Annotated in this window: 100 protein-coding genes and 1 tRNA gene (2 of these 101 only partly in view); 52 read left to right on the top strand and 49 right to left on the bottom strand. The window is 41.4% G+C overall.

Features of this window, described 5'->3' with window-relative positions:
• The 9 genes in view from Q1V85_RS18395 to Q1V85_RS18355 are tightly spaced (at most 50 nt apart) and all read right to left on the bottom strand, a layout consistent with a single transcriptional unit that may run on beyond the window.
• Positions 1-221, bottom strand: partial view of a hypothetical protein gene (locus tag Q1V85_RS18395; RefSeq protein WP_300602026.1) — the beginning only. Its footprint begins 2,626 nt before the window's first position; only the first 221 of its 2,847 coding nucleotides appear in the window; its start codon is at positions 219-221; its stop codon lies off the left edge, out of view.
• The gene (locus Q1V85_RS18390) at positions 218-2,200 is read right to left on the bottom strand and encodes a glycoside hydrolase family 97 protein (RefSeq protein WP_300602025.1); all 1,983 of its coding nucleotides are present in this window, start codon (positions 2,198-2,200) and stop codon (positions 218-220) included. Before Q1V85_RS18390 ends, Q1V85_RS18395 begins: the two co-directional genes overlap by 4 nt.
• Positions 2,201-2,209: 9 nt before the next feature.
• Positions 2,210-3,301 carry a hypothetical protein gene (locus Q1V85_RS18385; RefSeq protein WP_300602024.1) on the bottom strand — a complete coding sequence of 364 codons (1,092 nt, stop codon included), beginning with the start codon at positions 3,299-3,301 and terminating at the stop codon, positions 2,210-2,212.
• 50 nt (positions 3,302-3,351) lie between these two features.
• Positions 3,352-4,785, bottom strand: a complete 1,434-nt coding sequence (locus Q1V85_RS18380) for an SGNH/GDSL hydrolase family protein (RefSeq protein ID WP_300602023.1) — start codon at positions 4,783-4,785, stop codon at positions 3,352-3,354.
• Positions 4,778-8,185 carry a hypothetical protein gene (locus Q1V85_RS18375; RefSeq protein WP_300602022.1) on the bottom strand — a complete coding sequence of 1,136 codons (3,408 nt, stop codon included), beginning with the start codon at positions 8,183-8,185 and terminating at the stop codon, positions 4,778-4,780. The genes Q1V85_RS18380 and Q1V85_RS18375 overlap by 8 nt, the downstream gene beginning before the upstream one ends.
• A gap of 12 nt (positions 8,186-8,197) precedes the next feature.
• Entirely contained in the window at positions 8,198-10,804 is a 2,607-nt protein-coding gene (locus tag Q1V85_RS18370) for a glycerophosphoryl diester phosphodiesterase (RefSeq protein WP_300602021.1), read from the bottom strand.
• A gap of 22 nt (positions 10,805-10,826) precedes the next feature.
• Complete coding sequence (locus Q1V85_RS18365) at positions 10,827-11,729, bottom strand: DUF5017 domain-containing protein (protein ID WP_300602020.1); 903 nt, start codon at positions 11,727-11,729, stop codon at positions 10,827-10,829.
• 18 nt (positions 11,730-11,747) lie between these two features.
• The gene (locus tag Q1V85_RS18360) at positions 11,748-13,319 is read right to left on the bottom strand and encodes a RagB/SusD family nutrient uptake outer membrane protein (protein ID WP_300602019.1); all 1,572 of its coding nucleotides are present in this window, start codon (positions 13,317-13,319) and stop codon (positions 11,748-11,750) included.
• 32 nt (positions 13,320-13,351) lie between these two features.
• Positions 13,352-16,531, bottom strand: a complete 3,180-nt coding sequence (locus tag Q1V85_RS18355) for a TonB-dependent receptor (RefSeq protein ID WP_300602018.1) — start codon at positions 16,529-16,531, stop codon at positions 13,352-13,354.
• Positions 16,532-16,745: 214 nt separating this feature from the next.
• Between Q1V85_RS18355 and Q1V85_RS18350 the strand changes: the two genes are divergently transcribed.
• Complete coding sequence (locus Q1V85_RS18350; protein WP_300602017.1) at positions 16,746-17,777, top strand: GntR family transcriptional regulator; 1,032 nt, start codon at positions 16,746-16,748, stop codon at positions 17,775-17,777.
• A gap of 415 nt (positions 17,778-18,192) precedes the next feature.
• Here the strand turns inward: Q1V85_RS18350 and Q1V85_RS18345 are convergent, their stop codons facing one another.
• The 3 genes from Q1V85_RS18345 to ybeY form a co-directional block, all read right to left on the bottom strand.
• On the bottom strand, positions 18,193-18,927 hold the full coding sequence (locus Q1V85_RS18345; protein ID WP_300602016.1) for a DUF2490 domain-containing protein: 735 nt from the start codon (positions 18,925-18,927) through the stop codon (positions 18,193-18,195).
• A gap of 74 nt (positions 18,928-19,001) precedes the next feature.
• Positions 19,002-20,870 carry a tRNA uridine-5-carboxymethylaminomethyl(34) synthesis enzyme MnmG gene (mnmG, locus tag Q1V85_RS18340; RefSeq protein ID WP_300602015.1) on the bottom strand — a complete coding sequence of 623 codons (1,869 nt, stop codon included), beginning with the start codon at positions 20,868-20,870 and terminating at the stop codon, positions 19,002-19,004.
• Between the two features lie 893 nt (positions 20,871-21,763).
• Positions 21,764-22,201, bottom strand: coding sequence for an rRNA maturation RNase YbeY (gene ybeY / locus Q1V85_RS18335; RefSeq protein ID WP_300602014.1), 438 nt, complete (start codon positions 22,199-22,201; stop codon positions 21,764-21,766).
• Positions 22,202-22,260: 59 nt separating this feature from the next.
• Between ybeY and Q1V85_RS18330 the strand changes: the two genes are divergently transcribed.
• Together Q1V85_RS18330 and nadD are read left to right on the top strand one after the other, a co-directional pair.
• Positions 22,261-22,503, top strand: a complete 243-nt coding sequence (locus Q1V85_RS18330) for a FeoA family protein (protein WP_300602013.1) — start codon at positions 22,261-22,263, stop codon at positions 22,501-22,503.
• Positions 22,504-22,510: 7 nt separating this feature from the next.
• Positions 22,511-23,083 carry a nicotinate (nicotinamide) nucleotide adenylyltransferase gene (gene nadD / locus Q1V85_RS18325; protein WP_300602012.1) on the top strand — a complete coding sequence of 191 codons (573 nt, stop codon included), beginning with the start codon at positions 22,511-22,513 and terminating at the stop codon, positions 23,081-23,083.
• On the opposite strand, the gene Q1V85_RS18320 is transcribed toward nadD, so the two are convergent.
• From Q1V85_RS18320 to nadA, 4 genes are all read right to left on the bottom strand, one after another.
• Positions 23,068-24,306, bottom strand: coding sequence for a chromate transporter (locus tag Q1V85_RS18320; protein WP_300602011.1), 1,239 nt, complete (start codon positions 24,304-24,306; stop codon positions 23,068-23,070). The two genes, nadD and Q1V85_RS18320, sit on opposite strands and share 16 nt — an antisense overlap.
• A gap of 217 nt (positions 24,307-24,523) precedes the next feature.
• The gene (gene fabG / locus Q1V85_RS18315) at positions 24,524-25,279 is read right to left on the bottom strand and encodes a 3-oxoacyl-[acyl-carrier-protein] reductase (protein WP_300602010.1); all 756 of its coding nucleotides are present in this window, start codon (positions 25,277-25,279) and stop codon (positions 24,524-24,526) included.
• Positions 25,280-25,360: 81 nt separating this feature from the next.
• Positions 25,361-26,551, bottom strand: a complete 1,191-nt coding sequence (locus Q1V85_RS18310) for a sorbosone dehydrogenase family protein (RefSeq protein WP_300602009.1) — start codon at positions 26,549-26,551, stop codon at positions 25,361-25,363.
• A 19-nt stretch (positions 26,552-26,570) separates the two neighbouring features.
• Entirely contained in the window at positions 26,571-27,581 is a 1,011-nt protein-coding gene (gene nadA, locus Q1V85_RS18305) for a quinolinate synthase NadA (RefSeq protein WP_300602008.1), read from the bottom strand.
• Between the two features lie 584 nt (positions 27,582-28,165).
• On the opposite strand from nadA, the gene Q1V85_RS18300 reads away from it, so the two are divergent.
• Both Q1V85_RS18300 and Q1V85_RS18295 read left to right on the top strand, forming a co-directional pair.
• A complete protein-coding gene (locus Q1V85_RS18300; RefSeq protein ID WP_300602007.1) occupies positions 28,166-30,343 on the top strand; it encodes a S46 family peptidase in 2,178 nt (725 codons plus the stop codon).
• 54 nt (positions 30,344-30,397) lie between these two features.
• A complete protein-coding gene (locus Q1V85_RS18295; protein WP_300602006.1) occupies positions 30,398-30,730 on the top strand; it encodes a hypothetical protein in 333 nt (110 codons plus the stop codon).
• Between the two features lie 94 nt (positions 30,731-30,824).
• Here Q1V85_RS18295 and Q1V85_RS18290 read toward each other — a convergent pair whose 3' ends face one another.
• The 3 genes from Q1V85_RS18290 to Q1V85_RS18280 all read right to left on the bottom strand — a co-directional run bounded on the left by Q1V85_RS18290 (position 30,825) and on the right by Q1V85_RS18280 (position 34,799).
• The gene (locus tag Q1V85_RS18290; RefSeq protein ID WP_300602005.1) at positions 30,825-31,532 is read right to left on the bottom strand and encodes an NUDIX domain-containing protein; all 708 of its coding nucleotides are present in this window, start codon (positions 31,530-31,532) and stop codon (positions 30,825-30,827) included.
• 304 nt (positions 31,533-31,836) lie between these two features.
• The gene (gene rho, locus Q1V85_RS18285; RefSeq protein ID WP_300602004.1) at positions 31,837-33,540 is read right to left on the bottom strand and encodes a transcription termination factor Rho; all 1,704 of its coding nucleotides are present in this window, start codon (positions 33,538-33,540) and stop codon (positions 31,837-31,839) included.
• 167 nt (positions 33,541-33,707) lie between these two features.
• Complete coding sequence (locus Q1V85_RS18280) at positions 33,708-34,799, bottom strand: CapA family protein (RefSeq protein ID WP_300602003.1); 1,092 nt, start codon at positions 34,797-34,799, stop codon at positions 33,708-33,710.
• Between the two features lie 123 nt (positions 34,800-34,922).
• Here Q1V85_RS18280 and asnS point away from each other — a divergent pair, with 123 nt between their 5' ends.
• On the top strand, positions 34,923-36,377 hold the full coding sequence (asnS, locus tag Q1V85_RS18275) for an asparagine--tRNA ligase (RefSeq protein WP_300602002.1): 1,455 nt from the start codon (positions 34,923-34,925) through the stop codon (positions 36,375-36,377).
• Between the two features lie 104 nt (positions 36,378-36,481).
• On the opposite strand, the gene Q1V85_RS18270 is transcribed toward asnS, so the two are convergent.
• Both Q1V85_RS18270 and Q1V85_RS18265 read right to left on the bottom strand, forming a co-directional pair.
• Entirely contained in the window at positions 36,482-37,705 is a 1,224-nt protein-coding gene (locus Q1V85_RS18270; RefSeq protein WP_300602001.1) for a family 10 glycosylhydrolase, read from the bottom strand.
• 41 nt (positions 37,706-37,746) lie between these two features.
• Positions 37,747-38,196 (bottom strand): MarR family transcriptional regulator, encoded by a 450-nt coding sequence (locus tag Q1V85_RS18265; protein WP_300602000.1) that lies wholly within the window; start codon positions 38,194-38,196, stop codon positions 37,747-37,749.
• Between the two features lie 199 nt (positions 38,197-38,395).
• Between Q1V85_RS18265 and Q1V85_RS18260 the strand changes: the two genes are divergently transcribed.
• From Q1V85_RS18260 to mobC, 16 genes are all read left to right on the top strand, one after another.
• The gene (locus Q1V85_RS18260; protein ID WP_300601999.1) at positions 38,396-39,286 is read left to right on the top strand and encodes an aldo/keto reductase; all 891 of its coding nucleotides are present in this window, start codon (positions 38,396-38,398) and stop codon (positions 39,284-39,286) included.
• Positions 39,287-39,481: 195 nt separating this feature from the next.
• Positions 39,482-39,558: transfer RNA gene (locus tag Q1V85_RS18255), tRNA-Asn, on the top strand.
• A 219-nt stretch (positions 39,559-39,777) separates the two neighbouring features.
• A complete protein-coding gene (locus tag Q1V85_RS18250) occupies positions 39,778-41,019 on the top strand; it encodes a site-specific integrase (protein WP_300601998.1) in 1,242 nt (413 codons plus the stop codon).
• Positions 41,020-41,078: 59 nt separating this feature from the next.
• Positions 41,079-41,381: a hypothetical protein gene (locus Q1V85_RS18245; protein WP_300601997.1), complete on the top strand. Its 303-nt coding sequence runs from the start codon at positions 41,079-41,081 to the stop codon at positions 41,379-41,381.
• A 79-nt stretch (positions 41,382-41,460) separates the two neighbouring features.
• On the top strand, positions 41,461-42,354 hold the full coding sequence (locus Q1V85_RS18240) for a phosphoadenosine phosphosulfate reductase family protein (RefSeq protein ID WP_300601996.1): 894 nt from the start codon (positions 41,461-41,463) through the stop codon (positions 42,352-42,354).
• A gap of 378 nt (positions 42,355-42,732) precedes the next feature.
• Positions 42,733-43,350 carry a hypothetical protein gene (locus tag Q1V85_RS18235; protein ID WP_300601995.1) on the top strand — a complete coding sequence of 206 codons (618 nt, stop codon included), beginning with the start codon at positions 42,733-42,735 and terminating at the stop codon, positions 43,348-43,350.
• A gap of 48 nt (positions 43,351-43,398) precedes the next feature.
• Positions 43,399-43,947 carry a hypothetical protein gene (locus Q1V85_RS18230; RefSeq protein ID WP_300601994.1) on the top strand — a complete coding sequence of 183 codons (549 nt, stop codon included), beginning with the start codon at positions 43,399-43,401 and terminating at the stop codon, positions 43,945-43,947.
• Positions 43,948-43,986: 39 nt separating this feature from the next.
• Complete coding sequence (locus Q1V85_RS18225; RefSeq protein WP_300601993.1) at positions 43,987-44,529, top strand: hypothetical protein; 543 nt, start codon at positions 43,987-43,989, stop codon at positions 44,527-44,529.
• A 16-nt stretch (positions 44,530-44,545) separates the two neighbouring features.
• Entirely contained in the window at positions 44,546-45,499 is a 954-nt protein-coding gene (gene dcm / locus Q1V85_RS18220; protein ID WP_300601992.1) for a DNA cytosine methyltransferase, read from the top strand.
• Positions 45,500-45,507: 8 nt separating this feature from the next.
• Entirely contained in the window at positions 45,508-45,909 is a 402-nt protein-coding gene (locus tag Q1V85_RS18215) for a hypothetical protein (RefSeq protein WP_300601991.1), read from the top strand.
• A gap of 21 nt (positions 45,910-45,930) precedes the next feature.
• Entirely contained in the window at positions 45,931-46,377 is a 447-nt protein-coding gene (locus Q1V85_RS18210; protein WP_300601990.1) for a hypothetical protein, read from the top strand.
• A 29-nt stretch (positions 46,378-46,406) separates the two neighbouring features.
• The gene (locus Q1V85_RS18205) at positions 46,407-46,715 is read left to right on the top strand and encodes a hypothetical protein (protein ID WP_300601989.1); all 309 of its coding nucleotides are present in this window, start codon (positions 46,407-46,409) and stop codon (positions 46,713-46,715) included.
• A gap of 25 nt (positions 46,716-46,740) precedes the next feature.
• The gene (locus Q1V85_RS18200) at positions 46,741-48,096 is read left to right on the top strand and encodes a hypothetical protein (protein ID WP_300601988.1); all 1,356 of its coding nucleotides are present in this window, start codon (positions 46,741-46,743) and stop codon (positions 48,094-48,096) included.
• 225 nt (positions 48,097-48,321) lie between these two features.
• On the top strand, positions 48,322-48,723 hold the full coding sequence (locus Q1V85_RS18195) for a hypothetical protein (protein WP_300601987.1): 402 nt from the start codon (positions 48,322-48,324) through the stop codon (positions 48,721-48,723).
• Entirely contained in the window at positions 48,708-50,222 is a 1,515-nt protein-coding gene (locus Q1V85_RS18190; RefSeq protein ID WP_300601986.1) for a relaxase/mobilization nuclease domain-containing protein, read from the top strand. The genes Q1V85_RS18195 and Q1V85_RS18190 overlap by 16 nt, the downstream gene beginning before the upstream one ends.
• Before the next feature lie 28 nt (positions 50,223-50,250).
• Positions 50,251-52,242 (top strand): conjugal transfer protein MobC, encoded by a 1,992-nt coding sequence (mobC, locus tag Q1V85_RS18185; RefSeq protein ID WP_300601985.1) that lies wholly within the window; start codon positions 50,251-50,253, stop codon positions 52,240-52,242.
• 134 nt (positions 52,243-52,376) lie between these two features.
• On the opposite strand, the gene Q1V85_RS18180 is transcribed toward mobC, so the two are convergent.
• From Q1V85_RS18180 to Q1V85_RS18160, 5 genes are all read right to left on the bottom strand, one after another.
• Positions 52,377-52,949 carry a hypothetical protein gene (locus tag Q1V85_RS18180; protein WP_300601984.1) on the bottom strand — a complete coding sequence of 191 codons (573 nt, stop codon included), beginning with the start codon at positions 52,947-52,949 and terminating at the stop codon, positions 52,377-52,379.
• Between the two features lie 88 nt (positions 52,950-53,037).
• On the bottom strand, positions 53,038-53,772 hold the full coding sequence (locus Q1V85_RS18175) for a LytTR family DNA-binding domain-containing protein (protein ID WP_300601983.1): 735 nt from the start codon (positions 53,770-53,772) through the stop codon (positions 53,038-53,040).
• Positions 53,773-53,775: 3 nt separating this feature from the next.
• On the bottom strand, positions 53,776-54,870 hold the full coding sequence (locus Q1V85_RS18170; protein ID WP_300601982.1) for a sensor histidine kinase: 1,095 nt from the start codon (positions 54,868-54,870) through the stop codon (positions 53,776-53,778).
• 9 nt (positions 54,871-54,879) lie between these two features.
• Positions 54,880-56,007, bottom strand: coding sequence for a hypothetical protein (locus Q1V85_RS18165; RefSeq protein ID WP_300601981.1), 1,128 nt, complete (start codon positions 56,005-56,007; stop codon positions 54,880-54,882).
• A 599-nt stretch (positions 56,008-56,606) separates the two neighbouring features.
• A complete protein-coding gene (locus tag Q1V85_RS18160; protein WP_300601980.1) occupies positions 56,607-56,798 on the bottom strand; it encodes a hypothetical protein in 192 nt (63 codons plus the stop codon).
• 288 nt (positions 56,799-57,086) lie between these two features.
• Between Q1V85_RS18160 and Q1V85_RS18155 the strand changes: the two genes are divergently transcribed.
• Positions 57,087-57,305 carry a hypothetical protein gene (locus Q1V85_RS18155; protein ID WP_300601979.1) on the top strand — a complete coding sequence of 73 codons (219 nt, stop codon included), beginning with the start codon at positions 57,087-57,089 and terminating at the stop codon, positions 57,303-57,305.
• 576 nt (positions 57,306-57,881) lie between these two features.
• On the opposite strand, the gene Q1V85_RS18150 is transcribed toward Q1V85_RS18155, so the two are convergent.
• The 6 genes from Q1V85_RS18150 to Q1V85_RS18125 form a co-directional block, all read right to left on the bottom strand.
• The gene (locus Q1V85_RS18150) at positions 57,882-58,928 is read right to left on the bottom strand and encodes a CotH kinase family protein (protein ID WP_300602131.1); all 1,047 of its coding nucleotides are present in this window, start codon (positions 58,926-58,928) and stop codon (positions 57,882-57,884) included.
• 12 nt (positions 58,929-58,940) lie between these two features.
• Positions 58,941-59,261 (bottom strand): hypothetical protein, encoded by a 321-nt coding sequence (locus Q1V85_RS18145; RefSeq protein ID WP_300601978.1) that lies wholly within the window; start codon positions 59,259-59,261, stop codon positions 58,941-58,943.
• 83 nt (positions 59,262-59,344) lie between these two features.
• Positions 59,345-60,634 (bottom strand): histidine phosphatase family protein, encoded by a 1,290-nt coding sequence (locus tag Q1V85_RS18140; RefSeq protein WP_300601977.1) that lies wholly within the window; start codon positions 60,632-60,634, stop codon positions 59,345-59,347.
• A 42-nt stretch (positions 60,635-60,676) separates the two neighbouring features.
• Positions 60,677-62,350, bottom strand: a complete 1,674-nt coding sequence (locus Q1V85_RS18135) for a RagB/SusD family nutrient uptake outer membrane protein (protein WP_300601976.1) — start codon at positions 62,348-62,350, stop codon at positions 60,677-60,679.
• Between the two features lie 4 nt (positions 62,351-62,354).
• Positions 62,355-65,303 (bottom strand): TonB-dependent receptor, encoded by a 2,949-nt coding sequence (locus Q1V85_RS18130; protein ID WP_300601975.1) that lies wholly within the window; start codon positions 65,301-65,303, stop codon positions 62,355-62,357.
• Positions 65,304-65,521: 218 nt separating this feature from the next.
• The gene (locus Q1V85_RS18125; protein ID WP_300601974.1) at positions 65,522-66,967 is read right to left on the bottom strand and encodes a DUF6377 domain-containing protein; all 1,446 of its coding nucleotides are present in this window, start codon (positions 66,965-66,967) and stop codon (positions 65,522-65,524) included.
• Between the two features lie 422 nt (positions 66,968-67,389).
• Between Q1V85_RS18125 and Q1V85_RS18120 the strand changes: the two genes are divergently transcribed.
• Together Q1V85_RS18120 and Q1V85_RS18115 are read left to right on the top strand one after the other, a co-directional pair.
• Positions 67,390-67,971 carry a hypothetical protein gene (locus tag Q1V85_RS18120; protein ID WP_300601973.1) on the top strand — a complete coding sequence of 194 codons (582 nt, stop codon included), beginning with the start codon at positions 67,390-67,392 and terminating at the stop codon, positions 67,969-67,971.
• A gap of 96 nt (positions 67,972-68,067) precedes the next feature.
• On the top strand, positions 68,068-68,214 hold the full coding sequence (locus Q1V85_RS18115) for a hypothetical protein (protein ID WP_300601972.1): 147 nt from the start codon (positions 68,068-68,070) through the stop codon (positions 68,212-68,214).
• 59 nt (positions 68,215-68,273) lie between these two features.
• Here the strand turns inward: Q1V85_RS18115 and Q1V85_RS18110 are convergent, their stop codons facing one another.
• The 4 genes from Q1V85_RS18110 to Q1V85_RS18100 all read right to left on the bottom strand — a co-directional run bounded on the left by Q1V85_RS18110 (position 68,274) and on the right by Q1V85_RS18100 (position 71,073).
• Positions 68,274-69,248: a DUF6624 domain-containing protein gene (locus Q1V85_RS18110; RefSeq protein WP_300601971.1), complete on the bottom strand. Its 975-nt coding sequence runs from the start codon at positions 69,246-69,248 to the stop codon at positions 68,274-68,276.
• Positions 69,249-69,422: 174 nt separating this feature from the next.
• A complete protein-coding gene (locus Q1V85_RS25220; RefSeq protein ID WP_366914017.1) occupies positions 69,423-69,722 on the bottom strand; it encodes a prolyl oligopeptidase family serine peptidase in 300 nt (99 codons plus the stop codon).
• An 83-nt stretch (positions 69,723-69,805) separates the two neighbouring features.
• Entirely contained in the window at positions 69,806-70,411 is a 606-nt protein-coding gene (locus tag Q1V85_RS18105) for a DUF5683 domain-containing protein (protein ID WP_300601970.1), read from the bottom strand.
• A gap of 158 nt (positions 70,412-70,569) precedes the next feature.
• The gene (locus Q1V85_RS18100; protein WP_300601969.1) at positions 70,570-71,073 is read right to left on the bottom strand and encodes a hypothetical protein; all 504 of its coding nucleotides are present in this window, start codon (positions 71,071-71,073) and stop codon (positions 70,570-70,572) included.
• Positions 71,074-71,267: 194 nt separating this feature from the next.
• Here Q1V85_RS18100 and Q1V85_RS18095 point away from each other — a divergent pair, with 194 nt between their 5' ends.
• The 4 genes from Q1V85_RS18095 (at position 71,268) to Q1V85_RS18080 (ending at position 74,329) form a co-directional block, all read left to right on the top strand.
• Positions 71,268-71,897: a TetR/AcrR family transcriptional regulator gene (locus Q1V85_RS18095; protein WP_300601968.1), complete on the top strand. Its 630-nt coding sequence runs from the start codon at positions 71,268-71,270 to the stop codon at positions 71,895-71,897.
• 533 nt (positions 71,898-72,430) lie between these two features.
• Positions 72,431-72,844, top strand: a complete 414-nt coding sequence (locus tag Q1V85_RS18090; RefSeq protein WP_300601967.1) for a hypothetical protein — start codon at positions 72,431-72,433, stop codon at positions 72,842-72,844.
• A 203-nt stretch (positions 72,845-73,047) separates the two neighbouring features.
• Positions 73,048-73,359 carry a hypothetical protein gene (locus Q1V85_RS18085; RefSeq protein ID WP_300601966.1) on the top strand — a complete coding sequence of 104 codons (312 nt, stop codon included), beginning with the start codon at positions 73,048-73,050 and terminating at the stop codon, positions 73,357-73,359.
• 19 nt (positions 73,360-73,378) lie between these two features.
• On the top strand, positions 73,379-74,329 hold the full coding sequence (locus tag Q1V85_RS18080; RefSeq protein ID WP_300601965.1) for a hypothetical protein: 951 nt from the start codon (positions 73,379-73,381) through the stop codon (positions 74,327-74,329).
• Between the two features lie 28 nt (positions 74,330-74,357).
• On the opposite strand, the gene Q1V85_RS18075 is transcribed toward Q1V85_RS18080, so the two are convergent.
• From Q1V85_RS18075 to Q1V85_RS18055, 5 genes are all read right to left on the bottom strand, one after another.
• Positions 74,358-77,072, bottom strand: a complete 2,715-nt coding sequence (locus Q1V85_RS18075) for an N-6 DNA methylase (protein WP_300601964.1) — start codon at positions 77,070-77,072, stop codon at positions 74,358-74,360.
• On the bottom strand, positions 77,069-77,971 hold the full coding sequence (locus Q1V85_RS18070; RefSeq protein WP_300601963.1) for a site-specific DNA-methyltransferase: 903 nt from the start codon (positions 77,969-77,971) through the stop codon (positions 77,069-77,071). The genes Q1V85_RS18075 and Q1V85_RS18070 overlap by 4 nt, the downstream gene beginning before the upstream one ends.
• Positions 77,972-78,155: 184 nt before the next feature.
• Positions 78,156-79,130, bottom strand: coding sequence for a hypothetical protein (locus tag Q1V85_RS18065; RefSeq protein ID WP_300601962.1), 975 nt, complete (start codon positions 79,128-79,130; stop codon positions 78,156-78,158).
• 294 nt (positions 79,131-79,424) lie between these two features.
• The gene (locus tag Q1V85_RS18060; protein WP_300601961.1) at positions 79,425-80,312 is read right to left on the bottom strand and encodes a hypothetical protein; all 888 of its coding nucleotides are present in this window, start codon (positions 80,310-80,312) and stop codon (positions 79,425-79,427) included.
• Positions 80,313-80,424: 112 nt separating this feature from the next.
• A complete protein-coding gene (locus tag Q1V85_RS18055; protein ID WP_300601960.1) occupies positions 80,425-80,817 on the bottom strand; it encodes a hypothetical protein in 393 nt (130 codons plus the stop codon).
• 667 nt (positions 80,818-81,484) lie between these two features.
• Between Q1V85_RS18055 and Q1V85_RS18050 the strand changes: the two genes are divergently transcribed.
• The 3 genes from Q1V85_RS18050 to Q1V85_RS18040 are packed head-to-tail and all read left to right on the top strand — an operon-like array spanning position 81,485 to position 87,364.
• Entirely contained in the window at positions 81,485-82,741 is a 1,257-nt protein-coding gene (locus Q1V85_RS18050) for a TlpA disulfide reductase family protein (RefSeq protein ID WP_300601959.1), read from the top strand.
• A 43-nt stretch (positions 82,742-82,784) separates the two neighbouring features.
• A complete protein-coding gene (locus Q1V85_RS18045) occupies positions 82,785-85,964 on the top strand; it encodes a SusC/RagA family TonB-linked outer membrane protein (RefSeq protein WP_300601958.1) in 3,180 nt (1,059 codons plus the stop codon).
• Positions 85,965-85,984: 20 nt separating this feature from the next.
• Positions 85,985-87,364 (top strand): RagB/SusD family nutrient uptake outer membrane protein, encoded by a 1,380-nt coding sequence (locus Q1V85_RS18040; RefSeq protein ID WP_300601957.1) that lies wholly within the window; start codon positions 85,985-85,987, stop codon positions 87,362-87,364.
• Between the two features lie 31 nt (positions 87,365-87,395).
• Here Q1V85_RS18040 and Q1V85_RS18035 read toward each other — a convergent pair whose 3' ends face one another.
• Both Q1V85_RS18035 and Q1V85_RS18030 read right to left on the bottom strand, forming a co-directional pair.
• Complete coding sequence (locus tag Q1V85_RS18035; RefSeq protein ID WP_300601956.1) at positions 87,396-87,749, bottom strand: hypothetical protein; 354 nt, start codon at positions 87,747-87,749, stop codon at positions 87,396-87,398.
• Between the two features lie 348 nt (positions 87,750-88,097).
• The gene (locus tag Q1V85_RS18030; RefSeq protein ID WP_300602130.1) at positions 88,098-89,084 is read right to left on the bottom strand and encodes an AraC family transcriptional regulator; all 987 of its coding nucleotides are present in this window, start codon (positions 89,082-89,084) and stop codon (positions 88,098-88,100) included.
• A gap of 384 nt (positions 89,085-89,468) precedes the next feature.
• Between Q1V85_RS18030 and Q1V85_RS18025 the strand changes: the two genes are divergently transcribed.
• The 14 genes from Q1V85_RS18025 to traJ all read left to right on the top strand — a co-directional run bounded on the left by Q1V85_RS18025 (position 89,469) and on the right by traJ (position 101,258).
• Positions 89,469-90,437: an AraC family transcriptional regulator gene (locus Q1V85_RS18025; protein WP_300601955.1), complete on the top strand. Its 969-nt coding sequence runs from the start codon at positions 89,469-89,471 to the stop codon at positions 90,435-90,437.
• Between the two features lie 210 nt (positions 90,438-90,647).
• A complete protein-coding gene (locus Q1V85_RS18020; protein WP_300601954.1) occupies positions 90,648-91,220 on the top strand; it encodes a GNAT family N-acetyltransferase in 573 nt (190 codons plus the stop codon).
• Between the two features lie 159 nt (positions 91,221-91,379).
• Positions 91,380-92,210, top strand: a complete 831-nt coding sequence (locus Q1V85_RS18015; RefSeq protein WP_300601953.1) for a LuxR family transcriptional regulator — start codon at positions 91,380-91,382, stop codon at positions 92,208-92,210.
• Positions 92,211-92,342: 132 nt separating this feature from the next.
• Complete coding sequence (locus Q1V85_RS18010; protein WP_300601952.1) at positions 92,343-93,173, top strand: RteC domain-containing protein; 831 nt, start codon at positions 92,343-92,345, stop codon at positions 93,171-93,173.
• A gap of 107 nt (positions 93,174-93,280) precedes the next feature.
• Positions 93,281-93,799 (top strand): hypothetical protein, encoded by a 519-nt coding sequence (locus tag Q1V85_RS18005; protein ID WP_300601951.1) that lies wholly within the window; start codon positions 93,281-93,283, stop codon positions 93,797-93,799.
• A 91-nt stretch (positions 93,800-93,890) separates the two neighbouring features.
• Positions 93,891-94,235, top strand: a complete 345-nt coding sequence (locus tag Q1V85_RS18000) for a DUF4134 domain-containing protein (RefSeq protein ID WP_300601950.1) — start codon at positions 93,891-93,893, stop codon at positions 94,233-94,235.
• An 18-nt stretch (positions 94,236-94,253) separates the two neighbouring features.
• Entirely contained in the window at positions 94,254-94,586 is a 333-nt protein-coding gene (locus tag Q1V85_RS17995) for a DUF4133 domain-containing protein (protein WP_300601949.1), read from the top strand.
• Entirely contained in the window at positions 94,583-97,114 is a 2,532-nt protein-coding gene (locus Q1V85_RS17990) for a TraG family conjugative transposon ATPase (protein ID WP_300601948.1), read from the top strand. Before Q1V85_RS17995 ends, Q1V85_RS17990 begins: the two co-directional genes overlap by 4 nt.
• A gap of 14 nt (positions 97,115-97,128) precedes the next feature.
• Positions 97,129-97,506 (top strand): hypothetical protein, encoded by a 378-nt coding sequence (locus tag Q1V85_RS17985; protein WP_300601947.1) that lies wholly within the window; start codon positions 97,129-97,131, stop codon positions 97,504-97,506.
• Positions 97,507-97,520: 14 nt separating this feature from the next.
• Positions 97,521-98,207 carry a conjugal transfer protein TraI gene (locus tag Q1V85_RS17980; RefSeq protein ID WP_300601946.1) on the top strand — a complete coding sequence of 229 codons (687 nt, stop codon included), beginning with the start codon at positions 97,521-97,523 and terminating at the stop codon, positions 98,205-98,207.
• A gap of 14 nt (positions 98,208-98,221) precedes the next feature.
• Positions 98,222-98,668 carry a hypothetical protein gene (locus Q1V85_RS17975; RefSeq protein ID WP_300601945.1) on the top strand — a complete coding sequence of 149 codons (447 nt, stop codon included), beginning with the start codon at positions 98,222-98,224 and terminating at the stop codon, positions 98,666-98,668.
• Positions 98,669-98,676: 8 nt separating this feature from the next.
• Positions 98,677-99,321 carry a hypothetical protein gene (locus Q1V85_RS17970; protein WP_300601944.1) on the top strand — a complete coding sequence of 215 codons (645 nt, stop codon included), beginning with the start codon at positions 98,677-98,679 and terminating at the stop codon, positions 99,319-99,321.
• A 45-nt stretch (positions 99,322-99,366) separates the two neighbouring features.
• Positions 99,367-100,005, top strand: a complete 639-nt coding sequence (locus Q1V85_RS17965) for a TerB family tellurite resistance protein (protein WP_300601943.1) — start codon at positions 99,367-99,369, stop codon at positions 100,003-100,005.
• A gap of 29 nt (positions 100,006-100,034) precedes the next feature.
• Complete coding sequence (gene traJ / locus Q1V85_RS17960) at positions 100,035-101,258, top strand: conjugative transposon protein TraJ (protein WP_300601942.1); 1,224 nt, start codon at positions 100,035-100,037, stop codon at positions 101,256-101,258.
• A 28-nt stretch (positions 101,259-101,286) separates the two neighbouring features.
• On the opposite strand, the gene Q1V85_RS17955 is transcribed toward traJ, so the two are convergent.
• The 6 genes from Q1V85_RS17955 to Q1V85_RS17930 form a co-directional block, all read right to left on the bottom strand.
• Positions 101,287-102,927, bottom strand: a complete 1,641-nt coding sequence (locus Q1V85_RS17955) for a beta-1,6-N-acetylglucosaminyltransferase (RefSeq protein WP_300601941.1) — start codon at positions 102,925-102,927, stop codon at positions 101,287-101,289.
• A gap of 104 nt (positions 102,928-103,031) precedes the next feature.
• The gene (locus Q1V85_RS17950; protein WP_300601940.1) at positions 103,032-103,826 is read right to left on the bottom strand and encodes a GLPGLI family protein; all 795 of its coding nucleotides are present in this window, start codon (positions 103,824-103,826) and stop codon (positions 103,032-103,034) included.
• Between the two features lie 4 nt (positions 103,827-103,830).
• A complete protein-coding gene (locus Q1V85_RS17945) occupies positions 103,831-106,578 on the bottom strand; it encodes an outer membrane beta-barrel protein (protein ID WP_300601939.1) in 2,748 nt (915 codons plus the stop codon).
• Positions 106,579-106,613: 35 nt separating this feature from the next.
• Positions 106,614-106,919, bottom strand: coding sequence for a hypothetical protein (locus Q1V85_RS17940; RefSeq protein ID WP_300601938.1), 306 nt, complete (start codon positions 106,917-106,919; stop codon positions 106,614-106,616).
• Positions 106,920-106,922: 3 nt separating this feature from the next.
• Positions 106,923-107,453 (bottom strand): sigma-70 family RNA polymerase sigma factor, encoded by a 531-nt coding sequence (locus Q1V85_RS17935; protein ID WP_300601937.1) that lies wholly within the window; start codon positions 107,451-107,453, stop codon positions 106,923-106,925.
• A gap of 4 nt (positions 107,454-107,457) precedes the next feature.
• Positions 107,458-107,802, bottom strand: a complete 345-nt coding sequence (locus Q1V85_RS17930) for a DUF6249 domain-containing protein (RefSeq protein WP_300601936.1) — start codon at positions 107,800-107,802, stop codon at positions 107,458-107,460.
• Positions 107,803-108,155: 353 nt separating this feature from the next.
• On the opposite strand from Q1V85_RS17930, the gene Q1V85_RS17925 reads away from it, so the two are divergent.
• The 6 genes from Q1V85_RS17925 to Q1V85_RS17900 all read left to right on the top strand — a co-directional run.
• On the top strand, positions 108,156-110,102 hold the full coding sequence (locus tag Q1V85_RS17925) for a S41 family peptidase (protein ID WP_300601935.1): 1,947 nt from the start codon (positions 108,156-108,158) through the stop codon (positions 110,100-110,102).
• Positions 110,103-110,158: 56 nt separating this feature from the next.
• Positions 110,159-110,371: a hypothetical protein gene (locus Q1V85_RS17920; protein WP_300601934.1), complete on the top strand. Its 213-nt coding sequence runs from the start codon at positions 110,159-110,161 to the stop codon at positions 110,369-110,371.
• A gap of 226 nt (positions 110,372-110,597) precedes the next feature.
• Positions 110,598-112,049 carry a radical SAM protein gene (locus tag Q1V85_RS17915; RefSeq protein ID WP_300601933.1) on the top strand — a complete coding sequence of 484 codons (1,452 nt, stop codon included), beginning with the start codon at positions 110,598-110,600 and terminating at the stop codon, positions 112,047-112,049.
• Positions 112,050-112,117: 68 nt separating this feature from the next.
• Complete coding sequence (locus tag Q1V85_RS17910; protein ID WP_300601932.1) at positions 112,118-112,822, top strand: S8 family serine peptidase; 705 nt, start codon at positions 112,118-112,120, stop codon at positions 112,820-112,822.
• 5 nt (positions 112,823-112,827) lie between these two features.
• Positions 112,828-114,555 carry an ABC transporter ATP-binding protein gene (locus Q1V85_RS17905; protein WP_300601931.1) on the top strand — a complete coding sequence of 576 codons (1,728 nt, stop codon included), beginning with the start codon at positions 112,828-112,830 and terminating at the stop codon, positions 114,553-114,555.
• A 28-nt stretch (positions 114,556-114,583) separates the two neighbouring features.
• Positions 114,584-115,343, top strand: the 5' portion of a protein-coding gene (locus Q1V85_RS17900; RefSeq protein ID WP_300601930.1) for a tryptophan 7-halogenase. It continues 836 nt past the right edge of the window; the window shows 760 of its 1,596 coding nt (coding positions 1-760); its start codon is at positions 114,584-114,586; its stop codon lies beyond the right edge, outside the window.

Here is a 115,343-nt window from a genome sequence, read left to right as displayed (position 1 = left end):
TTCCAGGTGGGCACATTATAAGGCACCTTATCAATCCCGGCGGGCTTAAGGGCCAGTACCGGATCCGTTTCGCTGTACAAGACCGTAAATTCAGGTAAAAACGGATAGGTCTTTCCACCGGAACGCACCAGGATCTGGTTACCACTCAGCCTCACTTGTGCGGCAACCGGAAAGATGCCGGTGATGATGATCAAAAAAGTTATATGTATCCGTTTCGTCATTTATGCTTCTTTAAGCTTCTGCTGTTTTTTACTCCCGGTTTTGCTTGCAGGTAAAGCACCATCCCGCCGGAAGGTTGCAGTGTGATCGTGATTTTTTCCCTCTGTTCCGGATGTATTGCCTTACGGGAAAAACCATCGTCCTGATCATTGATAAGCGTTCCGTTGTATGCTGACAGATCCCTGATAAACGAAAGCTCCAGCGTTTGTGTAATGGCATGCTCCTGCCCGTTCACAGCCGCCACATACCAGTCCTTTCCGCTTCTTTTGGCGATGATGGCTAACTCCCCGATCCGGCTTCCGGGCAAAACCACCCGCTCATCCCAGGTAACCGGCAGCTTCCGGAGCAATGGCAATATGGGTTTAAAACGGGGATCATTTAAAAGTGTAAGCGGGTTTTCCGCAATGCATTGAAACGGCGATTCCATCAGGTACAGCAATGCCAGCTGATGGGCATTAGTAGTAGGTCCCCGTTTTGAAAACAGTCCCGGGGTATAATCGCCCGGTCCGGTTATGAACCGGGTAAAGGGCAAAGCGGCATTATGACTTGCCGGTAACGGCTCATTCATGATGTTCAGTTCCATTCCCCGGATGCCTTCCCTTGTTAATTCATTCGGATAGGTACGGTATTCCCCCGTGGAGGTCTGACATCCGTGAAAATTCACCATCAGTTTTCTTTTGGCAGCCGCTTTTAAAAATGCGATTTCAAAATCAATCAGCGCTTTGGCTTCGCTGTTCATAAAATCGATCTTGATTCCCGCTACGCCCAATTCCTGCAAGGTATCCAGGAACGCGTTCCGGTAATTGCTGTCCCTTAAAAATTTGGAATCCTTCCATACCCATACGTCCACCTTTTTTGTTTTTCCAAAATCGATCAGTTCTTTTAAAACTGGCCATTTATTGCTCCATTTTTGTTCCCATCCATCATCGATCAGCGTATATTCAAATCCCAGTTCCGCAGCAGCGGTGATCAGCTCTTTTTCAAACCCGGGATCCAGGTATCGGTCGTCTTTGGTGATCCAGCTCCATACGGCCCTGCCCGGTCTTATATAGCTGCGTTCTTTATATAATTCCGGATCGGGAGGCGGATTCAGGCAGGCAATCACCGGATGATTCACCAGCTCATCCAGATCTTTTGCAAGACCGATCACCCGCCAGGGTGTAAAGGACGGGAGTGCCGCCTGCACATCGAACCCTTCCGCTTCCTCTGTAAAATCTACCGAAAGGGTATTCCGCTCTGCCCTCAACCGCATGCCGCTATAACCCTGTAACGCCGCTTCGGTAATAAAGAGATAGCTTTTGTCCGTTAACTGCAGCACCACCGGTTTGCCCTGCACCGGACCGCCGGGGGAAATTTTGTCCAGACTATCGGACCGGGTCTGCATCCACAAACCAGCATAGGATTTCAGCTTCCAGCTATTGGTACGCTCAAAAAACCAAGCGCGTTCATCGCCATTCAAAACAAAGCGGGTTTGCTCTCCGGTAATATGTACTTTCCCTGGAGGCAGTTGATAGCGGAAGGCACAACCGTTATCAAAAACCGCAAATTCAATTAGCGATTGTCCCACACGAACCGCATATTTTTTATAGCCCACCCGGAGGGGCGCATTATTATTTTTGAGCAACTGGAGCGTCTCTTTTACATCACCGGTTTTAACCAGATTCAATGGATTGGCCGTTTCTATTAACGGCTTTCCGGAAATATCAAGGCCAAGGAGCGACGGTTGTATCAGCGTACCTCCATTTTTTGATACCGAATAAAAGGTCCCCTGGTTATTTTTAATTACCCGAACAGATACTGCTCCTGAAGGACTTTTGAGCACCAGGGGTTGTGCACTGCATTGCCCGGTAAACGGTGCCGGAAGCAACAGGAGCAGCTGCGGTAGGGCGATCAAGGCAATACGGCGAATATGAAAAGTAGCGGCGGCGTATAACAAGCTGCCACTTTTCAGACCGGGTGATATGTTACATCTTTGCGTCACTCGTTCTTTTTATAATTGCTGAAACGTGATCGTACGGGACGCCAGGGTTCTTCTGCCATCCGGCCGGAAACTATAGGCATAATATAACTGGATCACCTGTCCGCCTTCAACGCTGCTGGTTCCAATGATCGATGGATACCAGGCCTTGGGACCATCTTCCAGCAATAACTTCGGGGTTTCCCAGGTTTCGGCATTGGCACTGGCAGATATGTACAATTTGCCATCCCACCCATGCCAGATCATCACAAACTTGTTCAGATAGGTATTCCAGTGAACAGAAGGATTTGACCCCGGGTTCATACTCAGCGGTGCGATGGCTGTTTGCTTGCCGCCCAGACCCGGTTCTGAAAATGCATTATTGTACCATTTCTTCCAGGAACCCACATAACCATTGGGATCCGTTGAAGAAGCCATACAGAGGGCGGTGACACCGGTAGCTGGTGTATAATAACAATAATATTTGTTGTTTAAATGATTATAAATAACCGCCCCGTCTCCCAATCCTGACCAGCGGGGTGTATCGGGCTTGTTTAACTCATGCTTCAGGATCTGGTAAGGCGCGCCCCAGGATCTGCCACTATCGCTTGAATAGGCAACGCCAATAGATTTGTAGGCATACCAGCCCTGTGTATTGCGAGGATACCAGTGCGTTTCAGCATGGAAAAAGCCGGCCAACCGGCCATCATTTAATTGCCGCACACCAATAAACCACATGCCACCGTCATTAAACCCGTTAGATGTTCCGTTATTGGGCTGGTTACCCCCGAATACGGGCGTTGCAGGATCCAGGTGATTTAAATGATCCTGCAACAAGGGGGAGCTGGCAACGGTTCTGTAATTGCGGTACCGGCCCCAAAAACCATAGTACTGGTTGCCCAGTTTTAATACAGATACGGCACCATCGGTATAATAGCCGCTGTCGCCCGGCGGAAAGCCGCTCTGGGACAGGGTTGAACGTTCTCCCAGCGTAAAACTCCATTCGCCGGTGAGCATTGTTTTTTGTAGTTTAAGTTCGTTTGCAACAGGACGGTCCTGTTTACTACAGGAACTCCAGGAACAAAGGAGTTGAATGCTGAATACAATAAATGAAAGTCTGATCATATGACGTGTTTTTAGCGGTGAAAAAGGGTTTACAAGAAATAATTATTGCGTTATTGTTGATAAGTGCCGGTTTCTTTAACTATTTTTCCTCTTATTAAGATCCGTCCCTGGTAAATGACCGACCGGTCGTATTTCTCCGGATGTTGTTGCAGATCCTCCCGCTTATCTTCCGGAAGGATCTGCAGCTTATCTGCTTTCTTTGAAGAAACGGTAACGGTTACCTCATGTACCCCAGGCTCCAGTTTAACCACATCAAACTGCCCGCGGTAGCGGTTATTACAATAGGCGTTGAAGCGGTTCAGCACATTTTCTGATGCCGTATCGTTCGCCTGGTAATAAATAAAACTACCTTGCTTACTCCTGCTCAGCTTTATGGGTTTGCCATCCACCATAAACTCCAGTTGTCCCACTTCCGGGCCGCCAATATCAAAGATGCCAAACAGATCACCCCTGAAACGAAACCGGAAAGCCGCGCCGGGTTTATCGGCCGTAAAAACCGTTGCAAACCAGGGATTGAATTTTCTTAATGCCGGGTCCTGCTCCGTTGAATGGGACAACCAGCCATTGGCTGCTTCGGCCACAACAGAAGGCTGAACCATTGTGGCTTCATCCCAGGCAGCCGTAATCACCGGTGGCGGGAGTTGTTTCTTTTTTACCTGAACAGGCTTTTTCATTTTTTGAAACGCCCTTGCAATGGCTGCGGCATACAGGTTTCCTCCTGCTGTGGCCGGATGAATGCCATCTTCTGAGAATAGAATCTTACCCGGATTGGCGCCCGGGCTTCCCTTCCAGATCAGTTTTCCCGCAGCTTCCATGCTGGCTGCTTCCATACCCAAATGAATAGCAGGTAATCCATAATGGGCCGCAACCCGCTCCAGTCCCTGGATATTTGGGGGCAGTTCATTTTTTTGGTAGAACGCTGTCTGCCCATTTTGTATCGTGTATAACAAGCAGATATCTGTTGACGGATCTGCTTTTATGGTTTGCCGAATCATGCCCTCCATGGCATCGGGGTAAGCCCCGTTTACAGCAAACTCAATAAAGATCAGGTCGGGTTTATGTTGCAATACCTGTTCTTTGATCCGGAATGCGCCCAGGTCTGTTCCGGTGCCGGACACGCCGGCATTGATCCATTTAAACCGGGCCGATGGATATAACTGTTCCAGGTACCGGGCCGTCTGCAACCGGTAGCAAAGATTGGCCTGGGTAATGCTGCCACCGATAAACGCCACTACGATTTCTTTTCCCTGTTTTATTTTTTCAAAAAAATCCGGAAGACCCGCACGTACCTGGCATTCCTGCTCATTGTGAAAACGTCCCGGATCCACTGCAGGCACACCAGCCGCTGTGGCATCAAAATAAAGCGGTGAAGCATCGGCTTGTGATGCCGCTATTTTGTCGTTATCAGTTCCCGACTGACAAAAGCTGGTCACCGGTATCCAGAGCAACCCCAGTATCGCTGTTTTTAAAATCTGCTTATTCATTTCCATTAAGTACGATTTTTTTGGATATCGTTTTTCCTTCGGCACTTTTGAAATCAAGTTCTATTGCAGCGTTTTCTCCCATACCAATTTTAGTAAAGCTCCACTCATAAGGATACTGTTTTACTTCCTTTGTTTGCTTATTACAGGTAACGATTACCGAATACCCATTCAATGGTGCCGTTTCTGCAAATCCATAAAAGCTATCCCAGCCAAAAGGAGACCGGATGCGGAACAGGAATACACTTCCCCAGGGTTTACCCAGATCAATGATCTTCATTCCTTCTTTCAGCGGCGATTGTTTTTTTATTGGCACAACTGCATTCAGGGGAATGGCAACCGCGCTGAATCCTTTTGCAGGCACCGGTACATTAACTCCTGCATTCTTTATAGCAACCGTTGCAGACCGGCCATCGTTGGCATAGCAAAGCGCCGCCCCTTCCTGTTTTGTACCCACATCTTTGCTCCATTTTATGCTTACGGTTTTTGCCTGGTCTGCTTCCGATGAAAGCAGGATCCAGAAATTTTTATCGGAAACCGCGGTTACATAATTGATCTCCGGGTTTTGAATCTGTACCCAGTCCTTATGCATACGCAGCACAGCCTTTGTATCTCCGAAAATAGTTCCGGGCTCCCCGCCATACACCCGGTTATTAAACCACACAAAGCCTTCCTGTTTGCTGTACGGAAATTGAATGTTGCCATTGGATCGCTGTATGGCTTCTGTGATCAGATAGTCCAGGCTGAACGCAATGTGCGGCGGTATATGGTGATAATAAATGGAACTTACATCCGGTCCCTTGTAGGGAAAGTCTGCCGACATGGGCACATCGGTGAAGCCGGTACCATAATATCCCGGGTAATTGGCATACCGGCCAATAACGGCATTCCGCGCATAGATCTCATAAATGGGTTGGTGTGCATACTGAAACAAACGCAGCAGGTGTGGCGCCCAACTGCTCATAAATACCGGGTGCACGGTTTGTCCTTTTACCCGTGTAAAATAAGTACTCGGTTGCTCCAGTCCCAGCCCTACCGGGGATACCAGCCATTCCGGGACCTTCTTTTCCTGTACATCATCTTTTTTTCTCGGGAAGCCTAACCGGTATGGCTGGTTTCCTTTCCACCAGATATGCGTAATGCCCTCATAACGGTTTCCTGGATGGATGGTTTGCAACTGATCTTCTACCCTGGGATAACTACGTATGCCGGCAATGGTAAAATATCCCCCATAGGCTGCAGCCTTCAGGTATGTTGCATCCTTAGTGGTTTCATACAGATCCAGCAGATCCCACCAGGGGGCATAAAAACTGGCATTATAAAAGGGGATATGACTCAGCAGCTTATTGGAGTTTGAATAGATTTTATCCTGTATAAAAAAGTCTGCATCCCTGCGTGCCCGTTGCAACCATTTTGCCTGTCCTGTCATTTGGTAGGCCCAAAGCGCCTGGTTCCAGGAATGAAAGTCGGTAGAGTATCCTTTTGCTGCCCGGAGGCTATCACCCGGCAACGCAATATGCATCAGCCAGGGATTCAATCCGCCCAGTATCCGGTTCAGTCCTGCATAATAGGACGTGGTAAATTGTGAAGTAAGGGGATTCAGTTCTAATGTTTTCCGGGTATTGTTGAATGCTGTGGGAACAATGTCGGTTGCCCAGCGGTATCCGCTCCGCGAAAGGGTATACTCTATCGTAGGCAGTGAGCGGCTCAGGTAGTATTGTTCATCATTTTGTAAAACGGAAAGAGCCACATTTACCAGCGGTGTAGCATTCACCACGGTTGGTGCCGTTTTGGGATCACCTTCAATATCATAAAACCCTTTTAGTTCCTTTGCCCATCCGCCGGCCGAATCATTTTTCGTTAATTCAATCATGTTAAACACGGCGTCTGTAAGCGAAGCTTGCTGTTGTTTCCTGTAATCATGCACCTGGAAGATATTTCCGGATGCATATGCCAGTGCCGAATCCCAGTTACCCGGAACCAGGCCGATCATAAACCGGCGGTCGATCAGTTGCCCCGCTTCATATTTTGAATCCTTCATTCCCAAAACGGGCGCAAACATTACCGGCTGTACCTGGTTCTGATGATTTTTTAATGTAAACCCGGCGGGCGCATCGTCTACAGAGCCCCAGTCTTTTTTAAGTGTTTCCGGATCCACAGCTACGTAGCTTGAAACCGGCCCCAGGCTTGTCTTTGCGGCAACGATCGCAATGGGTTGCTGCATCATTGAGGTAACCATCATTTGCGGACCGTCGGATACCCGCTTGTATTGAAACATCGGTGCCATCAATACATTTTCCAGTTCCGGGTCTGCAATCGGTTGAAAAGCCGCCACACCCATACTGTAATATCCCGGCTGCGCCGTTTTGCAAACCAGACGTAATTCAATATGCTGTTGTCCCGAAGGAAGCGACCAAAAACCGGTAATGGCAGAACCATTCCGGGTAACATAATGCACTTCGATGGTTTGTTTATCAACAGCATTTACGCTTACAGGAATGGCTTCGCTCAGGTTGCCCGATTGAAAGGGATTGAACTCATCCCCTGGTTTTTGTACAATGTATTTTTGATCATCAAAAACAAAATACGCTCCGGGGTTCTTATTATCCCAGGTAGGATAGTATTTGTTGAACTGGATAGCTGTTGCATATGCCGTTATCAAAAATACTTTATGGTCTTCCATGCCACCTCCGGCCTGTTTCCATTGCCCCTGTTCCCTGATCTCCGTTTTACAGGCGATCGCTCTTTGATCCGCACCGGCTTTTACAAATTGCAGACGGACATTTTCATTTTCAATACCGGCTATTATTTTGTCCGTATTGCTTAACCGCAACAACGGCGCTGTGTTCTTCTTTTCCTCCGCAATTACTGACTGTTCCACCGGAAGTTTTTTCCAGGATAGCAGGGTCTTTGTATCTGTTTTGTTGGGATCAAGGGTGCTGTCCTGGATCAACAGGATGGCATCGCAGCGGCCATAATTAAAATTGTGAAGACGCAATAATATTTCCGCCTGTTTAAGATCTGCAGTGCCCAGCCGTTCCCAAAAGTATCCGGGCATTCCATGACCTCCGGCCTTCTTCAATGCGGCGTTGCCAATAGAAAGCTGGAATAAGCGGGTACGGGGATAGGTATCAAAATCCGGCGTACGGATCCAGACCGCATAGCTTCCGGGTTGCTCAATTTTTAATACGGTTAACGCATCGGATGTTGGATCCTGCCCGCCCTCTAAAAACCGTAAAATAGTGCCACTGATGCTTTCTTTGGCAGGTTCGGTAAACCACTTGCCCTTAAATTGAAAATCGGAACCCAACAGCAGGTACTTGCCAGACTGTGTAAAAGCATTTCCACAACAGATTAACAAGAGAAACACAAGCACCAGTCTTATTGTGATGATTGGGCGCATGTATTGAAAAGTTTAATTGTAATTAAATGTGTATACCTGTAACCCATAAGGAGCGATGCTTATACTCTTTGCAGAAGCGCCTTTCATCTGTACTCCGGTTGCAGAAAAACATGTCGTAGGTTCCGGTTGAAGGTGGTATCCGGGAATAAAACGGGAGTCATCGATCCTGATAGTGCCTTGCTGAATCTCATCATCATTGTTGAGGACAAACAGGTAAAACTTCTTTGTTTTCCGGTTCACCGCACACAGGTAATCCATATTGGGATTACTTAGCGAGACCAGGTTTTCCAGGAACAGGAGGTCGCCTTCCTTGTCAAATATTTTTCCTGCATGAAATCCTACTGTTTTATGGGGCCCTACCTTGGGTGTAAGAAACCCGGAAGGAAAATCGATCCGCCCCTGCGACCGTAAAGATAATTCGGCCATCAGGTAATCAGTGATCCATCCCACCTGCCACCAGGCATGATGCGGAAAGGGTCCTGCACCTTTGTTCATCGCGCTCCAGTAATAAGAAGCGACCCCGGTAGCCGGATCTACAAAAGCATCCTTACTTAGCGCCGCTGTTCTTGCCATATTAAGATACAGGGAGTCTTTTGTCAATTGAAACAGTCGTACAAACATCCCCGCATGACTGGCCAGCAGAATAGGACCACTGGGGTTCGCCGAACCCAATGTGCCGCCATGTTCAAAACTTAATCCTACCTGGCTGATCTGCCAGTCTTCCAGTTGCCGGTTGCCGCTTTTCGTGGGCTGATGACCCGGTATGGGATGCGAATAAATAGAGGTGGTATAGAACTGTGCTGTTGTAACGGCAGCTTGTTTAAACCGCGGATCTTTGGTAATATCATAAAGGTCCAGTAATGCCTGTGCACTTTGCCCCGTAGCAAAATCAGGAGCAAACCGTGCATCGCCGCAAACGCCCAAAAAATAGCCTTGCTCTACAGCATTCTTAACATACCAGTTAGCCGATTTTATAGCAGCATCTAAATACTTTTTATCACCCAGTGTTTTGTAAGCAACCACCAGGCCGTAAAAAGTAGGGCGATAATCCTTCAGATCCCGGAACATCGGTTTCATGGTATGATTATTATATGCTACTTCCCAATACCCCTCTGGTTTCATACGAGCCAGGAGCCAGTCTGCTGCAAGACGCAATCCTTTTTTAAGATCTGTGTTTCCCGGCTCAAACAAAAAGACGTTGCCCATATCCAGCAACATATAATAAGTAGTGGCAATCGGTTCGGTATAAGGCCCCCACTCTTCTGTGAACCGTTTGGATTCGTGCAGGTAATACTGTCCCGCAGCAGCACCATTAAAAAAGCCACCTCCTGTATGTTGCTGCGCTAGTTTAAAATTCAATGCGGCTTTCAAACGCTCATGTATAAGAATAGAATCCTGCGTAATGGTTGCCAGCATCCACATGGCACCATAATCCGCATTTTTAACAGCATCCTTGTTCGCCCCGTATACGCCCCCCAGGTATTCCTGCGCACCAATGATGCGACCGTTATAATCAAAAGTGCGCCAGCGGGAAGTACTATCATTTCTTACATAGTTAAAGAGCTGTGTAATCCGTTCAGACAGGGACAGGTGCGTTTGTTTCAGATGCAATAATTCATCAAAGCGATAGATGTCATTTACTACATGTTTATAAACAGGATACCAGTTGGATACATGCACGGTATACCGGAAATCAAAAGAAACCGTTTCACCCTTGTTTAAATATGATTTTTTTTGCCCTAATACCGGGTGATAAAGCGTAGGCGTTAGCTGCTCATTGCGATTGATCAATGACAAACCCAGCAGCCAGTCGGACTGGGTAGATTTATCAAATGTCCAGGGATCGCGACCGGTTCCGGGTTCCGCCGTAACCGCAAGTGTGATTCCGTCTTTATTGGTAAGCATAGAAGTAAGCGCAGCAGCGGTGCGTTCTCTTACCACTACCGGTTTATCCGGAATTCCATGGCCATAGGCATAGGCATCAATAAAGTTATTGTTGATGCTGTTTCCCTGGAAAAGCCCCGGGATACAAGCCCATTGAAAAGAGGATTTATCATTTACAGTTAGCGCCGGACTGGCAATGGAATAATAGCCCGGTTCATTCGCTGTTAACCGGATGGAAACCCGGAGATCATTTTTGTAAACGGGATCCAGTTGCCAAACGGCTTCAACGGTGGCCACATCTGTCTTTTGCTGAAAAATGATTTTATCTCCGGCTGCTTTATACTGCTGCGGGTAAAACGATAAAGCACGCCCTTCTTTATTCATAGAAACAGCGGAAGTATTTGCCTTCCAGGTAGGAATGATGTACCGGTATTCGGATTCCGGAAATTGAACAGCCTTTCCATTTTTATCCGTGATGGGTTGCGCATCCATCTTCGGTTGGGCTGCACTGTAAAGCACGGTGTATTGTCCCAGGGGAGCGGCCAGCGAACGCCACCCATCCTGTGCCCTCACCCGCAACTGTTTTACTTTATATCCATCGCGGGCATACTCCCAATCCAGGCGTAACACATCATTTTTCAATCCAGCTTCCTTGGCCGGTTGACCATAGCTTTTTTCAGACGCTGCACCCAGCAGTAACAATCCGCTTAAACAATAAATGACTGCACGATTCATTATATGTATTTCTTTATATTTCTTACGGAGCAGTAATCGTTAATTCGATTTCTTTTACAACGGATGCGGATGCCTTAACATTCACATTTGTTGCCACAAATACGACTTTGTATACGCCGGGTTTATTATATACCCGGGTATAGCTATATAAGTTTTGTGAGATATTCTTGATCGGCTCTCCTTTATCCGGCATCGTTTTGTTGGGATTAAATTGTTTGGTGATCACCCAGTCATCATCAAGATCTGCCGGGTTCGTAACGGTAAGAAGCTGGGCAGATGTAATGCTCCATTTGGTTGCCGGACCGCTGAAATTAAAACCCGCCCAGCCAGCAGTAGCCATATTGGCAAGTACCGTTTCGTCTCCCTGCTGATTGATGCTCTTCAGATCAAAGGAACGGATCACCCAACGATTTTGCTGGGATTCCGGTTTTACAACATTGGTTTTATACCGGAAGGCAATGGCCAGATTTTTATTGGTGGCAGCAAAGGAACTCAGGTCAATATTCCCTGAGGGCGTTTGATCCTGGCCCGATGATAAAACCGCTTTATCAGTAATATCTTCCCAGGTAGCAGTCCGCACATTGGCCGAATCATACTTACCGTTAAAGTCGGTGGATATCAGCAATTTTAAGGTGCTCTGATCAACCGGCTGCGGCCCATATTGTGCAAAGCTTTTAAAATTGAGGGACAGGGCATTTCCTTCCACAGCCGTCCTGTCGCGGAATTGATAAACATGTCCGGCCTCGCCCGACCAAAACACCAGGTTATCCGGTTTTCCGTTTACAACAAAGCGAATGGGCTCCCCAACTTTATACGTGGCCTTTTCCAGCTCAATAGAAAAATTATCAATCGCATCCAGTGCATATCGTTTTTTGCAGGAAGCCAGTGAAAGAAATAATACAGCAGCAATTATTAGCTTATTCATCTGATACAATTTATTTAATTACCAACCGGAATTTTGTCTGATATTGGGGTTAACCGCCAGCTCACTATTGGGGATGGGGAATACAACCGACCGCGCTGTTACGCGCTGGGCCTGTGCTGTTGCAGGATCCCGCAGCGCCGTAGGCATATTCATTTGGTATTCCCGTGCCTGTACCTGCATAACAGATGGATAAATGCCCCAGCGTATCAGATCATGTTTGCGAAGTCCTTCAAAAGCCAGTTCCCGCAACCGTTCGTTTACGATCAGTTCCTGAAAGTCTTGCTGGGAAAGACCTGCCGGAGCATCGGCCTGGGTATCCGGAGTAAGAACGTCTTTTCCATATCCTCTGCGTCGTACCATATTAATGGCGGTGTACGCTTTTTCTGAAGGTCCGTTGTTTAAATAATTATCCGCTTCTGCAAACATCAGCAGCACATCTGCATAGCGCAGCAGTGGCCAGTTGGTTCCGGTAAAGTTCTGATTCCGCGGCAAAACCGTTTCATATTCCCTTCTCCATTTTCCGTTGCTTCGCTCATAAATTTCAGTAGCATTCCAGGCCGTCCGTACTACGGTATTTCCTGTAGTTACAAACCGGAACGGCGCAACGGTCCAATCCCTTCTCAGATCCCCATTGGCATAAGCATTATACAGTTTTGCCGTAGCATGCACATAATCATACCCATACCCGGTATCAATATTACCACAGGTAATGCCATTATAACTTCCGATGGTGCCGCCTTCCTGTATCTCACCCTGGCTGGTGCCTTTAAATTCTACTTCCCAAAGATTTTCCCGCGTGTCAAAGATCTCTTTAACATGGTTGACATAGATCTGCTTAAAATCCGGATTTAATCCGTGTACACCAGACTGCATCACACTGTCGGCATATGCCCTGGCCTCGGTGTATTTTGAAACATCCTTTAACGAAGATCCGGCCATTGTTAAACAAACCCGCGCCAGTATGCCCTGCACCGTTGTTTTTGTAATGCGGGTGTTGTATCCATAGTCTGAAACCGACCGCACAAGGCCTTGCGCTTCTTTCATGTCTTTCAGTATCTGGTCATAGATCTCTTTTACCGGAGTGGCCGGCAGCGGCGCTTCTTCCGGACTCTTGCTGGACTGCAGTTTTAAAGGTACCGCGCCAAATTCATCCGTCAGCAAAAAATAATAATAGGCTCTTAAGAAAAGTGCCTGCCCCTTTATCTCGTTGCGTTTTGCTTCACTTACCTGCTGCGCCTTATTTATATTTTCCAGCAACATATTTGCCCGCTCAATACCGGTGTACAGTGCTTCCCAGTGCCTGTTAATTTCAAGGGTAGACGCGTCTATGATGTTGGCGTTAATTCCGGAGGTTTGGTTTTTCATAAAGAACTCATCACTCACCACCAGGTAACTGGCCATGCCCTGTGCATAAACCCGGTTATCTCCCAAACGGTCATAAACCCCTGCCAGTGCGGATTCCAGCTCACTTTCCGTATTGTAATAATTTACGGGCGATACAAAATCCTGCGGCGTTGTATCCAGTATTTTATTACAGGAAAAACCAAGCAATACCAGCGCCGTACAGATATAATAGAAACTCTTTTTCATATGAATATTTTTATGCGTTCTTGCCGCTATCGTTAAAAAGTGATGTTCATACCCAGTGTAATCGTGCGTGCCCTTGGGTAAGGACTCCAGTCAAAGCCCGGTGTAAGGGCTGTGTTCCGCACGGAAACCTCCGGATCCAACCCTGAATATTTTGTCCAGGTTACCAGGTTCTGAGCAGAGAGGCTCAGCCTTGCCGATTGTATCTTCCATCTTTTCATCAGTTCAGGAGAGAGGTTATACCCCAGCGATACCGTTTTTAACCGCAGGAAAGAACCGTCTTCAATATTCCTGTTCGAATATACATTGGGGCCATAACCACCGGCCACCGGCAGCAAACTGTTTTGATTATCCAACGACCAGCGGTTCTCATAGCTTTTAAACATATTCAGACTCATCCGCGCTTCCGCACCTTCAAAAACGATCCGGTTGGCATTCAGTACATCGTTTCCGTACGACCATTGCAGGAACACATTCAGATCGAATTGTCCATACCGGAAATTATTCGAAAATCCGCCGATGTGTTTGGGATTGGGATTACCGATAATGGTTTGATCATTAGCATCCACAACGCCATCTCCGTTAATGTCTTTGTATTTGATATATCCCGGTTTGATCAATGCCCGGTCGCTTCCGTTATTGGGCACATTTGATTTCAGCTCATAACTGCCATTGGGCAATATATTGAAATCGCTTACCGGGTACAATCCGTCAAAAACATATCCATAGAACAGGGCTACAGGATGACCGGGCAATGCGATATAGGGCAGCGAATTATTAAAATTGGCGTTCCAGTTCGTGATCCTCGTAGTAAGGCTGGGTTGATCGCCGTTCAGTTCTTTTATTTCATTACTGTTGAATGCGATGTTGAAATTAGACGACCAGGTAAAATTTTTGGTGCTTACGTTTACCGTGTTCAGAGTAAACTCGATCCCTTTATTTGCAACGATACCAATATTTTTAAACGCGGTCAGGTATCCGGTTGATGTAGGCAGCGATGCATCCAGCAACAGATCGGTAGTTCTTTTATAATAGTAATCGGTGGTTAAACTCAGGCGTTCTTTAAACAGGCTAATATCCAGTCCCAGGTCCAGGTTGCCCGTGCGTTCCCATTTAAGATTATTATTTCCCACCAGGGTTGGTACCGTCCCTTTTATATAAGTGCCGTTAAAATAGTACCCGCTCTTGGTATTACCGGTATTGGCCGATACTTCCTGGTCCAGCACGCTGAGATAAGCAAAATCGGAAACCCGGTTGTTACCGGTAATACCATATGACGCTCTTAGCTTGGCAGCAGAGATCGCCTTCACTGATTTAAGGAATGGCTCATTTCCTAAATTCCACGCAAATGCGCCGGAAGGAAAATAGCCCCACCGGTTTTGAGGTGCAAACTTGGAGGATCCATCACTTCGGAATGAAGCGGTAAAAAGGTATCGCGAATTATAGGTATAGTTCACCCGCCCCAGCATGGACACCAGGGTTGAGTAAGAACCCGATGTTGTTTTTGAAAGTACGGTTCCCTGGTCGAGCCCCTTTATACCCAACACCTCATTCGGCAATAAGATGGATACAAAACCGTTCCCCTGTGTACTGTTGCGCTGCATGGTAAAACCGCCAACGGCATCCACCTTGTGTTTGCTGTTAAATGTGCGGTTGAATGTGAGCAGGTTTTCGTTCAGCAGGCTGCGGACATTTTGGTTATCGATCGAACCATTAATACCATAAGTAGCTCCGTAAACCGTGCGCGGGTTTCCTGCTGCTGTTTTTGAATTATTAAACCGCTCGAACCGGAGATCGATGTCGGTCAGCCCGCCATTTACCCGGAATTTAAAATATTTAAGAAACGAATATTCCAGGAATGCATTCGTGAATAACGATTTATTAAAAGCATACATATACATGTTATTGGAATTAACCACCGGGTTTATCCTCAGGTCTGTATTGGATGCTACCTCATCGTCAAAAGGCTGGTCGATAAAATCATCACTCTCGCCTTTTCCTGTAATGGGCCGGTAACCCCAGGTACTGTAAAGCAGGTACGACGAGGCATTTCCGGCAGAAGTGCTGTTGAGGTTATCGCTGGTTAAATTAGCGATCTGCCCGTTCTTAATCGCCTGCGTATAGTTGGTATTGATCCCCGCCCTAAAGTTTTTACCAATGCGTTGTTCAATCTGAAACCGCCCCTGGTAGCGTTTATATCCCCCGTTGATCACAATACCTTTTTGATCCAGGTTAGATCCGCTTACTGAATACTTGGTAGCAGCGGTTCCTCCTCTTAAAGAAATACTATGGTTTTGCATAAAGGCATTTTGCAACACATAGTCCTGCCAGTTAACGCCTTCCATATCCCGGTAAGATTCCAGTGTTTTGCCATCCTGCAGGTACAGGCGCTCCGCTGTTGTACGGTTCAGTTCCAGCTGATATTTTACAAACTCATAAGGGCTCATCACCGGAAGTTTCTTTATTGGATACTGAAGCCCCAGCCAGTTATTATAAGAAACTACCGGAGGACCCGTCTTGCCCTGCTTTGTTTTAATAATGATAACCCCGTTGGCACCTCGTGCTCCGTAAATGGCGGTGGAAGAAGCATCCTTCAATACTTCAATGGATTCGATATCATCCGGGTTAATGGTATTATTATCCGGGCTTTCCAATGGAAATCCATCTACCACATATAACGGTGAATTGGATTGGGTGATGGAATTGCCTCCACGAATCACAATATTGCTGGTGCTTCCCGGCTGACCATCATTGGAGCTTACCTGCATACCAGCTATCCTTCCGGCCAGTGCATCTTCAAATGAAACCACTGGTGCCTTTTCCATGTCCTTCATATTAACGGAGCCCACGGAGCCGGTAAGGTCTTTCCGCTTTACTTCTCCATAACCAATCACCACCACATCATCCAGTACCTGGTTGTTTTGAGATAGCCGGATCTTATACTGATTTTCGCCCGAAACAGGAACCGTTTGCGTGGTATACCCTACCATGGAAATGACCATTACATCATTTTCACGGATGTTGGAAAGATTAAAATTTCCTTTGGCATCGGTAATGCCCGACACCGATTTACCCTGTATAATAACAGTGGCCTTTGGCAGAGGCGTTCCGTTTTCATCCGTAACAGTGCCGGTAACATTTTTTACGGTCTGGGCCAAACAGCTGATCGGGAAACCAACGGCAAACAGCAACGGCAAGATTTTACTTCTTTTCATACGCAATATTCGTTATTTTATATAGTCTGGTCTGGACTGGTATACAAAACAAACATAGAACTATTTTTCATTTCTCCAAATTTTTAGATCATCTTTTTTATACCTATAATAATATCAGTTATTTATACATGATTTTAAGTTTGCATGGCACCCCTCATCCAATCCTGGTTTGGTTTGTTTTGGTTATTACTTACTTTTGCCGGAAAGATTTTCTATGAGCGCAGCCGCGGATGCAGGTACAAAACAGGTTAAAAATGATTTACATGCCAAACTGAAATACGAGCAATTATCAGAATATATTATTTCGCTTATTGAAAGTGATCAATTGCATATCGGGGATCAGATTCCTTCACTGAAGCAATTGCAACTGCAACTCCTCATGAGTAAGGAAACGCTGCTGAAGGGACTGAATCACCTGGTTGAAAAAGGCATTATTGAATCGGTGTACCGCAAAGGTTATTTTGTAAGAAAAAAAGCGATTGATCATAATTTCCGGATATTCCTGCTGCTGGATAAAATGAACATTATGCGGGAACAGCTTTACCGGAGTTTGCTTGATCATTTAAAAGAACGTGCGGATATCGATATTTATTTTCATCATCACAACTACCAGGTATTTGAAAAACTGATCCGGGAAAATCTGGGAAAATACACACATTATGTTGTGGCTACTTTTCTTAAAGAAGATGTTGCTCCCTTATTGAACCTGATCCCGGATAAAAAAAGAATCATCATTGATCTGCATGAACAGGGGTTAACCGGTAACTATAACAGCATTTACCAGGATTTCGGTTACGATATTTATCATAGTCTTATCGCGCTCAAAACTGAATTATCCAAATATAAACGGCTCATCCTTGTAGCGCATCCGGAAGCCATTCATGCCCGGTTGGTCATTGACGGATTTTTACGTTACTGTACAGAAGCCAAATTTACATACCTGATCCAATCGGAGATCGATGAAAAAAACTTTCAGAAAGGTAATGCTTATGTAACCTTCAGCCGCTACAACACCGATGACGTAGCGTTGATAAAATTGGCCCGGAAAAAGAAACTAACGCTGGGTAAAGAAGTAGGACTGATCTCTTATAATGATACGGATGTAAAAGAAATACTGGAAGGCGGCATCACTGTAATTTCAACAGATTTCGAAGCCATGGGCCGGTCGGTGGCCGAAGTCATTCTGGGCGATCAAACCGTACTCAAGCGTAATCCTACAAAACTGATCAAAAGAAAATCATTGTAATCGTTTCCTGGAGCAGATAGCGGTGTATTCAAAATACAGAAGGTTATCGTTGTATGGATTTTGTTGATTTTTCATGCGTATTAATCTAAAAGCGGAACCAGCTTTTTCAATAAATAGCTGGAGATGCTTATAAATACTTAAATCATTGCTTAATCGTTTAAATTTTTATACTATATTAATGGTTTGGACTGGTCTGTTATAAAAGGGGGAGGTATTCTTCAGCTTATATTGCTGGCTGATTTTCACGAAATTATTACGCTTATTTCTTGAAGGCAGCAGCGCAAGGATTTTTTGTTGCCAGGTCACCTGTACTGAAACGAATCATCACACATTGTTTATTATATCTCATCATTCAAAGTGCCGGATATATGGCAAAAAAAACGGCTCTTTTACAAACGAATTTATTCGTATTTTATTAATCCGCCACCGGTACATCAATATGCCGGTCGTTATCATTTTTCCGGTCCAAAACAAAATTCAGCGCCAGGTAGAGGAAATGCAGGTTTCGATTTCCGGATGGAGCTAATTCCCGCTGCCACATATACCCGGTAGAAGTTCCAACCGTTTTTGTAAACTGATAGCCAAACCCCGCAAACAGCCGGTTTCTTTTTATAAGATCAGCCCTGGGACCTAAAAACAGTTCTTCAAATCCATTTATAAAAAAAGTATGGGGTTCTACTTTTTTGTTATTGATTGGTAAGGTAGCGCTAAGCCGGTAGCGAAATCGCTGATCCGTTTTATTATCGTCTGTTTTTGGAAAATGAAAGAAACGCTGTTCAGCCCGGCCCCGGTGATCCATCTTCAGTCTCCCTATATTATTAGTAAATGTATACTGCAGCCATAAGCGCAGTTCCCGCTGGTACAATTCATGTTCCCGCCAGGTAGCATATCTTCCAAAACCAATAAAGGGTTGATTACTTTTATTAATATTGTACCCGATACCGCCCTTGGTTTCAGAATAGTCCAGCGGCGTAAAATTTTCGATAGAACGCGTTTGTAATTCTGTATAGGCCATCCATTTAGAATTGAACTTATACGTAAGCGATGTCATGAGGAACCCGGAAAGGTGTTCCTTAGGCTGCACCTGGGAAATACCGGCATGACTAATAAACAAAAAAAGAAAAGCAAGGAATACTGCGTTGCGAAACATAACTGGTTTTTACCACGGGTGAAAAAGCACCGTTCAGGAAACAGGCCATCTGCCAGGATGAATAAATTTTATAATCAGCGGCCCATATATACCATCAGTATCTGGATATCGCTGGGTTTGATTCCCGATATCCGGCTGGCCTGCCCCAATGTTTGTGGACGGATGCGATTTAATTTTTCTTTAGCTTCATTTCCTAATGAGCTTAGCCGGGCATAATCAAATCCGGAGGGAATCAAAAGGTTTTCCATTTCACTCATCCGGTTTACCAGTTCCCGTTCTTTTTCAATATAGGTTTCATATTTGGTAAGAATAGATGCCTGCTCCAGCTCTTCCCGGGTATAGTTTTTTACCTGTTCTTTTAAAAAAGGAACGGCATCCACAAGATTATTCAGTTCAATATCCGGCCGTAATAAGATCTTTTCCACCTTCTGTTTTTCCTGGATGGGAGAAGAATTATGTGCCGATAAAAACCCGTTTATCTCATCGGGTCGAAGCGCCATCTCCTTTAATATGCCTCTTATATTGGCAATATTTTCATTTTTTTGCCGTACTTTATCCATTCTTTGTTCAGAAGCCAAACCCAGTTTATAACTGATAGGTGTAAGCCGTGCGTCTGCATTGTCCTGGCGCAGCAGGGTACGGTATTCTGCGCGGGAAGTAAACATACGATAGGGTTCTTCGGTTCCTTTATTGATCAGATCGTCGATCAACACACCAATATAGGCATCGCTTCTTTTTAATGTGAACGGATCTTTTTCATGCACTTTTAAGTGTGCATTAATCCCCGCCATAATTCCCTGGCAGGCAGCTTCCTCATACCCGGTTGTACCATTGATCTGGCCAGCGAAATATAAATTATATATTAATTTAGTTTCTAATGTGTTTTGAAGCTGCGTTGGCGGAAAATAATCATACTCAATAGCATATCCTGGCCTAAATAGCCGTGCATTCTCAAAACCAGGAACCATCCTCAGGGCAGCATATTGTACTTCCTCCGGGAGTGAAGTTGAAAATCCGTTTACATAGATCTCTACCGTGTTCCATCCCTCCGGTTCAACAAACAGCTGGTGCCGCTCTTTATCCGCAAATCGGTTGATCTTATCCTCAATGCTGGGGCAGTACCGGGGACCTACTCCATCGATCCTTCCTGCGTACATCGGACTACGGTCAAACCCGGTCTTCAACATATCATGCACTTTCTGATCGGTATAGGTGATCCAGCAACAGCGTTGTTTAGAAGCGTCAATTTTTGGGGTATCTGTAAATGAAAAGCCTACAATATCAGCGTCTCCATCCTGTACTTCCATTTTTGAGTAGTCCAGGCTCCTTCCATCTACCCTTGGCGGTGTTCCTGTTTTTAACCGGTCGCTTTCAAAGCCAAGAGCTACCAGTTGTTCTGTAATTCCGCTGGCAGCTTTCTCCGACACCCGTCCCCCACCAAACTGTTTTTCCCCAATATGAATAATACCATTCAGAAAGGTACCATTTGTAAGTACTACTGCCTTACTATGGATCTCATGACCCAGACCGGTTATTACGCCTGCAGCGCGTCCGTCTTTTACCAGCAGCCCCTTTACCATATCCTGGTAAAAGTCAAGATTTGGTGTCTGTTCCAGCATTTCCCGCCACTTTGCAGCAAACAGCATCCGGTCGCTTTGTGCCCTTGGGCTCCACATAGCTGGTCCCTTCGACCGGTTCAGCATCCGGAACTGAATCATAGACAAGTCGGTTATAATACCGGAATAGCCTCCAAGGGCATCAATTTCACGCACAATTTGTCCTTTTGCTATACCACCCATTGCCGGATTACAACTCATTTGGGCAATGGTTTGCATATTCATAGTAACCAATAAGGTTTTTGATCCCATATTGGCGGCGGCAGCAGCAGCTTCACAGCCTGCATGGCCCGCACCCACAACAATAACATCGTATTCTGGAAACATGGGTGCAAAATTACACCATTCCTTTTATAAGTGGCTCTTATCCGCCCTATAGAAGGCTATCGGTCCAATTTTGAAGCTGATTTATTGTTCTAATCACTGATCCAATTAATAAAAGCACTCTGTATTATTAAACTTGTTCCACGTGAAACAACAGCACAGTTAGTACAAAGCCCTTAATATCTCAATAAATCGATCCCATAAACAACAGCAACTAATAGGAGATGATCAGTTTCAACCGCTACTTTAAACCTAACCCGCCAAGTCAATCCCTGTCTCAACGCCGTTTCACGTGAAACAAATGAATATGCTGGAAGACACCTCTAACCCCAGCCACAAAAAGACTTCTAAAAGTCAAATACTCTAATACACACTAATTATTTAGAGCCACCTGCCCTATATCTCCCGAAAACTCAACATTTAAAAGCTACCCCTACCCCAGGATTATTAATGTGATCACATGAAACAAGGCCATCATTAGTCCAAATACTCTTCCAACTAAAGATACTAAGGTTCTCCATGTAGTTAATCAAATCCTCCTAATAAGATTATCAATTAATAGTACGAGCATATCCTACGGCGCATCGCCATTTTAAACTTAAGAGAACGCATTGCAACAACACATCCCTGGCCACCAATTTACCAGGAACCTTGGGGAAGCAGAGAAGTTTAACATAACCAGCGTGTTCCACGTGAAACAAATTAGTACGATTTATCGGATCAGAAGAGTTTAATACTCTCAGCAAGAAGAGAATCAGAACTAAAACTTCGTTTCACGTGAAACAACTACCGAACTTAACCCTTCTAATATAAATATGTAAAAAGTGTATTTAAACTAAATAAGAATCAGTTAATCCTAATTGGATTGACTAAACGGCTTATTCCACGTGAAACATCTATCTAAATCCGTATTTCTGCAGACATTCATCCTCCTTTTCACGCATTAAGGCTTGCTCCTTTTCCGTTTTGTCATTATATCCACATAAATGTAAAGCCCCATGAAAGATCACCCGGTGTAATTCCTTCGCAACGGGTATATTCAACAAGGAAGCGTTTGACTGTACGGTGTCTACACTGATAAAAATATCAGCCACCATTGCTTCTGATGGCTTTTCTCTCAGGTCAAATGTGATAATATCCGTGTAGTAATCATGATCCAGGTACTGCCGGTTAATATCCAGGATCTCTTCGTCACTACAAAACACATAATGCAACATATCCAACGCCTGGTTGTTTTCCTTAAATAAGGTAGTGAGGAACTGTTTCAGACGGATCCGGTCCTTAAGCGTTATCTTTTTCTGAAAGGAAAATGTAATCTGGGGTAACTGCTTCACACTGATATTTTTTCAAAATTCGTAAATAAAACACAACTCACAATAGTTAGATTTGCAGCATGGAACAACAAAAGGAACTTCTTCTTTCGGATCTAAGGCCCGGCCAGCGTGCCCGTATACAAAAATTTACTACGGAAGAAATCTTCCTTAAGCTTATGGAGATGGGCTGCCTGCCCGGAGAAGAAATCGAAATTATCAAAGTAGCCCCATTAAACGATCCCATATCCATTTCTGTAGCGGGATATACACTCAGTCTCCGGTTAGACGAAGCACGATTTATTGTTGTATCTACTATAATCTAACCTTCCAATGAAAATCGGTTTGTTCTTTGGTTCGTTCAACCCAATCCATCATGGGCATTTGATCATCGCCAACCATGTATTGAATGAAGGATTGGTTGAAAAAATATGGTTTGTAGTTTCGCCACATAATCCATTAAAAGAAACGGCTTCTCTTCTTAACGAAAATCAACGGCTGCACCTTACCCGGTTAGCAATTGATGCCGATACCCGGATGCAGGTTACGGATATTGAATTTACCCTGCCCCGGCCTTCCTATACAGCGGTAAGCCTGGCCTATCTGACAGAGAAATATCCCCAACATGAATTTGCAGTGATCCTGGGAGGAGATAGCTTTCAGAATATAAAAAAATGGAAAAATCATAATTATATAATAAATAATTTTAATATATTTATATACAACAGACCAGGCTTTATAATAGATGCCACATTAAGCGATAAATTAAAAGTGCTGGATGCTCCTTTACTGGAAATTTCCGCTACCGCTATCCGGCAGCTCATCAGGAATAAAAAATCGATCCGGTACCTTCTTCCCGAACTGGTCATTGAAGAGATTGAAAAATCGGGCTATTTTAGAAAATAACCCAGCAGTAAACAAAGGAATACCAAAACCGGGGCCGGAAGTTTTGTAAAAATGAGGACAGCAGAAGTTCCCAGAACAACCAAAAGATTGGTGATTTCAATAGACCCAACATTAAAAATGGACAGGTCCTTTATAATATATACCGTAGAACCCAGCATAATTCCCATCACAGAAGCATTAATTCCTTCAAGCGAGCGGTAGATAACGGAATACTTTTTCAACATATTCCAGATCGGAAAGAAGAAGAGTACCAGTAATGCGCTTGGCAAAAAAATACCAACCATTCCAATAATGGCTCCCAATACCTGCATGGAGGGTCCCATGTCTTTTAAAGCCAATCCACCTGTATAAGAAGCAATAGAAAAAACCGGACCCGGCATTGCCCGCACCATTCCGATTCCAGTCAGCATCTCTCCTCTGTCGATCTTTATGGCATTGGGATTTTTTTCCTTCACCTCATCCGGTCGTACACTGTACTGTTCATACATAATAGGCATCAATACATTTCCCCCGCCAAAAACCAAACTTCCCATCCGGTAATTACTCTCAAACAGGTTCACCGGCTTCCGGTATTCCCATTCATTCTTCCGGGCGATCTCGCTAAGAATGCCAGCCATAATAAAAATAATGGCAAACAACCAGATATTCCACCACTGGATCTTTCCGGGTTTCACCTCTACCTGCGGTATCCGCTTCCTGCTTAGATTGGTTACTACCCCTCCCAATACAATCAATAGCGGAACAATAAACGGCCGTCCAAAGAAAAAGAAGGTTACAAGACCTGATACCAACGCAATCACCAGCGTGATCGTATTATTTACAGAAAATGGAAAGGCTGATACACAGGCGTAAATTAAAAACCCTGCAGCCATCGGCACTATAAATCTGAAAACATTCAGACTGTCTTCTCCATTCAGATAATTTACCAAAAAAGAAAGTCCACCCATAATGGAACAGGCAGGAAGGATCCAAACAAGCAATGTAAGAATTGCCAGTGGTATACCACCTCTTTTAAAACCAATAAGGGTAAGCGTTTGTGTAGATGAAGCGCCTGGAAGCAGTTGACAAAATGCATTATACTCCATCAACTCCTTTTCTGTTATATAAGGCGTTTGTTTTACAAAGGTCTTCATCATCATAGCCAGGTGTGCCTGAGGACCACCAAAAGCGGTTAAGCCATGCAGCAACACCAACTTCAAAAAATGTAAATGCCTCAGTAACATCTGTGGATAATTCAATGATTCAGCTCTGAAACTTTTCCGATAAAAATAGACAAAAAGATTTGATCACAAAACTACCGGCAAAAGTTACTACTTTAATAAATGTATTCCAAATAGATGACCCGTAGATGCAGCAGCTGCTATACCGATACCAAAAAGAGAACGGCTGAATCGTTCTCTTTCTATAACTTTTAAATCAAAATATAACTGGCTTAGACTATTAAATATTCAATCCTCCGCAAACGCTAAGGGTTTGTCCGGTTATATAAGATCCCATATCGGAAGCCAGAAATAAAGCGGCGTTGGCAATGTCTTCCCCCTTTGCAAATTTTCCCAAAGGTATATCTGCAAGATATTTGGAAGATGCATCACCATCATGCAAATAACTGGTCATATCCGTTTCTACAAATCCAGGTGCTATAGCATTGCAGCGGATATTGCGGCTTCCAAGTTCTTTTGCCACGCTCTTCGTAAACCCGATAATTCCGGCTTTGCTGGCTGCATAACTGGCCTGACCTGCATTTCCCATTACACCGATCACCGAACTCATATTGATGATACTTCCGCTTTTGGCCTTCATCATCGGTCTGATGATCTGTTTGGTCATGTAAAAAACACTATTGAGATTTACCTGTAATACTGTTTCCCATTGTTCCTGCGTCATTCGCAGTAATAAATTGTCTTTAGAAATACCGGCATTGTTCACACAGATATCTACAGTACCAAATTCCTTCAACACATCGCCTACAAAGGCTTCGCAAGCAGCCATATCTCCTGCATTGCTTTGCCAGGCTTTGATCCGAACGCCCCGCTCCGTCCATTTGTTCACCAAAGTATTTGCCTTCTCTGCACTGCTATCACTTACATAAGAAAAAGCTATAGCAGCGCCCTGTTCTGCAAACTTATCTACAATCGCTTCTCCAATTCCACGCGCCGCCCCGGTAACAATGGCAATTTTATTCTCCAGTAATTTCATAAAACAAATGGTTTATTAACAGCTGCAAATAAAGTTAATTATTTTGTTACAATAAAGTTTAATAAAGAAACGATAGATCAATCACCGCTTTTCAAAAAAATAAATAACCCCGTTTTTATCATCACTGATAAAAAAAGAATGTTTATCCCATTGTATAATATCACAGGGACGGCCGTAGCGCAAGTTTTCCGTTTTACCCTGAAGAAAGCCACTGATAACTTCCCTGTACCCGCCACCGGCAGTTAATTGCACAATAGCATTTCCACGCTGACGCCACACACTGGTGCTGCCATGCAAGGCTACAAGAAATGTATGATTCAGTAGTGGATCGTCAAAATCCGCTACATATTCAAATCCCAATGGAGCAGCATGTGCCTTAAACGTATAAGGAACAATAGCTGGTTTTCTTACAAACGGTGGGTGCTCCTTCTTTATAAACTGTGTGTCTGCAATAATCGTTTTCCGGTACTGATAATAATAAGGCCATCCGTAAAAGCCATTATCCACAACCGTATGGAACAACTCTTCCGGTTTATCCGGTCCCCGGTTATCTCTTCCCATATGTGTAACCCAAAGCGCATCCTTTACCCACTTTATCCCCACTGCATTCCGGATGCCCCGGGCAAAGATCCGCTGATTGCTCCCATCCGGATCCATTTCCACAACAGTAGCACGGATGTCTTCGGTTTCTATACATGCATCGCAACTGCTGCCTACACTCACATACATTTTACTTCCGTGAAATGCAATACTCCTCGTCAGATGCCAGCCGCCATATTTATAGCTCAATCCATAGTCAGGAAAAGTAGCTACTACCACCGGTTTTCCTGAAGCTACCGAATCTCCCGGTGTATATTTATAATAGCTCAGCTTACCCGTTTCTGCAATATAGATATAGGTTTGTTCACCTGAAGTATAAAATGCCACCTGGTTTGGATTGTGCAGCCCTTTCAAAAAAGTAGTGATCTTTCCGAACGATTTCTTCTTTTCATCCCAGTGTTCCAAAATCATGATCCGCCCCTTCTTATTATCGCTCCGGTCGTGCATATCCGTAACAAATAAACGTCCGTCCGGACTACGTGAAAAAAAACGAGGCCGCTCCAAACCCTGAGCAGCCACATTTATACTATATCCAACCGGGATTTTTAATTCGAAAGGAGTACCTTTTTTTAATTGTATTTTTTGTGTTGTCCGCAAAATATTTTGCTGCGAAAACAATGCCGCCTGAAAATACAGCAAACAGGCAATCATAAAGGTCAATCGTTTTATCATACGCTTTTACAAAAGAGCGTTACAAGCCGGCAGCAGCGCTGATCTCCAGCATCCGGTCGATGGGCTTTTTTGCGGCCAGCCTCAACGTTTCATCCATAATGATATCCGGCAATTCATATTTCATACAGAGATAAAGTTTCTCCAGTGTATTCCGTTTCATATGCGGACAATCATTACAGGCACAGCTATTATCCGGTGGTGCAGGAATAAACACTTTATCCGGACTATCTTTTTCCATCTGATGGAGAATACCGGTTTCCGTAGCCACAATATATTCGGTTGCATCATCTTCCCGGGTATATTTCAACAACCCGGTTGTTGAACCAATATAATCTGCCATTCGTAATAAAGGCTCCTCACATTCAGGGTGGGCAATCAATTTTGCATTAGGATGCTGATGCTTTAACCGTGTGATTTTTTCAAGGCTGAATATTTCATGCACCATACAGGCTCCGTTCCACAACAACATGTTCCGGCCGGTAACTTTGTTAATATACGCACCCAGGTTTTTATCCGGTGCAAAAATGATCTTCTGATCTTTTGGGAAACTTTCAACGATCACCCGTGCATTACTGCTCGTAACAATCACATCACTCAGCGCTTTAATTCCCGCACTGCAGTTAATGTAACTTACCACCACATGATCCGGATGCTGTTCCTTGAATTTCTGAAACAACGGCGGCGGACAGCTGTCGCTTAAAGAACATCCTGCCTTAAAATCAGGGATCACCACTTTTTTTGTCGGGTTCAGAATCTTCGCCGTTTCCGCCATGAAGTGCACTCCCGCAAAAACGATCATATCTGCATTCGTCTTTTGCGCTTCCTGTGCCAATCCCAGGCTGTCGCCGATGTAATCTGCAATATCCTGAATATCCGCCTCCTGGTAGTAATGCGCCAGGATCACTGCATTTTTTTCCTTTTTCAATTTTTCAATCTCAACAAACAGATCCAGCTTCGGATCTACTGCGATATCCAGAAAGCCGTTCCGATCCAAATCAATTTTTGCTGTTTCCAAAATACCTGAATTCATGATTGAAAATTTTGTACCTGCAATGATACGACCAAGCCAAATAAAAAATCAAAGTTTTTTCAGAATCCCCTTTTTCCTTTTAATAATATTTATATTAATTATTTATTTAAAAATATCTATTATTATTATGGCTGTGGATTAGTGGATAACCAGGTTATGCACTAATTTAATTTTTTTTAAAATTCCGGTTACTCACATCTATTTAACAGATATCCACATGGTGAAATTACGAATCATATTGGTTACGGTTGTTTATTCACAAAAATGTGAATTACGGAATGTTTACAATGGATGAAAGACATATTAAATTTACACTATGTTAATATTGTTGGTATAAATTGACGACAGTTCACCAAAAATTGAAAACACAGATCTGCAAGGCAAAGTTTCATCCGGTAATACATTTCACATACACGTTTCACGCTGGGTTATACACATTATTAATACGTAATTCACAGGCTATTGGGGAGAAAAAGACGGTTAAAAAGGAAGAAAAGATGAGTAATTATTAATAAACGAATGTAAGTAAGTAATAAAATTTGCTTTATCTTGCCTGCTTAATAATTCTGAAAAAGATGCATTTTTTGAAAAAATTTTTCGGCCTGGCGGCCGGATTAATGTACATGGGATTGGCAAAAGCCGACGAAGGAATGTGGTTACCGCAGTTACTGGAAAATCTGAATGAAAAGCGGATGCAGCAGCTGGGAATGAAAATCAGCGCAAAAGATATTTATGATATTAATAAAGGAAGCCTGAAGGATGCAATTGTAAGCTTTGGAGGATTTTGTACCGGGGAAGTTGTTTCGGAAAAAGGGCTGGTTTTTACCAATCATCACTGCGGATTTGAATCGGTGCAAAAACATTCAACACTTGATAAAAATTACATAAGAGACGGTTTTTGGGCACGCAACCAGGCCGAAGAGTTGCCGAACGCAGGCCTGTTTGTAACGTTTATTGTGAGGATTGACGATGTTTCGGAGCAGGTGTTGAAGGGCATTGAACAACATATGAAGGAATCTGAGCGGCAAAGTATTGTAGACCGGAATATTGAAGAATTAAAAAAATCCACAAAAGTGGAGCCATTCCAGGATGCAAAGGTGAATGCCTTTTTTGAAGGAAATAAATATTATCTGTTTGTAACGGAAACCTATAAGGATGTACGATTGGTTGGGGCCCCTCCTTCCAGCATTGGGAATTTTGGACAGGATTCAGATAACTGGATGTGGCCGCGGCATACCGGCGATTTTAGTGTATTCAGGATCTATGCCGGAAAGGATAACCGGCCGGCAGAATATGCACCGGGTAATGTACCCTATATTCCCAAAAAGGCACTGACCATTTCGCTTAAGGGAATGAAACAGGATGATTTTACCATGGTTTTTGGGTTTCCCGGGCGTACTACGGAATATCTTCCCAGTGAAGCAGTAAGGCAGATCGTGGAAGTGAACGACCCGACCAAGATCCTGATAAGAGATAAAACCCTGGGCGTTATGAACCGGTATATGCGGGCCAATGAAGACCTGAAGATAAAATATGCTTCGAAGTATGCAGGCATTGCCAATGCCTGGAAAAAATGGCAGGGAGAGGTGTTGGGATTAACACGTACCAGCGGCCTGCAAAAAAAGCTGCAATATGAAGCAGATTTTCAAAACAAACTGGAAGCAAGTGATCTGCTGAAAACAACCTATGGTCATACTTTACAGGATCTGAATAATGCCTATAAAGCAATAGAACCATATGCGCTTACCCGCGACTATTATCTTGAAATTACCGGGAAGATCGAATTGTTTGGCATCATTAACCGGTTAAGGGCTTTAAAAAAGATAACCGGAAAACCGGATTATGCGAAGGAGCAGGCCAAACAACTGGAAAACCTGACGGAACTTTATAAGAACCTGAGCAGTGAAGTGGACAAAGATATTTTTTCGGTCCTCCTGCCCCTGTATATGGAACAAAAACAAGGACCTTATATAGCACCAGTTGCCCGGCAGCAGTTTGAACAGTATGGAAAGAATTACCACAAATGGGCTGATGCATTATATGCCGGCAGTGTTTTTCTTGATGCTGCAAAAGTGTTAGAAGGGATAAGAACCGATCCCTCAACGCTGTACCGTTTTTTTGAAACGGACCCTTCGGCAAAACTGATCATTGGAATGGCAGATCTGTATGACCAGGAAGTGGCTCCAAAACTGAATGCGTTGCAGGCACGGATTAACGGATTGCAACGAAATTATATGCGGGCACAAACCGAAGTGCTTACTGATAAAACTTTTTATCCGGACGCCAACAGTACGCTGCGCGTAGGTTATGGAAAGGTAGATGGCTATAAACCGGCGGATGGCATCACCTATGATTATTATACTTACCTGGATGGAGTAATGCAGAAATATAAACCCGGTGATTACGAATTTGATGTACCTGAAAAGTTGCGCCAGCTCTATTTGAAAAAGGACTATGGCCGTTACGGAACCAAGGCTCCGTCGGGAAGTTACCGGATGCCGGTATGCTTTATTGCTTCCAACCATACAACAGGTGGTAATAGTGGCAGCCCGGTGCTGGATGCAAATGGGCACCTGGTGGGGATCAATTTTGACCGGGTATGGGAAGGCACTATGAGCGACATTCATTATGATGCTTCCATTTGCCGGAATATTATGGTAGACATCCGGTATGTGTTATTCATTATTGAAAAATATGCCGGGGCAGAACATCTGATCCGGGAAATGAAGCTGGCGGGTACTACCCCGGTTTCCCGGAAGTAACGGACAAAATTTAGTATATTTAAACATCTATTGATTCACTTAAAAGAATTTCTTATGGTAAACAACAAACACATTGCCACCTTTATATTGGGCGCACTGGCAGGCCTGGCAGCGGGTAAATATACCAGCATGAGCGATGAGGAAAAGGAAAAAATGATGAACAATCTTAAAGAGAAGGCAAATAAATTGAAGGATGATGCTACGGCTTCTGCAGAGCAGGCGAAGGATTATTTTTCCGAGCTGGCCACCAAGGGTATGGACTCTTTAAAAGAGCATTTTCCCGGTGCTGAAAAATGGATGCAGGATCTTTTTGGAAGCAAGAAAGCAGATGCTGCTGCAACAGATACCGGTGCTGCTTCGGATAAAGCGGAGGACGCAAAATCTTAACCAGTCGTTTTTAAGAAACCAGTTACAAGGTCTGCCGGAATAAGTATTGTTCTGCGGATGATTGAGCGCTGTATTGGATCGGTAATACAGATTGCTATAAAACATTGTTGGGGTTAGGTACCAGCTTTAAGATCTTGTGCAGGTTTTGCTGATAATTTTTGCGATCCAGTTTATAGAAATAAGCACCTTTTTTTGATCCGGATTTATCCTTATCCCGTTGTTTCAGCAAGAGCCCGGTGGAAAGCATTTTCCGGCTGAAGTTTCCCTTGTCGAAACTGGTTTCAAACACATCTTCAAAAAGACTTTGCAAAAGCGGAAGTGTAAACTTATCAGGAAGCAGTTCAAAAAGAATAGCATGGGAAGTAGCTTTATACTGCAACCGCTTTTTTGCCATTTTTACCATTTCTTCATGATCAAAGATCAGGTTGGGAAAATCCTTTATTGAAAACCATTCAGCCTGGTAGGCATCACTTAAAATCTCCCGGTACTTTTTTATATCGATCAGCGAAAAATAAGCAATGGAAACGGTGCGTTCCTGTGTATCCCTGTCGGGACTTGTAAAGGTATAAAACTGTTCCTGGTAAATATCCGTAAGCCCCGTAAGTGAGGCCAGGATGCGGCTTGCCGCCTGGTCGGCACTTTCATTCTTTGCAACAAAACCACCCATCAGGCTCCACCGGCCTTTTAAGGGAACGAGCGCACGTTTTATCAACAGGATCTTCAGGTTCTGTCCATCGTAGCCAAAAACGATGCAATCCACCGCTACGGTATAACGTGATTGATTACTATATTTTGCTGCCATAAAAATGCCTGGTTTTTCTAAATTAGAATTTTCAAAATGACAATTATTGCTGTGGGTTATACTAACAAAAGTAATGGTTCTGCGGATGAATAAAACAGGGCTTCAAATATTTTATATGCACCGGCATTTTTGATTTCGAAAAACGGCCTGCCTCAATTGCTGATAGGTATGGCACAACGTACAGCCTGTGTTTAGTGCAAAGACGATAACCGGGTCATTGCATTTATTTCAGCAGAGGCAAATAAAAAATGCGATACTATCTGGTATCGCATTTTTTATTTAAGGTCTATAAAGACCGATATGTTTAGGAATTCATGCTTGCCAAAAACTCTTCATTACTTTTGGTACCTTTCATGCGGCGGAGAAGTTCTGTCATTGCCTCCTCTGTCTTCATGTCTGCCAGGTATACCCGCAATAAATTCATACGTTGTAATACATCCCTATCCAGCAGCAGATCATCCCTTCTTGTAGAAGATGCGGTAAGGTCAATAGCCGGGTAAATTCTTTTGTTGGAAAGTCTTCTGTCCAGCTGCAATTCCATGTTACCGGTTCCTTTAAATTCTTCAAAGATCACCTCATCCATTTTGCTACCGGTATCAATTAATGCGGTTGCCAGGATGGTTAAAGAACCACCGTTTTCAATTTTACGGGCAGCACCAAAGAATTGTTTTGGTTTCTGCATAGCGTTTGCTTCCACACCACCGCTCAATACCTTACCGGAAGCAGGCGACACGGTATTGTGGGCACGGGCCAGGCGGGTAATTGAATCTAAAAGGATCACTACATCATGACCACACTCTACCAAACGCTTTGCCTTTTGCAAGGCCACGGTAGAAACCTTTACGTGTTTCTCTGCGGGTTCATCAAAGGTAGAAGCGATCACTTCTGCTCTTACGCTGCGCTCCATATCTGTTACCTCTTCCGGACGCTCATCTACCAGTACTACCATCAGGTAACACTCCGGATGGTTTTCGGCAATGGCATTGGCCACGGCTTTCAACAACATGGTTTTACCGGTTTTCGGTTGTGCCACAATGAGCCCGCGCTGTCCTTTACCAATAGGGGTAAAGAGATCGATGATCCTTGTAGACAGATCTGAAGGACGTGTAAACAGGTTTAATTTTTCGTATGGGAACAGTGGAGTCAGGTAATCAAACGGAACACGATCCCGTACTTCGTCTGGTTTTTTACCATTAATGGTATCTACTTTTAAAAGGGCAAAATACTTTTCGCCTTCTTTGGGAGGACGCACAGCACCATGGATGGTGTCACCGGTTTTTAAACCAAATAATTTTATTTGTGAAGGCGATACGTATACATCATCCGGGCTGGAAAGATAGTTGTAATCGGAAGACCGGAGGAACCCATAACCATCAGGCATCATTTCCAGAACGCCTTCGCTCAGAATCATTCCATCAAACTCAACGTTGAAGGAAGGGCTCATATCTTTTTTAGATGCGTATATTTTATTTTCAACAGGGTATTCTGTTTCTTCCAATATTGCCGGAGGAGGAGCATCGTATTTTTCCGTTGCCTTCAAAGCCTGTAAGATAAAGGCTTCTGTGGCTGCGTCGGTTTTAAATACGGTTCCTGCTTCTTCTGCTTCATCATTATCTGCGGTAACCGCTTCTTTTTTCAAAACGGGCTCCTCTTCTTCTTCTTCCTTCTTTGAAGGAGCTTTTTTCTTCTTAACGGCCGGGGCTGCTGCCTTTTTAGCTGCTGCTTTTTTAGCAGGTGCTTTCGCGGTTTTTTCTGCAGGTTCTTCTTCCTTTCCTTCTTCTTCCACAAAAGCTTCTTCGGTACCGATAGAAGTGGTGGCTTTTACAATGCGTTTTCTTTTGGGGCGGTCATCAGAGGAAGCTTTTGAACCGGTTACAGCCTGACTGTCCAGAATTTTGTAAATCAGGTCCTGCTTGTTCAATTTCTTGGCATTAGGAATCTTTAACTGTTCGGCAATGTCTAACAGTTCAGGAACGAGCATATCGTTCAATTGTAAAATATCATACATAAATGTGCGGGATTAATCAAAAGATTAAATCTTAAGTGTGATAATAATTTGGTAAAGAATTCAAGTTTTTTGGATTGATAAATGATAATTGATATTATCATTCAGCAGAGATGATCATATGTTGATAGGGTCATTTCTTTAGCAAAATTACTACCTTTTGGGAAAAATCAAAATTTTTTAATAATTATCTCCCCTTTTTGGGTAATTCTTAACGGGCTCTGCGGAAAGTCTTTCAGGCTGAGTTGTTGCATCCGGATGGCCACCGTTTTAGCTGTGTCAAGCCGTGGAGTTTGGTCATTTCCAGAGAGTTGGAGGGTGGAAATGATCCTGCCCCCGGCAAAATCCCCGTTCTTATTCACCCGGATCTTCAAAATGGGTGCAATTCCCAGGGAACCTTTCAGGCTGATAGCCCCGTAAGTGGCATAATTTCCCAGGCTATAGGCGATCAGTTTATTGCGGTAAAGCTCCAGCCCCCGCGCCACATGGGGGCCGCTTCCTAAAACCAAGTCGGCACCGGCATCTACACAGGCCCGGGCAAAAGCATGTACATCACCCCTGTCTTCTCCATGGAATAATTCCTTGCGTTTCAGTACCCGGTCCATATCATCACCTTCTGCTCCACCGTGAAAGTAAACAATCAGCAGGTCGGTACTATCTTTTATCTGGCTTATAAGCGTTGTAACCTGCTGCGGATGGCTTATATGCAGGTGTCTCCAGCCAAAGCCAGCAGCGATCACACCATAGCGGATCCCGTTTTTATGAATGATTGTGTGCGTTTGGTGATGTTTGATTCCGGCAAAGCCGATGCCGCTTTTTTCAAGCAGGGCCATTGTCTGCAATAGCCCGGCGTTGCCAAAATCGCCGGAATGATTGTTGGCAAGGCTCAAAAAGTCGAAACCGGCTTCCTTAAAATAATGTTCAGAACCCGGGGGCATGCGAAAAGCATAACAGTTTTTAGGATTGATGCATTTTTTTTCGGGGGCCGCCACATTGGTAATCACACCTTCAAGGTTTCCGATCAAAAAATCGTCGGATCTTAAGGAGTCGGCCAGTGGTGTCAGGATACTTCTTTTTGGCATTCGATGGCGATCCGGGAAGTCCGATCCCAGCATCATATCGCCCACGGCGGTAATGGTCACCTGTTCTTTTTCAACAGGCGGTTCCTTTTGTTCGGTAACAGGCTCGGCGGGCCTGGGCCGGGTGTTCTGGCACCCTGTTATCAAAAGGCTAGCGGTAATAACAAAAAGCAGTCGGATCATTGGTACAAAGATAATCAGAATAGCTGGTGTACAATTACTGCAGGTACATACGGAACTTCGAACGGATTGATGAAAGACAAAACACTTCATTGTGATTATCTTTGCGGTTCAAGAAATAGTAATATGTTTAACAAAAGGATTAAAATTAAAGAACTCCTGCAGCAGGACCCCGATAGGATCTATCGGGAAGAACAGCAAGTAACAGTAATGGGATGGGTACGCACATTCAGAAATAATCAGTTTATCGCTTTGAATGACGGATCTACCAATACTAATTTGCAGGTGGTGGCCACTTTGGGCATGTTTGATGAATCCTTGTTAAAGCGGATCACTACCTCGGCATCGTTGAAAGTAACAGGAACCGTTGTTCCTTCTGTAGGAAAAGGCCAGAAGCTGGAAGTAAAGGCAGATGCTATTGAAATACTGGGCGACTCCGATGCGGAAGCCTATCCGCTGCAACCTAAAAAGCACTCTCTTGAATTTTTAAGAGAAAAGGCGCACCTGCGTTTCCGGACCAATACCTTCGGATCCGTTTTTCGTGTAAGACATGCACTGGCCTTTGCCGTGCATAAATTTTTCAATGATAAAGGCTTTGTTTATTTGCACACGCCCATCATTACCGCCAGTGACGCCGAAGGTGCGGGAGAAATGTTCCGGGTAACAACCCTTCCTTTCGAAAACACCCCGAAGAACGACGATGGTTCGGTTAATTTTAAAGAAGATTTTTTTGGAAAATCGACTAATTTAACAGTAAGTGGCCAATTAGAAGGAGAATTAGGCGCTACCGCCTTTGGCGAGATCTATACTTTTGGCCCTACTTTCAGAGCGGAAAACAGTAATACAGCCCGGCACCTGGCCGAATTCTGGATGATTGAGCCGGAGATGGCATTCTGTGACCTGGAAGATAATGCCAATCTTGCCGAAGAATTTATTAAATACATCATCCGCTATGTGCTGGAAAACAACCGGGAAGATCTGGATTTCCTGGCGCAGCGCCTGGCTGACGAAGAAAAACAATTGCCCCAGGATAAGCGGAGTGAAATGGGATTGATTGAAAAACTGGAGTTTGTACTGAACAACGACTTCCAGCGCCTGTCCTATACAGAAGCCATCGACATTCTGAGGGACAGCAATCATAACAAGAAAAAGAAATTTCAGTATCCCATTACCGGTTGGGGAATGGATCTGCAAAGCGAGCACGAGCGGTACCTGGTGGAGAAACATTTTAAAAAGCCGGTGATCCTGATGAACTACCCTGCTTCTATTAAGGCGTTTTATATGCGCATCAATGAGGATGGAAAAACCGTTGCAGCCATGGATATCCTGGCTCCGGGCATCGGTGAAATTGTGGGTGGATCGCAGCGGGAAGAGCGGCTGGATGTATTGCTGGAAAAGATGGAAAAAATGGGTATACCGGAGGAAGAGCTTTGGTGGTACCTGGATACCCGCCGTTTTGGAACCGTACCCCATTCCGGGTTTGGACTTGGCTTTGAGCGGATGATTCAGTTTGTAACAGGTATGAGCAATATCCGCGATGTGATCGCTTTTCCGCGAACGCCGAAAAGTGCTGAATTTTAAAACCGAGGGTTACGGCACCTGATTTTACAAAGATGATGTGTTATTTAACACATCTTATCAAATAGCAATAAAAAAGGCAAGTTATAAATAAACTTGCTTTTTTATTAATTATTCGGTCGTTCCGGTAGCCAGGGCATGGGAGGAATTTTTGCCGGTAGCCGGTAGTAATTATTTCTCAAAGAATCATTCCATCCTGCAGGGTTTTTATCAAAACTCCTGCTGTTGAAATAAACACTGCCTTGTATACCGGGGTTATTTCGGAGTATTTTTATCTGATCCGGGATCTGGGATGGCTTTCTCCAATTGGCATTGCTGGCTTCATAATAACGGTATACTCCATGACCGATGTATACATGGCGGCCGTAGCTATGTTTGCCCCACCAGTCTACCATTGTTTCGTAAGGAATGAGATGGTCTCCAATCTCCCGGTACAGCTGTGGGGTAACATAATCGATCCACCCCATTCTTAACCAAAGCAGGATGTCTGCATAAAGATCATCGTAGTTGGTGATGCCCGCCTTTGTATTGCTGCCTGCCGGGTCCTGTGAGGCATTTCTCCATACACCAAAAGGGCTGATCCCGAATTTACACCAGGGTTTTACTGCTTTTATAGCGATATTCAGATTCCGGATCATGGAATCCACATTGCTCCTCCTCCAGTCTCCCCTGCTGAGTTTGGTGCCGGATTGTTTATACGCATAATCATCCGGAAAAGGCTTGGTGCCGATGGGGTACGGGTAAAAATAATCATCCATATGAATGCCGTCGATATCATAGCGGCGAACAATGTCTTTTACCACATCAATCACGAATTGCTGTACCTGTTTATTAGCAGGATTAAAATAGCGGGTAGTACCATAAGTAACATACCAGTCCGGACGTTTGCGGATCATATTATCAGAAGCAATAGAGGACTTTCCAATTGTAAACTCTGCCCGGTAGGGATTCAGCCAGGCGTGAAATTCCATGCCGCGTTTATGGGTTTCGTGGATCATAAACGCCAGCGGATCACAAAACGGAACCGGAGCCCTGCCCTGTACGCCGGTCAGCCACTGGCTCCACGGCTCATAAGGTGAGGGATAAAAGGCGTCGCCGCTGGGTCTTACCTGGGCAAGGATCGCATTCATACCATTGCGTTTATGCAGATCCAGTTGCCGGATAAATTCTGCCTTTTGTTGTTCTACGCTGGCGTTTTGCGGTGGCCAGTCAATACCCAACACGGTAGCAATCCACACACCGCGGAATTCATACTGGGGTTGCTGGGAAAAACTGGTATGACTGAAAAGGGTTACTAAAAGGCCAATAAGGAAAAATCGGATCAACATCATAGTCTACAAATGTAGCCCAACAAAACCTAATAAAAAACCAATCAAACATGCAGTTTGTCCAGCATAGAGCTGATCAGTTCCGCTTCTTCCTTGCTTACATTATTAAAGAAGGTTGCAATCCGGTCTTCGGTTTCATCCAGCAGGGCCAGCTTGTCAAGCCCGTTCCGGGTAATGACCACATCCACCAGGCGGTTGTCGACATTATTCGTGCATTTCGTGACCAGCTGTTTCAGAACCAGCCGGTCTACAATGCGGCTGGTATCGCTCATCCGGTCGATCATCCGTTCCCGTATCTGCAAGGTAGAAAGTGGCTGGGGAAAGCTCCCTCTCAGGATCCGCAATATATTGTATTGTTGTACAGTAAGATCCTCCTTTTTAAAACCGGCTTTCAGGAAAGACTGAAGGCTGCTGGAGGTATAGATTAAATTAAGGGCTAGCTTATGATAGCTGCTTTTAAACTGTCGTTGGTTTATTTTTTCTTCAATGGACATAACTTCCATATTTAGTAATGCTGTTTTTACAAATAGGTGCTGATGCCAGACCTTTTGTACAGAAGTTTCCGGCCCCTCATCAGGAAAATTATAAAAAAAACACACATAAACAAACATTTGTGATGTGTTTTAAGGAAACTTTACTGTTTATTAAAACTTTCATTTAAATACGGATGTTGTTTTTTAAAAAATCGTCATTATGGAATATCGGAATTTAGGAAATACGGGATGGGCGGTATCCACACTTGGCTTTGGCTGTATGTCGCTAACCGGTTCAAAAGAAGAAAACATTCGGTTGCTATCGGAAGCGGTAGCAGGGGGCATTAATTTTTTTGACACTGCTGATCTTTATGAGAAAGGCGAAAACGAAAAACTGGTTGGTCAGGCATTAAAGCCCTTCCGGAAAGATATTTTCCTGGCTACCAAGGCCGGTAATCAATGGCGGGCGGATGGTTCCGGTTGGGATTGGAACCCGCGTCGTGATTATATTTTAAGCTGTGCAGAACAGAGCCTGGAGCGGCTGCAAACGGATTATATTGATCTGTACCAGCTGCATGGAGGCACTATTGAAGACAATATTGACGAGACAATTGATGCGTTTGAAACGCTGAAGCAACAGGGAAAGATCCGGCATTACGGCATCAGCAGCATTCGCCCCAACGTGATCCGTGAGTATGTGAACCGTTCTTCCATTGAATCGGTAATGGTACAATACAGCTTGCTGGACCGCCGACCGGAGGAAGCGGTGCTCCCTTTGTTAAAAGAACACAATAAGGGCGTGCTGGTAAGAGGTGCGCTGGCCCAGGGTTTGCTCATAAACAAACCCGCAAAAGACTATGTGGGATATACAACGGAGAGCGTTGAAGAAATACAATTACAGGTAAAACAGTTTGCCGCAGATAATCAAATCACCGGGCAGCAGCTGGCATTAGGCTATGTGTGGAGTAACCCGGCAGTAACAAGTGTGGTGGCCGGTATCCGTACAAAAGAACAATTGCAGCAATTACTGGCGATAACACCAGGTGTAGTTAAAGATCTTACAGAATTGCTGCAAAAGGTCCCGGCAATTTTTTATGAACAACACCGGTAGCTGGATTCACCTAGCTGTTTAATTCTGGCAAGAAGCGATTATCAGGGTACCTATATGAATAGGATGAATGCTGAAAGTATGAGTGTCAATGAATAAACGGGTGGATTTAATAAAAAAAGCACAAAAAACTTTGGTAGAACCAAAAAGGACCTTATTTTTGCAACCCTTAATAGCACCACGCTGTTGGGAACATATTCCTCCTTAGCTCAGTTGGTTAGAGCATCTGACTGTTAATCAGAGGGTCGCTGGTTCAAGTCCAGCAGGGGGAGCCAAAGACGAATTAAAAAGACGTCAACGAACGCTGAAACCCGCTACTGTAGCGGGTTTCGTCATTTTGACACCTTATGTCAGTTCCGCCAAAATCCGCCGATTTCCGCTGGTTTGTTTGCACTTTTATTTACACTTTTGTTTGCACTTTGCACGGGTTTTGATAGTCCCTATCTGGAAAAATGCTGGGCTGAACCAGCGATTGTGAACCAGTAAAGGCCATCATGTCAGTATCCATCGGCATATTAATAAACTATCGGAACAAGAAAAATAAGAAAGGGCTGTACCCGGTCCACATGCGTGTTTCGATAGATAATGTCCACCAGTATTATCCGATAGACCTCCCTGTAAAGGTTGGCATGGAGGACTGGACGGGTAATGACCTGTTTTGGGTGGCTGAAACGAACCCTTACAGCGTTGAAATCAACGACGCAATCAATCAGACCCGAACCAAAATCATCGACATCCACCGAAGCCTGTATTCTCAAAAAAGAAAACTGTCCTTTTATCATGTTGATAAGGCATTGGGCTTTAAAGGGAACCGGGAGATTTTTAACGACTACTTCAAAAACTATATGAGGACTCCTCCCCCAACAGTTGTTATTACAGATGTTACGTGGGAGAAATACGACGCTTTTATAAAGCACCTGGATAAGTTCAACCCAGCCCTGCGCTTTGATGAAATCGACTGGGAAATGGTCGCCCGCATCCGAAATTATCTTGCGGAGCAGCGCGGGAGGAAGGGTGATTTACTCGCCCCAGCTACTATTAAATCTTATTTTGATAAATTTAAAGTGGTACTCGAGTATGCTGCTAAACGGGACGGTATGCTCGATATTAAACAGGTGGAATCTTTCTTTGAAGACGTAAAGGTTTCAGTACCGGATAAGGAAGAAGGGCTGCACCTTGAAATTACCGAGATCCAGGCATTCAAAAAAGTGATAACGGATACACAGTACCCTACCCAAAAACGGGATCAACGGCTATTCCTGTTTCAAATCTACACCGGCTATTATTATAATGACCTGAAGGTCTTAAAGCGGAAGCATGTGCGAAAGGACTTCGAACACGGGTATTATATCATCGGCGAGCGGGATAAAAACGGGAATGCCACAATTATCCCGTTGTGGAAGTTCCCGGATGGAGTAGCGACTCTGGAAGTGTTTATGGATCCCAATACCGAAAGTGAGTATTGGTTCCGCAGGAACATCTTTGTAGACCCGCAGGTTTATAACCGGAACATAAAGGTAATAGCTAAGGCGGCGGGAATTAACAGAGAAATCTCCAACAAAATAGCCAGGCACACTAATATCCAGATGTGGATACGTCTAGGGGCGAAAAGGCCGGTAGTCTCTAAAATGGCTGGACATGAAAAAGAAGCCACAACGGAAAATTACTACAAGGTAAATATTGCGGAGGTAATCGAAGGAACCGAAAATGTGAGCTTTACTTCATTAGGTATATAGTACAATCTCACTTTTTTGCCAATCGCTGCTAATAATTTGCATCTCCAAATGCAAATCCTATGACTAATCCTCCAAGGCCCTATACATTGGTGATGATCCCGGCTGAAGAATGGCAAGCCCTGAAGAACCAACTTCAACAAATCCGGGAAGAACTACGCCATCAAAGGGAACAATGTAAAGAACCGGGAATTACTGTTGATTATATCCTTGCTTCGGAATTTATGAAAGCTGTTGGTATCAAAAAAAGTAAACTGTACGAGCTTATTACCGAAAATAAAATTAAGACAGTAAAGAAAAGCCGGCATCTGTATGTTCTGGCATCTGAAGTGAAAAGATATTTTTCTGATCCAAATATCCGATAAAAACACCAATCGTTTTATAGATATATGTAAATCATCTGAGCCTTTTGGCGCTCAATTACAGGTAAAAAATAACCGACCTATGAAAGACAAATTACTAATATCCTTTTCGGGCGGTAGAACCAGCGCATTTATGACCTGGTGGCTGCTTCAGAATATGAAGGACAAATTTGAGATGATGGTTGTCTTTGCAAACACCGGTAAAGAACGCGAGGAAACGCTGCGTTTCGTAGAAAGGTGCGATAAAAAGTTCGGGTTTAATCTTACATGGATTGAAGCCGTCACGCATTACGAAACGGGGAAAGGGGTAACTGCCAAAGTGGTAAACTTTCACACGGCTAGTAGAAACGGAGAGCCCTTTGAAGCATTTATTAGAAAGCACGGAATACCCAACATGGGTGCACCAAAATGCTCACGTGAACTGAAGGGATATGCAATAAGAGCATATGCCCGGAGTTGCGGCTGGAAAGGGTATTATACGGCTATTGGAATACGAGCCGATGAAACCCATAGAATTAATATCAAAACGATGAAAAGGAATCGGATAATTTATCCGCTGGCAACGTTAATACAAGTCACTAAAAGCGATATTAATCTTTTCTGGAGTAAACAGGATTTTGACCTCGAACTTAAGAGTTACGAAGGAAACTGTGACCTGTGTTGGAAGAAAAGCCTCCGAAAATTAATGACAATTGTTTCAGAAAATCCGCAATTAGTTGAGTGGTGGAGAACGATGGAACAGCACTACGAAAATTTCATACCTGACGCAAGTAAAAACAATCCTAAAATAAAACCACCTCTACGATTTTACCGAGATAATATGACTACTGACGAAATTGTAGAAGATGCTACCTATGATTTTGAGCCGGCAATTGATGAAAGCAAAATGATTGACGAATACAAGCAACTTGCCTTTTTCAACGAATGGTACGATAGAGAAGAATCTGGATGCACACAATCTTGTGAGGCATTTTGACGCTCATTTGCTTAATTTCTTACGAATAAACATTTCCCATCTACCAACATCTCACCTATTTCACTTTTCCAACAATCCAAATTTGTATCAGAAATAATTGTTTAAAAAGTAAACCAGAATAAATGAACGCACAATTAAAAATGAAAATTCCTGACAAGACCGAAGTGATTCTTTACTTTTTTCGTATGGGTCTCCAAATAAAACATGCCGACGCATTCTTCCTGTATTACCAGTCTCAGAAGTGGCAAATAGCACCAGGTCGATGGGTAAAAAATTGGAAATCCCTTGCTTTTAATTGGGTGTGTTCATTTAAAAAAGGTAGACCCCTAAAGGGACAGCAAATTATATATTAATGGTTATTTATTTAAAAACAATAGAATGAAAATAGAAGTACGGGATATCAATATCCATGATGAATGGAGTGAAGAACCCATAGCGTTTCATGCCAATTTATATGTAAACGACAGGAAGATAGGTGAAACAGAGAATAGAGGCAATGGCGGATGCACACGCTATTTTATATTAAAAGTGGAAGATGCTGAATCACTCAGACAGGCTGAGGAATTCTGTAAAACACTGCCTCCCTATAAAATCAGGAATTATCCTTCGGAAGGACAGGAAACCGAATTCCCGATGGATTTGGAGACATTTATTGACAACGCGGTGAACGAGGAGTTCGAAAAAATGGAACTGAAGACGTTCAACGAAAAATTGGAGAAGGATCAGTTGGACAGTATTGTTTTCGGCATCAAGGATAAAAGTTACCGGCGACACCGTTTGGAAAATACTGTTGACGAGATGCTGAAAACTAGAGCAGGAATAAAAGTGCTTGAATGTAAAATCTTATATAAAATAAGCAAATGGATGAAAGAGGATGAAAATATATTGAATACCAATCTTCCCGAAGAATTAATAACTCTTTCCCGGCGACCCAATCCACGTAAACAGGTAGATTCCGATTTGGAAAACCGACCGAGATCCAGAAAATCGAAATAGACATTTTGTATGCCGGCACTATGCCTTTTAAATTATCAAATAGACGCTATGGAAAACTCAACCGAAGAAAACGGAAAAACACAAGCAGAATTATTACATGAGCGGACAAAATTGGGTAAGCTGCCTGTAATAGAGATAGCCGGCCATCCTTTCTATGTAGATGTTCGTATGGAGACGTTCAGGCCCCATGATGATTTTACTGCCCTTGGAATTTCATTTTCCATATTTAACCGTTTTGAAATGTCATTCTGCCCCGTGAGAATTGCTTATGATCCCCGAAAGCATGTTGCATTAAATATAGACTATGAAAAATTATCTGAGATTCCAAAAGACTGGATTATGGTGGAGATACCTCACCCAAAAACACTTGATCCTTACGGCTATGCCCGTGAAAACGGATTAAACATCGAACAGACATTAAGGAGTTACCCGTTGCGGGAAAATGTTAAAGCTAAAATTGTGCCCTGGGAGGACACGGGGATTCTATTCTATATCGAGGAGAACAAAAAGAAAATGGAGCGAGGGCAAAGAAGAGAACAAAAAAAACTACTCAACCAAGATATGGGCAAACGAAAAAGTCGCGGCGTGTCGCGATAAATTCTTGTATGAAATATCTAACCTATCAAAACGTAATTTATGGGCAACACTAATAACGCCAACGAAGGGCCTTCTCAGCAAGATCTTCTAAATGAGCGCATGAATGGCATTTTACCGGTAATTGACATTGCCGGACATCCCCACTATGTTGATGTTGGTATGGATGCTATCCGCCCTCATGATAACTTCAGATCGCCTGGTATTCCGTTTTCAGAATTCAAAGATTTTGAAATGATAGCCAACATCGCCTGGCTTTTCTACAATCCAAAGGAACGGGAATTACTTACAAAAATTGACCTCCAACAACTTTATGAAATACCTGGCGATTGGATTGTTATAGAAATTCCTCAACCTGTTTTTTTGGACCCGTATGGTTTTGCAGTAAAAAATGGGTGGGATATTAAAGAGACGTTGAAGGTATATCCTATCCAGGAAAACCTGAAAGCGCGGATTGTGCCCTGGGAGGAAACGACTATCCCTCGCCTAATCGAGGAAAATAAAGCGCGGCGGAAAGGAATAAAAGCCAGGCCAAGGTTTTTGAATCCGTATAATAAGTGGGAAGGAAAAGGCCCTCGCAGGTAGCTACAATGAAGAAAAGATGCGACATGGAAGCCTTTTCTCCGGAATCGGCGGCTTTGATTTGGCTGCGCTATGGATGGGATGGGTGAATATTTTCAATGTCGAAATAGACCCTTTCTGCAGGCGAGTGTTAAAATTTCATTTCCCATTCACCATTCAGTTCGATGATATCAGAAAATTTAATGCAAAAAGATATTATGGATCAATTGACATTATTTCCGGAGGATTCCCGTGCCAACCATTCTCCCTCGCCGGTCGAAGAAGAGGCATGTCAGACGACCGTTATCTCTGGCCGGAAATGCTCCGGGTTATTGACGAAATACGGCCCACTTGGTTTGTTGGCGAAAATGTTGCTGGAATCCTCAGTATGGTACAACCCGGTGTGCCGGTTAACCTGGGAAGCCAGGCCGGTTTTGGAAAAGAAGATCAGGAAATCATTACAGAGCATGAGTACATCGTCTGGACCATTTGTAAGGACATTGAGCGAATCGGATATTCCGTCCAACCATTTGTTATTCCAGCTTGTGGTGCAGGCGCTCCCCATCGGCGAAACAGGATCTGGTTTATTGCCCACTCCAACGGCATCTTACAGTACCCGGCATTTTCAAAAGAGTCAGAAAGTAATTCTTACCAAAAATGGCCAGCGCTTTCGACCGGATTTACATCAGTTGGCGGCAGCCGGATTATTACCAACTCCCACAGCGCGGGATTGGAAAGGACCACAGGCCCGATCCTATCATCAGGAAAAGATGGACAATCTTCCAGGACTGGTTCGATTCCAACTTGGGAAAGCTGGCCCACTGAATCCCCTGTTTGTCGGAGAAATGATGGGATTTCCTCCCAATTGGTTGACATCTCCTTTTCAAAATGGAGGAAAGAATCTCTGCGGTCCTTTGGAAATGCGATAGTTCCACAGGTTGCTTACCAGATATTCCAATCAATTGATCAAACACACCGGTTACCAGGTAATTGAAATATGTTATGATAATAGAAATAGAAAAGGTAAGGATGTTTGCGAAACATCTCAGATCCAAACTTGAAATTCAGGCGGATATAGTTTTTTCGCCGACAGGATTTTCCGATATCGGTGATCTTCATTTTTGCTGTGGGCCCTATGACGAAGCACTGTTTCGCCACGAGCATCTAATAGATATTGATAGCTTTAATTGCTATGATGTTCGCAAACTTTATGAGGCCTTTGTATTGTTGGACAAACGAAAAATGCCTCTACAGAATTTTATCCTTAAAGATCAGTGTGGAGTTGAACATCTCGACATAAGAGCCTTAATGAATAAAAAACAGGAAGTGAAACTTAAACGAATCTGTTCCAAGCCGAGGATTATCAAAAACGGCCCCACTCAAGGCATAATTAAAAGAAGATAACCCTTAAAATCATTTGTTATTATGAGCCTGTTTTACACATTTCTTGACGAGCAAATCAAATTATTAAAAGAAAAAGGGTATGACGAAAAATCGATTAACAGCCCAAATACAGAAGGGGTGTTATTTTCTGAACTCCGTAGAAACTTTTCTTTCGCTCTGCATCAAAGCTATAGCGAAAACAATGCAGTGGATTTTAGTATTGATGCGATTGGATACTTTAATGAACATAAAGATGTTATCTGCTTCAAATTCAACTACCAATTTGACCCTAATAAATGTGATCTCTCTATCAAAAATATTGAACTTTTAAGCGCCAGTATACACTGTAAAATTCCCATTCAATCTCCAAAAGATATTCCTCATTCTTCCGAGGCGCCCGAAATACTCCTCAATCACCATAAGATTCGGCCCAGGCAGATGGATTCAAATTTTAGCCGGAAATCAGAGAATAGAATAAGAAGACGATAAACAATATTCATCATTTATAAAAAACAACAATGGCAGAAATTAAAAGACGTACAATCATATTTACTACAGGAAAGCAGGTCCGGCTTTTTGGAAACAGCATTGGAATCGGAAAAACGCTGGAAATTGGACAAGTATACATGCCCGATATTCTTTCCCACAGTTTGGAAAGTGGTGGCGATTTGAACGGCCCTTCCGTTCATAACCCCAATAAACTAACCACGGAGGAAGTAATGGAACTTGCTGACCTCATGATGCAATATTGGCTACAACTTAAGGACAATATCCGGAAGTTCGGAATTGAAAACCCTAAGATTTTCATTCGGGATGCCTCAAAATAAATTTAAACCTATCAATGAAAACACCATGAGCGAAGAAAAAACAAAGGATCTATTGGACTACCTGGAATCTCTTGGATTTAAAGATCCTAGTTTCGAAGACCAAATAAGAATGGCTTTTCACAGGAGGAGTCAGCCTTTTGACCTTGAACACACTGTTCATTTTGGAATGGAAGCCATAATGTTTCGTCTTGAATTTTGGTGGGACCATCAATTTAACGCGTTTAAATTTGTTAGATATCGTGCCGTATACAAGTCCGCTCCCGATGCTGAAGAAATCTATAAGGAATATGGCCCACTGGCAGGAGGAATTTATCATGTTAATTCGGTTTATCATGATTTGTCCGGGCGTATGGAAAATCTTTATGAAAGGTTTCAGCAGATGGACTTGGAAGCTTTCACTGGAATTGAACTTTATTGGGAGTTGCAGGAGCAGCTCGCGCATAATCCCGACAAGTTTGAAATAAAGTGTTTCCGTGATACCCCTGAAGGCCATATTGAGTTTATCGTTCCTGTAGAAAAGGTAAATGGCAACTATGAATTAAACACCTACAGTGCAACACTAACGCCGTTACCCTCTATTGATCACGGTGTGTTTAGTGGGATTGATACGCTTGCACTGGAGGTTTTAATGAGAGAAATCGATTGGCAGAATGACAGAAAGCTATTCGTTTTTAGCGATGAATCGGGACCAGTATTCACTTCTAAAGTTGAAGAAGTACAGAAACAAATATATGAGCTTACTCTCAATCGATCTCCAGGAGGTGCGCACATCGCGGACTTGCTAGCGTTGAAATATTGGAGAAATGCTACTTTTTTTGAAGATCAAGTGGAGCAAAGTGCCTGGGAGTTCGAAAAAGCGCTGCCGGAAAGAAGCCAAAATTTTCCCGTGACCTTAAATAGTAAGGCAGCTTTTAATGCGTTATGCGGAAGGGCCGTTTATCAAACAAGGCCTTATCCATTATACGTAGAAAAACCAGCATGGGTTCGTTTTGATTTCTCTGCAGTGGGGCCGAATGGAAGTTATATCTGTGAAGTAATCTCTGGTTTCAGCATCGATGCCTTGAAGGAAGAAATTAGATATCTCCCTATTCATAAGGACTCTTTTGACAGAATTGCGGATGAACTTCTGATGGGTGACCAGGTCAAAATAACCTTGCCCGATGGAAAAAAACTGCATCTCGAAGCCTATCCGGAAGGGAAAACAATAAATGTATACGCGGATAATCTGAAACCTATTATGGTAAACTTACATTTTGATCCCGACTGGAAACCACGGCAAAGCGGAGAAGCTAAACAGGAAATCTTGAAAAGAACACCACGGAAAACCCCGATAACAAAGGAGGATTCGTCTCAAAATAATAGGAAATCCCGAAGACGATAATAACAATTTTCTTAACCCTGAAATTAAACTGAAAATCTGCCACAATAGCAGTTTTGCCTTGCTAAAACAGTTATACTCGTTTTAGCGGCGTTTCCGAACGCGCGAGGGCGCATTCAGCGAGGTGTATAGTTGTGCACAACTAAAATACCGTGCCTTCAGAGTCGGCACGGTATAAAGCCTCCAGAGTCGGCTTTTATGACAGGGTTAGTAAATGCAAGATAATATATGCGTAGGAAAGTTAACGATAAAGAGGCACTTAAATATGATATAAAGCTACGGGTGAACCAGAGGCATTTTGATCGTTTGTCAAAGATGCTTTCTGAATCACATTATAGAAACATGAGTGAATTGCTCCGGGATATTGTGTGTGAACGAAAGGTTGTTATCTATACAAGGGATGAATCCATCAGCGTTGTTATGGAAGAACTTTCCCGGATTCGCAAAGAGCTTAATGCCATTGGAAACAATACCAACCAGGCAGCAAAACAAATTAATGCGACAGTCGATAAAAACAAAATTCTGGTCTTTGGCGTGGAACTTTCAGAACAACATCGGCAGGTGCTACAACTAACGGAGCAATTATTTCCGATCATCTCTCAACTGGCAAAAAAATGGTTGCGCGGATAACAAGTGGTAAAAATATAAGAGGCGTTCTGAGCTATAATGAAAACAAAGTAAAGGAAGGTGCCGCCATATGCATCGATGCCGTGGGTTTTGGTTGCCTACCTGAAGAGCTGAGCTTTGTAGGCAAGCTGGCGCGATTTACCGGCTTGACGGAACGGAATAGTATTGCTAAGACGAATGCGATTCACATTTCACTAAATTTTCATCCTGATGAAAAGCTCGAGAATCAAACACTCCGGGATATCGCAGAAACTTACATGGAGAAAATCGGATTCGGGGATCAGCCCTATCTTGTTTACCGGCATAATGATGCTGCGCACCCACATATTCACATAGCCACAGTAAACATCCTGTCGGATGGGAAGAGAATAGACATTCATGATGTAGGAAGGAATGAATCGACTAAAGCCCGGAGGGAAATAGAAGAACTATTCGGACTGGTTCGGGCGGATGAGCAAAAAGGAAATGGAGATTCCGGATTAAAACCAGCGGATCTTTCGGTTGCGGAGTATGGGAAGCGACCCACAAAAAATGAAATTTCCAATATCGTTCGTACAGTAGCAAAATATTATCGTTACACGAATTTTGAAGAGTACAGAACAATTTTAAAGGAGTACAATATCCAGGCAAATCGTGGGGAACCGGGAACCCGAATGCATAAAAGCGGCGGAATGGTTTATCAAATATTGGATCCAAAAACCGGAAATGTTGTTGGCGTCCCAGTAAAGTCCAGTAGCATCTATGAAAAACCGACATTAAAGAATATTGAATCTAACTATGAACGGAACGGTGAAATCAGAAAGAAATACCGGGAGCGAGCAAAACAGACAATAGATGGCATTCTGGAAAAACACACAGATAAAAAGTCCTTTCTTGAAGCATTGAAGTCTGAAAACATAATCGCAACGTTTAAAAGAAATGATAGCGGATATATTTATGGCATTACTTATTTAGATAAAACCTCCTGCTGTTTTTTCAACGGGAGTGACCTTGGAAAAGCATATAGCGCAAAGGCCATTCTTGAACGATTGCAGACAGGAAATGCAATAGAAAACCTCCAGAACCGGGATTTCGTGGGAAAGCTTCTTTCAGAAACAGACTTCTCCAAGGATTTTAAAGAGGTTCTTTCCAGTTGGGTTGGGGCCGGCGCATTGATACGCGCATTTGACTCTGGAGATGGGGAAATCCGCTATAAAATGGGAACGCCTAAATCTACGGAAGATTCATGGCTTCCAGTTAATAAGAAATTGGTTGGGTATTTTCGGGCGAACCAATTCGGCATAAACCAGGCAAACACGGTATTAGATTTTGTATTGACTCGGCTCTTTCCTTCTACACTTTTTCAAGGTAAGGAGTATGAATGGGAACATATTTTTCTTAAAATAGAAAGAGACCTGGCGTCAGTCCTCCAAAAATTATGGGATCCGGTTTATACAAATCAATCAATGCCCATAGAGCTCATAAGGGAGGCCCGAAAGAAAAAGAAACGAAGAAGACACTAGTTCGCTAACCCAAAACAAATAAATACCTATGAACACCGGAGAAAATGAGCAGGGACTGAGAGTCATTATGGATTTTGTCCGTAAGGCAAGCATAATTCTGCTTATCGTGCATTTTTATATTAGTTGCTACGGGGCCTTTGAAAAATGGGGCCTGACCTTTAAAATTCTGGAGTCCATATTGCTCAATTTCTCCCAGTTCGCGCTTTTTACACATCCGATTTATATTAAGGCCTTTTCCCTTGGATTGCTTGTTGTGTCTCTTATTGGTGTAAAGGGAAAGAAAGATGAAAAGATTAGTCGAGCCAGTATTATAACCTCTATGGTATTGGGTTTATTGATTTATTTTATTTCGGGGTTGCTGTTTTATGCGGTTCTTCCCGCCGGACCACTGACCATTGGCTACATTTTTATTACATCGGTTGGATTCCTCCTTTTTCTCACAGGTGGGGCGAGGCTGTCCCGGTTAATAAAGCTTCAGCTGAACAAGGATATTTTTAATGAACTTAACGAGACGTTTCCACAAGAAGAACGGCTGTTGGAAAATAAATACAGTATAAACTTGCCGGGTTTGTACAAGCTGAAGGGAAAAGTTTGCCAGATGTACCTGAACCTGATCAATTGTTTTCGGATGGTATTAATCATCGGCTCGCCGGGCGCGGGCAAGACATTCTACCTCGTTCGGGAGATCATTTTGCAATGCATAAGAAAAAAATACTGCATAGTATTATATGATTTCAAGTATGATGACCTCACAGTTATAGCGTATAACGCCTGCCTGAAGTACAAAAAGTTTTACTCCGTCGAGCCAAAATTTTACATTATCAATTTTGATGACCCGATAAACAGATGTAATCCGTTGGAGCCTTCGACACTTTTGGACGTAACAGATGCTACCGAAAGTTCACGCACCATTCTGCTTGGGTTGAATATGGAATGGATCAAAAAAACAGGTGACTTTTTCGTGGAATCACCAATTAACTTTTTTACGGCCATTATCTGGTTTTTAAAGAAATATAAAAACGGAGCGTATTGCACGCTTCCCCATGCCATTGAGCTGATGCAGGCAAATTATGATGATCTTTTCCCCGTTTTATCTACGGAGCCAGAAATAGAAATATTGATCAATCCTTTTATAAGTGCCTACATGAACCGGGCGATGGAGCAGCTGGAGGGCCAGGTCGCGTCAGCAAAAATTGCACTAGCGCGACTCTCGTCGCCACTCCTCTATTATGTGCTGTCCGGAAACGACTTTTCGCTTGATGTGAACAATCCAAAAGAGCCCAAAATAATAGCCCTGGCTAATAACCCTGAAAAGACTCAAGTGTATGGTGCAGTGATTTCATTGTACATTAACCGGCTGTTTCGAATACTTCCAAAGAAAAACCGGCAACATACGGCAATTATTGTCGATGAGGCCTCCAGTTTATTCGCAAACGGCATCGAAAATTTTTTAGCAATTTCCAGGGGATACCAATTGGCTACCTTTTTGGCGATCCAAAATGTCGCGCAACTCAGAAAATCCTATGGCAGAGAACAAGCAGATGTGATCTTCAATTTAGCCGGCAATATTATCTGCGGCCAATCCACCGGGGATACCGCCAAAGCTGTCTCAGAAGCCATAGGAAAAATCGTCCAGGAGCGGGAAAGCGTGTCTATAAACCGGACAGATACCAGCGTTAGCAGGAACACCCAACTCGATTATGCAGTGCCTGCATCCAAAATAGCAACAATGAGTGCCGGAGAGTTTGCAGGTGTGGTTGCCGATAATCCCGACCAAAAGATAGATCGCAAGGCTTTTCATTGTACAATTGTAAATGACCCCGACTCAATAAATGCCGAAGCGGCCACATATAAAAAGCTTCCGGATGGCAAGGTTTCACAACTCTCCATTCAGAACAACTATATCCGGATAAAAAATGAAGTGACTGATATTATTGAGCAGGAAATAGAAAGAATAAGAAAAGATCCCGATTTGGCGCATTTGCTATTCGTTAAGCCGGATTCCAAAAAGGCACCCTGACAGGAATATTACATTACATTGCTTCAGTTATTTATTATTATTTGACTGTCCCGAGGAATCCTAGTCAGGCCAGCAGGATCTTTGCATAGGGTAAGATCTTCTTAAAGTTCAGCAAACTACTATTATTCGAAATATCACAAATACCCCCTTTCCCTTAATATCTTATCAATTTCTTCCTGACTAATTGGTTTAGGTACTGCTTTTGAATGATCAGCTGACGATATGGAGATTTCGTTTACTCTTATTACCATATTACCATCTGGGCCAATAAAGGGCGTCGTTTCAATATCCTTAGTGACATCCAAAACGCCAAATTCCTTTAAAAACCCTGAGCGCATCGGGCAATGCCAGTAATCAGCACTAAAGAATTTTTCTTGTGTACAAAAGATCGATCTTTTCTTTTTACGCCAGCTTAGCAAATGCTCTTTAACTGTTACTCTTTCAAATTCCAGAACGACCGGATAAAACGTCATTAACATCATAAATTGCTGATGGTATTTGAGTTCCTCTGCACTTGGTGGTATCGATGGCTGAAAAGAAGGAGCCAGCAAGATACTGTATAGCTGGTTAAAACTGACTTTAGCTTCTTCTAGTGAGTTGAAATGGATCAAAGCTGACGCGTTGGAATCCCGCACGATAAGAGACTCAATGTTATTGAGTTTTGATCCAATCAGATATACTTTTGTCCCTGTATTTCGATTTTCCATTGGCGTAAATTTTCATACCTGCGGCACTATAAAGTTATGCTATTTATAGTAGCAACATTCTGGCGTCAGTATTCTCCGTTAATCAAATTTATAGCGGCCCTCCATCGTTTAGCAGCTTATGACTGATCAGGTTGAGCAGCTCTGTTTTGTACGTTTTTCCAATGGGTATTTGATCTTCCCGGTTTTTAAGCATCAGAAAATTGTTCTGAATCAGGGAAATTTTTGAAATCGGGATAATGTATGATTTGTGAATCCTTTTAAAATTTGAGGAAGAAAGAGAAGTTTCAATTTTATTCATTGTTGAGTATACCATGATTGTTTTCTTACTGCAGTGGAACGCAATGTAATTATTCTTAGCTTCTACAAAATCAATGTCTACAAAATTTACTTTGAGAATTTTGCCTTTCGATTCTGTTTTTACAAAAATGTAATCATCAGGAATTTCATCGTGGCCGTTTTTCTCAGGTCCGTTTGGGAAATTCCGGATTTTCCTTATGGCCTTCATAAAACGATCAAATGGAATTGGTTTCATAAGATAATCAAGGGCATCAAGATCATAGCTTTCCACTGCGAAATCCGAGTAAGCTGTACAGAAAATGACTTGAATATTCTGTTCCAGCATATTCATTAGTTCAATTCCGGAAATTTCATCCATCTGAATATCCAGGAAAAGTACATCGGGGTGCGTGTTTTTTATCAGTTCGAGTCCTTTTAGGGGATCGGTAGATGTACCAACTAATTCTAAGTCGGAAACCCGCCGAATGTAATTTACTAAAACATCAATGGCAGCCTGCTCGTCGTCGATTACAGCACATTTAATCATAAATTAAGCTTTTACTGTTAAATGAAAAAGATATTGCCCATCCTTTTTTTCAGCATTCATTTCATACCTGTTGCTAAATGCTACATCAAGCCTTTTACTTAGGTTGGAGATACCGATATTGGATGACGAAATCTGAACACTACTTTTTTTAATTTTATTACAACAGTAAAAATATACTTCAGCCGGAGTCAACTTCACCTTTATTGTCATTGGGAATTGAGGGTCGGTCAAATCGCCATACTTAAATGCGTTTTCCACTATAGTTATAAAAGAAAGAGGAGGCACCATGTGACCATTTGGATTTCCTTCTACATCGTAAATAATCATCTTTCTTTCTCCAAACCGAAGGTTATGAATATCTATCAGATTTTGTAGATGATCCAACTCTTTCTGAATGAAAACTTTTCCGCTGTCAAAATCCAGGGCTTCCATCGAGTATCTCATAATGGAAGCAAGCTTAAGTATATTATCAGCAAATTCCGGTGAATAATTAAGGGCCTGGGAAAAAAAGGTGTTCAGCGTATTATGTAAAAAATGCGGGTTTATTTGAGACCGTAAGAACGCATATTCGTACTGTAGTTTTTCCTTCTGGGCTTTCAGCTCCTGTTGTTTTAAGCGGGCATTTTCTAGCTCTCGTTGGGATTTTTCCTTTTCAAGTAACCGGAGATTTTTTTCTTTTCTTATGGACTCCCTTATATAAAAATAAAGCATCGCAAAGGAAAAGAACCGAACATATCCCAGAACGGCCTCCTGGATAAAGGGTTTAAATTGCTTGGATGTATATACCACGATACCAAACTTTGGAAGAATGAAGTAGACATAAAAGTATCCCAATGATGCCATGAGTATGAAAACGATAAAGAATGTTGTAATAGTCCAGGCAACTCCTTTTTTCTTATGAATACCCAGCACGTATAGGCTTATGTAAAAAGTAAGGCAAAACGGAAGTAAATACAGCAGTGTATTGATTATTGAAATATCTGGTTTGGTTAGCAATGCTGCTATATGAAGAAAAATTGTGTAAAGAAGCCAGGCAAGCAAATGCCAAGCCAGAAGCTTTGTGGCTCTTTTATTTATTGAAAGAGATGAGTTGGACACGGCTAGAGGTTAAGAAGCTATTAAAACGCCTTTGTTATAGAGGTCCTGCAATAAAATTACATCAATAGTTTTTGATTTTGTGGGTTGTTTCTGCATTTTGTTTAGTAATGCATACAGTTGCGGCTGAATTTTGTAAGACAGAAGATCCTTCTTGTCAAAAATGTAATTCTGACGGTTGAACTGGTATAGGCCATACCATTTCTCATTAAACGTCAACGCTTTAGGTAGTTGGAACGGTGGTGTTGAAATTTGGCTGCTTCTTTGATTTAGGACGGCTACTTTATACAAATACAGCCAGGCCTCCCATTGCTGTGGATATTTTTCTATGTAAAAACCTGCAAGGTTATATACCTGCTGCATCAGCTTGGAAGGAAACGTTCCACGATCCATATCGGTGTCAGGGTATATAGGGTCAAAAAATCTGATGTTTACTGAAGTCAGGCTTTTCCGATAACAAATAACCGGCAGCACGGGCACCTTTGCTGCATGAGATAAAAAACCTACTCCTTTGCGCACAAAAATTTTGTGGCTCAGGAAGTTGATTTCGCAACAGTTTTCATTTGAAATTGAAGATGTTCCTGCACCAGTGTTCCCGTCGACGTAAACCACAAGGCTTTTACCGGACTTGAGCGCTTTTATCATTTGTAATCCGGCAGCGGGCTGCTCCGCATCTATTAAGTCAAGATGCATCTGCCGCAGCGAATTGCTCGAACAAAAAGCCTGCTGGATAGATTCTCCTTGCTTTTCAATGACGGTTTTAGATACAACCAGGGAAAAGGGGATTTTATTTTCAGCTAAAAACAGATTTATTAATCTGTAGGACCCGATATGGAATGTGCAAATAATGGAAGGAGCACTTTTTAATAAATTAAGTGCGCTAAGTTTGTTTTCATATCGAACCGCATGTAAAAGCTCTGGCATTCCCTGTTCCAGTAGGCTGAGTTTTTGATTAAAGAGGATTTTTTTAAAAATATAATCGTGGTCTTTATACCCAATTGAGGGTAAATAGTTTAATAACGTTGCGCTTGCCAGGTGAAATAGCCGTAGTAAATGGGCACTTGTCTGAACATTAAGTTTTTCATACTCCTGCCATATTTTAAGTAGGGTAAAATAATGTTGCTTTAAAATCTGGTTCATGATAGAAAAATTTATAGATTAAAAAAGGAACCATTTGGGCTCCTTAGTTTGATTTTGAATTACTTTCCTTGGGTCAGGTTTGAGGATAACAGGATGTTTCAATGGGAACATCTGGCCCGATGACCTGGTCCATACTCATTCCGTTTTCGAAGACTGAAGTAAGCATTGGCATAGTACATTTTTTAGAGGGTTTAGAAATTTGTTTGCACCCAAACTTCTAAAGTTTTGACGCCCATAAAAAACTTGTTACGTGAAGGGATTAATGCCCTATGCAGACAGCTTTATTAGAAATGTGAATGACAACAAGTACATGGGATCTACAGTTCAGGTATAGCTATCAAATTTCAACCCTGAAGCCGATACACTAATTCTCTTCAGTTGTAGTAAATCCCATTGCGGGCTGTAAAATTTAAGCGTAGAGTTTAGTTGTTGATTGGCGGGTTGCTCAAATAAATAAAAAACAAAAAATAGCCCCTTGTGGAAACAAAGGGTGTAACCAAAACTAACTGCTTATGAGAAAATTAAATATCTTATAATCTGCATTTCTAAGAAGATATCATTATAACGGCTATCTTAAGAAAAAATTGTACTTCGGGTTTTCATTTTTTTGGATGGATCTCTTCAATGCCATGTTGCATTAACCATTTTGCGAAGGCAGTAACATCTTCCGGCTTAAAATGAACAACGTTTCCTGATGAAAGCATAAGTGAAAATATTTCAGAGGCGAAAACAAATTTTTTAAGTTCTGATGAAGTGTATTCAAATCCTGGAAAACGATCCGGTGGTTTCATTTTTGGTTCAAATTTTCTGGTTGCGTTTTTTGGTTAAGTATATATTCAGTATAAATTTAATGAATTATTTGTAATAAGTTCCTATCTGAGCTTTAGCTGGGAGCTTTTTTGTTTTTAATGAGCATTTTCTCAAATAAAATTGTTGAAGATTAGGAAATATTGTAATTTGAGCGTGGTGTTTTTCATAGGTTAGCAACGGCCTGTTTTGTCCAAAACGGGCCTACTTTTAAACTTATAACGATACCAGTAAATTCCCCGGTTGGTAATTTCTGGAAAGCAAGCAACAGTATGGACTTTAATGAAAACAAAAACAAAACGCTGGCAAAGATTTACAAGGAATATCCGGACGCTCGAAGTGCGGACCTCGGCGCGTTCCGTGGCGATGTTGGTTTTTGGGTTATTCTAAAATGCGGGGCCGGGATTTTTTACCGACTAATAGAGCCTGCCAAATTTGCCCCCTCCTCCCCGGAAGCGGGTAAAGATCTCTTCTGGCTTTTTAATGAGTAATGGTAAATTATAAGGTCTGAAATCCTGAACTTATTGAAAATACATTTTTTATGCCTTCTCAATGTTAAGCGATTATTTAAGCTAACATTTCGAAAACATACATTTAGGGTTGTGTTTCCAACGACGAATCTAATTTACTCAAAGCGATACCAAGCGCCACAACAAATTCCTTAGCTTCTAATAATTTACTCTTTTCTTCCCGATGCTGTCGCATGGGTTCGAAAATATGGTAGAGTATGCAATGGAAGTTACAAAGGAAATGACGATGGATGAATATTTATAAAGATCAAAATACTAATAGTATCCGTTGGACAATCACTTAGCCAGGAGGGGATTACGATCAACTTTGTCCTTTAAACGCTACCGGAAAAGTGTTGAGTGCTGTGGGCGGAATTGATTCTAGTGGCGCTAAATTAGTAATACACGCAAAATGAAAGCTGATACTCAGTTATTTCGAATTGATGCCACTAAAAGTGGGTGACCCCTGTATAAAAATACGGGGGGACCCCACTTCGTTTGTCTATGTGTCGTTTTTTGCTACGTCTATTTTGTAGTATAGCATTATAAGGTCTGATCCTAATCACGTATTTGCGGAGGGCGGTCCACGCTGCCGCTCACCTCAAAAAAGTTGTTCGCTCCCTGTCCTAATAACCGGTAGTTGCTATTGTTTCCTCCTGATGACCACCAGGCTGTTTCATCGCGATATGGTGTTTGAGAATGTATTCCCTGTGCTCCGAAAACACAACCGGCGCCTTCATTATTACATCTGTTATGAATTGTTTGATCCCATAGATAATGGATGATCAGGTTTTGCCATTTCTCGATACGAGGAATGCTCCGACTTACATGAAAGGGCCCGGTTCGTGCGTTGGTTAACTCATGAAATGCGTCTATATAAAGCTGCTTAAATTCCTGAATCTGGGTAACCAGCTTGACAATTAGCGGATAACCGGGGTTTCCCCATTGCATAAGATCTTGTTTGCCGGCGTCAATGCCCCAGCCGGTTCCAAGTGTTGCATCAAAATCATTGGGGATTAAAAAAAAGCGTCCATGCGTATTGAAATAAAAATTAAAGTTATTTGAATTGAACCAGTAGTCGTCCATGTTTCCACAGATGACATTTGCCATATAGGTGCGCAGCAGCAGGGGTACATCAATTGTTTCAATGGCCCAGTTTCGCAAAGTGTCTCCTTCAAGAGTTACAAGGTTGCGAACAAAATCGGTCAACTGCTGATTCGCCAGTGGACGTTGATTAGTATTGGTTCTTAAGTCATATATATCCCGGTTTTCAATTACTACAGGATCATAGTCATTCAGGGCTGCTTTATTATCACCCTTCCATAAGAATGGGACCCGTGTTCCGGGAACAGGACCCTCTAAAAAAGTCTGTCTGTTGTTGAGATAGTCTTCATCAATAAATTCCTTAAGTTTATAAATTCCGAAATAGCCCGGGCTTTCCTCACCAACCTGTATAAAAAAACGGCACATACTCATTAATGGGCCAGTAGAAATACCCGCTTGTTGCAGAAGATCAAAGCTATATACCTCCCGGACACGCGTGGGATCTTCGCGAATGAACTTCAAGTCAAGGCGGGATAACCCTTCAAAGGTCTGGTTAGGGATATAGCGTGAGAACTATAAAGCAAAGCTGGCCTGTCGCCAAACGGGGTTAACGGGATTGTGGGGCTCGCCTTCATTTCCTTCAGGCCTGCTACGGCTTAAGTTACCGCGAACCCTGAGGCCGATTCTATACAATACTTGATCGGGTATCTGCCGGCTTCCTTTAAAATGGTAGGTTCCTTCGATCCAGTAATTCGCCTCGGGATCTTTGTCGTAGGCGCTTAGCAGATCGTTCCAGTGCGCTACAGTAACGTTCAATGTAACTTCGGGCAGCTCATTTAAATCAAAAATTTGCCGCAATCTGGGGTTGATGTTCCCAATGAAATTGTCGTTCATTTTTTATGGTTTAAAATGTGAAAAAATGCAAAGCAATGCCAGGACGCGGGCGCGCCGGACGTAAAAGGGCAGTAAAAGACGGGTTAGAGCAGTGACTGGTAATAGGCTAGCACGTCTCTCCAAAGATAATAGGGGGGCTGGTGGCATTTGACCGGTGGCACCAAAACTTCGTGTTCGTTTTGCAGGAACTTTACCAATACATCTTTAGAGCCGGACTTTTGGAAAAATACAATCTGTATATTGGCCGCCATTGGAGCCACCTTAAAATCACTCCATACTTTATAATATTGTTCAGGATCGGGAATGCTCCCGTAACTATTTTCTAAATGCAGCAGCATCGCCAACGGGATAATATTGCCATCATGACCAAAACGGAACGAAGCTCCATTCTCCTGGTTTGCGATAACACTATTGGCTTTTTCTATTATATCTTTTAAAAGTGGCTTGGCATTTTCCATCATCATGCACTGGTTAACAGCAGCATTGGCGTACTGTACATAAAGACTATAGTTCCTGCATTGCCAGAGGTTGAAGAGTTCATCTTTTGTGAAAATAGGATACAAAGAAACAGGGCTTTGCATATTTTGTAGATTACTAGCAATATCGTATAGATTCCACATCAAGGTGGCCGCATTTATGTGTGCATTTGCATAACCGCCATCGGCAAATAAGGTTTTTATCAAGCGTTCTGGTTGTATGTGTTCTCTTTCAAACTGAGCGTATGCCACGCGCCAGCCGTCCGGGGCATATCTGAATGCGACAGCCCTATCCGTATGATAATTCAAATATTTCATATGACGGCTATCGGCATCCTGCTGTATTTCGAGTTTCGTATTAAGTTCTTTCAATTGTTCGCAAAAAAGATTCATACTATGTATGCAGCGCCCGGAAGTTGTCGATACGGCAGTTACCTGCGCGCCGTCCATAAAAACATCCTTGTAGTGCAGGTACATACGCCTGGCTATATTCCTCAGCTGACTAATACCCAAAGGGGTAAGACTTCCACCATGCCCTTTAGCAGCTTCCCATATAAGTTGCAGCTTTTGATAAACTGTTTTGCCTAACGGACTAAGGGTATGAACTGAATCGGCCTGCTGAAAGATATCCAATACTTTTTTATACTCGCTGTCTTCTACCAGGTAGCGGGAACCATGGCGCCCAAAATGACTGATATAGAAAGAGTGATACCCCGGAGGCGGTGGCGTTAAAGTGGCGGAGCTACTATCGGGGTAGGCGTAATTGACACCGCCTGATTTTTCCAGCGTTTTGAAAATCTCTTCCTTTGATGTTTGTGCCATAACAATATATTGATTGAAACATACTAAAAAGAGCAGAATTAGGCCACGCTGAAGAGCAAGGGTAAATAAACGCATTTTTGCCGATTTTGATTTTCAATTTTGTTTAGTCTTCTACAACTATTTGAAATCAGGGTTTTGTGTCAAATTGGGATTAACGGTAAATTCATCCTGTGGAATAGGAAACAGTTTAAATTTATCATCCACATCCTTGCCTATATAGTTATTAGCAGTACCGTCACTTCCCTTCCAATCCCAGTTATAGCCTTTTGTAAATCTATTGAAACGGATCAGATCGGTACGCCGTACCGATTCGGTGTGCAGCTCACGCGCGCGTTCATCCAGGATAAAATCAAGCGTCAGCTGGGCGTCATTGATCCTACCGGAAACACCGGCGCCGTAGTTTCCCGATAAATAAGCGCGGTCGCGGATCTCGTTTACATAATTCAAGGCTTCAGCTCTTCCGCCTCCCGCTCCGCGCAATATAGCCTCTGCAGCCATCAGGTAAGCATCAGCTGTACGAAACATAGGGTAATTAACCGAACTATAGGTAGTGCCACCTGGGGCCAGGTCCTTACGGTCCTTTGTTACATTGCGCCACTTGATGCATGCGTACCCGTTGTTGAAATCATTCTGAAAGCTCTTACCGGCAACCCAGGTAGCCTTGGTGTGGCCGATAGTAAAGAATTGCGCGCGTTTGTCCTTCTTTTTATCGCCCCAGGTATCAGTGGCATCAAAGGTTTGGTCAGATAACTCGAACTTGTCTACCAGCTGGGTTTTTACCCGCGCATTTCCCCAGCCCCGTGCACCGATCCCCGTGAGGTAGTAATTGCTCATATCTCCATTGATGAGCGCTTTGATTAAAAAATTGGTACCGGCGCTATTAATGGTATTGTTTTGGTCCTGTGCCAATGGCCATATAATTTCTTTGCAGGTATTATTATCTGCGAGGAATATAAAACGGTAATCCGGCGCCAAAGGATAAGTGCCACCGGTAATAATACTTTTAGCATACTGATATGCTTTTTCATATTCATTTTTTCCAACCCAAGTTTGGGCATTCAGATATACGCGTGCCAGCAAAAACCAGGAAGCCACCTGGTCCACACGGCCAAACACATTGGTACCGGGCGCTTTTAAGCGTGATTTTACATCCTCCAGCTCTGACACGACATAATCGTAAATGGCGGCCCTTGTTTTTTGTTGAGGAATTACGCCTACCGGCATCGTTTCGTCAATAAACGGACCGGAACCATAAAGATCACACACCATGCTATAACAATAGGCGCGGATGAAGCGCACTTCTGCGCGGTATGCCTCAATTTCATTTTTAAGCGTTTCGTATAAACCACGATCCTTTAGCTTGTCGTCTGTTGCTTCGCGCAAAAATTCATTGCAATAGGCAATAGACATATAGAGACGGTAATAGGAGTATTTCATGATCATAGTGGAGGGATTCCAGTTCAGGAACAACAGATCGCGGGAGCCCTGCGAACTGCCGGAGTGGAGCGCAATTTCATCGGTGGTACAGTCCTGCAAATAGAAGAGTGCACGGGTATAGCCACTATACCCCACATCCAAACCACCCAGGTCGCCATCGCTATCCGGACCCGCCTGGCCGTTTAAAATAAGTGAACCGTAACATTTAGCTAAAACCCCCTGGTAGCCAGCAGCTGTTTTATATACATCTTCGTTGATCAGTTGCTTTTTATTAAGCGGTAATGTATTCAGATCTTTAACGCAGGATGCGAGTAATACACAACTAAATATATAAATAAGATTATTGAGTTTCATAATTTCAAAAGTTAAGGTTAAATGACAGGGTGTATATCCTTGGACGCTGATAAATATTGTTGTCGAGGCCCGTATATATCTCCGGATCTACTCCTGAGTAGTTTGTAAAAGTGTGCACGTTTTGCGCGCTGAGTGCAATACGCAGGCTGGCGTCCTCCTTCCACAATTTTGGAAGGGTGTAACCGAGCGTAATGTTGTCCAGCCTGTAGAATGCTCCATTCTCCAAAAAGAGATCTGAAAAATACCGCTGCTGGGTAAATCCTCTATTCAATGCTGCGCGGGAAATATTACTTGATACTTTTTCAGAACTGAACAGCGAAATGAATGCCTGGTTGGCCTGCTGGTAGTTGAATACATAGTTACCAAAGCTGCCGTGGCCGTTGATGCCCATATCTATACGCTTGTACCGCAGCCGTGTGGAAGTACCATAATAATAGGGTACCCTGGAACTTTTGCCGGTTATGTATTTATTGGCATCCTGCTCACTACTGGTAATGCTGCCGTCTTTTGACACATACTTACCCTCAAGCGGTTTCCCGCTATCATCATACGCTTGTTTCAATAAAAAGAAAGTATTCGGAGTTTCACCTACTTTTTGTACCTGGAAGTCATTGCGACTGATGGTGCCGGTTTTTACATAATTGTTTTCGGTATCAATGGTGTTGAGTTTTTTTATTTTAGCGGTGCCATAAGTGAAATTGCCGTTGATGCTCCACTCAAAATCTGTTTTTTTAATCGGCGTTCCGCCCAGCGCTATTTCAAACCCTTTGCTTTCCATGTCGCCGATATTGGTTTCAATGATATTGGTAAAGTTGCTTCCGGCAGGAACAGCGATCCGGTTCAACAGATCACGGGTATAACGGTTATAGAGATCAATGCTGCCAAAGATCCGGTTCTTAAGGAATCCGAAATCGATCCCTAAATTATAGGTACTGGTTGTTTCCCAGCGGATGTTAGGGTCATACCCGTTGGGACGGTACATGTTTAACCAGCTGTCGCCAAACCGGTACCGGGCGGCATCGGTAGAAATAGTATAGCTGGCAAGGTAGGGGTGGTAGCCGCCAATATCCTGCTGACCTGTTTGCCCGTAGCTAAGCCGGAGTTTGAGGTCTGATATTGTTTTACTGTTCCGGATAAAGTTTTCATCTGCCAGGCGATAGGCCAGTGCAGCTGAGGGGAAATATCCCCAGCGGTTTTGCGGGGAGAACCGGGAAGAGGCGTCTGCGCGCAGCGTACCGGTAAGCAATATCTTTTGTCCGAACGAATAATTGACCCTGCCAAAAAAAGAAAGCAGGTACAGCACATCCTCATCTGGAACTGAAGTATCATCCACTCCCTTTACCACGCTTTTGGGAACCGTTTTGTACCAGAACCGCTGCCATTCGTAACCTGCCATTGCATCTACTTTATGCAAGGGCGTTATCTTTTTTACATAATTTGCATAGGCAGTAAAAATGTAGTTCGTATTTTGGTCATCCTGGGTAAGAAAGCGCCCCCGCCCGTCATTGCGGTTTGAGGTATACATCGAAGGCGCCTTATCAGGAATGGTTTCTGAATAATCCCGTTTGCGTACGTCATAGCCCAGGTTCATATTGAGGCGCAGGTCTTCAAATCCGTGTACTTTATAATCTACTGCGATATTACCGATCGATCGTTTGATCAGGTCCAGCTTATCTGCCAGCTCCAGATCAGCAACGGGGTTACTGGCCGCCAGTGTTACGGGCTTGCCGCCGTTCATCCATACATAATAACCCAGGCCCGTGCTATCTGGGTAGGTTTGATATACTGGTCGCGTAGGATCAAATGTAATAGCACTGCCGATCACCCCGTTCGATACTGGTCGCTCCCTTTCGATACTCCCCTTTAAATTGATATCGAGCGACAAGTGCCGGTTTAAAAATTTGGGAGAAAGGCCCAGCCCCAGGTTCGTGCGCTGATATTTATTTTCTTTCAGGATACCATTCTGATTTGTATAACCAGCAGACAGCCGATAGGGTAATTGCCCGGAATTACCGGTTACAGAGAGATTATGGTCATTCCCAATTGCTGTTTGATAGATCTCTTTTTGCCAGTTGGTATTGGCGGTTCCCAATTGAAAATCGGCAGGTGCGTTTGCCTTTTCTGTAAATACGTTGCGGTACTCGTCTGCGGAAAGCACGTCATAATAGTGCGGCACCTGGCTCAGAGTAATATTGGAGGTGTAGTTTATATGCGGCTTCGATCCGTTAATGCTTCCTTTTTTGGTGGTAATGATGATGACCCCATTGGATGCCCGGGAACCATATATTGCTGTTGCCGAAGCATCTTTCAGCACAGTAAAGGTCTCAATATCGTTCGGGTTGATGGAGCTTAAGGGCGCTCCGCTGCCGGTGGGTACCCCATCGATCACGATGAGCGGATCGTTGGACGCTGAAAGTGAAGCGCCCATGCGGATCCGGATAATGCCTTCACTGCCAGGTGCCCCGCTGCCGGGCACAATATTTACGCCTGCTATTTTCCCTACCAGGGCATCCTGCGGCGTTACCTGCAAGCCTTTATTCAGGGGATCAGGTTTGAGTGTAGCAAGCGCACCGGTTGCATCGCCCTTTTTTACCTGTCCGTAACCGATCACTACTACTTCACCCAGGTTTTCGGCAACCGGGTCAAGTGAAATAGCCAGGACCGGTTGATCGGTTTTTATTTCGGCAGTCTTATATCCTATGCTCGAAATAGTTAAAAGCGTATTCCCGGCCAAACGAAGCTGAAAATTGCCCGCGGAATCCGTGAGCGTTCCCCCGTTTCTTCCCTTAACTGAAATACTGGCACCGGCGATGGCTTTTCCGGTCGCCCGGTCTGTCACTGTTCCTTTAACACTTATTAGCTCCTGGGCAGTTGCCGTAAAGCCAAAGCTTAGCTGTATGGCAAGTAAAAGCACAGGGATCAGCAGATCTCTTTTCCGGATAAACGAATTCATGATTAAATTAGATTTGAAAATTTTGGTGATGAATATGGCATTGCTCGCTTCACCAAAAATATCAGCAGGTTCATCCGTTTAGAACAGCAGTAGAAACGAAAAGTAGGCAAAAAGCTAACAACAATTACCTGTTGATATTGATAATCAACAATATATAAGGCACCTCCAGGCCTCATAAAGTAGAAGCCCGGAACGCTTAAGGTAGGTATGAGAAGGCATTACTTCCCGATTTGCTGAATTTTATCCATAAAATCATCGCGTGGGATAGCCAATTTGTTCTTTATTTTCAGCTTATAATTATAAACGGTTTGGGGAGAATAATGCAGGAAATCGGCAATCTTACTGCTGTCGGAAATTCCCAGTCTTACCAATGCAAATACTCTTAGTTCCGGGGTAAGAATGTCCCCGGTCCTGGGCAATACCTGCTCATCTTCTTTTAGTAGTTTATTGAATTCCTCTATAAAACGGGGATAGATATTCAGGAAAACCGCGTCAAAGTTCTGGAAAAATTCCCTGAGCTCATTGGTGACGAGCGAAGCTGTACCAGTCATTTTTAAGGCCTCATCGGTTTGTTTTGCCTTTAGTTTTTTATATAAATTGATGCGGTAATTTTCCAGCTTATTAATATATGAGGAGCAAAGGTTAAATACATAGCCTATGTAAACCTCCTTTACCTGGTCCGATTCGGATAAGCGCCCGTTTAGCTCTTTGAGCTGTTCATTGATCTGCGTTAATTCGCTATTTTTCTTTTTCACCAATAACTCTGTTGCGGAGATCTTTCTTAACTGCTTATATATGAAAGCCGCAGCGAGAAATAAACCCACGAACAATACCGAAATCGCTATCAAATACCAGGAAAGCGTGTTTTTTTCCTCCTGCATCTTTTTATTGTAGGCCGCTACAATGATTGGGAGCGCCTCTGATATCTCGATCATCCGGTACCTGGCTTTGGCAAAATGAGCATCTTCCATCGCACATTTAATATAAGCGTAAGCTCTCCCCAAGTCGCCCTCCTGGTACAATAAAACGGCCAGCTTGCGCAAGGCAATATAGCTTTTCGCTGCAGCCCTGATATCGGTTAATGCAGTTATGGCCAGGTACTTTTTTTGCTGTTCCATATTGCCAACCGCCTCATAAGCCGACGCAAGGCCATAGGCTACAGGCCCCGTTTCAGCATCCTGCGTTTTTAATTGCTTATAACAATTGGTCATAAATGCTAAAGCGCTAGCAGCCTGGTTATCATCTATTAGTTTGGCACTATAGTTTAATTTATAAACAATGGAGGCCGTATCATAGGTTTGAAGCAATGAGTCCTTGTATAGCGCAATTAAGCTTTTGTACCGGTCTTTTTCTTCCTTTGCCAATGCGCTTTTCCATAAGAGTGAATAAATTGAGTGGTATACATGAAAATAATACCCCCATAAATTTTTATCCAGCTTCGTTCTTTTCAAGCGATCAATGATGTCAAACGTTTCTTTGTACATTCCCATTTTGCCAAGCATTTCTGCGATATTCATTTCGGCCTCATATACCCGTTGCTCATTGTTTAACTGGAGCGCTATTCGTTTTTTTTCTTTGGCAAGGTTCAGCGCTTCATCCAAATTATAATGGCTATACGCCTTATATAGCTGGTCATATATCTGATACCTGTCTTCCGGGCTCAAATTTTGGTTAGCAATTGTTTGCAAACTATCTAAAACAAATTCTTTTGACTTAGTGTATATGTCCCGCTGCAATATAGCTTTGTCTAAAAGCTTTAACAATGAATCGGCTTGATTTTGAGAATGTGTTATAGAGCAGTAGTGCAAACACAAAAACAAGAGTACCAATTTTCTCATATGCAGTTTTTAAAGACAATAAAATATGAAATTTTCAGCCAATTGAAAAATCTAATTATTGAGCTAGTGGAGACGAAACTATTTCCACAATGCTGATATCGGGGATTCTCTTTCTTTTGCAAGTTCTTTAGACGCCGACATGCATTTACTGTTAGTTTCCTGACATAAATACAGGTAATGGTTTAAAATGAGATGTAGCCACCTGACCCTTATTCCAAGTAATTTCTAAACCAGTCAAACAGTAAAATATGAGAATCACAATGGTCATTTGCTTATTATTTATAACAAATTCTATTTTTTCTCAACCAAGAGAAATACATACCTCCGTTGATAAGAACGGAGCTCACGTAACCGAAATCAAGGAGGTGCGAAGCGGATCTAGCGGCATGGAAAAACCCGGAAACCCCAGACCCAAGGACATTGATCGCCAGCCTTCTGCATCTTCCGCCAGTCCATCCCAACCAAACGTTATTGCTGTTCCCGCTCCCCCTACTGATGCATTCAAAATAACTTTATCTTGGATAAAACAAATGCAAAACCATTTAAAAACCAACAAAGCAATCAAGACTTTAATTGGCGCTAACCCAATTGTTTCCTTACTGACAGGAAATCCAATAGAATTGGCCTCGGCAATTTCATTAATGATTTACAACGGAGATGTTGAGGGTCTACCAGCCACTTTTAAGGGTTTGGACGATAACACCAGGAGACAATTAGAAGATGATGCAACAGGCGCTGAACTAGAACTGGAACGAGAAATCCATGAAAAAGCTGAAAAGAAGGAACCAACCGAAAGAGGACGGATTACGTTGAAGGCTGATATTTTGTAATTGGCAGTATCTGTTGCCGGCGATTTCAACAACTGGGACTACGCACATTCAGCATTTCAACTACAAAAAACAGAAACAGGCAGTTTTATCTTAAAAGTGGGCAAAGCTCTATTAGGAAAGCCAGAACAAAAGATCCGGTTTGGCTTTATGATCAACAATAAATACATGGTGGTTCCCGGGTTTGCCATTGGTAACCGCGAAATGGATGATAACGGGCAGATGCGTTTATTTATACGGCTTTAAAACGATTTAAATATGACTATGAAACACGGGCTATATTCACCGCTCATTTAGACTTTTAATCACTGGCGCATCGGTCCAAGCCCAATTCCTTTCCTTAAATTGTTGACGTTTACGGGATCCTGAAGAGGGTACATTATTTCTTTTTTCTTCACCGGGTCATAATAAAATTGTGTACCATATAATTGTTTACCGGTTGTATATACATTGTATCGGTCAATATACAGAGCATACTGCGCTGCGCTGATCTTCTTTTCCGCATAGGCAGTTTCAATCAAAGGTTTGAACTTTTCCAACTCAGGGCTATTGCTATGCTGGATAACCAGGAAAATGGCGCTGCTTGCTTTTGAACCTATTTTGTCGGTACCCAGCCATCCATATTTATCTAAAATTTCATGAATAATAGTACTATTCTTTTTATCGTAATAACCGATGCTGTCTTTAAGTCTTGAACCCATGCTTCCATCTTTTTCATTTTCTGCATTCATAAGCTGAGATCGAAAAAGCTGATCCTTATCATATGCATTTTCTAACACCGCTCTTACTGAAGCATACTTTATATAATTAACATCCTTCTGGTGTAACAATCCTATCAATTCCTTTTGATGAATACTAATAAATTCCTGCGATCTGAAATCGGGTTTAAACCTTGCAGTCAATAGTTCAATGAGTTTAGGATCGTCATCATATGTTTTGCCAACAAAATTGTATAGATTATAGGTCGACGGATATGATTTGTTCCAATACATATCGGACAACCACACTATCGCCTTGCGGATGTTGTCATCCATCACTTGTTTTTTGGTCGTGTCTACCACTTTATAAAAATAGAGCAGGGCCCTATTCTCATAATATTGCTGACTGTCAGGATTTGAAGTTCGGTATCGTGCGAAAAAATTTGCTTTTGCACTGTCGAAATTATTCTTTGTGCTATCATCGTTATTGAGCCGTAGTGGATCAAAAATTGGTCTTGGGCTTGAAAAACAGTTCAAAGCAACAAGTCCGGCGAATATAAAAAGCGGTACTAATTTTTTCATGTGGTAAAAGAGAGGGGTATGAACATATTGATTCAGTCAAATAAATATTTTATAAAGCCCTGTTATCTAAGAAGCCGACTGAAATTTACAGCTATTTTATTAAAACTAAAAACTTAGTTTATTTGATTTCATTTATTCTCAGTTTTTGATGCCCTGTAAATCCACATTTGTACTTCAACGGACTTTAATCGTATTGATCCAGTTAATAGCACCAGTAACGGGCTCCTGTGATCCGGAAAAGGCCATATTATGTCCCAGGTTTGGAAACACACGGTATTCGTATCGCTTGCCCTTTGCTTTAAGTGCGTCAAGATGTTCTATTGATAAATGTACCGGTACCTGCACATCTTTACCCCCAAACAGCCAAAGCCCCGGAATAGAGAGAGTGGCGAGCGCACCGCATGGATTAGTAGCTTTAATGGCATCAAATTGTGAATGAGTCTTGGAATGACCATAGGAATTTACGGAATAGATGCCGGGTGTCAGTATATTTCAAAAGATCATAACAAGGATTTGCTAATTAATTTCGCCCATTCAATGCCTCCTAAATTTATGTTTCATTTAAACTGAATTGCCAAGCCCATTCCTATTTGATTGTTCGTATTCAATGGTGGCGGCTGGATTTTTAGGGACAATTTTTGGCCCACATCGAATGTACTCAAATGGGCATCTACTGTTGCATCTACTACATTTAAAACCCAACCTAAAAGAAAAAAGACAAGAGAGTAATCCATATCCTGCCTATATTGCCCTCTATTACTTTGAAGTCCCTGGGCTTGGATTCCCTGTATTAAAAAAAATGGTTCTTTTAATTTTTCATGAACTTTTGGGAAATTGGGTCCGGTCAGGCTATCCCTCCCTTGTTGAATATTGAACGCTACGGAGTACGCATATTGAAAACGCTTGAACCATTTGTAGTTATAAACAAAGAGACCAGCGGTTATGCCCAATTCCGCGTATACAATTGGCACTTTCCAGATTTTCCGATTATAAACTTGTCCCCATCCTGGTAAGATTGCAGATCGAATGGTTGCTTTAAAGGGATTCCGGTATCTGGGATCTTTTCTTGCTACGCTATCGATATAAACATCTTTTTTATAAGTCTGGAAAGCCTTTTTGTTTGGGATGGTATCTTTTTCAATCAACTTATTTTCTTGCTTCATACTGTCTCCAGTTTGTGCAATTGAATTGGATTTTAAAATAAAAAATAAAAAAACGAAAACTACTATTTTATAAGGTATTAGCATGTTGCAAAGAAATAGATGATTTAATCTCCCCGTGCACACGGCTGATAAAACAGCACGGCATTGGAACCGGAGTATTAGTCTTTAAAATCTTTCAAAGAGAAGAAATCGTAGCGCACATCAAACCGCCCCTTAAAAACAATACTTTCTTCTGCTGTATTGGGTTGATCAACTCTTTTTAAATATAAAACGAAGTCACAGGCAATTCGCTGTTCAGGATCTTCAAAAAGAAGCAGTTTCAGTTTGTTAGGTTTGTCTGTTTCAAGCAAGTATCTTTCTGAAATAGCTGCACTACCATAAAAAGGAGCACTTTGTACAACCGCAGAAAAATCTTTTACTATTCCGTCTAATGGAATATTCTTCTTTTTAAAAGAAATCGTAAAAGTTTCGGTACCCTTTCCTGATATTACATGAACAATGTCTTCATCCACATTATAGTGTGCACTAACACCTTCGCTCACCCATGGTGAATCATTTTTTGTTACAGTAATTTTAGACTTCGGTTTTTCTTCCTTAACAGCTTGTTTACTGCAACTTGCTATTGAAATCGCAATTAAAAAAAGAAGCATAAAGTGTTTCATCAGAGAATAGTTAAGGAGTGGTTTTTTGATTTTTTTTGGCAAAAGTTTCCACTAAGGTAATTATAAGTTACCAAATGGTAACAAAATATAGTAAATTTGATTTTCTTTTCCCGGCCTCGAAAATCGTCAATTGGGAGAAAGAATATATTTGCTAAATAAGAAAATTCCAGGAGTTAATTTAAAAACCGGCACTCGTGACAACAACAATAATTAAAAGGAACAAAGAAAAGACAAAGCAGAAATTAATTAAAGCTGTTGGCAAAATATTGCGGAAAGACGGTTTCCAGGCAATTAAAATTAATAAAGTAGCTGAAACGGCGGGCGTAGGAAAAAAGCTCATTTATGACTATTTCGAAAGTCTTGATGGGCTTATTAAGGCTTACCTGAACCAGGTTGATTTCTGGAAACAGGAACAGGCGGTATTCGATGAAGACACAATGGACTTTTTCGGGCACTCGCCAAATGAAGCACTTTTTGAGTTGCTGAAAAATAACTTTGAGTATTTGGAGAAATCTGTTGAAATGCAAAAGATCATCCTATGGGGGATCAGCGAAAAAAATAAATCAATGCAAAACCTGATTGAGGAGCGGGAAGAATTTGGAGAAAATATTTTTAAATTAATGGCTAAACCTCTTAAAGGTTCTGATGTCGATTTCAGAGCTGTAAACGCTATATTAGTTTCGGCCATTTATTATATGACGCTACATGCAAAAACTAATGGTGTTACTGTTTGTGGAATCGATTTGGCCAGAAAAGAGGGGAAAGAGAGAATTTTCAATACAATGAAGCTGTTTATTAATTTCTGTTGTCAGACCAGGAAATAATAATTGCTGAAATTACAAACCTCTTTGTTGCAAATTTTATCTTCATTCAGTTATACCCCAAGCCCCCCAATTCTTACCAGTTTTTTAGGTCGCAAATTAAAAATGCTAAGTGCCCTGCCGAAAGAGCCGCGTTATCACATACAATAATGATTTTTGAAAAAGTGCTCATAGTTTAAAGTAATTAGTTCGGTTAATAAAATCTCAAAAATTAGCATTTTTAATGGCTGGGTTTTAAAAAATTGGCTTCCCAAAAGTTCGGTTGCTGCAATTCTCAGGGAAGCCAAAGTAGGTTTACAATGCCATTGTAAGATATAACCAAAACAGTCATATTTCAAATCTTTTTAATCATTGGCGTGTCACGAATATTAGTGACAATGGTACCGCCTGCTTTCTTAAAAAAACTATTTTTAAAGTCCAGAGCGAAGCATATAGATTGCTGAACAATTGCTGCCATATCTTGCCCGGTTGATAAACATATGCAATACTAATATGAAAAAAATTAAAGCTATTTTAGTTGTCATAATCCCAGTTTTATGCTGGCTTGCTCAAAATCAAATGATAAAGAGGATCCGACTTATCCAATTCATATGTATTGCAGATCAGCAATTCAAACGCAAAAAACAGCCATTTCCCTTAAATTTAAAACAAGCCTGCAAACTGAGCAGACCGTGGTGACACCTACCAACAGTTCTGTCGTAAAGGTACCTGTAAAGGCGGCGATTGGCGAGTATGTCAGGTTTTCTATCTCTACTAACAATGCAGTCATTGTGAAGGTTTACGATCCTAAAGGCGGACAAGTTGTGAAATATAGTGGCTTCTCTACCATTGACCCTACAGTTACAAATGCTATCGTTTACGACTTTATTGCATTTAATCCTAATGATCAAAAAACGAACCCTTACAGTATAAAACAGGCACTGCAAAGACCGCTGTGGATAAAATTCTGAATAAACCTTACTTAGTTGACAAAAGGTATTTTATTGAAAATGGAGAGTACGCTCTTGTTGATGTAAAGAAGGCCATGGTTGCAGCCGAGCTGCTATAAATCAAAAAAACCTAATATTGGCTTATTTTTGTTTAAAGATTAGGTAGAATAAGCTGGTACTTAATTATTGACTCTATCTTGCACCAAAGGTCAAATAAGTCTATTATGGTTAAAAATGATACATTTGAGAGGACGGCCGTAACATTAAAGATGATACTTGAAAAAGGGATTTTACAAGCTAATGTAAAACTGACATCGATGTCCAACCCAGAAGTTGAAGGAGTATTGAATGAAGATGGCTCAATAACGGTAGTAGCAAATGGCAAAAAAAAAATATTTTCGTTCCCAAGCGGGGCAGCAAGGTACATTGAACGGAAAAGTATTAATGGATGGATTTATTGGCAGATTGCACTAAAGGATGTAAAGTATAATTTAAGTCATTATAGAGACTTGTATATTAATGCCATAAATAAATAGTAGTTATCAATTTGTCAATATGCTTATCAAGCCCAATTTATCAAAATGTTCAGATCGGCAAGCTATGCCTAAAAGGCATCCAACAGGTGGTAGCCCTGAAAAATGGTTTCGAAATGAGCTATTGTTTGAAAACAATCTCTTTGGAATTTCCTTTGACTTTTTTATAAATTGGTCTGCTACGCCGTTCTCATTGACGCCAGAAGTTTGGATAAAGCGAATACTAGATACTCCTTACGAATATAGCGATGTACTAGATAATCTTCCGAAAATTATGATTGATGAATTCGGATTGGAGTATCTTAACAGATTATGGAATTTTTCTAGCCAGCATGGCTTGGCTACTCGATTTATTATTTTTAGAGATGATTACAATTGGGGAAATCAAATGAGTTCTATTTTGATTCTTACTTTGACATCAAAGGACACTTCCAATCTTCAATTTAAAGCAGAAGTTGTTAGCATAGAAGACTTCAAAAAATTGATAAAACAACATTCGGGAGGGCCAGTACAAATTGGGAGCAAAGGTTTAATTTATGGAACATCTAATTTAGAATGTTTCCTTTCCAAATCAGATAGTTTATATCCTGGTGACGTTGATTTAATTCTTTTAAATAACAACTATTTGCCCGTAGCCATCATTGAGTTTAAAAAACATACCCTGTCTTCTTCAATTGATGGACAAAAATTATCGAACTTTTACCCACACCCGGATAAACGGAAGTATGATAGACTTGCTATTCTTCGGGACTATCTAGGTCGCCCGAACTTCAGTATACCTATTATTGTTATTTATTATCCTACGGCGGAGATATCAACTGATGGGAGTGTAGAGCTTATCGGTGGATCAGTTGGTAACCTACATTCTTTGGAAATTTTCAAATTTTCACTTCCTATTAACGAGTCTAAAGAACAAGAAGTAGCAATAATCAAGAAGAGTATTGAGGCTATTGAAAAATACAAAGACTTCTAATAATGAAACAGTGTCAAATTCTTTGAATTTAGTCAAGAGCTGTTCTGCGAATTTCAACCAAGGCTAAAAGTGCATCATAAATCTGTTGCCTATCAACGGTTAATCCGAAAGCTTCTATAACTGTATCGTCCAATGTTTGCCGATCTGGTTGTTCCAGCTCATCAGCTACGGGTAAAATATCTCTTTTAGTTAAAGGCAAGAATGCTTCCTTTATTTTCTGGATGCTATTGTCATCAAGCTTACTCACATCAAGCACATGCATGTAATTTTCAATACGATCTTTATTAAGATCAAGAGCGCCCAATCCCCTGCCAAATCCCATTCCTTCAATGATAAACATTGAAATAGTGCAATTCAGTATTGCATGATACAGGTCAATATCAACAGATGTTTTAGGGATCAAAGGAACAAGTCGCTGATCTGCAAAAGCAGGAGGATCGACTTTGCCAACAAAAAGGCGATCATTATAGTTTATAAACATTACCAATTCTGCTAAATCATCAGCATCCATTTGATACCACAATTTTCCTGGCTTTGTCAATTTGCTTACGACTTCGTCCGTTTTAAATCGCTTTATCCAATTAAGAGCGCCATTGTGTCCTAAATCAGCAAGTTCTTCTTCTGTTTTTGGGCATGAAAATGCCTCTTTTGTCGCCTTTGCACTCAATCGTTTAAAATGTGAAGGACCCTTAGCAAGTGGTTTAATATATTCGGGTTCGATATTATGCCCGGGTTTAGGATAAAACAAATCATTCTTTCCTCTTCGCTCGCCACGTTTGATAAAAAATGTATTTTTTAATGGTGCCAAGGGAAGATTTAAGATCCAATCACAATTTACAAACTGTGCATTTCCTCCTAATCCCAAATTACGAAATCTTTCAAGATCCGAAATATTAACGGCTCTAATCATCATAGTCTCGTTTTGCGTTTGGCCAATTTCGATTTGAGCCGCAGCAATTTGGACAGAGTCCTCGTCCGACATTTCCTCAAGCGGTCTGGTTAATACAACATATTTTACTTCTCTATTTTCAATATCGGTGTCGATTTTCTTGTCCAGTATAAGAATGTTCGTTACCACATCACTATTCTTAAACCATCTACCAGCCCCGGATGTAATAACACATTTCAAGTCATAGTAGCGATTAAGTTGCTTGTAGAAGTCATCTCCCCAATCTGTTCCTAACCAGGCGTTCGTAATTACAATTCCCAATCTGCCGCCTTCTGAAAGTAAAGGATGTAATGCAAAAGGTAAATACGCTGCCACGTCTGCACGTCCAGTAAAGCTTTTGCCCATTCCCATTGTTGCTACTACCTTTTGCAATGCGTTTCCATATTGCTTACGTCCGGCTTGTGCTACAAACGGTAAATTGCTTGTTATAGCCTGAAACGCCCCAAGTTTTTCAGAAAACAGAGTGCCATCAGATGGATTACGAAATTCTATGTCTAAAGTTGGATCCAAATCAAAGGCATCTTTTTTAAAAATTCTCAGAGGGATATGCATAAGATCTGGTCTAGCCAGGGCAAAAGTCGCTATCTGTATCGCTTGTGGGTCTTGGTCACTTGCAAAAACAGTTTTAGATGCCAGATCAGGAGAAACACCAGCAGCCAATTTTTGTTCTAATGCAGCCCGTGCAATTGTTCCACTTCCGCAACAGGGGTCATATATTCTATCGTTAACAACATTCCGAACACATATGTGTGCAAGTAAGCGCGCCAGTTCAATAGGTGTTGGGTATTGTCCTCGTAATTTGCGGGTAGCTACTTCTACCGTTGCTTCTAAAATATTTGATAGCTGTGTTTGATCAACTGAGCCAACGCGAAGGTCTGCTAAAAGCTTATTAAACTGTTTTAGCTGATCCCAGGCCCGATCGGTTATTTGCTCAAGTCCCAGGCTATTAGAAAAAATGGTCCAGAAATTACAATCTTCTGATAACTTCTCAAATAATTCAATAGCTTCTGCTGGCGTTGTTTCCTCGCTTATTGCTGCCACCTGTTGAGCTCTATGATCTTTCTCTCTTAAAATATGAGCAAATAGTATTTTACCAATCCAGTTAGAGATAACCACCTGAGCCAGTACATGCTCCATCAAACTGCCTGCATACTCTGCACGATACCGGTCCCACCAAAGTATCATATTTGCACGTAATACCGCGTCACGCCTTGCTGCATCTTTTAAGGCTTCTGCAATCTGCCCTGCATTTTCCATAATCAAGGCTGTTACGCCACCGCTACGATACGCCTCAATAAATTGGCGCCCCTCCAGGGTACCCCCCTCAAACAAATCGTTTAAGTATTTGAAAACTTCTTTTGCAAGGGCTTCCCATCTAGCTCTATTGCTAAGAATGCCTTGCCGAGTAGTTATGTCAGCAAGATCCGACCAGGTTTTAGAGCGCACAAAATCATTACTTCCAGGATCGAGTATATACAATTGTACATACGCTACATTCCATAAAATAAAACTATCTAAACCAAGGGCCCGTGCTTTCATTTCTGCATTTGTACGAAAATCGACATCATTTATATCTGTATCCGGCATCTTAAGCTCCCACCCCTGAAGAATACGGGCAGTGGTACGATCACCAAATAAAAGCACATCCGGGAACAAGCTACCACCGTCTGTTCTTATTGTTTGTTCCCCTCCAGCATCTTTAATAGCTCTGTTGTTCTGGGTTGATAAACTTTTGAGGACACCAATAAGATCAATGGCCCAGGATCTTTCATTGTAAGCAGTTCTTAAACTCATACGGCTATTTGCGATTCATCATTAATTAAAGCGTTAACATCAACCATGCCACGCTTGTTTAATTGGCCCGCCCTTGCAGAAGGCTGGAGCGCAGAGAAAAGCGCGGGGGTCTGTTGTTTATTTTTGATGGCATCCTCAACCTCTGCCAATCGTTGTTTTGCAACTTTAATATAGTCAATTTGCTTTTCTTTAAATAAATGCACTTCTTCATTTTTTTCAATACCGATGAAGCGCCGCTGCTCAAGTGCTGCTGCAACCAAAAAGCTTCCACTTCCAAAAGCATTGTCCAAAACCACATCACCCTCCTGGGTAAACATGCGAATAAGGTACCGGCCTAAAGCTACTGGCTTTTGTGTTGGATGCCATACCCTGCCGCCGGATTCACTTTCTGCTGTTTTACAATATAAAGTATCTGTTGGGTATCGTTCACCATCACTTTTAACCTGCACCGGTTTAAAATCTCCATAACTACCGGTATACTGTGCCTTACGCACACCTTTATTATACGGCTCTCCCGGGGACATTATTGGAGTATAGTTTGGCTGACTGCCATAAAAAATGCAAATGTCCTCATGCTGACGTAAAGGTTGCTTGCGGGCGTTTAGAAAGTTTGTAGGTTTGCTTTTTACCCAAACAAACTTGTACTTAAACCACTGCTCATTGCTAATTATTAGTTTTGCAGTAAAAACACCTTGGGAAGAAAGAGCAATAACACCTTTTGGCTTTATTACACGCCTATATTCTGCCCACAGCTGATCCAAGGGTATAACACTGTCCCACTTATTTTGGGTTGTTCCATAGGGTAAATCACACAAAACCATGTCAACAGACTCACTTTCAATCTTTTGCATGACTTTTAAACAATCACCCTGATATATTTTGCCGCCCAAATACTTCATTGTTTATTTGTAATTTGCCTGAGGCAAGGTAACGGTTTTCTGTTTATATCATTAATATCCATACAGGCTTAGTTTCCCCTTATTTTGGTGTGGTAATAACCTGGTAAATCTGCTGATAACCAAAGCGAAGATACATCACAGTAGCAAAATCCCAAATTTTTTAGCATTTATTGTTAATAAGTAATTAGGTTTCTTCATTTACCAGGGGTTTAATCCATTCGTGCATGTCGCCAATGTTGCTAAAATCTGGAAATGGATTGTCATTCCAGGGCGAATTCATTAAATAGGCGTCGAAAAAGGCTTCAGTACTTCGCCTGGGGTGTTGCCATAAATAACTATCCTGAAAGTCAGTGATAAACCCATAATGCTGTTTGTAAAGGAATTTCTTCCAATTGCTATATAATTCATCTTCCCCTTTAATATCAATTATATCAACTTCGTAAAATTCCTTATATCGATTATTTAAAATTGCATCAACCATTAACTGTTTTGCTTCCACATCTGATGCGGGTGCACTATATCCAAACACAGTAATATATAGTGCATGCTGTATATGCTTTTTCAACTCGTTCCATTCATTTTTTATTACGAGATCTGAATTGTAGTCCTTTTTCTCTACTGGGTAAAGCAGTCGCATAGGCTGAAATGGGTTATTACACCTGTGGCAACGATGATTATACATGTAACCTAAAATATTACACTCATAACAGATACCCACGGCTACATTTCCATGTAAAAAATGTACTCTTGGCAAGTTTTTTACATTTGGATGTCTTCGCATGCACTGTAGTAATAGTGGGTCCCAATTGAAGGTTGCGATAATATCTTTATTCGTTAGGGATAATAATAAATAGTCATATAGGGTAGGGCTTTCCGGAACCTGTAAGCAATAAAAATAATTGTATACAGCCTGATCAATTTCTTCCTTTAGTTTTTGCTGCTTTAAATCGGAATTAATAATTCCATAAAGTTTTTCAAAATCATTAAAATATTGGCTGTATTTTTTGGGTAAAATTGATTTTAGTCCAAGCATATCAACCAACGAATTCATCAATGGCAGCTTCCTGCCATTTTTATCGCCATTGGGGAAAGCTGCTAAGCTAGCTCCTGCACCTAATATTACAACGTGTGGAGAATTGCGAGGTGGTATTACGGACATTTACGATTAGTTTTGGATGTACAATGCTCTGCAAGTTTATTTATTTGCTCAAAAATGATTTTACTAGGTAGTTTTCATATAAGACTTCTTGGATTTTGCTTTTATCATTGATTTTCTACGGGTTAATTTACTGAAGTTGAGGTCGGTGACCAAACATCAGCAATGTCGGCATCGAAATATATATAAGCAAATCTATTTTGCGAAGTTTAAAAAAAACAACTTGATTAAATAATTTGGTTACCCTTTGAAAGCCTGAATTAAAATAATAGTGCTGATGAGGAGTTGGTATTTATCCTAATTACTGCTTAGTCCAATTTCAAAATGGGTGTATACTTTATTTTGAGATCCAACCTTGATATAAGCATTTCCATAACCTTTAACGTAATAGGGGTAAATAGTATTTTTCCAGGATGCGTTTTCTGTAAATTGTCCATTCCTTATATAGTTGCTAATGGACAAATAGTCTCCAGCATTGTAAAGTACGGTGTATTCATATCCACTAAATTCCTTAAAAGTAGCAAGAACTTCGGGGAAACCATTAAAGTAGGAATTGTATTTTTTCTTTACAGAGTCATAAGTGGCATAACAGTTGGTAACTTCTGGTACAAAGGCTTCCCCTGCGATGAGTTTGTTATTTAGAAAATAGTATACGTAATTTTCAACGTTATTGCCATTTCTGAATTGAACTTTCTCAATGCCACTAATATCCTTCCACTTGGATTCAAATCCGATTAACGCCTGGTAGGGTTCGTTTTTGTTTACCAGTTTTTCGGTTTCTAATACTTTTTCCTTGGAGTTGCCAAATAATGCAACACCAAAATCAGGATTTAGAATGGTGATTGGCTTACTATTTTGCACAAAGGTTCCATTCTTGGATTTTATCAAAATATCTAAACTGTATTGACCTGCTGCCAGCCCCTTAGTGCTGATGGCGGCCTTGCCGTCTGTGTTGGCGATTGTTCCTTTGTCTACACCCTGCTTTTCTAGATGATAGATATAGGTATACGGAGTTCCGGTACCGTTTGCGTTAACTTCTACATTGATGTTTTGATTAAGTGCAATGGTATCCTCCACTTTTATAGAAGCCATTTCTATTTTATCCTGCTCCAAAGGGGGCTGCTCTTTTTTAGAACATGCCGCCAGAAGCGATACTACAAAAATGGAAAGAAACAGATTTTTCATAAGAAAGTTTTATCGTTGCCAGGTTGCTGTTCATGTATTGGTATTCGCCAGCTGTTCAATAGCTTGAGTTTCTTTTGTAAATGTACAGTAGTATATTTTTATCGGAGCTCGCTTACAAAGGGTTTTTTCCGTCACTAAGCCGCTTTACCTTCTCCTCCAGCTCATTAATCAATTTTCTTTGCGTTTCTACCAGTTCAATTCTAGTAGCCAACAGCACCTCTTTTTCTTTTAGCTGATTTTGCAGCTGTTCAATTTTTGCATTCCATTCAGCCATTTCCTGTTCCTTATATTTCAGAAATGGAGGCTCATTTCTTAAGGGTTCCAAAAAATTGAAATCTAATATTTCGGTCACCTTTTTTAACAAAGCAGTGTCAACTTCTTCACGGCCAAACATATCGCTAATATTTTGCTGAGATGTATGTAATGCAATGGCAAGCTTTTGCTGTGAATCAAATCCTTTGCTCGCGGCAATATCCTTTATTAACTTTCCAAAATGAATGGCCATAAGCAAATGTGGAAATTTGCTAAGCCACTGAAAAATAAAGCCAACAAATATAGTTGGTAAAAATACAAATATTATTTGTTTATTAGGGGTCGTTGTCCTAAATTTGGGAAAACTGGTTTAGAAACATGAACTCATCATAATTTAATAAGCCATTGTTTTATAAGGCTTACAAGTTAGTATCTGGTCCGCTCCGACCAAAAGCATAAGGATACCAGATGCAACGGGTGATGCCCATGCACGTTAGCTATAGTATGTATTTTATATATATTTAGCATTAAAACGGCATGCGGCGCTCACCCGCTAAATCCAAACCTTGGTCGGAGCGGAGAGGCGGGTCGGGCCCCATGTCGTTTTTTTTATGCTCGCCTCGCTGCAATATTTTATAACGATACTTTGATTACTAATGCAGCGAATTGCCACAAATTTTACTGCCCACGCCGCCTACAATGCGAAACTTCTATTTATGTATGCCTGTAAGCCCCGACAGCCACAATAGAATTTTGCCGGACGGGCGGGCTGCTTTTTTGTTTGATACCATAACTGCGGCCTTCCTTGCTCTGGCATCTGGTACGGCCATTAAAATACAAAAACACCCTATTTAGCTAACCACTTCTCAAAAATGGCCAATTTCTCCCACAACATTGCTTAATTCCTAAAATGCTATTACATGAAAAAATATTTGCTGGCATATGCCCTGGCAGGGGTATGCCTATACGCGCCGGGCCAAAGTAATATAAGGCCATTAACTATAGGTGACACCGTACCGGATATAACATTTACAAACCTTATTAATTACCCCTCTAAAACAGCTCAACTATCTGACTTTCGCAGCAAGCTGGTTATACTGGATTTTTGGGCCACTACCTGTACGGGTTGTGTAGCTGCACTGCCCCGGCTGGATAGCCTTCAAAATAAATATAAAGATCAGCTGCAAATACTGCTAATCACGTATGAAGATGAAGCAAGGGTAACCCGCTTTTTTAAAACAAACCCTATAGGCAAAAAAATAAACCTGTCTACAGTAATGCTGGACGCGGTATTAAAAGAACAATTCCCGCATAAATACCTTTCCCACGAAGTGTGGATTGGCGCAGATAAAAAAGTGCTTGCCATTACAGAGGGGGAATATGTAAATGATGAAAACATACATGCTGTTTTAGCCGGTAGTTCCGTAAACTGGCCGGTAAAACAGGATATTGACCCCGTAGAAAAGGATGTGCCACTACTGCATTTTGCTGATGAGGAACATGCTTTTTATAAAGCACCTCGCAATGCCAGCTACACTACATTCAGCACCTGGTTAAATACAAGGGAACCTGGGTATGAGTTTTCAAAAGATTCCTTAAAAAACACCCAGCGCTTTTATATAACCAATTACCCCATTATCGGCATGTATTTACTGGCCTATGGTAAAACAGATCTTTCCCCCGGATATATTAAACTGGATGTGCCGGACAAAGATCATTATGTGTATACCAAAGGGGTTGATTATATGGATCGGTGGGATATGGCAAACCGTTACTGTTATGAAACCGTGATGCCGCTTACTTTAAGTGAATCAATGTTAAGAAAGAAAATACTTAATGACCTGGATAGTTATTTTAACCTAAAAACAAGCTGGGCAACAGAACTAACTATGTGCCTGGTATTGCAGGATACGCTCGCACCATCAAAGCGAAAACACTTTTCTGTTGATAATGCAAATTCGGGTGCAATATCGCTATCCGGTCTTTTATACCAGCTGGGGCATAAAGATTATGGTACCCCCGTATTAAATGAGAGCACCGCAAATATGGAAACGGTTATTTCTGCTTACGGAAATGAAACGATTCCAACGCTCAATGCCGCTTTGTTAAAACATGGGCTGGTTCTTTCCCTAAAACCACGTCGGGTAACTATGCTGACCATTCAAACAGCCCGATAGTGTTTTACTTAAACCTAATTCTTCATTTAAAAATAATGCCTATATGAAAATATTTTTATCAATCGTATGCACCATTCTTTCTTTAGCCGGTATTGCTCAAACTTCCGTTACGGGGAAAATAATTGTGGCAGACACCAGGGAGCCACTTGAAAATGCTACTGTAACAACTGCACGCTCAGGACAGTCCACCCAAACTGCCGCAACCGGTATGTTTAACTTGCCGTCCGTTTATTTTCCGGATACCCTCATTATAACCCATTCAGGTTTTATAGCGCAAAAAATTCCTGTTTTGGCATTCAGCGGTCATTTGCGCATAGAGTTGGAACGGCTGGAGGGCCGGTTAAGTGAAGTAACCGTAGTATCAACCGGTTACCAGACGATGAATAAGCTTAAGGCAACCGGAAGTTTTGAAAAGATAGACAGCGCTGTTTTTAACAGAATTGTATCGCCAGATGTTTTAAGTAGGCTTGATGGCGTCGTTTCCGGCTTGTTTGTAAATAAAACAAACGATCAGAATGAAATTTTTATTCGCGGTTTAAGTACCCTCAATGCCTCAAGCCAGCCGTTAATTATTTTGGACAATTTTCCGTACCTGGGGGACGTTAGCAACATTAACCCAAACGACGTACAAAGCATTACCGTTCTTAAAGACGCAGCAGCTGCCAGCATATGGGGGGCAAGAGCAGGCAATGGTGTTATTGTAATAACAACTAAAAAAGGCGCCTACAACAATCCGGTACGCATATCACTCAACACATCTGCTACGTGGCAGCGCAAGCCTGACCTGTTTTACAGTAAACAGTTTATCCCTTCCACTGATTTTATCGACCTGGAAAAGAACTTGTTTGAAAGAGGGTTTTATAACGATGCGCTGGCCGATGAGTATGGCTGGCCGGTGCTTTCGCCGGTTGTTGAAATACTGGCAAAACAAAAAGCTGGTACTATAGCGCCTGAAGAGGCTGCAAAACAAATTGACGCACTGCGTGGTTATGACGTTCGCAATGACTTTTCCAGGTATTTATACCAAAGCGCACTGCAGCAACAATATGCCCTTGCAGTTTCCGGTGGATCAAACGCAGTTAATTACCGGTTCAATGTTGGTTATGATAAACAGCGGGCTTCATTGGTGGGCAATGACAACCAAAGAATAACGTTGATGAGTGTTACCAATTTTCGCCCATTGCCAAAATTTGAAATTGATAACGAGGTGCTTTTCACTACCCAAAAAACTACAAGTAATGGAATTGGTGTTTTATCACCTTCCGGGGGCAAAGCGAATTATTATCCGTATGCACGTTTGGCGGATGACGGGGGCAACGCGTTGCCACTGCCAAAGGACTACCGGATGGCCTATCTTGACACGGTGGACAGAAACGTTCTGAAAAGTTGGCTCTACCGCCCATTGGATGAATTAAAAAATGCAGATAACCACACCCTGTTGAATGACCTTTTAATAAAGGGGGGATTAAAATATCATATATTGGGCGGGCTGGATATTACGGGCAGCCTGCAGTATGAAAAAAGTTTTACAAAGGGGCGTAATTATTACAATCCAAACACCTACACTGTTAGAGGGTTGTACAATCTATATACTTACACCGATGGCAATACCTACTTTCATACCATACCCGACGGCGGAATATTAGATAATAGCACAAATGAAATTACGGCATACTCGGCGAGGGCTCAAATATCCTATAACAGGCTTCTAAACCACAATAGCAGTATAACTGCCATTGGGGGTGCAGAAGTTCAAAATACGCATACCACCTCACAAGCCAACCGGTTTTATGGGTATAACGATGATAATTTGACAGTTACTCCTATTGATTATGTGAATTATCACCCACTTTATGGTTCTTTCGGTTACGGAGTAGTCCCGTATCAGGACAACCTTTCGGATATGCTCAACCGGTTTACTTCTATATATGCAAATGCGGCGTATACTTATAATCGTGCCTATACATTTTCAGCAAGCGCCCGCAAAGATGCATCAAACCTTTTCGGCGTAAACGCCAACAAAAGAGGGGTTCCGTTATGGTCGGCAGGGTTCTCGTGGGTACTTTCTGATAATTCCTTATTTAAATTGCCCGCATTTTCGCTGCTCCTTTTAAGAGCCACCTATGGGTTCAATGGCAATATAAAAAATGATGTGGCTGCTGTTCCCACTATCAATTATGGCTCAGGAGGTCGGCCAACGTTCCTTCCGGAGGCAGTCATTAAAAATCTTTCGAACCCTGACCTTCGTTGGGAGCGGGTAGCTACATTAAATTTTGGTCTTGATTTTAAATTAGCCGACAGCAGGTTGTCTGGATCGGTAGATTATTACCGTAAAAAGTCTACCGATCTTTTGGGTTACACGCCGATTGATCCCGCCCTTGGTTTTAATGGTATAATGAAAAATAGTGCCAATATGAAGGGGTATGGCCTTGATCTTAAACTCAACGCAAGAATAATCAATTCAGCTGTAAAATGGGATGCTCAACTACTCGTAAGTTTTACAAGGAGCAAGGTTACAAAGTATGACATAGCCAAAACTTATCCTCCTGGCAGTCTTGTAAGCAATGGGTACACTATTGCTCCAATTGAGGGCAAAGATCCTTATGCACTCATAAGCTTTCGCTCAGATGGGCTTGATACAGCTGGCAATCCTGTTGGATTTCTTAATGGACAAAAATCTACTTCTTACGCCTCGATTATTAATAATGCTACGTGGAATGATATTTTGGTTCAGGGCACCACAAGGCCGCCCTGGTACGGAGGGTTTTTGAATAGCGTCACCTACCGGAACTGGCAATTATCCTTTAACATCAGTTATAAATTCGGGTATGTTTTTCGCAGGCAAACGGTTGATTACTCCCAGCTATTTAACAGCTGGAGCATGAATAGTGATTATCTGAAAAGATGGCAAAAGCCTGGTGATGAAAAAATAACAACCGTTCCTGCTCTGATTTATCCTGCCGATACCTACAGGGACAAGTTTTATGCGAACTCCGAAGCTTCAGTGGAAAAAGGAGGATTGGTGCGGTTACAGGATATAAACCTAAACTATACATTTCAACATATCAGGGCTGGATCAGTAATAGGGAAGCTACAGCTCTATACATATCTGTCAAATGTAGGGTTGCTATGGCGGGCAAATAAGAAAAGAATTGATCCGGACTACGGATACAATGTCCCTGCACCACTCAATGTATCCTTTGGTCTGAAGGCAGATTTTTAATAACCTTTAATTTTTTTTAAATGAAAACTGTTAAATACTCAACCCCGGCACTCACACTTTTTTTAATATTGGTTTTGATTATTTCAATGTCCTCCTGTAAAAAGTACCTTGATGCTAAGCCTGATAAAAGATTAGCGGTACCCTCGTCCCTTTCAGATGCGCAGGCTTTGCTGGATAATTACAAACTGATGAACGGTTTTTACCCGGCTACCGGCCAGGAATCGGATGGTGATAGTTACCTGCTTAACGATGATTATAACCGGCTGACTATTACAGCCCGGCAGGTATATTCGTGGGATAAGGATGCCACAAATTACGATGCCTGGAACTTGCTTTACCAACCAGTGTTATATGCTAACCTTGCACTGGAGACTATTCAAAAGGTATCGCAAGATGGAACTAATGCAGCTACTATCAATAATATTAAAGGGCAAGCCTTATTTTTTCGATCCTTTGCTTTTTTTTACATTGCCGCCTATTTTTCGCTCCCCTATGATAAAAATGTATCACAGGACACTCCCGGCATACCACTCAGACTCTCCAGTGATGTTGATGAAAAAATTTCGAGGGCAACCCAGGCGCAAACTTACGACCAGATAACCGGGGACTTGAAAAGAGCGGCCCAATTGCTGCCAGTCACAAGTACGATCAGGTCCCGGCCATCAAAGGCTGCCGCTTATGGCCTGTTAGCAAAGGTTTACCTGACTATGAATGATTTTGAGCGGGCAGGAGTTTATGCAGACTCCTGTTTAAGTATACATGATGTGCTGATCGATTACAACAATATAAACAGCAGCGCCACCACCCCGTTCCAGACCTTTAATGATGAAGTATTATGGCAATGTAGCGCTCTGCAGAGTGCTGCAATTTTTTCACCCACGGCAAAAACGGATACGATTTTATATAACAGTTATGCAGAAGGGGATTTGAGAAAAAGCATATTCTTTACAAAGAATACAGATGGCACCCACAGTTTTAAAGGTAGTTACGATGGCTCTAATTATTATGACGTTCCTTTTATAGGCGTGGCTACTGATGAAATATACCTTATCCGGGCAGAATGTAACGCGAGGGCCGGTAAATTACAGGAGGCCCTTTTAAGCCTGAATAGCTTACTTAAAAATCGTTTTGTGGCAGAGAGTTTTTCTCCCGCCAATTTGAATTCTCAGGATGAGATAATTGCAAGGGTATTACAGGAAAGAAGAAAGGAATTAACATTCAGAAATATCCGGTGGTTTGATATCAGGAGGTTAAATAAGGAGGGCAAATATCCTGTTACGCTGCGGCGTTTGGTTAGTGGGCAACTTATGGAATTATTACCCAACTCCTCCCGGTTTACATTTTTAATTCCTCCGGTCGTTGTAGAATTATCCGGAATACAGCAAAATACACGAAATTAAAAAAAGGCTGCCGAAGCAGCCTTAGTATAAATTATGGCCTTTTATATTCAAGATTAGCAGCTGTTGTTGTAAAATTACTGCTGGCAAGCTTGATGGCATTAACATCCGATGCACTTGGGTGTCCGCCTGTTCCTGGATTTGCCTGGATCGAGCACACTGTTGACGAAACCGCTGTAGGACAGCCCGGATCCTGACCGGGAGGGCTGGTGGAGCTTAGCGTATAATCGTTTGCATTTGCCGGGTTACCACCGGAATTTAATACATACCACTGCATAGCCATAGGATGAGCGCTTTTAAAAGTGGTAAAAGCAACACTAGTTACGCTCAATACACCTAAAGCAACGATTGCAACCAGGTTCTTCTTTATAAAATGCATGATTTGCATTTTGAGGTCTTTTTTTAAATCAAAAAAAGATTACCATTAAAAAACTTTAGTTTAAATGTAGATTTAGTTAAAGGTCTTTTGGCCGACAAGCCCTCGGCACCTGTTATCTCTGATAAGAAGTGCTTCGTTGTTTTTAGTCATGTAAATACCATAGGCATTCAGTATTAAAAGAAACAATTAAGTACAGCGTGCGTCTTATCTGGTGGAACGCTTAGAGAGCTTGACAAATAGGTATAGTTTCTATTCCGTTTGTCAACACAAAGATGGCGCATCAGAATACCGATAAAAATGGACTGAAGTGACTTTTTCGGTAATAAAAATCTCCCATTTGGTCACTTCAGTCCATCTTTAATTTTTAACCAGAGTTTTGGCCATTTTGGGAGAAACTTTATAGAATCGGGAGAAAAGTTTGCTAAAATTATATTGATCAGCATAGTTTAATCTGTTCGCTACATCTGAAATGGTTAATTTTTCTATTACAAGCAGGTAAAGGGCAAAGTGCATTCTTAATTGGTTGAACGAATCCCGCAGGTTTTTGAAATCGGTTTTTTTCCAATGAGTTCTAAGTAGTTTTCCTGATATAAAGAATTGTTTTTTAAGCCTGGCTATCAATTCCGGAACAGGAAATTCAATATTATTGGCAATAAAGGCGTTGAGCTCTGCAATCAATTTGGTTCCTTCGGGGTTTGATTTTTTATTGTGAAGTTGCTCGTAATAGTGAAGTACAAATTCGTTTATCAAGGCTCTTATATTAAATGGAGAATGCACACTGTCGGGAGTAAGATTCTTTAATTTAGAAATCAGGGTCGTCACCTTATGATCAAAAGGAAGTCTTTCTGCCAGGCAACCGGCTTCCTGGAAATCATTAAGGCTCAATAGTACTTTTTTTATTCCCTCATCGAAGGGAGAAAGGGAAACAATTGCCAGCCCTGGGTCCAGGTACAAGTAATGATATGTTCCCGGAGCAAATAATACCTGATGATCTCCTTCTGGAATATATTGCAAGGTATAGGTGTCATGAAAAAGATGAAGGCATCCATGTCCTTTCAGGTAACCAAAACAGTTTCCCTTCAGTGTATATTGAAATACGGTTATTGCTCTATTGCATTTGACCTTGATGAGGGTGTAATCTGAAATTTGAACAGTTAGAAAAACGACTAGAGATCCTTCTGTATTATATACCTGCTGTAGGATGTAGTTTACTCCACTAAATGTCCATTCCAGTAACTGCACTTTTGCAGATGGGATAACAAATTCCTGAGCTGCTGGTATTGATGAACTTTTCTGAACATTATGACAAGCAGATTTAGGAGGTATTAATTCAAGAGGAATCATCACGTTTGGAGTATTAAAAATTTTTTCTAATCCTGACGCCGGTCTCAACATTCAGGAATATGAAATGCAGGCTATAGGTTTATCGTTATTTGTATAAACTATAATTCAGATATACTTTAAATCTATGGACAGCTAACAAATTTGCTTTTTCAAAAGTATTTTATAGTTAAATATGATTATATCGATATTGGGAGCAATAGTTGTGAATTTGGGAGATTTATTTTTATATACTGACAGTATCAGGATTCAAGGTCGTTGTCTTACACATTGTGCAAATGAACGTTCACATTGCGAATATGGCATTTCACCAAATATTATTTTATCTGATTGCTGATTTTAGTAATTTAATGGCAAGTATATCCATCAATTTTCTAAACCGTGGAGATGAGTATACAATTTCTATTATACGATAATATTGCCCTTGAACCAGAAAATGAAGTTCCACATGCTTTTGGGACACCGCTCATTAATGGCGCTACTTTTAAATTTTTTAGAAAAGAAGCGAATCAAATATTAGTGCAGGAAGTTGATGAAATTGATTTTCGGTATCGAATAATTTCCGGTAACCTTTCCTGTAAAATGACTGCGGTTGGTAATCTGAGTGAACGCGGTATTTATATTACGTTAATGCTAGCTAATGGAACCATTAAGGAAGTAAGCAATTTTGGGAAGTTCCCCTTGTATTCAAACTCCTATCTTATAATTTATGGCGGAAATAATTCGTACACCTACTTTGTAAAAAAGCCGGGCACATTCGAAATATTGGATGTTTTTCTTTCTACTGCTTTGCTTAAACAATTGCAGGGAATATATCCTCAATTAAAAGATATTATCAGAACCTCTGAAGACAAAGTATTAAGACACCGGCTAAAAAGGATCCCATCTGCAGTATTAAAAATCTGGCAACAGATCCGGAACCTTCCGGATGGAGAAGCTGCCCGGCAGTTTTATCTGGAGCTTAAGATTAAAGAATTTCTGTTTATACTGTTACAAAGTACATTCATTGAAGAGCAGGAGGCCACGAAGTTCACAAATTTTGAAATCTCGATGATCCATAAGGCAAAGGAGATCCTTGAGAAACGCGTGGAGAAGAAGGCCCCGTCCACAAAAGAATTATCCAGGATGGTCGGAATCAACGAGGTGAAATTGAAGCAGGGTTTTAAGCGTTTTTTTGATCGAAGTGTTTATAAATGGATTACCGATCAGCGGATGTTAAAGGCAAAAGAATTTATCCTTACAACAGATCGAACTATTAAAGAAATTGCAGCCCTGACAGGCTTTCCTTTGACTTCAAATTTTGTTCATGCATTCAGGAAGCGTTTTGGTGTTCCTCCGGGCGCTTTGCGAAGATAGAATGTTAGAGTGCCCAGGCAAATAGTTTGCGGCAATTTTAATCGACACTGGTATGTCGGCTCACTTTTTTGCACACGCGACAGGAAATAGATTCTTCAAAGACCATTCGGGCAAAAAATATTACAGAAATCACAACTATTGCTCCCAAAATCGCAACTCTTTTTTTTGATTGGGCATAGATATTGAGACAATTCCTTTAAAAACTGCCAGATGCGTGAAGCCCAAAATAGCGATAGGAAAACCGTTATTGAGATTTTAGCCAGGTCATTTACTGACAACAAAAGTGTAAATTATATCATTGGCGAAGATAGAAGGCGAACAAAAAAGCTCAACGCGCTTATGTCCTATTCCTTCGATTTCTGTAAACGTAATGGTGAGATTTTTTTATCAGAAGAGGACCGTGGATGTGCTCTTATTGTTCTACCAGACAAAAAAAAGACAAATGCTTTAAGCATATTTCAGGATTTTCGACTGGTCTTTAGCTGCATAGGGTTAAAAAACCTTTCGAAAACAATTAAGCGGGAGTCGATAATCAAGAGCCATCACCCCGACTCAAAATTATACTACCTCTGGTATATTGGTGTAGATCCCTCAGCGCAAGGAAGTGGTGTGGGCACCCAATTGCTCAAAGAACTTGTTAATCGGGGCTCTTTGTTGGATAGAACAGTGTGCCTTGAAACGTCTACCCAAAGGAACCTTCCCTGGTACGAGAAGAATGGTTTTGTTACATATAAAACTATAGATATGGGGTATCCCTTATATTTTATGAAGTACCTACGATAAAAAGTGTTGGCCATGCTTGTTCCCGGTACAGAAATGCATCTGGTTACGTTTTGCTTTGTTGCGGTTGAACTTGTAATCCTATCTTACCTGTGTATCTACCGCCTGGCGAGAAAAGATGACAAAACGGTTATCCTTGATCTTTATCTTTGTTTGTTCCTTTTGGCGTACAACATTTCTGGTGGGCTGCTTCCGGATCCAAAACTACCCGGAGGATTTTTTGTACAGGAGTGCGTGGCATATGCTACAGGTTTTTTTACGCCATGCTATTTTCCTTATTATGTATACAAGGGATTTGATCTGAAGACCATGAAATTTCACGCACGGGTTGGTGTTTTCATTTTCCTGGCCGTATCTTATTTCATTTTTGTTATTCTTTTTGCGATGACGGGCAATCTGGAAGTAGCAAAAAATATACTTATTGTTCCGACATTATATTCGGTTTGGGTATTGTATTCAGTCTATAAGGCAATACGGCTTAAATATGACAACCAAATCAAATCGCAGGAGGCGAGGGAAGAACTAATTGTTCTTGCGCTCTGTTTAAGCCCCTGGCTTACACTGCCCATAATTACCTACCTCGATCTTGGACAGGCAATTGAAGCCACGGCTACCAATGCAGGTTTTTTACTGTTGTTGGCTCTGCATGTTAAGCGGAATGTTTCCCAGTTACGGCTGGAACATGAACGTCTTCTTGAATCGGAGTTGTATTTAAAGCAATGGAACCAGATTTTGCAGCAGGAAGTGGAGAAGCGAACAAAGGAAATTGATCGCCTGAATAGGGAAGAAAAATTCAGGATCAATTGCTCACATTATCAGCTTACCAATAGGGAAAAAGAGATTGCCTTTATGGTATATATGGGCGAAACCTACAAGAGTGTAGCAGAAAAATTATTTATTGCGGAACGGACTGTAGCAAAGCATGTTCAAAACATTTTTTATAAAATACGGGTGTCCAATCGCGTTGAGTTGTGCCATAAACTTAATACATGAATACGCATTTAATGATCCCTCATTAAAATAGTCATTTATACGTATTGGAATAGTGGTTTTTGCGTAGTATGGAAGGTCTGGTCTTTGGTACTACAGATGTTGTAAACATTTGTTCACCTTAAACCAACAAAGATGATTACAGAAACCCTCAAGCTGCTGGAAGAAATGAACAACAAACTATCAGATCTTTCAGGACTTTCAGAAGACGATTTGCTTAGTATTCAACAAGCAATTATTATTACCTCCGAATCGATTGCCCGGCTTAAGAGTCTGCTGGCCTCTTCCAGCTTTGAATCCCCAGCCGCGGAAATCCGGTTTTTTAAAAAGTTGAAACCACAATTTGATGGTCGCCTGATTTTCCTGCTGATGCTGCTCAGGATGCAGACTCCTGATAGCACCTCAGACCGCAATTCCATTTATACAAAAGAGCTGGAAAGGCTCAAGCCCTTTTACAGGAAGCATTATGCGTTTTGGCAATACTATAAAATTGGGCTTTCCCACTTTGATGAACAGTATTTTACCCGGCAGAGCTCAGAAGAGCCACTTTTTTTAGACGAAGAGCAGATCCTCCTGGACAGTCAGACCAATGCGCCAATGAGCAGCATTGTCGCCCGGTTTTACGCTTACGACCTTTTGAAAGATCGTGCCCGGCAGACGATCATACAACCGCAAGCCACGTCTGGCAAAGCCGGCAAATCAATTTCTTTATCCTGGACTTCGGCAAAAGCAGAATTAATTGAGCTGATTTATGCACTGCATGAATACCGGGCGTTTAATAGCGGGCAGCTCGATGTTAAGAAAATCGCCGATTATTTCTCGTCAGTATTTAATATCCGGTTCAGCAATATTTACAAAACGTATGAAGACATCCGGCTTCGCAAAAAGAACTCAACGCCCTTTATTGATGCATTAAAAGCGTGCCTGGAACGTAGGATTGATCGTGATAACGAAAACGCAATGTAAAAAGAAGTTTTTCCCACCTAACAGTATCTAACAAATAGGGTATTTCCGGCAATTCATATTTGCAGTAGTGATTTAAAAAATTATTACTCACCATGAAAAAATGAATTATGCTGGAACAAATTAGCTGGAAAGAATTTCTATTGGTATTGGGTGGTGCAACTGCAGCATACTACGGTATACTTGCTGTGGCGGGCAGATTGCGGGTTGACCGGAGGACGCCTGAAAAGGCCAGGTACGTTTATTCGCCTTTGAAAGAACGGGTGGCAGAAAGTTCCACATCTGCAGAGGCTCCCGTTAATGAACCTGCATCAGCATTTGAACCTGTTCAGGCAATTTCAGGTGTTATGGACAAAGAAGAAGATCAGGAATTTTCACTTCTGGAACAATTGGCCGATGAGCTCCAGGTGATCATAAGCCAGTTCTCCACCACCACAGAAAGCAAGGAAAATCTGATTGAATACCTGGCAAAAGAAATAGCTCAATACCCAGGCCTGAATAAACCAGCTTTCAAACGCGCAATTAACACCCTGGTAATTCGGGCGGCCAGGGAAGAGTGTGGTCTGGAAATTACCGAGGAAGAGGTCAATCAGTGCTGGCCGCTGCTACCCTATGTTGACCAAGGATAAGGAACCGGCGGTGTAGTGCGGCAGGTAATGCTTTTCATGAAGCCGCCATCCTTTTTCTGTTAAAAACACATTTCATAAAACCTAAATACCCATGAAAAACACATTCATATTCTACAAGAACCAAAAGTGGATTGATTCTTTTTTAAAACTCCAATTTCTCGCAACAATTACAATGCTGGCTGGCCCGGAGGCTTCCGCTCAGAGCGGTGCCGGAGGAATTCAGGCGGCTACTTCCGAAGTTAAAAGCTATTTCCAGGTTGGCACAACATTGATGTACGCAATCGGTGCCATCGTTGGCTTGGTGGGAGCAATAAAAGTTTATAATAAATGGAACTCCGGGGATAATGACACGGGAAAAGTCGCAGCGAGCTGGTTCGGGAGCTGTATTTTTTTAGTCGTCGTTGCCACGGTTCTGAAAGGATTCTTTGGAGTTTAAACCCTGTAAAAACACTTTATGGCTAGTATCTATGAAATTAACAAAGGCATTAATCGCCCCATCGAGTTCAAGGGCTTCCGCGCCCAATATGTTACTTATTTGGCCATTTGCCTGGTTCTCCTGTTGCTGCTTTTTGCTATCGGTTACCTGATTGGGGCTTATCCGTACATATTGGTTGCGGTTATAGCTGGGGGCGGCTTTGTTTTAGTGAGTTGGATTTACAAAATGAGTCATAAGTACGGCGAGCATGGACTAATGAAAGCCTCCGCCTACCGCAGCATTCCAACCGCCATTGTATGCAGAAGTCGGAAAGTTTTGTTATGTCTCAAACAAAAAGGAGGTAGCAAATGATCATATTCATCCTTTTATGTTTGATTGTCTTTTCAGCGCTGATCCTGCAGTTAAAGGAACCCGTTAAAGACGCAAAAGATCTTGAAAAAATATTACCCATTTATAAAATTGAACAAGATTGCCTGATTTCTAAACAGGGAGATGTTACAATAGTATACCAACTTAGCCTGCCGGAGGTCTTCACTTTATCTGCGGAAGATTACGAGCAATTGCATCACATTTGGCTGCGTGCAATTAAGCTCCTGCCGGCAGGCACTATTGTACATAAACAAGACTGGTACACGGAAGAATCTTACAAAGCTGATCATTCGGGGGAACAATCCTTTTTAAAGAAAAAAAGTGAAGCGTATTTTGATAACCGCACCTTTCTGAATCACCACAGTTATCTGATGCTTACCCGTAAGGCGGATAACCGAAAACTATCCAGTTCCGTTTTTTCAAATTTACTGCGCCCCACAATAGTACCTACTGTTGCGGTTCAGCCACAGGTATTACACGACTTTCTGGACAAAGCCAGCCAAGTGACGAAATTACTTTCCGAAGGAGGCCATATAAGCGCCCGGCAACTCTCTGCGGATGAGCTGGCAGGCGATAAAAAAAAAGCGGGACTTATTGAGCGGTACTGTTTCTTACTTTCTCCAGAGGAGCCTCCCATTAGGCGTGATATTATCTTCAAACCTGAGTGGCAAATCGGAGAAAAACGAGTGCAGTTATTCAGCCTGGCTGATCCGGAAGACCTGCCAGCGATTTGCGGTAGCCGAATTACCTATGATAAATATTCCACCGATGTTAGTAAGTTTTCCGTAGGCTTTGCCGCCTCAGTTGGTCTTCTCCTGCGCACCAATCATATTTATAACCAATTCCTTATTGTACAGGAGACTTCTAAAACGGCCAAGCGGTTGGAAACCCGGCGCAGAAGACTTCAATCATTATCAGCCTATTCCCGCGAAAATGCCATTAGCTGTGATGCCACCAATGCATTTCTGAATGAAATGATCAGCCAGCAACGGCAACCGGTAAAAGCCCATTTCAATATCATTACCTGGGCCGATAAACAGGATGAATTAAAGGATCTTCGAAACAAAGCTTCTTCCGCAATAGCCCAAATGGATGCATCCCCCAGGCAGGAGATCAAAGGTGCACCGCAGCTTTTCTGGTCTTCGTTGCCGGGAAACGCGGCGGATCTGCCCGTTAATGAAACTTTTGACAGCTTTGCCGAGCAGGCCACCTGTTTTCTTACCCAGGAAACCAATTATCGGACGGTAAGACCAGAACAGGGTATCCGCTTTACTGATCGATTTGGGCGCCCGATATATGAAGACCTGTTTGATCTGCCACGCACGAAATATGGGTGGACTTCAAATATGGGATTGCTTTGCTGCGGCAGCTCAGGAGGCGGTAAGTCCATGACTCTGAACCACATCCTTCGCTCGCTTTATGATCAGGGCGCGCATTGCGTTATTATCGACATTGGAGGATCTTACAAAGCGTTGTGTGAATTGGTCAAAGGCTATTACTTTACCTATGAGGAAAAAAATCCGATTAAATTCAACCCATTCTGGCTTCCGGCTGGCGTATCACTGGATACCGAAAAAAAGGAGAGCCTAAAATCCTTATTAATTGCACTCTGGAAACAGGAAAACGATCCCTATAACCGTTCCGAGTATGTAGCATTGTCTAATGCGTTGCAAGGATATTACCAGCTACTGGAAAATGACAAATCGCTTTTCCCGTGTTTTAATACCTTCTATGATTATTTGCAAACAACCTATGCTGAATTACTCAAAGAACACCGAGTTAAGGATAAAGACTTCGATTTAGATAATTTTTTGTATGTGCTCAGGCCGTATTATAAACATGGAGAATTCGACTATTTATTAAATGCTACGGAGAATCTGGACCTTCTTGATCAGCGCTTCATAGTCATAGAACTGGATAATTTGAAGGATCATCCGGTCCTCTTCAGCGTCGTTACATTATTGGTTACAGAAATGTTCGTTTCCAAGATGCGAAAATTGAAGGGCATCCGAAAAGTATTGATCATTGATGAGGCCTGGAAGGCAATTGCGCGAAGCGGAATGGCTGATTTTCTAAAATATGCCTTTAAAACTATCAGGAAATTTAACGGAATCCCCGGCGTTGTGACACAAGAGCTCGATGACCTGGTAAGCTCCCCCATTATTAAAGATGCCATCATTAACAATGCGGACATAAAGATCCTGATGGATATGCGCAAGTTTATGCACAAGTTTGACAAACTTCAGGACGTTCTGGGCTTGTCCGACAAGGCAAAAACAATCCATCTATCTGTTAATAAAGATGACCACGAAATTTTTATCGATCTGGGAGGCCAAATGTCCAAGGTTTTTAAAAATGAACTTTGCCCGGAGGAGTATTATGCTTATACCACCGACGGTAAAGAAAGGGTAAAAGTACTGGAATACGCAGAACGTTATGGCGGGGACATGGAAACCGCAATTGGCAAACTCCTTGAGGATATTAAAAAGGAAAAACATTTGTTGAACTAATAAACTTAAGAAAAATGAAAACTGTTTGTATTGGTCTGCTTATTCTGGTATTTCCATTTGCCTGCCGCTTTTCTAAAAATGATAGCGCCTCCATTACCGGAACCTATGTACGTACTGTAGAAAGTGAAATTTACACGCTACATGATACGGTTAGTTTTTCACCTGCCAGCAGGCAGGAAAATGATGTGTATCAGATCAACCAAGGATCGCAAACACTTTTTAAAAAGAAATCAGAGCAAAAATTTAATAAAAGAGCCAAGCATTCCATGACCGGCATATACGATCCGCAAAAGAATATCATGAATACCGGGGATCCAGGCATCCTGTACTCCTTTGATGCCAAAGAAGGCTCGGTGTCCGTTAATGGGATCCTGTATCATAAAATTAAATAACCAAAATTTGTTGCGTGTCCTATAAAAAAACACTACTCACCGGAATGCTTACTGGCTTGCTCTTGTTTGGCGGCGCTCCCTTTCAGCAGGCCAGTGCTATCGGTATCTGGCAAATTATAAAGGAGGCGATCGTAAAGGTTATAAAAGCGATTGACCTTGCTGTTCAACGTGTTCAGAATCAAACGATCCAGTTGCAGCATATTCAGAAGGAAATCGAGAATGCAATGGCCAAATTGAAACTGAAAGAGATAGCTGAATGGAGCGAGAAACAAAGAAAGCTGTTCAAAACATATTATGATGAGCTCTGGAAAGTAAAAAAAATAATTGCCTATTATAAACGCATAAAAAGCATTACCGACAATCAGCTGCAATTAATTAAAGAATACAAAAGAGCGTATGCCCTGATCAGCAATGATAAAAACTTTAAACCGAAAGAGCTCATTTACATATTTGATGTGTATACGGGTATTCTTGACGAAAGTGCGAAGAATATTGATGAGCTGATGATTATTGTTCAGTCTTTTTCCTCACAAATGTCCGATGCTGCCCGATTGGAGCTGATCGCCAAAACGGATACGGAAGTCAGCAAGAACCTCTCCCACCTCCGCCGGTTTACCAATCAAAATATTTTGCTGAGCATTGAACGAACAAAAGACAAGCAGGAGCAGCAAACCATTAAAACCTACTACGGTCTGCAATAACAAATAAATAACCTATGGAAAATATTGATGAATACACCAGGCATCAACGCACCTTCGAATCACTACTCCGTACTAAAGGATATAATGATCGATTTGATTTGATCTCAAAGGCAACTGATTTTCGCCACTTTGGAACACTTCGGGAAACTTTACATCAATTTCTGGCTCATATGGCGAGAGGAAATGTTCGCGCAGCCAAAATCTCTCTTAAGACTTACGCCGAATACCGCCACCCGGACGATTACAAAGAATGCCAATTTGTTGGGGAGTTTAATTTGGAGAAGGGCTTTGTTATTGATCGGGTTTTTATTGAATCGCGGTATCCAAATGAAACACAGCAAATGAAGCTGCGCAACAACAATGATTTGCCTAGTAAGAATGCGGTGGTTGGGCGGTTCCGCCGACCAAGGGTTTGGGACCGCCAAATGAAAGGAGATTTTAAGATCAGAAGAAAACGATAAATGCAAACATGAAAAATACTTGCCTATTTATATTATTTGTTCTTTGTTTGGCACCTGTTCCGGCGCTGTCTCAACAATTTAATGAGTGGTTCAATCAGAAGAAAACTCAGATTAAATACCTCGCTAAACAAATTGCGGAGCTACAGATTTACCTGGGGTATGTAAAGCAGGGATACAAAATTGTGTCGGGAGGACTGAACACCATTCATGATATTAAAAATGGGGAATTTAAATTCCATGATCTTTATTACAAATCGCTTGAATTGCCAAATCCACGTATTCGAAATTCTCCCAAGGCCAAAGAAATCATTACGCAAGAACTATATATCATCAATGCTTGTGTGGCACTAAGGAAATTGATACCAAGCAGTAATGATTTATCCCCAACATTGAAAACTTATATTAACGGTGTAGTTGACCGGCTTTTGCAGGGCGTGGAAAAAGTTCGACAGGATCTGGAGGACATTACTACAGACAATTCTTTAAAAATGAGTGACAATGAAAGGCTGAACCGGTTAAATGCGTTGTATGAACAGAGCAAAGGACAATTTGTATTTGCGCAGAAATTTTCATCAGAAGCAATAGCACTGATCAATTCAGCTCAGCAGGAACTGCGGGATGAAAATATTCTTAAAGAGCTGCATGGTCTTTAGCCGTCCGGATCTACATTTAATCAAAGCACTATAAACACCAAAAGCATGAAAAAGCTATTTTTAACCGTTTCCCTATTCGTAATATCATTTAGTTCGCTGCCGCTTCATACGATTGCGCAGGAGCAGGAAATTGCCCAGCTGGTACTGAACCTGGAAAAACTGAATCAGCTGCGGAAGATCCTGAAGCAACTTTACGATGGATACAAAATCATCAGCGAGGGTTACAATAAGGTAAAGGCAATTACATCCGGTAATTATAAAATTAACGAGGTGTTTCTAGATGGGCTCTACAAAGTGAATCCCTCAGTGAAAAAGTATCATCGAATAGCGGATATTATACGTGATCAGGCAGCAATTTTGAGAGAAAGCAAAACCGCTTTAAAAGATTTTTCCTCGTTCAACATTTTTACGAGTGGACAGATGGAATATATCGATGGGGTATATGACCGATTGATTGATGACAGCATGAAAAACCTCGATGAATTATTAATGATCATCACTGCCGGTCAGTTACGTATGAGCGATGATGAACGGCTGAAAGGGATCGATCGAGTTTATGACGAAGTGCAAAAGAAATTACTTTTTCTCCGCAGTTTTAATAATCGTCAAAAAATGATTGCTGCTGAAATACTCCGTGATAAAGTAGCGGATCAGACCCTTGAATCCTTACATGGACTGAAATAGATTAAATACATAACCTTTTATATATACCTATGAAAAACATCTTTGCGTTTTATCGCAGCAAAAGCTGGGCAGCTGCCTTTCTGAAACTACAATTTCTTGCAACCCTTACTATATTTACTGGTGAGGCAGCATCGGCTCAGGGCTTACCGGAACAAGTCCGGGGATTACAAAAGATTCTGGACAATCTATACAACGAAATGTTACCGACGTGTGGTAACCTCATTGGCGTCGGTCAAGCCCTCGCAGGCTTTGCAGCTCTGTTTTATATTGGAGTGAGGGTATGGAGACATATTGCGGCCGCTGAGCCTATAGATTTTTTTCCTTTACTCCGGCCTTTTGTACTTGGATTCTGCGTCATGAACTTCCAATCTGTAATTGGGATTATGAATGGAGTTCTCAGTCCTATGGTGCAAGGAACCGGCGCTATGCTAGACAATACTAATAAATCCGTTAAACGGCTAATGGAGCAGCGAGAGAAAGAACGAAAAGAGACAATGGCCTATAAAATGTATGGGATTAATGATGGAGCTGGAGATCGTGATGTATGGATGCAGTATACGCATAGCGATAAAGTAGATAGAGAAGGCATCCTTGGAAGCGTGGGATATGATATTGAATTTGCCGTTTCAAAGGCTTATTATAATTTCAAGAGTATGTTTAAGGACTTTATATCCTTCCTTTTACAATTACTCTATGAAGCAGCTGCACTTTGTATCAATACGATCCGCACTTTTAAACTATTAGTTTTAGCGATTTTGGGCCCTATCGTTTTGGGACTTGCCGTTTTCGACGGATTTCAGCACACACTGCCGGTGTATCTGGGGCGTTATATCAATATTTATCTATGGCTACCGATCGCCAACATTCTGGGATCCCTGCTGGGGAAAATACAGGAAGGTATGATCAAGCTTGATACAGCCCAGATTCAACAGACGGGGGATTCTTTTTTTAGCACAACTGATATTGGCTATATCGTGTTTATGATCATTGGCATTGTTTGTTATTTTACAATTCCCAGTATAGCAAACATGGTTGTAAATGCCGGAGGCGGCAATCCGATTACTGCCAGGGCTACTAGCCTATTTGGGGGAACTGCCACCGGTGTGGCGGGGGCTACAGCAGCTGTCGCAGCTGGCGGAATTGGTATGGCGGCAGATGCAATGGGAAATGCTAATCTCATGATGAGCCAGGGAATGAGTAAAACCGGTACTAATAGCGGTTACTTCAGAGACAAGGTGGATGATAAAAAGTGAAGTAATTAGACCTTAGAAGTCTACAATCTCAGTTTACAGGGTGAGTAGAAGGGTAATAGAGTATTTTCTCATCTAATTTTTGAGGGCCTGCGTCTTGCTGTTGTTTTCTAACATCATTTATATTTTCTCTCAAATTCCTATAAGTATTTGTGTTATAGAATCTATTTACATATTCTGGAAGACAGTAGCTACCCTGCCCCCCAAAATCCAACATTGAAAATCCGCCTATGGACATTATTGTTGGGATAAAAACTTGGTCATCGCCTGTCCAGCCGTTTTTTATCTGCCAGTACAGATACGTCAACGCTTCTTTCGAAATTCGGAAAAGAGGATTAAACGAAGCTGCAAGAATAGATGTTGAAATATCTTGAGTCACCTGGAGATGCCTAAAAGAGCTCCATCCGCTCCAATTCGGATCTTCGAAGTGACTCCTAATGAAAGAGCTTAAAAAGTCGGTATTAATACTTCCAGCCTTGAAACTTTCAAAAAAAATAGACCAATTCCCATTAAAGTGCACCCGATCCTCAATAAACCAATAATAATCGAAGTCCTTAAATTTCAAGAAAAAGCTCAATATATAATGATAGTTATGGTAATGACCTTGATTATTCTGAAATCCTTTAAACATGATTTGATTTATCAGCCCGGAATCAATATTTATCGCATTCTCATTTAATACCGATCCTGGAAGACTCAGCATCGCCTCATTGTAAACCAGGTAAAGAGTAATATCGGTAGGAATTTCAGCCTTTAACTTAAAGAACTTTGGCAGAAAGCTAACATCTGTAAGAAACCACAGCATGCATACTTTTCGCGAACTTTTCGACAGATGGGCGGCCCTACGACTCAGTCTATTTACTTTAACATCTATAATCTCCTTATCAATAAGATCTAATATCTCAGGGGCAACATTCTCATCAAATTTTCTTGCAAACAACTGACGACTTTTTAAAAGATCATTTAAATCTCTTGATAAATAAAGCTTCGGATGAAAGTAGGGTGGTTCCCATGATAAACAACGTAAATTATTCGAAACTATGCTATCGATGATCTCGCTGTCCTCAGAATTAAATAGCAAAGAATGAAAAAAACTTTCATCGGGAATTTGGACCGTCTTAAAATATTCAACAAAATCAGGATTCTCCTCCAACAGGGAAAGCACTTTGTTCACAACCTTCATTGGAAACGACCACCATTGAGAACCTCCGTACAGAGTAATCATTGTTTTCACCTGGTTAAAATGAGGAAATCTTCCCATTCCCCCTCCAGGCCAATTTTTTGATGGAATTTCACTGCACTGAATAAAGGTTTTTTGCGGGTTAGCCCGAAAAAAACCCATTATAAATTCGATAGGTTTAATAGGGTAATCTTGCCCACTGATAAGTGTTACGCGATTTGCCAAAGGAAAACGATCTCTTATAAACTTCAGAGAGTTCAAGGTTGCCTGTACAATTCCCCAATTTCCCCAAATGCAGCCGATCCGATCAGCGACGAAGTGTGCTCCACTCGCAGACTCCTTGAATTGCTCAATATCTGACCTTTTGTCGATATGCACCACTATTTGACTATCGGAATGCTTAAGTCGGTCAACCAGTCGTAAAAGTTGTTTTGGGTTGGTATGGGCCAATATTAAAAAAACATGATGCATCGCTGATGAATTGTGTTCCATGCCTTTTGGTGGTTTTCATTACAAAAAACTATTCTTTTTTATATATCATTTTCCGATACATTACGTAAACCGGGAACGGTGTTCTACGCCAACAATCGGTTTGATCAAAAAATCAATACCTTTCTAAAGATGATGCCCCCTGCCGGTCCCCACTGCTTTATCATCTCACCAATTTTAGCTTCATATTGCCCTATTGTATTTCTGCCCCCTTTGCCTTGAGCGATGTCGCTTCTTTTATAATCTGCCGGTATCTGAGTGACAGCGGTAGCGAACCAGCTAACGTGGTCATGTGGCAACGCCAGTCCCAAAATCATTCCGGGGAGCCCGTTAAATGACTCAGGCCCTCCGCTAACATGTATTTCCGATGTGTAAAAAGCAACAACATAGATTGAATCTCTAATCACAGCGTTTGCCCTCCTGCATTCGTAACCTGCAATAGTTCTATATTCATTTGTTATTTTCCAGTTTATCTTTTTTAATGAATCTTCCAAATTATAGGTTGTCCCAAAGACTTTTTTTGTAGCCACATAATTCCTCTTCGTTAGGTCAGTTTGCACTAAATTGTCATTTGAAACCATCGCAAACCACTCGTCGTTTGATACCGGTGTCATCTTCTGCGGACTTTCCGGAAAAAAATCAGTTTTGTCTTTGTCATAGAAAAGAAAAAAATTCGATGTCTTAAACTGTGGATTTTCAGTAACATACTTTTGGTAGTCAGGCTCTTTAATTGCCTTGACTGGCAGCATGTCTGCCATAACCGCTTTCGCATTAATTTTTCTTTCGAAAGTTACCTTCCCTGTCAAAAGAAATTGATCGCCTTGACCAACGCATAAGTTTGACCACCCAAGCAATACAATTAGTAAAATAAACGAGCCTGATAAAGAATAATGCAATTTCATAGAATTACTTCTTAACGTTATTAGAATTAAAGTCCCATGTCAGAGAGAGCAGAAAATATCGTCCAATTGTAGTATAAGTGCTTTCTGTAATAAGCGAATTAGAAATATTCCTGCTAAATCCTTTGTTCTGATTCAATAGATCCTTGCCAGCAAATTTTAAAAACCAAGAATCTAATTTTCCAAACCGCTTGCCCAACGAAAAATTAAGCAGGAAGATGTCCAAATTATTATTAAACGTCCGGGTCTTCTGACGCTTAGTATAATCGAAGTCTGTCGAAAATTCAAGCACACCTGGAAAATAAAGGTTAAAGGACGGTGATACTTGAAAAATCCAATAGTTAGCCTGCGCACCCGTTTGCAATGACATAACATTTACATTATAAGAGGTTCCTCCATTTAGTCCTATATTATATACATCTTTTTTACTTTTGTTAATGTATGCACTCAAAGAATAAACGCCGCTTATCAGATTATTTCTTTTGCCATTAGTAATGATCACATTTCTTCCGCCATTAATATTGAAGTTAGCCCCTCCATAAATATCTCCGAGTTTTTGAAAATTTTTCCCAATACCTATGTAAGAGTTATAGGAAAAACTATTACCATCGGGGATATTCATGTACAAATATGTCGCTTGCCCTGTTGTAACGTCGGTTGTCACATTCAGTCCAATTGGATTTTGACTAAAGGAATAGCTGGCATTGCTAAAAAAATACTGTTTGTTTGCAGGCTTGTAGCTATTATATGTAACGTAAACTGAATTCGAATAATATGGCGTTAAAGATGAGTTACCTATATAAACATTCAGCGGATCTGCATTATTAGCCACAGGTTGTATCTGATTAATTGTGGGTTGGATAACATTACCGGAATACTTTACAGACATTGATTTCTGAAGTTTAAAAGTATAAATAAGCTCAGCTTGTGGATAAAAGTTGAAAAAATTACGACTCACCCTGCTTTGTGTAAAGCGATTTTGCTGATCAAAATTCATAGTCGACAGATCGGTACCTACATTAAAGCGAATTTTATTCTTTGTATAAAGCAATGTGAGCCCCCCTCTATGTGTTATTCTGGAATAATCAAAATCATTGCTAAAAGCCGAATCTAACATATCATAGGCACCTCCAATGGATCGGTTATATGTATTAATATTCATCCTGCTTTGGCTGACCAAAAAATTATATTTTGCGCTCAGGAAGGTCGATGATGATAATGGTTCAATATAGGTCGCTTTAGCATCAAAATAATTTGACTCCATTTGATTCTTTTTAAACTGGTCTACTGTTAAGATAGAATCACTATTGCCCGTTTCTTTGAAAAATTGATAATGAGAATAGAGATTGCCGCTTGAGTTTTGATCTAAATATTTATCCCTAATGTCGAGTGCCACAACCCGACCCTTTTTCTTCAATGCTTTTTCTAACCGAGTAGAAATGTTAAATGCATTAAAATCACTTACATTCTTTATGTTTCTTGTACCCGCATTTAGTAATTCACTATTCGCATCTCTATTCTCTGTATTATAAAAATTCTCCGTTGTTTTATGATTTAAAGCGCCCGATACCTCTGTTTTAATTGAAAATGTTTTATCCACATTAATGTCATACTTTGCATTTGCAATATTTCTTAAAATGTTATTATTAAAGACCTGTTGACTTTTAGTATAAAGAATGTTATCTGCCAGGGTATTTTGAGAAATCGTGTTATTATTTCCACTTACCGTAATATCTGAAATTTTATAATTTAAGTTGACGTACTGTCTATCAGCATTCCACCGATTACTGAAGTGAAAGCCACCTGAGATTGCTTTGGGTATACCTTGCCCCGTGTAACTACCACCCCAAGAATCCAGATCGACATCTCCGGTAATGGTTTGATCGATACCTGTATTATATTTCTCATTATCTTTTGAACTGAGACCGATTACTCCCGTATTACTCAATGTCCCGTAAACCGAAACTTTCTTTTTGTTTTTGAAATAGTTAAGCATTGCCTGATTCTCATATACCTTATCAAATCCCCCCCCAAGCGTAATTTTACCAAAACGTCCATTTTTACTATCTTCTTTCAATTTTAGATCAATTACTTTTTGTTTTTCCGCTTCTGTCACGTCTGTCAAATTATCCGACCTCTTGTCATATACCTGAACTTTGTCGACCATTGAAGCGCGGAAATTTCTAGTTACTATTGTAGGATCATCTCCGAAAAACTCTTCGCCATCCACAAGCACCTTCTTAATTTCTTTTCCCTGTGCTGATATATTTCCTTTTTTATCAACTTGTATTCCCGGCAGATTTCTTAACAGCTCCTCCACCGTGGCATTCTTATGCAATCTAAAACTATCAGCAATGTACTCAGTAGTATCCCCCCGTATTCTGATAGCGGCTATCTTTTGCCTTACAACAACCTCCTCCAATAGTTTCGCTTTTGGCGTAAGTATCACTTTCCCCAAATCAGTTAAAGTTGCCGACTTCAACGCTATGATATCGGCATAATCCACATATCCCGTGCTTGAGATAAGCAAAACGTACTTTTTATCTTTAAGATTTGAAAATTTAAACGAGCCTCCATTATCAGTATACCCAAAAACTAGTAAAATAGAATCCTGACCTCCCAAGATAGATACTGTTGCGCCAACAACAGGTTTTTGAGTTGAAGTATCAATGACTGTGAGAGCCAATTCTTTCTGGCTAAATACGCCTTTTGACACAAAAAGGAATATTAAGAGTGGCAAAGCAATCTTCTTCATTTGGTTTCTTTATTTGGTTATTCAATTCTTTCCTGCTAACTAGAAGCGAGGGCTCTTTTAGTCAGAATGTTAGCAACACTCACAAATCCAATAAATATTAGCGACAAAAATCCCACTAATATACCATTCCTAAGTTCTTCCGTAGCTAATAAAAACAAAACAGTCAGGATAGAAAGTAGGGTAATAATAATAATCTGATGATCATCTACTGACAAGTAGACTTTCGTTGAAGAAGCCTTTCTCTTCTCCAGGCTTGCCAAAACCTTTTCGTTGAAGTCTTCAGAGGGCACCGAAAGTAAGCTTGTTTCAAGAATTTCTTTAATCAGCTTTTCATCGTCCATAAACTAATGATTTTTAATATATTGGCTTAATTTGTTTCTTGCTCGATGCAGTATTACTTTTATATTGGCTTCCGAATAATTGGTGATAAAATGAATCTCTTTTATACTTTTCTCCAACAGATAGAATAAGTTTACAAACAAGTATTCTTTTTCTGTCAGGATGTCCATCGCATTTTTTAATTTCAATAAAACCTCCTCTCCCTGCTCCTTTTCAAAGACCTCGTTTGTCGTTTCATTACTATTTATATTTATCGATTTAGTTAAAATTTCATTTTTCTTTATAACTGATAAATACTTAATAGATTCATTGTACACAATTTTACAGAGCCAAGATGAAAATGCCGATTCATTTTTAAGCTTCGCCATATGTAAAAAAGCCTTCACAAAAGCCTCTTGGACAATATCTTCTGCATAATATTTGTCCCGCACAAATTTATAAGCGATAGAAAATGCAAGATTTCTATACTTTGTAAGCAGCTCCTCAAACATGTGCTCACTACTCTTTTGCCCGGTAAGAGTATCCGAATTCCGCATGCTTCTAGTTATCGCCTCTTTTTATTGCTCTATAGTAAATTAATAATCCAATGCCTGCAGAACCAGAAAGAGTAATAAAATAGATTACAACATAGTCAGGATCTGAGGAATTTTTGGTAATTAGATAACCAATGAGGAATCCAACCGACATCGACAAAAGAAATACCCCTTTACTCAATAACGAATATTTCAAATTTTTCAATCCTCCTGTTACAAAAGAAAAGTTTTCCTTTTTTATTAGTTCAAGTCTCTCTTTGTGCTTAGCTCTAACATAATAAAACAGTAAACCCATTGATGCGATTACGAATATTATAATTGCTACCGAAAATAATACTTGATTTAGCTGCATAGTTTTTTTTAGTTACTGCCTAATAATAAGATCGGCCTATGGTTTAAAAGGTTACATTTCTTCCAATCTTTTTAAAAAAATTCTCTGCTTTTTTTTCTTCCATTATCAATTTACGCCCAATTTTCATATTTGCCCGCTATGAAATAAGAAAATTATTTATGGGACAGGGTCGAGGGTCACAAAATCTGCAATGAATTGATTTTGTTACAAATGTAACTATTTGGTGATATTTGACAGTGCCCCTCTTATCATATTTAAAAAAATTATTCTGCATTTTTTCAAAAAATTATTTTTTTATTATATAAAGTAAATGTAACTTTTTGGTGAGAATTTATTTTAGCTATTGAGAAAATATGAAACAATCGCCCCCTAAAATCAAAGCTTTTTTGCTTCCCCTCTCGTGGAGAATTGCTTTTCTTTTGTGGGGAATCTCGGTAAATAGTTGGGCGCAGTGGAATATATTTTACTACAAAGACCATTACATTCCGATTGCAGATTTTGCCTCCGCAAACTCAAACTATTCAACGGGCCATCTGTTTTTTCAACAAACTGGGCAGGTGTCAGACTCAGTTATTCATGGAGGAGTTGCCCCATTTGTTTCTTGTAATTTTCATTATGCTTCAGGATTAGGAATAGGAAACGCCACTAAATTTTGGTCGTTAGATCTGAACAGTCTCTTAGTTAATCCACAAAAAACAATATTTTATTTCAACTTTTCCTCTAAAAATGTCCAATTCTATTGGGTAGTTCTTACGGATAATACAGGCAGACTATACAAAAAAAAATTCGCTCTTAAAAACGATGACTATCAACTTGCTAACGAAAGTCTACTGATTCAATGGGAAGGACTTAGAGACAGTACCCGGCTCAAAAAGCTGGAAGTCCTTCTTGAGCCGAAAGATAGCTCCTTACCTTGTGACTTAATAGTTGGAGAGCTTAAACTCCTTCAAAGAGAGTCGCAAAGGGAAGAGGTTAAGGGGTACTTTTTTGACGAACTAAAAGGAAAAGAAAAATATAACGCCTCTGGATATACGATTGACAACTGGGGTACAGCATTCCCCATAAAAAGCTTCACAATCTTCAGAAGTCTCGGGGCACAATCTATTTTTTTTCAAGCCGATTCCAATGCGTCAAAAGAAAGCGTACAAAAAAACACGCTCGATCTTATTGAATCAATTTTAGGTAGGTACCCATATTTTAAGGAACATGACATTAATAAGGACGCATATCTCACATTCCTACAAAAGACAATACACTCGAATAAAGCTTTCGAAGAAAAGCTACTAATCATTGATAGTCTATTTGGAACGTTATATGACGGGCACTTTCACTTTCAACACAGTAAAGAGCAAAAAGTCAACTCTCCTATTGTTGTTAAAGTTATTAATGGTGTATATCAAATTGTCGGAGTTTTTAATGATGATATAAAAAAGAGTATTCAACCAGGTGATAAACTATTGGCAATTGATGGGAACTCTATTGAAAACACAGTAGGGCAAAATAAACAAGACATCTATGGGCCACCGGCCTTCAGAAGTCAGCAAAACGTCTCCAAATCACTGCAAAAGGCTGCATCTGATTCTACGACTATAACAATTGCAAAAGAAAATGGAAATATTGTGAATGTGACTTTTAGCCACGCTCGTCCGCCAATCATTCCGGAAAATTTCAAACCTCAACATGGGCTATTTAGAAATTATGGATCCACGGTATACTTTAGATTGAATAGCTGGGAAATGGGAGATTGGATTAGATTTTATAGTCACAAAGACGAATTGAAAAAAGCCAAAGAAATCATTTTTGATCTTCGAGGAAATTCTGGCGGAGCAGACGTAGAAGCATACCGAATTTTCTCTTGTTTCATAAACAAGCCTGTAAAAGCGACCAAAAGCACCTATTCAATTTCTACCAACAATTCGATTGCGGCTGATAATATAATTATACCAAACCAGCATTTAACTCTATTGGGAAAGAAAGTTTATATATTAAGCGATAATAAGACTGCTTGTGCATCTGAGCTTTTCATCGCTTTGATGAAAACATTCACCAATGCAGCAATAGTGGGCAGCGAACCTAGCTCAGGCTCTTATTCAAGCGGGGAAACTTTCTATCTGCCATTTAACATTACTCTAAAATGCAATATTTTAACTCAGTTTCATGTGCCAGGCAAAGACCAGAACATTGAATTCAAGGGAATCAGGCCAGACATTTTTGTCCCAATCGATTCCTACCAAGACCTTTATCCTTATAATGATAAAGTCCTAAGTACAACATTATTAATCGCTGAAAAACACCATTAACTACGGATATACTAGTGCACAGATATCACATTTTTTAACATCTAAAAATTCAGAAGATGAAAAAACTTAAAATGCGGGACTTAATCAAGCCCCAGGGTAACTCCCAAGAAGGATTAGACAAAAAACTTGTCGACTTCAAAAACATGGTTGTGCCATACTGCGCATCTGGTTACTCTTCAACAAGCGGAGGAACAGCATGTGCTTCCGGTTACAAAAGCAACCCCTGGTGCACCAGCAAGCCAGCTTCCGAAGACGAAGTATTGCTCTAACAGGAAATGAAGGGAGGTTGGATTCTAGCCATGAATCCTTCCTCCTTTTTCATTCTTAAAACTGCGCCTACAGCTACGAACGAATCTTGATAAACTTTTGCACATCGAATCGATACAAGGCACCTTTTATGGGGTTGCGAAGAGCGTGTAAATAAGTAGATGATCAAAGTTTGAATCAAGACTAAGTTTCACTAAATCTGAATTTTTAAATAGTAAAAACGAGTCTATGCTTCCTACACTTAAACTAAGCTATTATAACCACTTTATACCTCATCCACAAAGGAATATCTATCTGGTATACAATTCTCTCTCAAACGGAATGATAGAATTGGATTGGGAAATCGGATTTATTTTGTCAAAGCTGAATAGCATGGAAATCCATTTTTTGGATCCGGAAGTTATCGATCTTCTAAAAAGGAACGGAATGATAATAGACAAGGAGATTGATGAATTTGTATCGGTATCTGAGAGAGCTAAAGTAAATAGAAAGGAATTCGACAACTCCGATACTTTATTCATGGTTATTTCGCCAACAAATACCTGCAATATGAATTGTCCATATTGTTACCAGGGTGATAAAAGTGTCACTTCGGGGGATACCAAATATCTCGGAAAAGAAAACATGCAAGCATTGAAAAACCTTGTAACAAAAGTTGTCAAAGAACCTCATGCCAAAAAAATTGACCGGATAAGAATAGAATGGTTCGGAGGTGAGCCCCTTATAAGAACAGGCACCATTGAAGAGTTCTCTGAATTTGTAACTAAACTAGCCGATGAAAATCATATTGATTACGGAGCCAGCATAATAACAAATGGCACTCTTCTGAACCCCAAAACGTATGCAATTCTCGAAAAGTGCAGGGTCAAATCACTTCAAATTACCATAGATGGAAATAAAGAAATGCACGACAGTGTGCGATTTTATACAAGTGGCAAGGGTACCTACGAAAAAATCCTCAGCAACTTACAAGCCCTTCCAGCAGACAAATTTCAGGTAACAATTCGTATTAATGGAGACAAAGAGGTCTTTAACAATCTTGATCAACTATTCACCGACTTGGAAGATCGCGGTATATGGCCGCAAAGACATCATGAAATTGATTTCCATTGGGCACCTAAATTTTATAACTATCTCGGATTCAACCAAGACAAAGAGAACTATTATACCAGTTACCAATATCAGGAGTCCAAAGAAAAATTCGCCAAGCTGAAAATCAAAAAATATAATTCCTGGGCTCAAAAAAATGGAGCGCCGGAAAAAATGCTAACAATTGCATATCCAAGTTTTGCAGAATTTTACTGCGGAACCGTAGAAAGTCCAAATTCCATCTCAGTTGACGACGGAGGTTATCTTCATAAATGCTACAACACAATAAACGACAAATCCAAAAGAAGCCAACACGTTTCAAACTTCGATCCCTATGGGGAAGGAATGGATCACTACAAGCATTTCGATAAAACAAAGGCCCCGGATTGCAGAACCTGCAAAGTCCTACCGATTTGCGAGGAAAATTGCAATATGCGATTCGTCTCCAATGCAGAAAGCAAGATATGTTCAAGTTGGAAGTATTTTATGGAAGATAGAATGATCTCCATTTATGAAAAGAACTTCGCGGAAGAGCATGAAGCAGAAACAATTGTCTCTAGAACGGGAGTTGTTGAATTAGCCCAACATTAAAGGTCAGGCGGCGTTCCAAACAATTACTATCACAATATATTTTCGATAATGAAATAACGGTTTTTTCTATGCTAACAGTCGGGATAATCGACAGCGGTTTAGCCAGCAGCGAAGTTGCAAAAGCTACATCAAAAATAACAGGCGCGTATCTTTTCAGAAATCCGGAAGGGAAAATTATAGTAATTAACAATGAATTCGAAGATCAATTGGGGCATGGATCAACCTGCTATAAACTAATTAAGCAATACTGTAATAACGCAAATTTCTTTATTGCAAAAATCTTCAAATCTGTTCCTGCAACAGATGAAGAAATACTTGTCCGTGCCATCAATCTCTGCCTGGAGCAAAATGTTGACATAATAAACATCAGCCTTGGTATGCAACAGAATTATATAAGCCCCCAACTCAATGAAGTTTTAAATACATTGTATAAGCTTAACAAACCCGTAATTGCCGCGGCCTACTACGAAGACAAGCATTGCTTTCCCGCATGTCATCCACGGGTTATCGGTGTAGGATGCATTAAATCTTTGAGTAATGGAGAAGTCGCATATGCGCCTGCATCCGCAATCGAATTCTATACAACAGGCGTACTAAGTCCAGAATACGGGAATACCTCGGGAAGTAGTTTTTCTTGCGCAAGAATGACAGGATACGTCACCAAACTTTTAGACGGTAACAAAAGATACACGATCAGTGAAATAAAGCGGCATTTTAGAGCTCGTGCCACTTTGGTGGGGCAGTCATCTGAAGTCACTTCAAAAAACGACTAAAATAAATGGAGCCAAGATACCTGGGAACATTTTTCAAATTTCTTTACCCCTATAGGTTTAAAGAAGCTTTACTATTTGTACTAATGATTTGCGGAACATTTGCTGGTCTAGCTTCCCCCTATGCATTAAAATTAATTATTGATGAAGCAATACCAAACAAGGATTTCAACAAACTATTGTATATAACTTGCGCACTTTTCGGAATATATTTGCTAAGAATAATCATTGGCTACCTATCTGATTATTATAGTGCTTGGACCAGCAACAGAATCATCCATGATATTAAGGTTCGAATATTTGGAAACTTAATGAATGAACCATATAAATACTTTGAAGACAATAATCCCGGAGACATTATACAAAAATCAATTCATGAGGTTCATAAAATTCAAGGCTTTATAACCAATAGCATTCTTAGGTTTTGTAATAATGCAATTCTAATAGTAAGCCTATCTGTCACCCTAAGCGTTTTAAATTTTAAACTTTTCCTTATTTCTCTTTTGGCATTCCCAATTCCAATAATTATTAATAAGCGATTTAATAAAACAATAAGAGCCTGTATTGAAAAGGCAAGTAAGCAAGAAGGACGGATATTCAATTTCTATATTGACAGAATTAAAAACATTAAATTGGTCAAAGCGCTCAATACAATTAACCTAGAAAAAAATAGAGTCACAAATGAACTACTATCTTTGTTTCGGCTAAATCTTCTGACCACCCGTTATTCATCGCTGGGAGCAAATCTTTCCTCTTTCTTTGTTATGCTAAGCCCCTTGTTAATTTTATCATATGGGAGCTTTCAAGTCATGCAAGGTGCAGCTTCTTTGGGCTCAATCGTAGCTTTCATACAATATGTCAACAGATTAAATTCTCCGATTAATGACATGATCTATTTGCATCTTGACTATGCAAAGGCAAAAGTATCTATGAAGCGCATCTACCCCCTATTGATAGACAAAGAAGAGCAAAGCGCCTCACCACTAATACCGGACAATGAAAAGATTTCTGCCATTCATCTAAAAGACCTAGTTTATAACTTTGGAAACGGGCCGGTAATTGAAGAGCTATCAATCAACTTTTTTACAGGAAAAAGCTATGGACTAGTAGGACTTAGCGGATGCGGAAAAAGCACGTTGGTTAAAATTCTTTGTAAATTCTATACGCCACAGCTAGGTAGCGTTTTCTTAAATGAAAACATCGCGCTGGGAAAAATCAATACGACTAAATGGAATGAACGAATTTCTGTTGTCCATCAAGAGCCACTAATTTTAAATGAAACAATTAGAACAAATCTATTATATGGGAACAAGGTGTTATCAGACGATGCCCTTTGGATGGCTCTTGAAGCTGTATGTCTATTAGAACATATAAACAGCCTGCCAAAGTCACTTGATACAATTTTAGGAGCAGATAATGAGGGCGTTTTGTTTTCAGGAGGTCAATGCCAGCAACTTTCTCTTGCAAGAGCCCTCCTAAGAGAATGCGACGTAATTATTCTCGACGAGGCTACATCCTCAATTGATACAGAAAGAGAGGCCCAGATTTTACTAAACATCAGAAATTTTACAAAAGATAAAATTCTAATATCGATTAGTCACCGATTAAGTACTATTAAAAATCTAGATGAAATTGTAGTGCTTAATCAAGGAAGGATAGTGGAAAGAGGCAGACACGGGGATCTACTGTCAGAAAAAGGGAAATACTATTCAATATTCAAAAGCCAGTTGGCCTAATTTTTTACACATTAATAACGGAATTTTTATGAAAGCAAAATTTTTGGCATCGTTGGAGAACTTCAAAACTACCAAGACCAAGTTTGCTAGCCCTGAGCCCTTTTATTTCAACTTGAAATTTGATGAAACTAAAGTCTACAAGAACGTCTGTATAGTTGGAGGAGGCCTCGCCGGTTACCTAACTGCGCTTGCCTTTAGAAAATTTTTCGACATTCCCGTAACAGTAATTGAGTCCGCAAAAATTCCACCAATAGGTGTTGGTGAGGCAACTACGCCTATCTTGCAAGATTACTTATTTGAGGCACTCGGACTTGATAGGGCCGAATTTTATAAAGCTGTTGAGCCAACATGGAAATTAGGAATTAAATTCTTCTGGGGACAGCCAGGTGATTATACATTTAACTACCCGTTCGATAGCAAGGACATTCTTTCCTCGTTAAAATATAAAAATTCAGTCAATCATTGTTCATTGAACTCAATTCTAATGTCAAATGATCTAAGTTTTGTCACTAAGGTAAAAGAGGGAAACGAAGAAGAATATTACTCCTTAGGCAAAACAATTAAATATGCTTTTCATATAGACAACCAAAAGTTTATAAAATATTTGAGAGACAAAGGAAGAGATTTTGGTGTCGAATTTAAAACAGAAGAAATCGTTGATGCAAAAATGAGGGAGTCCGGTGATGAAATTGACTGTTTAGTTAATGACCTGGGAGAAAGTTTTAAGTACGAAATGTATGTCGACTGTAGTGGGTTCAAATCAATGCTGCTTGAGAAAAAATTAAATT

It is taken from the genome of Niabella sp. (genome assembly GCF_030150205.1).
Taxonomy (GTDB): domain Bacteria; phylum Bacteroidota; class Bacteroidia; order Chitinophagales; family Chitinophagaceae; genus Niabella.
Note: the sequence above shows the minus strand (reverse complement) of the source record. Positions and strands in the feature narration are given on the sequence as shown.

Bases quoted from the DNA above. Each gene is read 5' to 3' on its own strand.
- Q1V85_RS18030 (WP_300602130.1), bottom strand. From the start codon at position 89,084: ATGATTCCTCTTGAATTAATACCTCCTAAATCTGCTTGTCATAATGTT.
- Q1V85_RS17925 (WP_300601935.1), top strand. From the start codon at position 108,156: ATGAAACAATCGCCCCCTAAAATCAAAGCTTTTTTGCTTCCCCTCTCG.
- Q1V85_RS18195 (WP_300601987.1), top strand. From the start codon at position 48,322: ATGCGTAGGAAAGTTAACGATAAAGAGGCACTTAAATATGATATAAAG.
- Q1V85_RS18085 (WP_300601966.1), top strand. From the start codon at position 73,048: ATGGTTAAAAATGATACATTTGAGAGGACGGCCGTAACATTAAAGATG.
- Q1V85_RS18045 (WP_300601958.1), top strand. From the start codon at position 82,785: ATGAAAATATTTTTATCAATCGTATGCACCATTCTTTCTTTAGCCGGT.
- Q1V85_RS18295 (WP_300602006.1), top strand. From the start codon at position 30,398: ATGGTAAACAACAAACACATTGCCACCTTTATATTGGGCGCACTGGCA.
- Q1V85_RS18320 (WP_300602011.1), bottom strand. From the start codon at position 24,306: ATGTTACTGAGGCATTTACATTTTTTGAAGTTGGTGTTGCTGCATGGC.
- Q1V85_RS18040 (WP_300601957.1), top strand. From the start codon at position 85,985: ATGAAAACTGTTAAATACTCAACCCCGGCACTCACACTTTTTTTAATA.
- Q1V85_RS18345 (WP_300602016.1), bottom strand. From the start codon at position 18,927: ATGTTTCGCAACGCAGTATTCCTTGCTTTTCTTTTTTTGTTTATTAGT.
- Q1V85_RS18265 (WP_300602000.1), bottom strand. From the start codon at position 38,196: ATGTCCATTGAAGAAAAAATAAACCAACGACAGTTTAAAAGCAGCTAT.
- Q1V85_RS18225 (WP_300601993.1), top strand. From the start codon at position 43,987: ATGGGCAACACTAATAACGCCAACGAAGGGCCTTCTCAGCAAGATCTT.
- Q1V85_RS18235 (WP_300601995.1), top strand. From the start codon at position 42,733: ATGAAAATAGAAGTACGGGATATCAATATCCATGATGAATGGAGTGAA.
- Q1V85_RS18205 (WP_300601989.1), top strand. From the start codon at position 46,407: ATGGCAGAAATTAAAAGACGTACAATCATATTTACTACAGGAAAGCAG.
- Q1V85_RS18230 (WP_300601994.1), top strand. From the start codon at position 43,399: ATGGAAAACTCAACCGAAGAAAACGGAAAAACACAAGCAGAATTATTA.
- dcm (WP_300601992.1), top strand. From the start codon at position 44,546: ATGCGACATGGAAGCCTTTTCTCCGGAATCGGCGGCTTTGATTTGGCT.
- Q1V85_RS18240 (WP_300601996.1), top strand. From the start codon at position 41,461: ATGAAAGACAAATTACTAATATCCTTTTCGGGCGGTAGAACCAGCGCA.
- Q1V85_RS18110 (WP_300601971.1), bottom strand. From the start codon at position 69,248: ATGAAAAAATTAGTACCGCTTTTTATATTCGCCGGACTTGTTGCTTTG.
- Q1V85_RS18280 (WP_300602003.1), bottom strand. From the start codon at position 34,799: ATGATCCGACTGCTTTTTGTTATTACCGCTAGCCTTTTGATAACAGGG.
- Q1V85_RS18215 (WP_300601991.1), top strand. From the start codon at position 45,508: ATGATAATAGAAATAGAAAAGGTAAGGATGTTTGCGAAACATCTCAGA.
- Q1V85_RS17950 (WP_300601940.1), bottom strand. From the start codon at position 103,826: ATGAAATTGCATTATTCTTTATCAGGCTCGTTTATTTTACTAATTGTA.
- Q1V85_RS17945 (WP_300601939.1), bottom strand. From the start codon at position 106,578: ATGAAGAAGATTGCTTTGCCACTCTTAATATTCCTTTTTGTGTCAAAA.
- Q1V85_RS18130 (WP_300601975.1), bottom strand. From the start codon at position 65,303: ATGAATTCGTTTATCCGGAAAAGAGATCTGCTGATCCCTGTGCTTTTA.
- Q1V85_RS18100 (WP_300601969.1), bottom strand. From the start codon at position 71,073: ATGAAACACTTTATGCTTCTTTTTTTAATTGCGATTTCAATAGCAAGT.
- Q1V85_RS17910 (WP_300601932.1), top strand. From the start codon at position 112,118: ATGCTAACAGTCGGGATAATCGACAGCGGTTTAGCCAGCAGCGAAGTT.
- Q1V85_RS18245 (WP_300601997.1), top strand. From the start codon at position 41,079: ATGACTAATCCTCCAAGGCCCTATACATTGGTGATGATCCCGGCTGAA.
- Q1V85_RS17965 (WP_300601943.1), top strand. From the start codon at position 99,367: ATGAAAAAGCTATTTTTAACCGTTTCCCTATTCGTAATATCATTTAGT.
- Q1V85_RS18145 (WP_300601978.1), bottom strand. From the start codon at position 59,261: ATGAACGACAATTTCATTGGGAACATCAACCCCAGATTGCGGCAAATT.
- Q1V85_RS18135 (WP_300601976.1), bottom strand. From the start codon at position 62,350: ATGAAACTCAATAATCTTATTTATATATTTAGTTGTGTATTACTCGCA.
- Q1V85_RS18165 (WP_300601981.1), bottom strand. From the start codon at position 56,007: ATGAACCAGATTTTAAAGCAACATTATTTTACCCTACTTAAAATATGG.
- mobC (WP_300601985.1), top strand. From the start codon at position 50,251: ATGAACACCGGAGAAAATGAGCAGGGACTGAGAGTCATTATGGATTTT.
- nadD (WP_300602012.1), top strand. From the start codon at position 22,511: ATGAAAATCGGTTTGTTCTTTGGTTCGTTCAACCCAATCCATCATGGG.
- traJ (WP_300601942.1), top strand. From the start codon at position 100,035: ATGAAAAACATCTTTGCGTTTTATCGCAGCAAAAGCTGGGCAGCTGCC.
- Q1V85_RS18270 (WP_300602001.1), bottom strand. From the start codon at position 37,705: ATGATGTTGATCCGATTTTTCCTTATTGGCCTTTTAGTAACCCTTTTC.
- Q1V85_RS17940 (WP_300601938.1), bottom strand. From the start codon at position 106,919: ATGGACGATGAAAAGCTGATTAAAGAAATTCTTGAAACAAGCTTACTT.
- Q1V85_RS18210 (WP_300601990.1), top strand. From the start codon at position 45,931: ATGAGCCTGTTTTACACATTTCTTGACGAGCAAATCAAATTATTAAAA.
- Q1V85_RS18075 (WP_300601964.1), bottom strand. From the start codon at position 77,072: ATGAGTTTAAGAACTGCTTACAATGAAAGATCCTGGGCCATTGATCTT.
- Q1V85_RS18160 (WP_300601980.1), bottom strand. From the start codon at position 56,798: ATGAAACCACCGGATCGTTTTCCAGGATTTGAATACACTTCATCAGAA.
- Q1V85_RS17915 (WP_300601933.1), top strand. From the start codon at position 110,598: ATGCTTCCTACACTTAAACTAAGCTATTATAACCACTTTATACCTCAT.
- Q1V85_RS18380 (WP_300602023.1), bottom strand. From the start codon at position 4,785: ATGAATAAGCAGATTTTAAAAACAGCGATACTGGGGTTGCTCTGGATA.
- Q1V85_RS18385 (WP_300602024.1), bottom strand. From the start codon at position 3,301: ATGATCAGACTTTCATTTATTGTATTCAGCATTCAACTCCTTTGTTCC.
- Q1V85_RS18200 (WP_300601988.1), top strand. From the start codon at position 46,741: ATGAGCGAAGAAAAAACAAAGGATCTATTGGACTACCTGGAATCTCTT.
- Q1V85_RS17975 (WP_300601945.1), top strand. From the start codon at position 98,222: ATGGAAAATATTGATGAATACACCAGGCATCAACGCACCTTCGAATCA.
- Q1V85_RS18080 (WP_300601965.1), top strand. From the start codon at position 73,379: ATGCTTATCAAGCCCAATTTATCAAAATGTTCAGATCGGCAAGCTATG.
- Q1V85_RS17920 (WP_300601934.1), top strand. From the start codon at position 110,159: ATGAAAAAACTTAAAATGCGGGACTTAATCAAGCCCCAGGGTAACTCC.
- rho (WP_300602004.1), bottom strand. From the start codon at position 33,540: ATGTATGATATTTTACAATTGAACGATATGCTCGTTCCTGAACTGTTA.
- Q1V85_RS18155 (WP_300601979.1), top strand. From the start codon at position 57,087: ATGGACTTTAATGAAAACAAAAACAAAACGCTGGCAAAGATTTACAAG.
- Q1V85_RS18055 (WP_300601960.1), bottom strand. From the start codon at position 80,817: ATGGCCATTCATTTTGGAAAGTTAATAAAGGATATTGCCGCGAGCAAA.
- Q1V85_RS18250 (WP_300601998.1), top strand. From the start codon at position 39,778: ATGTCAGTATCCATCGGCATATTAATAAACTATCGGAACAAGAAAAAT.
- Q1V85_RS17930 (WP_300601936.1), bottom strand. From the start codon at position 107,802: ATGCAGCTAAATCAAGTATTATTTTCGGTAGCAATTATAATATTCGTA.
- Q1V85_RS18370 (WP_300602021.1), bottom strand. From the start codon at position 10,804: ATGAATCGTGCAGTCATTTATTGTTTAAGCGGATTGTTACTGCTGGGT.
- Q1V85_RS18375 (WP_300602022.1), bottom strand. From the start codon at position 8,185: ATGCGCCCAATCATCACAATAAGACTGGTGCTTGTGTTTCTCTTGTTA.
- Q1V85_RS18105 (WP_300601970.1), bottom strand. From the start codon at position 70,411: ATGAAGCAAGAAAATAAGTTGATTGAAAAAGATACCATCCCAAACAAA.
- Q1V85_RS18020 (WP_300601954.1), top strand. From the start codon at position 90,648: ATGCGTGAAGCCCAAAATAGCGATAGGAAAACCGTTATTGAGATTTTA.
- Q1V85_RS17955 (WP_300601941.1), bottom strand. From the start codon at position 102,927: ATGGAACACAATTCATCAGCGATGCATCATGTTTTTTTAATATTGGCC.
- nadA (WP_300602008.1), bottom strand. From the start codon at position 27,581: ATGAATTCAGGTATTTTGGAAACAGCAAAAATTGATTTGGATCGGAAC.
- Q1V85_RS18290 (WP_300602005.1), bottom strand. From the start codon at position 31,532: ATGGCAGCAAAATATAGTAATCAATCACGTTATACCGTAGCGGTGGAT.
- Q1V85_RS18005 (WP_300601951.1), top strand. From the start codon at position 93,281: ATGCTGGAACAAATTAGCTGGAAAGAATTTCTATTGGTATTGGGTGGT.
- Q1V85_RS18090 (WP_300601967.1), top strand. From the start codon at position 72,431: ATGCTGGCTTGCTCAAAATCAAATGATAAAGAGGATCCGACTTATCCA.
- Q1V85_RS18140 (WP_300601977.1), bottom strand. From the start codon at position 60,634: ATGCGTTTATTTACCCTTGCTCTTCAGCGTGGCCTAATTCTGCTCTTT.
- Q1V85_RS18120 (WP_300601973.1), top strand. From the start codon at position 67,390: ATGAGAATCACAATGGTCATTTGCTTATTATTTATAACAAATTCTATT.
- Q1V85_RS17970 (WP_300601944.1), top strand. From the start codon at position 98,677: ATGAAAAATACTTGCCTATTTATATTATTTGTTCTTTGTTTGGCACCT.
- Q1V85_RS17990 (WP_300601948.1), top strand. From the start codon at position 94,583: ATGATCATATTCATCCTTTTATGTTTGATTGTCTTTTCAGCGCTGATC.
- Q1V85_RS18070 (WP_300601963.1), bottom strand. From the start codon at position 77,971: ATGAAGTATTTGGGCGGCAAAATATATCAGGGTGATTGTTTAAAAGTC.
- Q1V85_RS18355 (WP_300602018.1), bottom strand. From the start codon at position 16,531: ATGAAAAGAAGTAAAATCTTGCCGTTGCTGTTTGCCGTTGGTTTCCCG.
- Q1V85_RS18010 (WP_300601952.1), top strand. From the start codon at position 92,343: ATGATTACAGAAACCCTCAAGCTGCTGGAAGAAATGAACAACAAACTA.
- Q1V85_RS18000 (WP_300601950.1), top strand. From the start codon at position 93,891: ATGAAAAACACATTCATATTCTACAAGAACCAAAAGTGGATTGATTCT.
- Q1V85_RS17985 (WP_300601947.1), top strand. From the start codon at position 97,129: ATGAAAACTGTTTGTATTGGTCTGCTTATTCTGGTATTTCCATTTGCC.
- Q1V85_RS18190 (WP_300601986.1), top strand. From the start codon at position 48,708: ATGGTTGCGCGGATAACAAGTGGTAAAAATATAAGAGGCGTTCTGAGC.
- Q1V85_RS18175 (WP_300601983.1), bottom strand. From the start codon at position 53,772: ATGATTAAATGTGCTGTAATCGACGACGAGCAGGCTGCCATTGATGTT.
- Q1V85_RS18310 (WP_300602009.1), bottom strand. From the start codon at position 26,551: ATGATAAAACGATTGACCTTTATGATTGCCTGTTTGCTGTATTTTCAG.
- Q1V85_RS18260 (WP_300601999.1), top strand. From the start codon at position 38,396: ATGGAATATCGGAATTTAGGAAATACGGGATGGGCGGTATCCACACTT.
- Q1V85_RS18180 (WP_300601984.1), bottom strand. From the start codon at position 52,949: ATGGAAAATCGAAATACAGGGACAAAAGTATATCTGATTGGATCAAAA.
- Q1V85_RS17905 (WP_300601931.1), top strand. From the start codon at position 112,828: ATGGAGCCAAGATACCTGGGAACATTTTTCAAATTTCTTTACCCCTAT.
- mnmG (WP_300602015.1), bottom strand. From the start codon at position 20,870: ATGTTTCCAGAATACGATGTTATTGTTGTGGGTGCGGGCCATGCAGGC.
- Q1V85_RS17995 (WP_300601949.1), top strand. From the start codon at position 94,254: ATGGCTAGTATCTATGAAATTAACAAAGGCATTAATCGCCCCATCGAG.
- Q1V85_RS18365 (WP_300602020.1), bottom strand. From the start codon at position 11,729: ATGAATAAGCTAATAATTGCTGCTGTATTATTTCTTTCACTGGCTTCC.
- Q1V85_RS18035 (WP_300601956.1), bottom strand. From the start codon at position 87,749: ATGCAAATCATGCATTTTATAAAGAAGAACCTGGTTGCAATCGTTGCT.
- Q1V85_RS18025 (WP_300601955.1), top strand. From the start codon at position 89,469: ATGAGTATACAATTTCTATTATACGATAATATTGCCCTTGAACCAGAA.
- Q1V85_RS18330 (WP_300602013.1), top strand. From the start codon at position 22,261: ATGGAACAACAAAAGGAACTTCTTCTTTCGGATCTAAGGCCCGGCCAG.
- Q1V85_RS18050 (WP_300601959.1), top strand. From the start codon at position 81,485: ATGAAAAAATATTTGCTGGCATATGCCCTGGCAGGGGTATGCCTATAC.
- fabG (WP_300602010.1), bottom strand. From the start codon at position 25,279: ATGAAATTACTGGAGAATAAAATTGCCATTGTTACCGGGGCGGCGCGT.
- Q1V85_RS18060 (WP_300601961.1), bottom strand. From the start codon at position 80,312: ATGAAAAATCTGTTTCTTTCCATTTTTGTAGTATCGCTTCTGGCGGCA.
- asnS (WP_300602002.1), top strand. From the start codon at position 34,923: ATGTTTAACAAAAGGATTAAAATTAAAGAACTCCTGCAGCAGGACCCC.
- Q1V85_RS18350 (WP_300602017.1), top strand. From the start codon at position 16,746: ATGAGCGCAGCCGCGGATGCAGGTACAAAACAGGTTAAAAATGATTTA.
- Q1V85_RS17935 (WP_300601937.1), bottom strand. From the start codon at position 107,453: ATGCGGAATTCGGATACTCTTACCGGGCAAAAGAGTAGTGAGCACATG.
- Q1V85_RS18360 (WP_300602019.1), bottom strand. From the start codon at position 13,319: ATGAAAAAGAGTTTCTATTATATCTGTACGGCGCTGGTATTGCTTGGT.
- Q1V85_RS18065 (WP_300601962.1), bottom strand. From the start codon at position 79,130: ATGTCCGTAATACCACCTCGCAATTCTCCACACGTTGTAATATTAGGT.